Source organism: Novosphingobium sp. 63-713 (genome assembly GCF_001898925.1).
In the GTDB taxonomy this organism is placed as follows: Bacteria; Pseudomonadota; Alphaproteobacteria; order Sphingomonadales; family Sphingomonadaceae; genus Novosphingobium.
Genome location: NZ_MKVS01000019.1, coordinates 55,894 through 171,236, shown reverse-complemented (window position 1 = coordinate 171,236; position 115,343 = coordinate 55,894). Strand labels below are relative to the sequence as shown.

Genomic DNA, 115,343 nt, shown 5'->3' with positions numbered 1-115,343 from the left:
CCGCCAACGCCCGCTATGCCAAAACCCGCTATGACGGAGCGGAAAACCGCCGCCTCGTGCTGGAGGCGGCGCTGACCGTCTTTTCCGATCTGGGCTTTGCCGGAGCCAGCACGCGCGCCATTGCTTCGCGCGCCGGGATCGAACAGGGTCATCTGGCCTATTATTTCCCGTCCAAACTGGCGCTGTGGCAACAGGTGATCGAGGCTTTTGCCCGCGAGGGAGAGCTTTATCTGGCCGAGCACCTCACGCCCGACATGCTCCGCGATCCCCGACAGGCGGCGCGGCAAGTGCTGCCCGGCTATCTGCGCAGCTATGCTGAAAATCCGCGCCTGACGCGCCTGATGCTGCAGGAGTTTTCCGTTCTTTCCGAGCGCCACGCATGGGTGGTCGAAACCATCGGCAAGCCGGTGTGGGACAGGCTGCGCCCGTTGTTTCAGGCTCTGGCCGAGGTGGGCGCGCTGGGCCACGCCACACCGGAAATCGCCTATTTCAGCATGATCGGCTCAGCGCTCATTACCTTTGGCAATCCCGACCTGATCGCCGCCATGACCGGGGCCGATCCGCGCGCGCCAAGCTGGATCGAGCGCGCCATTAACCATATGATCGGGCAGATCCTGATCCCGGCCTAAAGCCATTTGCGCCATTTGAACCACAGATAGGGGATAAGCGTCGTCACCAGGCACAGGCCCAAAGCCATGGGATAGCCCCAGGCCCATGACAATTCGGGCATGTTGTGAAAATTCATCCCATAGATCCCGACCACCAGCACCGGCGGAATGCCCGCCACCGAGGCCACCGTCAGCACCTTGACCACATCGTTCTGCTCGATGCTGATCAGGCTGTTGGCGGCGTCCTGAAGAAACTGGGTGCGGGACGACAGGCTCATCTCGAATTCATCGAGCGAGGCTATGTCGTGGATCAGCGACTGAAGCCGGGTGGCCAGATCGTCATCGAGATGGTCCTGGCACCGATCCGCGACAAAGGAGGCCATGCGGCCGATGCTCAAAAACATATAGCGCACTCGCGAGGCCCGGTCATAGGCCCGGCCCAGCTTGATGATCGAATGACGCAGGATCGCGGTTTCCCGGCTCAATCCGCGCGCATCAAGATCAGTGTAGAAAATCGTGCGCGAAACCGAGGCGATCATTTCGGAGACATGCTCAAGCTGATCGGCGGCGCGGTCCACCAGCTCTTCCAGCACCCGCACCAGCACGCCCGCAGGCGTTGGCTCGGGACGCGATTTCAAGGCTTCGGCCGCGATGTCAAAGGCCTTGATATGCGCAAAATGGGTGGTCACCAGCACATCGCCGGTGAGGATGAAGCCGGCCGGCGCCATCACCCACCTTTCCCCTTCCGATGGCGTCATTAGGGGCGCGCTCATGTTCAGCACACCATCGTGGATGCGCAACCGGCTCGAACTCTCGATCTCCTGCAGGGCTTCCAGCGTCGGCACACGAATGCCGTAAAGCTTCTCAATCTCCTGGCATTCGGCCTCGTCGGGTTCGCAAAGATCAATCCATACCCCGCCGATCCCTTCAACCGCTTCGCTCATGATGGTCTTCATCGGGGGCCTTCATCCTGCCATGGCTTTGCGAAAACAACGCCCTAAGTGCCGTATGGCTCCGCGCATCGCAACAATCATGTCAGATCGGGCGCGCGGTCCCCAACAGACCTAGGGCGTCAGCCATCCGCGCGGATTGCTTTGCGCCTGTTGCTGCATGGCCGCCAGCGCCTGCTGCAAGGCTTTGGCGCGGTCGGGATACAGGCCGATGACATTCTGCGATTCGTTGCCCGCGGCCAGATCATACAAGGCCGGACCAATCGGATGCGCCCGCCCGGCTACCCCGCCCATGGGACCATTGTCATCAAACGGCTCGATGAATTTAAAGCGATTGTCCCGCACCGCCACCGGTTTTCCGGTCCATGTGGTCGTGTAGAACAGCGTGTCGCGCACATTGGCCGCCTGCCCCGCCAGCACCGGGCGCAGATCCTTGCCGTCCATCGCCCGGTCGGTGGGCATGGGAATGCCGTTCATACCCAGAATGGTGGGGAACAGATCGACATTCATCGCCATCCCGTCCACCACCGCGCCGGGCCGCGTCACATGGGGCCAGATCACAAAGGCGGGCACGCGCATTCCCCCTTCCCACACCTCACCCTTGCGCCCGCGCAGATTACCTACCGAGCCGTCATAATCGCCGCCATTGTCGCTGGTGACGACCAGAAGCGTGTTTTCCGAAAGGTGCATCTCATCCAGCGCCTTGACGATGCGCCCCACCTGATGGTCCAGATCCTCCACCACATCACCGTAAAGGCCGCCGCTTGACTGGCCGCTGTGCGCCGGATTGGCCACGTGGGGCCAATGGGGGGCGGTAAACGGCACATAGGCGAAGAAGGGGCGATCCCGGTTCTGGCCGATGAAGGAAATGGCCTCGTCGGCAAAGCGCTCGTTCAGCGTTTCCTGCTTGGTCTGCGCGCTGGCCGTATCCACCGTTTGGTTGCGATAGATGGCCAGCGGCTTCATGTCATTGCTGTAATGCACGCCGAAATAGGTCTGGAAACCCAGATCGTTGGGCCTGCTGCCTGCCACATCGCCCAGATGCCATTTGCCAAAGGCGCCCGTGGCATAGCCCGCCTTGCCCATCACCTCGGCCAGCGTAATTTCATCGCGCGGCAAAGCATTGGCCCAGCCCAGCGAGCGGCGCAGCGTGGCCATGGGATGATCGCTGGGGAAGAACACATGATGCGCCGCGCCCGAACGATGCGGCAACCGCCCGGTCAGCAGCGCCGCGCGCGAGGGCGTGCACACCGGAGAGCCGGAATAGGCCTGCGTCAACCGCGCCCCGCGCGCGGCCAGCGCGTCAATATTGGGCGTGCGGATCAGCGTGTTGCCATAGGAGGAGAGATCGCCATAGCCCAGATCGTCGAACAGCAGGACGACGACATTCATCTTCCTGCCATGGGCGGCGGCCTTGGCCACCTGATCGAGATAGGCCTGTTTTTGCGCGGCATGTTCGACCGCCGGTTCGCCCCGCATCGCCGCCGCGCCCACCAGCAGGCGATTGGGCGCCATGGTCAGATTGGCGCTGACCTGTCCGGTGGCGGGCACATCGACCGTTTGGTGCACCGGCGCCAGAAAGGGCACCGAGGCGCTGACCGACATCGCGCCTGCGGGCAGCGTGTCAAAGCGGTAATGCCCCTCGCTGTCGGTCGTGGTTTCGCGCATCAGTTCCGGGATGGTCAGCCGAAGTCCGGCCATCGGCTTGCCATCCGGCCCGGTCACGCTGCCCGCCACCTCGCCCGCCATGGCCGGGGCGGCCCAGAGCAGCGTGAAGGCGAGCGCGAGGCGGCTTGCTTTGCACTTCATCGACATGTCCTTCCTGTTGGGCCGGGCTTAATTGCCCGCAACGTTGACGGGCGTCCGGTCGAACAGATCGCGCCCGGCGCAGGTGAACGACATGGGCTGGGCCAGAGCGACGCCCACATGGCGCTTCCACTCCTCATCCCAGAGCGCCTTGAGCCGGGCGACCTGCTCGGGATATTGCGCGGCCAGATCATGGGCCTCGGAAAAATCCTTGCCCAGATCGAACAATTGCCAATGATCCTGACCATAGGGCGTGTTGCAGCCATGGATGGTGATCGCGCGCCAGTTGCCGTCGGTAATTGCCCGGTTGCCGCGAAGTTCGAAATATTGCGTCCGGCGGCCCGGCGCATCGGGATGGGTCATCGTGGCCAGCACCGAGCGGCCCGCCACCGGCATCTGGCGCACGCCATCGAGGATCGCTTCGAAACCGGTGCCCGCCGCGTCCAGCAGCGTGGGGGCAATATCGATGACATCGACAAATTGCCGCCGGACCGCCCCCGGATCGGGCACATGCGCGGCGGGCCAATGCATGATCATCGGCGTGCGCGTGCCGCCCGAATAGGGCCACAGCTTGTAACGCCGCAGCGGCGTGGTTCCGGCAAAGGCCCATGGCCGGGGATAGGCGGCCTGCGTCTTGACCGTGCCCAGCTCGTCCAACCGCGCGCGCTGTTCGGCAATGGGTATGTGATTGGGCATGTAAAGGCCGTCAAACTCGCCGTCCTGCCCGGCCTCGGCCGCCGCGCCATTGTCGGAGAGCAGCACGACCAGCGTGTTTTCCATCAGGCCAAGCCGGCGCAGCGTGTCCAGCACCCGGCCGATCTGATGGTCGCAATGTTCGATGAAACCGGCATAGACCGCCATATAGCGGGCAAAGACGACCTTCTCGTCCTCGGACAGGTCTTTCCACGCCCGGTCGGCCGCCTCGCGTCCGGGCAGCAGCGTTTCGGGCGGGATGATGCCCATCTTCTTCATACGGGCGAAACGTTCCTCGCGGATGGCGTCCCAGCCTTTTTCATAGACCGCATCATAGGGCTGCGACCATGTGCGCGGCACCTGAATGGGCGCATGAGCGGTGCCAAAGGCCAGGTTGAGGTAGAAAGGCTTGTCTTTGCTCTCGCCGCCCGCATGGCGCTGGATCAGGTCGATCGCGTGGTCGGCCAGATCGGCCGAAAGGTGGTAATCGGCGGGCAAATCGCGTTGCACATAGCCGTTGTTTTCGACCAATTGGGGCTTGTATTGGTCGGTCCAGCCCTTTGGGAAGCCGTAGAAATAGTCAAAACCGCGCTGAAGCGGCCAGTTTTCACGCGGGCCGTTGGGGCCAAGGTGATCCAGCGGGATCAGGTGCCATTTGCCCACCGCCCAGGTGGCATAGCCCTGTCGCTGCAACACCTGCGCCATGGTCTGGGCATTGGCGGGCAGGCGGAACATGCCCGGAATGCGCGGATCATCATGCATCGGCCCGGCCACATCAGGCACATCGGGCATGTTGACCGAATGACTGTTGCGCCCCGTCATCAGCGCAGCGCGGGTTGATGCACACACTGCCTTGGTATCAAACCTTGCATAGCGTAATCCGCCCGCGGCCAGACTGTCCATCGCCGGGGTGCGGATTTCGGCGCCAAAGCAGCCAAGATCGGAATAGCCCACATCGTCGAGCACAATGGTCACGATGTTGGGGCGCGTGCGCCCGCTGGCGGCCTGAATACGCGATGCGCCCGCAAGGGCCGTGGCTGCCAGCAGGGTGGCAGCAAAACGCCGACGAGTGAGGTTCATAAAACGGGGATTTCCATATGACGCCGGAAGGGGCCCATGAAGAGGGGTGGCCCCCTTCCGACAAGGGAAGGGATCAGAAGCGGACAGCAGCCTCCACCCCGACGGTGCGGAACGCGTCGGTGGTCAGCAACTGGGTATAGCCAGCGCCGGTGGAGGAGGTGTCGAGGTATCCGGTCCCCATACTGGTGACGAAATGCTGGTTGCCCAGATTCTTGCCCCAAACCGTCAGGCGATAGCGGCGATCCTGCGTCTCAAGGCTGAGCGAGCCGTTGAGCAGGCCATAGCCGCCCTGAACCGTGTTGGGGTCGGAATAGGCAAAGAACACCGACGAGCGATAGGTATAGCCCAGATTGGCCTTGGCGCGCAGATTATCGCCAATGTCGCGCGTGTAGTCGGCGCCCAGCGTGAAGGCCCATTTGGGCGCATTGGCCAGCGATTGACCCGACACGTTCTGCTGGCCGCTGACACAGCCCAGCGCTGCCGTCTGGCCCGGATAGCACGAGATGATGAAGCCATCGACCTTGGTTTCGGTATAGGCCACATTGCTCGACAGGTTGAGGCCGGGCGCGGCACGCACCGAGGCTTCAAGCTCCACGCCGTTCGAGGTCAGCTTGCCCGCATTCGACAGGGTGAAGGTGGACAGCAGCGCGTTGAAGGTCTGGGCCTGAAAGTTCTCAAATGTCTCGTGAAAACCTGTGACGTTGAAAGTCAGCTTGCGGTCAAACATCTGCGTGCGCAGACCCACTTCCAGATTGCGGGCGATTTCCGGCTTCAGGATCGCCTGACCCGAATTCACGACGGCTGCGTTCAGGTTGTTGAGCATGTTGATGGCCGGGCCCTTGTACCCGCGGGTATAGGTGACATAGGCCATGACATCGCGCGAGATCTTGTAATCCGCGCCCAGCTTGTAGCTGAAATCGCGGTTGGCAAAATGCAGCGGCGGCGACAGATAGGCCGCCCCGCTCTGCCCCGGACCGGCGGCGCCGGGCATGTTGTAGCGGTTGAAATTGGCGGTGGCGTCTTCAGCCGTATAGCGGAAGCCGCCGATCAGCGAGAGCGCGTCGGTGGCATGGAAGGTCAACTGGCCAAAGGCGGCGCCATTGTTGCTCTTGATGCCGCGATCAACCTGCGCGCCCAGAAACTGGCCCGGGGGCAGAGCCGTCGGGCCGTTGCCCGCAACCTGCGTGGTGGTCTTGAGATCCTGCCAGAAATAATAGAGGCCCAGCACATATTCCAGACGCTGATGCGCAGGCGAGGTCAGGCGCAATTCCTGCGTGAACTGCTTCTGGTTCTGAAGCGCGTTGTTGAGGTCATAGATGTTGATCTGCGTGCCATCGAGGTCATTGTTGTCAAAGCTCTTGAAGGTGCGATAGGCCGAAATGGCCGTCAGCGTCTGACCCAGCACCTTGGTATTGAATTCGGCCGAAACGCCGTTCGCGCTCTGGTTGCCGAACGTGTCACCGTTGATGTTCACCGTGCGGTTGATGGGGCCAAGCTGTTGCCCGGCGGTCAACTGGGTGCGGGTCTGGCCGGTGTAATAGGTGGTGGTGGGCAGGATCGAGCGGATGGTCGAGACGCAGCAGCGTCGGTCGTTCTTCGAATAGTCGCCGATGATATAGAGCGAGGTGTCGCTGTCCGGCTCCCACAACAGTTTGCCGCGCAGGCCCCAGCCGTTGGTGTTGTTCAGGTTCTGGCCGTTGTAGAGATTGGTGATGACGCCATCGGCGGTCGAACGAAAGCCCGACACACGCATCGCCAAACGGCCCTGGTCCAGCACAACGGACGCCGAACCCTTGATGCGCAGGTCATTGTACGAGCCATAGCTGACGGCGGCATCGAGAGTGTTCTTGGTCAGATTGGGCTTTTCGGTGACCAGATTGATTGCGCCCGCGCTGGCGTTCTTGCCAAACAGCGTGCCCTGCGGCCCGCGCAGCACTTCGACCCGGTTGATGTCGCTGAAATCGAAGAAAGAGGCGGCCGAGCGGCCGATCACCACCCCGTCGATCACGGTCGAAACCGAAGGCTCGACGCCATCGGAGAAGTTGAGCGTGCCGATACCGCGCACCGAAACGCCCTGCCCGCGGGTGTTGGCGCTGTTGGTGAAATTCACCGAAGGGGCGATCTGGGCAAGCTGGTCGATACCGGCCACGCGGTTGTTGATCAGCGCGGCCGAGGAAAGCACCGAGACCGAGACAGGAACATCCTGAAGGTTCTGTTCGCGCTTTTGCGCGGTCACGATGATTTCGCCATTGTCGGCGGGCGCCTGGGCGGTTTGCGCCTGTGCGGCGCAACCGATGGTCAGCGCGATGGCGCTGGTAAAGACGCAAAGCGCCTTGCTGTGGCGTTGCATATATCCCCTCCTGTTGCGTCGGTCCTTTGCAGACCGACTGCTTGTGTAATTCGTTTCGCGCGTTGCCCCCGGTGTCCGGGAAGAGACTCATGACAAGGTTGTCTTGCGCTAAGACAACATTGTCTCGGACCGATGGCAAGTCAAGTCAGAGCGCTCTAAAAACACGTCCGGAGACTTTTGCCGGCGGTCCGACGCTGGATTCAAACGCTGGAAACGCACCTCATCCAAAGATGGGCAGCGGAAGTATTTCCAATGTTTTTCAGATTTTTGATGGATGCCTCACCCCCCTCTCCGGGCCCATCCATCCATTCGTATGCGACCATGCCCTTGGCGAAAAGCAGAGCCATTAATAAAGCGCCGTTCCTGGCAGGCCCGCAAAGCAGGCGTCGGGCGGAGCCGAAAGAAGGGGGCTCCGCCCGACAAGGGGCGCCGGAAGGGAAAACATCCCCTCCGGACGGTATGGATCAGAAGCGGGCGCCGAAGGTGGCGCCGAAGTAACGATTGGCGTCCTTGTTGACAAAGGCGGTCAGATCGTTGGCATTGGTGGCGCTGGCCAGCAGGCTGGTATGTGCCATCGACGAATAGTAGTTCTGGTTAAGCAGGTTACGCACAAAGACCGTGAAGGTGTAGTGCTTGTCCGGCCCCTGCACGCCGATGCTGGCATCGACCATCGCATAGGGCTTTTGCGTCAGCATCGGGTCCTGCGAAATGTCGAAGATCTGGCGGCTTTGATAATTGACGCTGAACTGGCCGAAACCGGTCAGATTGGTGCCCGGGATATCGGCCTCATAGCGCGGCGACACCATGATACGCCATTCGGGCGCATAGGGCAGACGGCCATTGACGATATTCTGCTGGCCCGTGCCCGAACCATAGCAGGTGTTGGCGGGCGGCGTGCCGCCGATGGGAACCACATAGAGGCTCGCCTGATTTTGCAAAGCGCAGCTCAAGCCGTCGGCCGTGATCGTCGATTTGGCATAGGTCACGCCAAAGCCCACCGAGAACTGGTTCGAGGGGCGCAGCGTGCCTTCGATTTCAAAGCCTTTGGTGGTCGACTTGCCCGCATTGGTCTGAGCAAAGGCGGGTGCCGAGGGCGTGCCGACATTGGCCAGAACCTGAAGGTTGGTGTAATTCGACAGGAAGGCGGCGAAAGTGACGCTCAGCAGATTGTCGCGCGTGCGGCCCTTGAAGCCCACTTCAAACGCATTGACATATTCGGGCAGCACCGGGGTCTGGGTGGCGAAATTGGTCGCCGGTTCGGTGTTGAAGCCATAGCCCTTATAGCCGCGGGTGAAGCTGGCATAGGTCTGGGCATTGCGGCTGAATTCGTACTTGGCGCCGACCTTGCCCGTAAGCGCGGTGTCGGATGCCGAGCGATAACCCGAAATCGCGCCAAAGCCCGGGATCGCCGCATCAGTGGGATATTGCGGCGCGGGGCCATAGCGTACGCCGTCAACCGAGGTCTTCTCACGCTGGAGACGGGCGCCGCCCAGCAGTTTCAGATTGCCGACCACGCGATATTCAAGCTGACCGAAGGCCGAGACGCTCTCCGACTTGTTATAGGCGTGCGAGAAGACCGAACGATAGGTCGGCGCAGCGCAGACATCACCCAGCGTACCGGTGCTGCAAAGCGCCTGGCGACGCAGGAAATCGCGCGTTACCGAAGTATTGGCATAGAACACACCGGCCACATAGGTCAGATCACTCTTGCCGTTCGAGCCAATGCGCAATTCCTGCGAAAAGCTGCTCAGACCGATGGTGCCGCCATTCTGATTGAACTGGGCAATGCCGCCTGTATAGACCGGCAGTGGATTGTTGATGCGATCGACGACGTTGTTCGCATCATTCTCATAATGCTGATAGGCCGTGATCGAAGTGACCGTCGCGCCGCCCAGATCGAGATTGCCTTCAAGCGAAAGCGTGTACTGGCTTTCGCTGTTGAAGGAATCGGAATCGTCGATGATCCGGCGGTTCGTGGGCGATGCCGTGATGCCGGGCGAAAGCGCGATAACTGCGGGCGTCGCCGTCTGCACCGCCACCGACTGACAGCACAGCGCATTGCTCTTGCGATAGTCGGCGCTGGCCAGGAAGTTCAGGTTTTCCGTGGCATCCCACAACAGTTTGCCGCGCACGCCCCAAGACTTGCTGCCATTGACATTGCGCCTGGTGGCCACGTTATAGATATAGCCGTCGACATCATTGTAATAGGCGCTGATGCGGGCGGCGACCGTCTCGGACAAGGGACCGGAAACCGTGCCCTTCACGCGGTATTCGCCCTTTTCGGCGATGGTGGCTTCTATCGAGGCGGTGGGCTTGCGGCTGGGCTTGGCGGTGATCACGCTGACCACGCCGGCGGTGGCGTTCTTGCCGAACAGCGTGCCCTGCGGGCCCCGCAGCACTTCGATGCGCTCAATATCGGCGAAATCGGAAAATCCCTGCGTCGCGCGGGCCGCAACGACCCCGTCGACAACGGTGGAGACCGAAGCCTCGACGCCAAGGCTGAAGAGCTGCGAACCGACGCCGCGAATGCGGAAACCATTGGACTGCGAGCCCTGCCCTTGCTGGAATGTCAGCGAGGGGACCGCGCGGGACAGCGAGGCGGTATCATTGATCTGCGCCCGGGCCAGACTGTCGGCGGTGACGGCAGACACGGCGACCGGCACATCCTGCAGGCGTTCGGCGCGTTTCTGCGCGGTGACGACGATTTCGCCCGGCGCCGTCGGGACCGCTCCGTCGGCCGTCTGGGCGATGGCAGGTGCGCAAATGGCCATGGTGGCAACGCCCGTCATCAGGGCGCAAAGAGTCCTCAACATTACAACTCCCCCTTGTGGTTATGGCCGGATGCATAGCGAAGGCGGATCGGGAGTCAAATAAATACCAACGCTATCCCTTTACGAATACGATTGAAGGAGTTCCGATGCAGGTCAGAACAATATTTCCTATTATATGGATTTATATATATGTTTTTAAAATATTAAGTTGACATTCGGAAATCGATTCCATCGCTAGAATCCGAGGAAATTACCCACCCCTCGCCCCGCTCCCCCACCACGACCCCAGCCGCGCCCTTCAAGGGCAAAGCAACCGAAATCAACGGATAGGATCAAAGAATCCCGCTATATCAGCACTGCAACAACACCCCGCCATCAGGAGCGGCGAAATCGCAATCGCTTGCATGAATGTATAATACAAACGATAGCATTTTATTGACACGCCGCCCTCATTGTTTAATCTCGTTAAAAAATTGGAGAGGACTCGGGGGAAGGGCGCCGCATCAATCGCCCGGCCTCCCCAACAGGGATCATCGTGCGATGACGCTTATCAGACAGGTGCTTTTGAACACCGCCGCAACTCTTGCGTCGATTTCCATGCTGGCCCAGATACCTGCCGCCCAGGCACAGACAGTCGCCAAGCCGACGGCCGCCGCGCCCGGGGAGCGAACCGCCCCGACCCAAGAACCGCGCAACATCATTTTCGTTCTGGTGGATGATCTGCGCTATGACATGATGGGTTTTCTCAACCCCGGCCTCAAAACGCCGAATATCGACTTTCTGGCGCGAAACGGCGTCTATTTCAAAAACGCCGCCGTCACCTCATCGCTCTGTTCGCCCAGCCGCGCGACGATCCTGACCGGGGAATCCGTCCGTAATCATCGCGTTGTGGACAATAACGACTCCTCCGAGGACGGCCTGACCTTCTTCCCGTCCTATTTGCAGAAGGCCGGGTACAACACCGCCTTTTTCGGCAAATGGCATATGGGGTGGGACAATGACAAACCCCGCCCCGGCTTCGATCACTGGGTCGCCTTCAAGGGGCAAGGCACCTATTTCCCCACCGAGCAACTCTCACCTGCCGCCATTGCCGCCGGGGAGCGCCAGACACTGAATGTCGATGGCCGGTCCGTGCCTCGCAAGGGCTATATCACCGATGAGCTGACCGATTATGCGATGGATTGGCTTGAGCATGGGCGGGATCCCAAGAAACCCTTCTTCCTCTATCTGAGCCACAAGGCGGTCCATTCCGAGGCCACCCCGCCCGAACGCTATGCCCATCAATATGACGGGATGAAGATCGATCTGCCCGACACCATGGCCAACATCCCCGAGAACAACAGGGGCAAGCCGATGTGGGTTCAGGACCAGCGCAACAGTTGGCATGGCGCGGATTTTCCCTTTGCCACAAACCAGTCCCTGTCGGACATGACGCGCAGCATCTATCGCACGCTGAGCCCGATTGATGACAGTCTGGGCCGGATCATAGCGTATCTGAAACGGGCCAAGCTGGATCGGAATACCATGATCGTGTTCTACAGCGACAATGGCTATCTGATCGGCGACCATGGGCTGACCGACAAGCGCAATGCCTATGAACCTTCGGTGCGGGTGCCCATGGTCGTCTATGCGCCCAACCTTGCCCCCAAGGGCGCGGTGAATGAAGCGCGCGTGCGCAATCTGGATCTGGCCCCGACTTTCCTCGACATGGCCGGTCTTGCCAAACCGGCGCAGATGGAGGGCGACAGCTGGCTTTCCCTGATCCAGGGCAGGCAATCGTCCAGAGACTGGAACGCCACCCATGATTTCATTTATGAATATTACTGGGAATGGACCGTGCCCTTCACCCCCACGACCTTTGCCATCGAACGCAACCGCGTGAAATACATCCAGTATTACGGCGTTTGGGATACAGAGGAAGTCTATGATCTGAACAAGGATCCCGACGAGCGGGTCAATCTGGTCAACGATCCGGCCTATAAGGACATCAAGATCACGCTGCGTTCAACGTTGTATCAGAAACTGGCCAATGCGTCGGGGCGGCACGACATTCCTTTTACGGCCAAACTCGGCCCCGGCGTGCTGCAAAGGGACAGGAACGGCGCCCATCGGGCCGATTTCCCGGCCTCATGGTATGTCCAGCCCGACCTGCCCACCCGGTTTGACGGATACCGCCCGGAAAAATGATCCGCCCTCGGGCCTGAGGGGGGCTTAGCCCCCCTTGAACGAAACCAGTCGCACGCCGAAAGGCTCGAGCGCCGGATGCTCCCCGTCCACCGCCGCGCCCGGCTTGGTGGTCATCAGCGTGCGGCTCAAAGTCGGCCGATGGCCCGACCAACCGCTGATCTCAAGCGTCTGCGGCTGAGCGCTCATGTTGAGCAGAACCAGCACGCCATTGCCGCCCGCATCGCGCCGGGCATAGGCGAGCACCTCGGAATTGCCGGATTCCAGAGGGACATAGGCCCCGCTGCGCATGGCCGCATTCGTCTTGCGCAGTTGCAGCAGGCGGGCATACCAATGATAGAGCGATCCCGCATCGGCCCGCTGGCGGGCGACATTGACCGTCGCGGCCGAGCGCCCAACCGGCAGCCAAGGATCGCCGGTGGTAAAGCCTGCTTCCTTGCCCGCGCTCCATTGCATGGGCGAGCGTTCGGGGTCGCGGTTGTCGGCTACCTTGCGCTTGGGGCCAAGGGGAATGTCGCGCAGTTCATCGGGCGCCAGATCGGGCATACCGATCTCCTCGCCGTAATACATCAGCGCCGTGCCGCGCAGGGTCAACGTCATGGCCGAAGTGATCCGGGCGATCCGGTCATTATGCAGGCCATCGCCAAAACGGGACCATTGGCGCGGGGTGTCATGGTTGCTGAAATGGAAAACCGGGGGAAAGCCATCGAGCTTCAGCTCCGCCTCGTCAATCCGCGCCTTGAAGGTCGATGCGTTGAGACTGGTCACATCCTTGTACAGGAAATCCATCGGCAGATTGATCTCGTCGCCCTTTGCGCCATAAACCCGGCGCAGATCGGCAATCGAGGAAATCGCATTTTCGCCCAGCAGCACCCGATCGCCGGGGAAACTGTCCACCACCTTGCGCAGGCCCCGCAAGGCCGCGCGCGTGGCGGGCAGATTGCTGTTATACGGCTTGAGGCCGACCGGCGCCCCCGATTTCACATCGGGATCCTGAGGCCAATTGGTATCCTCGAACAGATAGGGCGTCGCATCGAGGCGGAAGCCGCTGGCCCCGTGTCGCAGCCAGAAGCGGGCCACATCATACATCGCCTTTTGCAGCTCCGGATTGGCCCAGTTGAGATCGGGCTGTTCCTTCAAAAAGACGTGATAATAATATTGGCCGGTCGGCTTGTCATATTCCCATGTCGATCCGCCAAAAATCGACTCCCAATTGGTGGGCGGGCCGCCATTGGGCGCCGGATCATGCCAGACATACCAGTCGCGCTTGGGATTGCTGCGCGATGATCGCGATTCCTTGAACCACGGATTCTGGTCCGAGGAATGGTTGAGCACCAGATCGACCATCACGCGAATGCCGCGCTTGCGCGCCTCGCGGGTCAGCCGGTCCCAGTCAGCCATCGTGCCATATTCGCGCGCCACGGCGGTATAATCGGACACGTCATAGCCGAAATCGGCATTGGGCGAGGGGAAGAAAGGCGTCAGCCAAATGGCGTCAACCCCAAGCTCCTTGAGATAATCGAGCCGCTGCGTCACGCCATTGAGATCGCCGATCCCGTCGCCATTGCTGTCCTGAAAGCTGCGGGGATAGATTTCATAAATGACGGCATGGGTCCACCATGGCTCCGCCTTTACGGCCGCCTTCTCCGTCTGCGCGGCAGGGGCCGGTTGGGCGGCCTGCACCGGAAAGGCGCTCAGGGCCAGCACGGTGCCCAGCGCTGCGGTGAGTGCAAATTTGCCGATTTTCGGGGTTCTCATGCTGCCACCTTCTTCATTTGGGCAAGGGCATCGCCATGCGACGGGAAATTGAGACTGCATCCATCCAGAAACCGCGCCAGATCGCGGGACCGGTAAAAATCGACATCCTCGCGCTGCACCTCGGCCAGCGGCGGGAACGCGCCATAACCGGCCAGCAGGCAATGCCATGAAGCGCTGTTGAAATGGCTCAGGCCCGGCTGCCGGGCGAGCAGCGCTGCCAGATCGCCCCGGCGAAACCACGTATCGAGGATCTGGAGCAGCGGATCGGACAGATCATCATTGTTGCGATTGGCGCGCCAATAGTCGCTGTCATCGCGCGTATTCAGCTTGTAATGGGCGACAATATAGTCGCGCACCCGCTCCACGCGGTCGGTGATGACGGCGTTGAAGACATCGCGATATTGCGGCGTGAAACTGCCCCGCTCCAGATGATCCATGAACAGATCGACGGTGTTGAGCACCAGATGCAGCGCGGTGGCCTCGAGAGGCTCGACAAATCCCTGCGCCAGGCCGACGGCAAGGCAGTTCTGCTCCCAGTGCCGGGCAAGCTGGCCGGTGTGAAAACTGAGGTGGCGCGCCTCAACCGGGCTGTCGAGCATCCCGAGAGCGGCGCGCAATTCCTGCTCTGCGGCATCGGCGGACAGGAAATCCCTGCTGAAGACATAGCCGTTGCCGTTGCGGTTGGTCAGCGGGATCGACCATGCCCAGCCATGGGAAAGCGCGGTCGCCGTGGTTTCTACCGGGATCAACGCAGCGGAGGGCGTGGGCAGCACCACAGCGGCATCGTTGAACAGATTGGAGCGAAAGCTGACAAACGGCACATCAAGCGCGCCGCGCATCAGCAAGGCGGCAAAGCCTGAGCAATCGACGAAATAATCCGCCTCGATCCGCCCGGCCCGGTCGGTCATCACCGCCGCAATCGCGCCGCGATCATCGCGGATAATGTCCTGCACCTGCGCCTGATGATGCGTCACCCCGCGCGCCGTGGCGCAATCGCGCAGAAACCGGCCCAACAATCCTGCGTCGAAATGATAGCCATATTCCATGCGGAACGGGAAATGGGCGGGCGCGAGCGGCGCCTTGCCCTGCGCGGCCAACACCCCGCCCAGCAGGAAATCGTCCGGCGCGGTCGGCACATCCAGCCCCAGCCTGCGATTGCCGCAATTGAGGGTAAAGGCTTCCTCGGTATGCAGATCGAGCTGGGTCAGGAAAGGGTGGCTGTATTGCGCCACGCCCGAGGCCGGGCTCCAGCCCCGAAAGCGAATGCTGGCCTTATAGGTCGCACAGCAGGCGGGCATCCATTCGTCCTCGGCAATACCCAGAACCTCGAAAAACCGCTTGAGCGTGGGAGTCGATCCCTCGCCCACGCCGATGGTGGCGATCTCGGGCGCTTCGACCAGCGTGATCTGCGCCCCCTGCCCGCCCCAGCGATGGGCCAGCAGATTGGCGGTCATCCAGCCTGCCGTGCCCCCGCCGATGATCGCGATGCGCAAGCTCATGCCGGTTGGCCCAGACAGCGTTGCAGATAGTCGTCATGGCTGGGCAACTGATCGAGCGGGCGGGCTTTCAATTGCGCCAACTGGGCCAATTGCCGGCGCAATTGCTCCTCGGACGGGCCATCGGCCAGCGGGTGATAATCGGCGGGCAAAATGCCCTGCCCCATCAACACCTGCACCCAGGACGGCTCCATGAAAATGTCATACTGATCCTGAACCAGCGTGCCATTGGCCGAAAACAGAGCGATCTTGCGCGCCAGCCTTTCGGGCACCTCCATCTGGCGAAGGTCGCGCCAGAAGGCGGAATCGCGGCGTTGATTGGCGTGGTAATGCAGGATGATGAAATCGCGGATCAGCTCCATCTCGATCTGCGATTGCCGGTTATATTCCCCGATCAGATCGGCTGTGATCCCGTCATGCGGAAACAGGTGCAGCAGGCGCGTGATCGCCGACTGGATCAGATAGATGCTGGTGGATTCAAGCGGTTCGAGAAAGCCGCTGGACAGGCCGATGGCCACGACATTGCGGTTCCATTGGCGGCGCGCGCGGCCGGTGCGGAAATGGATGATGCGCGGCTCGTCCAACGCTGGCGTTTCCAGATGGCCCAGCAACACCTGCGCGGCCTCATCGTCGCTGCAAAAGCGGCTGGAATAGACCAGCCCGTTGCCGTTGCGATGCTGCAGCGGGATCTGCCATTGCCAGCCCGCGCCATGGGCAATCGAGCGGGTGAAGGGGGCGGTTTGCGCATGGCGCTGAGACGGCACCGCCATCGCGCGATCACAGGGCAGCCAGTGGCTCCAATCCTCATAGCCGGTGCCCAATTGCTGCTGAATCAGCACGCCCCGGCCGCCCGAGCAGTCGATGAACAGATCGCCCGCCACCTGTCGCCCGTCGGCCAGCACCAGCGCCATGATGTCGCCCACCCCAGCGGCGCGCTGAACATCGCGGACCTTGCCTTCGGTACGCACCACGCCAAGTTTTTCGGAATAGCGACGCAGGAATTGACCATAGAGGCCGGAATCGAAGTGATAGGCATAGGGCATGTCCCAGATGGGATCATTGCCGGTGGTGGGCGCGAATTTGCCGCCTCGCGCGCACAGGTAATTGAGGTCGAAATCCCAATAGCTGCCTTCGATCCCCAATTGGCGGGCGCGGGTCCAGAAATGGTGAAACGAGCAGAAGGGCAGATTGCGCCCTGCCGCGCCAAAGGTGTGATAATAGCTCTCGCCAATCGCGCCCCAGTTTTCAAACCGGATCGCCAGCTTGATCGTCGCCTTGGTTTCGCGCAGAAATTCCGCCTCGTCGATGCCCAGCACGGCATTGACCTGCTGGATCGGCGGGATGGTCGCCTCGCCAACGCCGATAATGCCGATGTCATCGGATTCGACCAGTTCGATGGCGATCTTGCGCTCTTGTGTGGTTGCACCCAGGACCTTGGCCAACAAGGCGGCCGTCATCCAGCCGGCTGTGCCGCCTCCCAGAATGACCACCTTGCGGATCGGTCGGGTCACGTTTGCATCCTCTTGTGTTTTGGTCATGGGCGCCCTCCCCGCCCGTTGGGGCGAGCGGGGAGAACTATCATGAACAAGGCCCGGTACGAACAAGGCCCTGTCAGAACGGCCCCGTTCAGAAGAACGAGTAGGTCAGGTTGAGCAGGAAGTTGCGCCCGAAGGTTTCCACCCGCGTGACCAGCCCGCTGGCCGTGTCGGTATAGGTATCCTTCTGGTCGGTCAGATTCTGCGCCTGAACCGAGACTCGCAGTCCCTTGAGATAGGCAATGTTGGTCTGTTTGAAATCAAAGCCGATCTGGGCATCGACCAGCGTTTGCCCCGCCCGGTTGACCGGCGAGATCGTGTTCGAACCGCCACGGTCCTCCGACAGCCATTTCGAGCGATTGTTGATCGAGGCGCGGGCCGAGAAGCCGCCCTTTTCAAAGAAGCCGGTGAGCTGGAACACCTGTTTGGACAGGCCCGGCACATCGGTGCCATCATTCAGCCCGCCATCGGTGAAGGCCGCTCCGCCCACGATGCCGAAGCCGTCAAGCGCATGGATGAACCGGCCAAAGGGCAGGCTGGCCTGAATTTCGATGCCTTTGACCTCGCCCTTCAATCCGCCGGTATAGGTGGTGTTCAGCCCCTTGAACGTGGCGGGCGTATAGATGGTCGAGCCATTGCTGCTGACCGCCTGATGATAGCCGGGGATATAGAACTGGGTGAAATCGCGCACCGTGGTGGTGGCCACGTTCCAGTTGACCAGATCCTTGTAGAAGGCCGAGATCGAGATGAACCCGTCGCGGGCAAAGTAATATTCATAGGAGGCGTCGAACTGGTTGGCCTCATAGGGGCGCAATTGGGCATTGCCCGATGTCGACACCCATGGGCCAAGCCCCGGATCGGTGTTGGTCACATTGGCCACATTGTTGCGGAATTTCACCGAGGAGCCGGGGTTCAGATAGTCGATGCGCGGGCGGCTGATGACCTTGGAGGCGGCAAAGCGGAGCGTATGCCCGCTGCCCAGATCAAAGTTCAGGTTCAGGCTGGGCAGGACGCGGGCGTAATTGGCCCCATCGTTGATCGGCGTGGCGATATCGAGCTGGTTCGAGCCGATCACCGAGTTGAAGCCCGAGGCGCGCTGGCTGGTGATAACGCCTTGCAGCCCGACATTGCCGAACATACGGACGCCGCCGAACTCCTTCTCGAAATCGGCCTTGATGAAGGGCTGCCACACCTTTTCGCGGATCGTATAGGTATCGCCCATACGGTCGGGTTCAAGGCTGGCCGCGTCATAGCGGGTGTAGAAATTGCTGTTGATCAGCCCCAGCGCATCATAGGCCACCACATTACCCAGACCCGCCCAGTTCACATCGGCCACACCGCGCCGCGCCGAAGAGGGAATGGCGCCATCCAGCGGATAGGTGCTGGCGGTCAGGAAGTAGCCCTGATTGACCTTCGACTTCTTGTGGTCGGAATAGCGCACGCCCAGATTGACATGCTTGATGAAGGAATCCTCATAATCCTTCTGCACCGCAAAGCGCAGGGAATCGAGGTTTTCATCAAAGATCGCGGTGTTGAGGAAGCCGTCCTGCGCCTGGGCAAAGCCGATCGGCTGACCGCCCGCACCGATCACGGCGGTCTGGTTCAGCGCCGCGATGGGCGACAGGCTGCCGCCCCATGATTGCGGCCCGGCCAGGCGCACGGTGTTGTAATTGTCATAGGTCTGCGAATTGTTCGAGAAGGTCAGGCCATTGTCGCCATAATTGTAGGTGCGGATATTGTTCGGCCCCTGGGTGGTCAGGCCCGCGCGGCCAAGGCCCGAATAGCTCTCGGCCCGCGTGTCGCGCTTGGTGCTCTCGGAATGGGCGACATCAAGCGAGAGATGCAGATCGGACGCCGGATCATATTTCAGATTGCCGCCAAAGCTCTTGAGCTTGCCCCGCTTGTCCAGCGGATCGGTGCGCAGGACCGAATTGAAACCGGTGGTGCGCGCCGAGGTGATGGCGGTGGCGTTCGAGGAAATCACCGTGCTGCCGTCCGGGGCAATCGGCAGGGCTTCGATAAAGCCGCGCGAAATGCCCTGGTCGGCAAAGTTGATGTAGAGCGCATCAACCATCGCGGTGAAATTTTCGGCAGGCTTGAATTCGATCACGCCCGCCAGCGTGTCGCGCTTGAGCACGCGCGAGCGCGAGGAGATGTCGATCCCGGCCGGGGCATATTTGCCCGCATTGGCGCCCGAGGTAATCGCCCCCTTGTCATAGCCCCAAACGCTGAAATACTGATCCTGCGTGGGCGAGGAGGTGGTGGCCGCCGTCAGCGCAACGCCGATCGTGTCATTGGCAAATTTGTCGCTGAACGACAGGGCGACGCGATAGCCCTGATCCTTGAAATCGGGGTTCTTCGACTTCTGGCCATTCTGTTCAAACGTGCCGTTCACCACCAGCGTGCGCTTGTGCTCAAGCGGATGGATCGTGCGCATGTCCACCGTGCCGCCCACGCCCATCGCCGTCAGGTCGGCATTGGGGGTCTTGTACACCACGGCGGTGTCGATGATTTCGGACGGATAGAGGTCATATTCCACACCGCGATTGTCGCCGATGCCGATCAATTCGCGGCCGTTCATCGTGGTGCCCACAAAATCCTCGCGGAAGCCGCGCACCGAAATGCCGCTGACGCGCCCGGCGCGGCGTTCACCGGCCAAACCTGCAAGGCGGCCCAGCGAATCCGCCACGCTCGATTGCGGCAATTTGCCGATGTCTTCGGACGAAAGCGCCTCGATCACCCCGGCGCTCTTCTGCTTGACGGCCTGGGCGCGTTCAAGGCTGGCGCGCATCCCGGTGACAACGATATCGGCAGTGGCGGCGGCCGGTTGGGGCGCGGCCTGAGGAGCGGTTTGCGCAAATGCGGGGCCATGGCTCATCAGCGCGATGATCGCGGTGGAGCAGGCAAGACTCTTCTGTAACTTCATGAGTTTGGTTCCCTCCCTGGACGTGTCTGGCAGATCGCAGTCTGGCCGCCAGCCTTCGTTCGACGACAATCTTGAGACTTTACGCAATCGGTTGCAATGGGTAGGCGTTCCGTTTGCATATGCAAATTTTACGCACTCTGTCCGCCCCGCCAACATCGAGGCATAAGCACGCGATGAACAAAGTTTCCGTCCTCTCTGCCTCTGATCGCCAACAATCGCTTCAAGCGGTTGCCCTGATGGTATTTCTGGTCATGGGCCTGTCGGGAGCGATGGGGCCAACGCTGATTCCGGCGATTCGCATCGTCTTTGGTCTTGGCCTTTCCGCCGCCATGACGGTGCAATGGATCCCGCTGGTGGTCAGCGGGCTGTCCTCGCTGATTCTGGCGCAATTGCTGCACCGTTTTGGGGCAAAGGCGATGGTGCTGGGCGGATTGGGTCTGATGACGCTGGGCTGTCTTCAGGTGCGGCTGTTCATCCTTGCCCCCTTGGGCGTTGATGCGCGCTACGGGCTGATGCTGGCCTCGCTGGCGGTCATTGCCCTGGGCACATCGGTGCTGCAGGTGGCGGCCAATCTGCTGGTGGTGCAACTGGGCCATGTCCGCAAGGCCTCCTCGCGCCTGACGCTGGCGCAAAGTTTCAATTCGCTGGGCGTGCTGGTGGGCGTGTCGCTGGGCACCAATCTCGCGCTGGGCGCCAAGGCGCCGGGCGCCCCCGCCATGGCCTTGGGCATTGGTCAGGCCTATGGCTGGTCTGCGGCGATCAACGGGCTTGTCCTGATCGCGGCGGTCATGGTCGGGGCGACCGCATGGGCCGGTTCGCGCCCCGCCGCTCCGGCAGGGGGGATGCCATCGGGAGGTGCGGCCATCCGCGCGGCGCTGGGCTCCGGCTGGGCCTTGGCCGGGGCCGGAGGGATTGCGCTTTACGTCGGCGCCGAGGGGGCGATCGGCAGCATCCTCATTCCCTATCTGCACCAGAAATCGGTGCTCAATCTGACCCTGGAGCAGGCGGGGCACTATCTGGGCTGGTTCTATTGGGGCGGTGCGCTGGCGGGGCGTCTGGCGGGCACATGGCTGCTCCACCGCTGGCCTGCGGCGCAGATGCTGGGCATGGCGGCGGGCGGGGCCGTGATCGCCAGCGCCCTTGCCGCACTGGGTTCGGGAGCGCTGGCCGGCTATGCCGCGCTCAGCATCGGCCTGTTCAACGCAATCATGTTTCCGGTCATCTTTTCCATCACGGTCGAGCGATCGGCGGCGCCCTCGGCGGCTGTGTCGGGATTGCTGAGCACCGCGATTGCCGGGGGCGCGATCCTGTCGGCGCTGGTCGGATGGACCGGAGAGCATTTCGGCTTTGGCCTCTGCTTTGTGATCCCGATGCTGGCCTATGGGTTGATCGCCTTGTTTGCCGCCTGCGGGGCGGTCCTTCCCTCGGCGGACAAGGCCCCGCAGGATTCGCGAACAACCAGTTCGGTGGGCAATCTTTCGGAACGCACCTGATAACCCGCCATCAAGCGCAGCAGTTTCGAGACCAGCAGATGGCCCGCGAGGATCGTGTCCTGACGAATCGTGGTCAATTGGGGATGGGCCAGACGGGCAGCCTCGCTGTCATCATAGCCGACAATGGCCACATCATCGGGCACGCGCCGTCCGCGTTCATGCAGCACGCGCATCGCCCCCACCGCCACCAGATCCGATGAGGCGACAATCGCGTCAAAGGCGACCTGCTGATCGAGCAACGCCTGCACCGCCTCCATGCCCGCCTGCATCCCCGAGGGCGCGGGGCGCAGCATGGTGAGATCGGCCGGAAGCCCCGCCCCGGCCAACGCGCTGCGAAAGCCCGAGAGCCTTTCCGACAATTGCGCCTGCCGGGTCTGGGCGGTGGTGATGGGCGCCGCCTGACCGATAAAGGCGATCCGCTTTCGCCCCAGTTTCACCAGATGGCTGGTCGCCTGCCACCCGCCTTCGGCATTGTTGCTGCCCACCGAGCAATAGAGCTGATCCGGCGTTTCCACGCCCCACACGACAAAGGGCCGGTTGCCCTGCGCCATCCGGTTCAGGCCGGAGTGAAACTGCGACTGGCCCAGAAAGATGATGCCGCCATAGGGATGGCTGGCCATGAAACGGGCCAGCGAGGCGTCATCGTAGGGCGCCTGACACGATATCGAAAAATCCAGCCCATGGTCGCGCATCGCCGCCCCGATCCCGCCCAGCAGGTTAAGCTCGAAGGAATTGGCAAGGCGGCTCCCGCTGGGCAAGGCGACAGGCATGACCGCGCAGATTGAGCCGCTGCGTTTGGGCTTGCGGGCGCGGCTTTGGCTCTTGTCCCTGCCCCCTTCGCGCAAGGGATAGCCCAGTTCCCGCGCGATGGCGACAACCCGCGCCTTGGTTTCGGGCGTTATAGCGGGGTGATCGTCCAGCACGCGCGACACCGTGGCGACAGAAACTCCTGCGGCCTGCGCAACATCAATCAGGCGCGGCCTGCGCCCGACAGCCGCCCGATCATTCGCCATCGCAGCAAGGACCCGGCGCCCGCATCAGGGCGTTACGGCGAATCACCGGGCCGGACCGACAGCAGTTCATGGCATTCCCCCCTGTTTTGCGGAAGGTTTTAGCATCGGACCGCCGCTGTTTCCACACGCGTCCGGTCCGCCTCCACAGGCTTATCCCTGATCCGATTGCAGGGGCCGCGCCACATGGCCGCGCGGACAGTTTGACGCTGCCCGCCGCTCCCGCTAACGCGACGGCGATGATTGCACTGCTCTCCCCGGCCAAGACGCTCGATTTCGAGCGCGCCCTGCCCCCGCTTGCCGTTTCGACCCCGCATTTCGCCCAGGAGGCCCTCGACCTCGCGCATTCGGCCGCCGATCTGTCCGCCGAGCAATTGGGCAAGCTGATGCATATCTCGCCCAAGCTGGCGCAATTGAACGTCGAGCGTTTCAACAGCTTTGCCGAGCAGCCCGAACGGCAGGCGCTCTTTGCCTTTGCCGGCGATGTCTATACCGGCTTTGAGGTGCATACGCTCGATGAGGCAGGGGTAGCCTTCGCGCAGGACCATGTGCGGATGCTCTCGGGGCTCTATGGGCTGCTGCGGCCGCTCGATGCCATCCGGCCCTATCGGCTGGAAATGGGCACGCGCTGGGCGCCGGGCCACAAAAAGCTGACTGACTGGTGGGGCGACCGGATCGCTAACCATCTGCGCGCGCAGGTGGCGGAGGAAGGTTCGGGCGTGGTGCTCAACCTTGCCAGTCAGGAATATTTCGCCGCCGTGGCGGGGCAATTGTCCGGGCTGCGCGTGGTCGAGGTGGAATTTCGCGAGGCAGGCCCCGATGGCCCGCGCTTCGTCAGCTTTCACGCCAAGCGGGCGCGGGGCATGATGGCGCGCTGGATGTGCGAAAACCACATTGCCGACATTGACGCGATGCGCGGCTTTGACAGCGACGGCTATCGCTTCGATGCCGCCGAGAGCGACGCCGACCGCTGGCGGTTCACCCGCGCATGAGCGGCAACTGCGCCGTCATCATCGGGGCGTCGGGCGGGATCGGCCATGCCTTTGAGGCGGCGCTCATTGAGGAAGGCGGCTTTGGAACCGTCCATGGCTTTGCCCGCTCACGTCCCGGGGCGCAGCATATCGACCTGCTCGACGAGGCCAGCATTGCCGCGGCCGCCGCGCATGTGGCCAAGGGGCCGCCGCCCACTCTGATCATTGTCGCGACCGGATTGCTGCATGATGGCGACCTCGGGCCGGAAAAGGCGCTGCGCGATCTTGATCCGGCGTGGCTGACCAAGGTCCATGCCGTCAATGCCATCGGTCCGGTGCTGGTGGCCAAACATTTCCTGCCGCTCATGCCCCGGACCGGGCGGGCGGTCTTTGCCGCGCTCTCGGCGCGGGTGGGGTCGATCACGGACAATCGGCTGGGCGGATGGCATGGCTATCGCGCCTCCAAGGCGGCCTTGAACATGCTGGTGCGCAATCTTGCCATCGAGGAGCGCCGCCGCAATGATCGCTCGATTGTCGTCGCGCTGCATCCCGGAACGGTCGATACGGCGCTTTCGCGCCCGTTTCAGGGCAATGTCGCGGCCGGAAAGCTGTTTGATACCGAGCGGGCCGCCCTGCAACTGCTCGATGTGATCGAGGGGCTCAAGCCGCATGACAGCGGCAAACTCTTCGATTTCGAAGGCATCGAGATCCCCTTTTAATTGAACCCCCGCCCATCCCGTGGCAAATGCCGGACAAGAAAATACAGTCGGGATGAAGCCATGACAGAGCAGGAAACACCATCCGCCCGGATCGATGCCAAACTGGCCAGTCTGGGCGACTGGCGGGGCGAAAGCCTGGCGCGTTTGCGCTCCATGATCCTGCAGGCCGATCCCGATGTGGTGGAAAGTGTGAAATGGTTCAAACCATCCAATCCATCGGGCGTGCCGACCTGGGAACATGCGGGCATCCTGTGTACGGGCGAGGTCTATAAGGCCTATGTCAAACTTACCTTTGCCCATGGCGCGGCGCTGGATGATCCGGCCGGACTGTTCAATGCCGGATTTGGCGGCGGCACGCGGCGGGCAATCGACCTGCGTGAGGGCGAGATGGTCGATGCGGCGGCTTTCGATGCGCTGATCAAGGCGGCGGTTGCCTTCAACCTCGGCAAACAGACCAGCCGGAAAGCCTGAACGATGAGCGCGACCATTCCCGGCCCCGACGGGCATCATCGCTGTCACTGGTGCGCCGCAACGGCCGATTATATGGCCTATCATGACACCGAATGGGGCTTTCCGGTATCCGATGACCGCCGCCTGTTCGAAAAGCTGACGCTGGAAGGGTTTCAGTCGGGGCTGAGCTGGCGCACCATTCTGGCCAAGCGCGACAATTTCCGCGCCGCTTTTGACGGTTTCGATTTCCACCGCATCGCCCTCTATGACGAGGCCGATGTCAAGCGTCTGTTGCATGACGAGGGCATCGTGCGCCATCGCGGCAAGATCGAGGCCACGATCAGGAATGCCGGGCGCGCGGTGGAAATGGTCCGGCAGGAAGGTTCGCTGGCCGCCTATTTCTGGCGCTATGAGGAAAAGGTCGAACCGGGCGCCGCGTTGCAGGCCGTCTCAACCACCCCAACCTCGGTGGCCCTTTCCAAAGATCTCAAAAAGCGCGGCTGGGCCTTTGTCGGGCCGACCACCGCCTATGCCTTCATGCAGGCGATGGGGCTCGTCAACGATCACGCCATCGGATGCGTAGCAAGAACACGCGTGGCGCAGGCCCGCGCCGCCTTCACCCCGCCGCAATAATCGCCGGTCCCCAGGCAGGCCAGACAAGGCAGGGCAGCAGCGCTATATGGCGGGCCAATCGCTGCGCGATGTCAAGCTGGGCGCCCGCACCATCCTTTGCCGATGGGCAGATGCTCAATCCCAGTAAGGCGGATCGCCAAAACTGGCGCGCAGATGCTCGATCAGGCGGCGCAGCTTGGCCGAAGGCTCGCGCCCCTGAGCATGGGCCATGTAGAGAAAATCGGGCGCGGGGACGGCCTCCAACGGCACCTCGACCAGATCGCCCGCCTTGATCGCCGGTCCGGCAATGAAGGCAGGCAGCATGGCCAAACCCAGCCCGGCGATAGCCGCATCGCGCATCATGTCGCCATTGTTGACGCCCAGAGACAGGCGCGCGCGGATCGTAACAGGCCCTTCCTCCGTCTCGAAACGCCAATCGCCCGCGCCGCGATTGGTATAATAGATCCACCTGTGCCCCTGCAGATCCTCCAGCGTCCGGGGCGTGCCATGCGCGGCCAGATAGGCCGATGAGGCGGCGAGCAAACGGCGGCTCTGCGCCAGTTTCCAGACGATCAGGCGCGTGTCATCAATCGGTCCGTTGCGGATGATGGCATCATGGCCGCTGGAGGCGACATCGATCCGCCGATCGTCCAGATCGAGCGTCAATTGGATATCGGGATGGGCCTTGAGGAAAGGGTAGAGCGCCGGGCCGAGATGCAGCCGCCCAAAAGTGACCGGCGCGGCGATGCGCAGCGGTCCGCTCAACGTGCCGCGCCGCTCGGCAATATCGGCGGCGGCGGTGGCGATCTCGCGGGTGATGCGCGCCGCGCGGGGCAGAAAGGCGCTGCCATCCTCGGTCAGCGCCAGTTTGCGCGTGCTGCGGTGGAGCAGCCGCGCGCCCAGCGACCGCTCCAACTCGGCCAGCCTTTCGCTGACCACGGATTTGGAGAGCCGCAATTGCCGGGCGGCCGCGCTGATCGAGCCATGTTCGGCGGTGGCGACAAAAGCCTCTATTCCCTCGATACGGATCATCGTTCGGCCAATCCGAATTATAGAACTCACATTTAGCCACTAATCCGAACGATCCTGCAAGCGCATCTTCACCTCATCAAACGGGGTCCGCCCCAAAAGCCAAGGAGAAGCATCATGGATCGTTTGCAGGATAAGGTCGCCATCATCACCGGGGCCAGCGCCGGGATCGGCCGGGCCACCGCCCGCCTCTTTGCCGCCGAAGGCGCGCGGCTGGTTGTCGGCGCCCGCCGTCAGGCCGAACTCGACAGTCTGGTCGCGGAAATCAGGGCGGCGGGCGGCGAGGCTGTTGCCGTGGCCGGAGATGTCCGGGACGAGGCGTTTCACGAAGCGCTGGTGCGCGCGGCGGTGGAGAATTTCGGCCGCCTCGACATCGCCTTCAACAATGCCGGAATCATGGGCGAGGCCGGCCCCAGCACGCAGGTTTCGGCCGAAGGCTTTGCCGGAACGGTGAACACCAACCTCACCGCCTCCTTCCTTGCCGCCAAGCATCAGATCGCGCAGATGGTTCAGCATGGCGGCGGCTCGGTGATCTTCACTTCGACCTTTGTCGGCTACAGCTTTTCCTTCCCCGGCGTTGCCGCCTATGCTGCCAGCAAATCGGGCCTGATCGGCCTGACGCAGGCGCTGGCCGCCGAATTCGGGCCGCAACAGGTGCGGGTCAATGCCATCCTGCCCGGCGCGGTGGATACCGACATGTATCGCGGCATGAATGACAATGCCGAGAAGCAGGCTTTCATCACCAGCCTCCATGCGCTCAAGCGCGTTGCCAAGCCCGAAGAGATCGCACGCTCGGTGCTGTATCTGGCCTCCGATGACGCCAGTTTCGTCACCGGCACCGCTTCGCTGCTCGACGGGGGTATCTCGATCACCCGGACCTGATGATCCCATCGACAATCAGCCCCCGGCGCGCTGCCCTTAAACAGCCCGCCGGGGGGCCGAGGCCGGACGCAAAATCACGCCACAAGAATGATCCGAATATCATTCACATTGGTCAGCGTCGGGCCGGTGATCAGCAGATCGCCCAGCGGAGCAAAGAAGCTGTAGCTGTCGTGAGAGGCAAGGAAGCCTCTAGCGTCCAACCGCTGTTTTGCCGCGCGGATCAGCGTGTCCGGGGCGACGACGGCCCCCGCCGCATCATCACTGCCGTCTATGCCGTCGCTGTCGGCGGCCAGCGCCCAGATGCCCGGCGCGCCCTGCAGAGCCAGCGCCAGCGACAGGGCAAATTCGGTGTTGCGCCCGCCCTTGCCAAAGGAGGCGCCCGCCAAGGTCACGCTTGCCTCGCCGCCCGACAGGAGGATTGCGGGGGCCGCCGCCGGGTGGCCCCACTGGCGCGCGGAAAGCGCGATGCCCGCCATGACCCGCCCCAATTCGCGCGCCTCACCCTCGATGGCGTCGCCCAGCACCAACGGCGCGAAGCCCAGTTCGCGCGCCTTGTCCGCCGCCGCCATCAGCGCCTGCTGCGGCGAGGCGATCATCCGATATTCGCCCGCCACCGTACAGGCCGGGGCCGCCATCATCCTGCTCCGCACCGCCTCGGGCACCGGCAGATCATAGCGCTCGATGATGGCCAGGGCATCACGCGGCGTTGTGCCATCGGCCAGCGTCGGCCCTGAGGCGATCGCGGCCGGATCATCGCCGGGAATATCGCTGATCAACAGGGTATAGACTCGCGCGGGCCCTGCTGCGGCCGCCAGCCTGCCGCCCTTCACGCGCGAGAGATGGCGGCGCACCGTGTTCATCTCGCCAATCCCCGCGCCCGAGGCCAGCAAAGCGCGGCCCAGCGCCTGGAGATCCTCCAGCCCCATGCCCTCGACCGGCCATTCCATACAGGCCGACCCGCCGCCCGATACAAGCGCAATCACCAGATCATCCGGCCCCAGCCCCGCAACTGCGGCCAGCAGGCGCTGCGCCGCCATCACGCTGTTGGCATCGGGCACGGGATGGCCCGCCTCGACGATCTCGATCCGCCCCGCCGCAACCCCATGGCCATAGCGTGTGGCCACCACGCCGGAAACGGACACCTGCGGCCCCCATGCCTCCTGCAAGGCCTGATCGAGCGCGGCCGCCATCGCCGCCGAAGCCTTGCCCGCGCCCACCACCACACAGCGGCCGCGCGGCGGCGGCGGCAAATGGCCGCGCATCGCCGGGCCGGGCAGCGCGGCCTCAATCGCCGCACCATGCACCGCGCGCAGGATGGCCCGGGCCTCGGCATCGCTCAGGGAAAGATTCTCAGACATTGCCGCCGATGATGGCAGCAATCATCGCGTCCGTCACCTCGCGCATGACCTCGGCTCGCCTAAAGGTGCTGTTTCGACCGTTTGTTTGAGGGGTCAGGCGCGATCCGCTCCCTTTGGCAACCTCACTTCACGCGATAAAAGCGTATCCGCACCGAACGAACCCCGCCCGGCTGTGTTTCAGGCACCAGAATGCCGACAAACGCGTCCTTGGCCAGCCAGCCATATTTGCCCATCGGCACCTCGAACACCGGGAACGTCCGGACACCGGACGCCCGGCCCGGCTCGGGCGGGCATGACACGCCCTGATTGAGAACGTTGATGATCGTGCCATCGTCGGTCTGCAGCATATAGTCGGCCTTGATCTGCAAACAGCCATCGGCGCGCCGCAATTGCCAGTCCCACCCGCCGGGCATGACCTTGCCCGCGATGCCGGGGCCGCTGAATGTGCCTCCGGTGATCGGCACGATATTGCGCCCGCCCAGCGCGGTTGTGCCCACCGGCACATTGGCCGCCAGCGTGACCACCTCCTCAAAGGCGAATTCCAGTTGCGGCTCTGCCGCCTGCGCCTGTCCGGCGATCAGCAGCGCCAGCACGGCCGGAACGTAGGATTTCATGCCCTTCCCTCTCCTTTTTTAAAGCCGGTGCGCCTTCAGGCTGAACGACAGGCCCACCTCGGCGCCGATCTGGTCGGTCGCGCTCCATTGCCCGGTGCCGACATGCAGCGCGATCCGGTCCAGCTTTGCGCTGCCTTTGACGGTGGCCTTATCCTCGGCAACCTTCAGATCGAAGAGCAGCGTGACCGGCACCTTGACTCCGTTGATCGCCAGCGCGCCATCGGCGGAAAATTTGTCGCCGCCCAGAGGCTTGAACCCGGAGGCCGTGAACACCGCCCGCCCCATCGGCGAGGAGCCAAAGAATTCCGGCCCCTGCAGCATGGAATCGCGCGTTTGGTCGCCGCTCGACGCGCTGGCCAGTTGCACCGTCACAGCCAGTTTTGCCGTCTGCGGATGATCGGGGTCATAGGTTACCTTGCCGGTCCATTTGCCGAACCGGCCCTCAATCGGCCCGCCATTGACCGTGGCGGAAAAACCCAGTCGCCCGCCCGGCTCGATGGCCCAGTCATGGGTCAGGGGCTTGTCCGGCTCGGCCGAAGCGGCGGCAACCGGGGTTTCCTCGACCGGCGGCGCTTCAGAAGCGACAGGCACAGGCGCAACAGGTGCGACAGGTGTCGCCGCCACAGGCCCTGCCCGATAGATCACCAAAGGCAGCGCGAAACTGACCCCCAGAGCGCCCAGCGCCAGTACCACCGCGCCCCATACAGAGCGGACATGTGCGGGCATCATGCGCGGCACCACCCAATCCTCGCGCCGCGCCGCCAACTGATGCTTGAGCGCCCCGCCAATATGCAAAGCGATCAGTCCCGCGCCCAGCCAGGCGAGCAGCGAATGCCCCGCCTCAATCCCGTCATGCCAGCCATGGCTGATCGGCAGATGCGGCAAGGGAATGGTGTAAAACAGCAAGGTCGGCACCGCCACCGACGCCGTCGACACCAGAGCCCATCCCGTCAAAGGCCCGCCGATCATGAAGAGATAGAGCAGCCCATGCACGCCCGAGGCCAGCAGGGTCTGCCATCGCGGCCCCTCCACCGGCGCGGGCCGGGGCGAGACCACCCGCACCGCCACCCGCAGCAGCGAGAGCAGCAGAATGGCCATGCCGATGCTCTTGTGGAACTGAAACGCCGCAAACATCACCGCCGAGCGCGGCATGTCGGCCATATGCCAGCCCAGCCCAAGCTGGAACATCAGCAGCGCGGCAATCGCCCAGTGCAGGATGATGGCCATGGGACGATAGCGGAGGGGCGTATTGCTCATAGTTTACTTCTTCTTTGAAAATTCGGCGTCAATGTCGATGCTCACATCGTCACCGACAAAGGGCAGGAAGGTCTTCATACCGAAATCCGACCGCTTGAACTGCATATGGCCGGTCACCCCGATCCGCTTGTCATTGGCAAGGCCCGTGCCCACCCCGATCAGCGTCACCTCCATCGGCACATCGCGCGTCACGCCCAGCAGGGTCAGCCGACCATTGACCCGCGCGTGGGTGGCATCCACCCGCACCAGTCCGCCCGCGACATAATGCGCGGCTGGGAAAGCCGCGACATTGAAGAAACCGGCGCCGCGCAATTCCTTGTCGCGCGCCTCGTTGTCGGTGCTCAGCGATGCGGCATCGACCGAAACGTCCAGCGTGGCCGCCTCCGGCTTTGCCGGATCAAAGGTCAATTCCCCGCCCGCTTTGGCAAAACGCAGGGTGGTCTTGGAAAAGCCCAGATGATCGACCCGCGCGGCAACGGCGGTATGGGTAGGATCGGCGGCATAGGTGCCCGCCTCGATCCGGGCGACATCGGCCCCCTGGCTGGCAGCCAGCGCGGGGGCGGCGAGAACGGCAAAGGGGGCAAAAAGCAGCAGCGGGATAAGGCGTTTCATGGATAGAGACTCCAAAGGTACTTAACCATAGCAAAAATCAGCGCGTGTCGCGCGAAATCAGACGCACCGGCCCAATCAGCCGCGATGGCCTCGACGGCGCATCGGCGCGACAGGTTTTCGCCGTTGTCCATGCGCCACGCTGGCCACCGGCTGGTGCGATCGCGAAGCCAGACCTCATTTTATGAAAATTTCACGCCGCCTGCCCCAGCCTCACATGGCAATTTAGCGCGCATATGAAGCATCGCTGGTCCGTGCCGCACCGGGGGCCACCCCTTTGCGACATCCTTTAATCCGCAAAGGATGCCCATGCGATGAATGACCTTGTCTGGCTCTGTATGCTCGCCGGCCTCGTGCTGGCCAGCCTTGCCTTTCTGCGCCTGTTCGAGCGCGCCTGAACTTCAAGGAAACCGGCAATGACCCTTTCGCTCTGGCTGGCCGCGCTGACGGCGCTGGGCCTGCTCGCTTATCTGGTGGTCGCGCTGCTGCGGCCCGAAAAGTTCTAGAAAGGAGGCGCCCGTGACAAATGGCATGACCATGTCCGGCTGGGGCCTGATCCTCATTTTCACCGCGCTGGTGGCGCTGCTGGCCAAGCCGGTAGGCCAATGGCTGTTTGCGCTTTATGAAGGGCGCGACACGCCGCTGCACCGCCTGCTGGGCCCGGTGGAACGCGGGTTTTACCGCGCATCGGGCCTGGATCCGGCCCGCGAACAGGGCTGGCTGGCCTATGGGCTGCATATGCTGGCCTTTCAGGCGGTGCTTACGCTCTTCACCTATGCGATCCTGCGCTTGCAGGGCGTGCTGCCGATGAACCCGCGCGGATTGGCCGGGATCGACGCGGATGGCGCGATGAACACCGCCATTGCCTTTGTCACCAACACCAACTGGCAATGGTATGCGGGCGAAAGTGTGCTCTCGAACTTCAGCCAGATGGTGGGCCTCACGATCCATAACTTTCTCTCGGCCGCCACGGGCATCGCCATCGCCTTTGCCCTGTTTCGCGGCTTTGCCCGCCATGAGGCCAAGACGGTCGGTAATTTCTGGGCCGACTGCACCCGTGTGACGCTTTATCTCCTGCTGCCGCTCTGCGTGGTCTACGCGCTGTTTCTGGTGGCCTGCGGCGTGCCACAGACATTCGCCAGTCTGGTCGAGGCCCATACGCTGGAGGGCGCAAAGCAAGCCATCGTGCTTGGCCCGGTGGCCAGTCAGGAGGCGATCAAAATGCTGGGGACCAATGGCGGCGGTTTCTACAACGCCAATTCGGCCCATCCTTTCGAAAACCCAAGCGCGCTGACAAATTTCGTCCAGATGCTCTCGATCTTTGCCATCGGGCCGGGTCTGACATGGTGCTTTGGCCGGGCGGTGGGCAACACGCGCCAGGGCTGGGCAATCCTTTGCGCAATGCTGATCCTGTTCTTGGCGGGCGCCGGCGTCGCCTATTGGCAGGAGGCCGACGGCGCCACTCTGGCCATGGCGGGCGGCCATATGGAGGGCAAGGAAGTGCGCTTCGGCATCGCCGCTAGCGCCCTGTTCTCCGCCGTCACCACCGCGGCCAGTTGCGGCGCGGTCAACGCCATGCATGACAGTTTCACCGCGATCGGCGGCCTGATCCCGATCTTCAACATGGAGCTTGGCGAGATCGTCATCGGCGGCGTGGGTTCGGGGATCTACGGCTTCCTGCTCTTTGCGCTGCTGGCGGTGTTCGTGGCCGGGCTGATGGTGGGGCGCACCCCCGAATATGTCGGCAAGAAGATCGAGGCGCGCGAGGTCAAGCTCGCCGTGCTGGCGATTGCGGTGCTGCCGCTCTCGATCCTTGGGTTTACCGCGCTGGCCGCCGTGCTGCCTGCGGGGCTGGCAGGGCCGCTCAACAAAGGCCCGCATGGGTTCAGCGAAATCCTCTACGCCTTCTCCTCGGCCACGGCCAACAATGGTTCGGCCTTTGCGGGCCTCAGCGCGGGCACGCCCTTCTATAACGGCCTGCTGGGCGTGGCGATGTGGGTCGGGCGCTTCTTTGTCATCATCCCCGTGCTGGCCATCGCAGGCAGCCTTGCCGCCAAGCGCCACACGCCCGCCACCGCCGGTTCGTTTCCCACCACCGGGGCCTTGTGGGTCGGCCTGCTGATCGGGGTGATCCTGATCCTTGGCGGCCTCACCTTCCTGCCCAGCCTCGCGCTTGGCCCGATTGCCGATCAGGTGTCGGTGCTGGCCCATACTGCTTTTTAAAGGACGATAGAGATGTCCAGCCCCCAATCCATGTTCGCGCCGGAACTGGTGCTGCCCGCGATGCGCGATGCCTTGCGCAAACTGGCCCCGCGCGAGCTTATCGGCAATCCGGTGCTGTTCACCACGGCGGTTGTCGCCACGCTGCTGACTGTCCTGCTGGTCATTGGCGATGGCGGCCTGTCGCTGGGCTTTCAACTGCAACTGATCGCTTGGCTCTGGCTGACCGTGCTGTTCGGCACCTTTGCCGAGGCGCTGGCCGAAGGGCGGGGCCGGGCGCAGGCGGCCTCGTTGCGCGCCACCAAATCCGATCTTGTCGCCCGCCTGCCCGATGGCCGCATGGTCCCGGCCAGCCAGTTGAAGCGCGGCGATGAAGTCATCGTGGAAACCGGCGACCTTATCCCGGCCGATGGCGAAGTGATCGAAGGCGTGGCCAGCGTCAACGAGGCCGCCATCACCGGCGAGAGCGCCCCCGTCATCCGCGAGGCCGGCGGCGATCGTAGCGCGGTTACCGCCGGCACCCGCGTCATTTCCGATCACATCCGCGTGCGCGTAACGCAGGAGCCGGGCCAAGGCTTTCTCGACCGCATGATCGCGCTGGTCGAAGGCGCGCAGCGGCAAAAGACGCCCAACGAGATCGCGCTGACGATCCTGCTGGTGGGGCTGACCATCATCTTCCTGATCGCGGTATCGACCATTCCCGCCTTTGCCCATTATGCGGGGGGCGGCGTGCCGGTGGCGGTGCTGGCGGCGCTGCTCATCACGCTCATTCCCACCACGATTGCCGCGCTGCTCTCGGCCATCGGCATTGCGGGGATGGACCGGTTGGTGCGCTTCAACGTGCTGGCCAAATCGGGCCGCGCGGTCGAGGCGGCGGGCGATATTGACGTGCTGCTGCTGGACAAGACCGGAACGATTACCGTGGGCGACCGGGCGGCCTGCGAATTCCGCCCCCTGACCGGCGTCGCGATGGAGCGCCTTGCGCAGGCCGCGCTGATGGCCAGCCTGGCCGATGAAACGCCAGAGGGACGCTCCATCGTGGTGCTGGCCCGCGCCGCCTATCTGGCGCAGGGCGCGTTGCCCGAGGATGCGCAGATCATCCCCTTTACCGCCCAGACCCGCCTGTCGGGCATCCGCACCGGCCAAAGCCTGATCCAGAAGGGGGCGGTGGATTCGCTGCTGCGCGTCCATCCCGATGTCGGGCAAACCGCCTCCGCCGAACTGCGCCGCATCTCCGACGACATCGCCCGTCTTGGCCAGACCCCGCTGGGCGTGGCGGAGAATGGCCGGTTGCTGGGCGTGATCGCGCTCAAGGACGTGATCAAATCGGGCGTGCGCGACCGTTTTGCCCAATTGCGCCAGATGGGCATCCGCACGGTGATGATCACCGGCGACAATCCCCTGACCGCCGCCGCCATCGCCGCCGAGGCAGGCGTCGACGATTTCCTGGCCGAAGCCACGCCCGAGGACAAGCTGGCGCTGATCCGGCAGGAGCAGCAGGGCGGGCGTCTGGTCGCCATGTGCGGCGACGGCACGAATGACGCGCCCGCTCTGGCGCAGGCCGATGTGGGCGTGGCGATGAACACCGGCACGCAAGCCGCGCGCGAGGCGGGCAATATGGTCGATCTGGACTCCGACCCGACCAAGCTGATCGAGATCGTCGGGCTGGGCAAGCAATTGCTGATGACGCGCGGGGCGCTGACCACCTTTAGCGTCGCCAATGATGTGGCCAAATATTTCGCCATCATCCCGGCCATGTTCGTCGTGCTTTATCCCGGCCTTGGCGCGCTGAACGTGATGGGGCTGGCATCGCCGCAGAGCGCGATCCTGTCGGCCATCATCTTCAACGCGCTGATCATTCCGGCGCTGGTGCCGCTGGCGCTGCGCGGGGTGACTTATCGCCCGATGGGGGCCGGACCGATGCTGGCGCGCAATCTGGCGATCTACGGGCTGGGCGGCCTGATCGCGCCCTTTGTCGGCATCAAGGCGATCGACCTTGCCGTTGCCGCGCTCAATCTGGCCTGAGGGAGAGAATCCATGCTCAAGACTTTCGCATCCGCCCTGCGCCCTTCGCTGGTGATGACCGCCGGTTTTGCCCTGCTGCTGGGCGGGGCCTATCCTCTGGCCATCACCGCCGCCGCGCAGGCCCTTTTCCCGCATCAGGCCAATGGCAGCCTGATCGAGCGCCACGGGCAGGTGATCGGCTCGGACCTGCTGGCACAAGGCTTTGCCGCGCCGGGCTATTTCCACCCCCGCCCCTCGGCCGCCAATTATGATGCCAGCGCGTCTGCCGGTTCCAACCTTGGCCCGGCCTCGGCGGCGCTGGCCCAGCGTATCGCCAAGGATGCCGCCGCCCTGCGCGCTCAGGGTTATCACGAGGTCCCGCCTGCAATGGTGACCACCTCCGCCTCGGGGCTCGACCCCCATATCAGCCCCGAGGCGGCCCTTTTGCAGGCCCCCCGCGTGGCGCAGGCGCGCCATATGCCCGTGGAGCGTGTCGAGGCACTGGTGCGCGCGGCCATTGAAACCCCGCTGGCGGGCGTGCTGGGCGAAAACCGGGTCAATGTGTTGCGGCTCAATCTGGCCCTCGACGGAGCGGGGCATGCGGGAGCATGATGGCCCGGTGAACACGATCCGCCCCGATCCCGACGCCCTGTTGCGCACGATAGGCCGACAGGATGGCGTCCGGGGTCGCCTCAAGCTCTTTCTTGGGGCGGCCCCGGGCGTGGGCAAGACCTATGAAATGCTGATGCAGGCCGCGCGCCGCCGCGATGCGGGCGAGGATGTGGTGATCGGCGTGATCGAAACCCATGGTCGCGCCGAAACCGAGCAGCGCGCGGCTGGATTTGAGATCATCCCCCGCCGCGCCATCGACCATCGCGGCCAGAGCCTGCATGAGATGGACCTTGACGCCATCATCGCGCGCCGCCCCGCGCTCGTGCTGATTGACGAACTGGCCCATACCAACGCCCCCGGTTGCCGCCATGACAAGCGCTGGCAGGATGTCGAGGAAGTGCTGAACGCGGGGATCGACGTTTACTCGACCCTCAATGTCCAGCACCTGGAAAGCCTCAACGATGTGGTGGCCTCCTTTGCCCGGCTGCGGGTGCGCGAGACGCTGCCCGACCGGGTGCTGGACCACGCCGAGATCGAAGTGGTCGACATTCCCCCCGGTGAGCTGATCGAGCGGCTGAAAGCGGGCAAGGTCTATGTGCCGCAGGAGGCGAGCCGGGCGCTGGCCCATTTCTTTTCCCATTCCAATCTGACGGCCCTGCGCGAACTGGCGCTGCGCCGCGCCGCGCAAGCGGTCGATGCGCAGATGCTCGACTATCTGCGCGCCCATGCGCTGGAGGGCACATGGGCGGCGGGCGAACGTCTGCTGGTGGCCGTGGGCGCGGATGCCGGGGCGCAGGAGGTGGTGCGCGCGGGTAAAAGGCTGGCGGATTCTCTTTCGGCGCCATGGACGGCGGTGCATATCGAAACCGGCCCCGCCTCGCCCAACTCCGCCCTGCCCAACTCCGGCTCGCGCGAGGAGCTTGCCGCCGCGCTCCACCTCGCCTCGCAATTGGGCGCGCAGGTGGCGACCGTCCCGGCGGCGGGGCTGGCCGAAGGGCTGGCCCATATGGCGGCGGATCTGCGCGCCACGATCCTCGTGCTGGGTCAGGGCGCGCGCCGGGGCCTGTTTCGGCGGGATGCCCTGTCGGCGCAACTGGCGGCTTTGGGGCTTGGTGCAGCCTTGCATATCGTGCCGCGCGGCGCGCCGCGCCCCCGCCCCGCGCCCCCGCGCGATGCGCCGTTCGATCCGGCCGCATGGCTGCTTCCGCCCGGCCTGCTGATCTCGGGCGCGCTGATCGCCTGCGTCACTCTGGCGGGCGTCATGTTTGCCGCGCTGGGCAGCGTCACCAATATCGCGCTGCTCTATCTGCTGCCGGTGATGCTGGCGGCCACGCGCTATGGGTTGTGGACGGGGATTGTGACCGGGCTGCTCTCCTCGCTGGCCTATAATTTCTTCTTCATCCCGCCGGTCCACACTTTCACCATTGCCGATCCGCAAAATCTGATCACGGTGGTGGTGTTGCTGGCGGTGGCGATGGTGGTCAGCCATATGGCGGGGAGGCTGCGCGATACTGCGATGCTGTCGCGGGCGAGCGCGGTGCGGTCCAGCGCGCTGGCCGGATTTGCGCGGCAATTGACGGGGATCGGCGCGGCGGGCGATCTGGGCCGTGTGCTGTGCGAGGAAGGCGCGGGGCTGCTGGGGTGCTATACGGTGCTGCTGATGCCGCAGGATGGGGCGTTGGTCGAAATAGCCGCCAGTCCGCCCGACACCGCCTTGCAGGCGCTGGACCGGGTGGTGGCGCAATGGGCCTTTGACAATCGCAGACCGGCCGGGCGCGGATCAGATACGCTCTCGGCGGCCGAATGGCTGTTTCTGCCGGTTGAGGCGGGGGGCAAGGCGCTGGCCGTGCTGGGCGTGGCGCATCCCGATGCGGCGCGGCCGGTGCGGGCCGACCTGCTGCCGATGCTGACCAGCTTTCTCGATCAGGCGGGCCTTGCGCTCGACCGTATCCGGCTGGAGGCCGAACGCGGACAGATGCGGCGTTTGGAGGAGCGCGATGCCTTGCGCGCCGCCCTGCTCTCCTCGGTCAGCCATGATCTGCGCACGCCGCTCACAGCTGTCATCGGCCTGCTGGGCAATGTGACGCCCGCCAACCCCGAACAGGAGCGCGTGCTGACCCTCGCCCGCGCCGAAGGTGAACGGCTGCAGCGCTTTGTCGCCAATCTGCTCGATATGGTGCGGATCGAGACCGGGGCGGTGGAATGGCGGCCCGAACCCGTCGATCTGGCCGAGGCCGTGAGCAGCGCGGTGCATGACCTGCGCCATTTGCTGGGGGCGCGGCCGCTCCTCATCGGCATTGCTCCCGATCTGCCCCTTGTCCGGCTTGATCCCAGGCTGCTGCATCATTGCCTGATCAATCTGATCGAGAATGCCGCCCATTACAGCCCCGCCGAGACCCCCATCCGCATAGAGGCCCGGCCCGATGCCGACGGACTGGATCTGAGGGTGATCGACGAAGGCCCCGGATTGCCGCCCGGCGCCGAGGGGCGCGTGTTCGAAACCTTCACCCGTCTGGAAGGATCGGACCGCAAGGGCGGGACAGGGCTTGGCCTTGCCATTGTCAAAGGCTTTGCCGAAGCGATGGGATTGCAGGCGCGCGCGGCCAACCGCACGGACGGCAGCGGGGCCTGCTTTACGCTGCACATGCCCGGCGCGTTATTATGGAAGGAAAGCGATCAGCCATGAAGGGCAAGATATGACAGGTGGGGCGAAAATTCTGGTGGTGGACGATGAAATGGCGATCCGCCGCCTGCTGCGCGGCAGCCTGTCGCGGACGGGCATGGATGTGGTGGAGGCCGCCAATGCGCGCGAGGCGCTGGCCGCGCTCAACATCGACAAGCCGGATCTGGTGCTGCTCGATCTGGGCCTGCCCGACCGCGATGGGATGGAGCTGATCGGCCCCATCAAGGCGGGCAAGGCCGCGCTGCTGGTCGTTTCGGCGCGCGATGCGACGGGGGAAAAGGTGGCCGCGCTTGATCTGGGCGCCGATGATTATGTCACCAAGCCCTTCGATACAGAGGAGGTGCTTGCCCGCGTGCGGGTCGCGCTGCGCAACCGGCTGCTGGCCGAGAATGCCGCGCCGCTGGTGCGGCTGGGGGCGGTGGAGATCGATCTGGCCGCCCGCATCGTGCGGCGGGAGGGGGCGGAGGTGCATCTCAGCCCGAAGGAATATGGCTTTCTGGCCGAGCTGGCGCGCTATCCCGGCCGGGTCGTCTCGCATGCGGCGATCCTGCGCGCCGTATGGGGGCCGGGGCAGGAGCAGGCGGTGGAATATCTGCGCGTGGCGGCGCGCGGATTGCGCCGCAAACTGGAGGATGTGCCGGTCGAACAGAGCATGATCCGCAACGAGCCGGGGATCGGCTATCGCCTGATCGCCTGAGGACAGATACTTGGCATGGTGGCTTTGCCGCGCCATGATGAGCCTATGCCATTGCGATTCCAGCCCCACAGCAGCAAGCCGCCCGCGCCATGAGCGAGCGCGAGGAAGTGACCTTTACCGGCAAGGTCTGGATATGGCAGGCGCGCAGCGGCGAAAAACCCATGCGCTGGTTCTTCGTCAGCATCACGGGCGCACCGGCCGCCGAGCTCAAGCTGGCATCGCTGGGGCTGACGGCCGGTTTTGGCTCGCTGGCCGTGCGCGCCACCATCGGCACGACCACATGGCGCACCTCGATTTTCCCGCAGCGTGAAACCGGCGGCTGGCTACTGCCGCTCAAGGCGCAGGTGCGCAAACGCGAAAAGATCGAGGAAGGCAGCCAGATCAACGTGTCGCTGGAGATCTGAACCGGCGCCGAGCGACATCATGGGAGAGGGACTGGTCAACGAGACCGGCCTACTCCACCCCCGCTCAGGCAAGATCGACCGAGGCAACGGGGCGGCTGTCAGTATGGACTGCCGCCCGCCCCATTATGGCAGAATGATCGTCGCCAACCTCTCGCCATTGACCGGCAGAGGCTGAAGATGCGGCGGAAAATAGGGCGAGCGCACCCGCGCGGCCACTTTCAGGTGATGGATGCCCGGCGCCAGACCGCCCGCCTTGGGAACAAAAACCGAGCCGAAGTCGCCCATCGCCCAACTGACCGCGGTGGCCTTGCGTATGTCTTCAAGGTCATAGGTTTCGCCATGCAGGATGAGGCTGTTGACCTCGTGGCCGAAGAATTCGCCATCGACAGTCACGTCAATGCCATCCAGCAGCGAGAGCCGCATCCCGCGATAATTGGGCAGGCGCAGGCGCAGTTCAAAGCCATCGCGTGCGCCCTGCGGGCCATGGTTGCGAAAGCCAGTGCTTTGGATCAATTGAAATTCGTACATCATAGACCTCTATGCTGAAGGACCTCTGGCTCAGGCCGCGACCGGCGCGGCGTCATAGGCCTGTTCAAGCTGTCGCAGCAGCAGTTGTTGGCGGCGGACCTGATCAATGGCGACCCACGGTTCACGCGCACCTTCATATTCGGAGGAGAGATAGCCCGCATATCCTGCCCGCTTGAGCACCGGTATGACCTTGTCCCACGGGATGTTCTCATCATGCAGGTCATCATTGATGTAATGAAATTTGGCCTGAATGAAGGAGACATATTGGGCGATGCCCAGGAATTCCTCGGGGTCGACATGGATGCCGTTGATGATTTTGGCCGCCTCGCTGTCGCCTTCGGGCAATTCATGCTGCCACCCGCGCAGCGGGCGGTCCTGAAAAATGCCGGTGTCGATCAACAGGGCGAAATTCTTCGTACCGGTGCGCTCGATGAAATGGATATATTCATGCACCACGGGATGATTGATCGGCGTGGGCGAATGGATTTCCGGGTTCATCACGATATCCAGTTTGTGCGCCAGATCGAGCACGCGTTCCACCGCAGGGGCCCAGATCGGATCGGGAGTCAGATCCTGATCGATGACGCCGAATTTGGGACGCAGAAACTTGAAGCCCAGCCTGTGCGCCAGACGCAGATCGCGCTCCAGTTCGGCCGCGCCCTCCTCGATGGTCATCGAGCAGCCGAGGCGCAATTTGGTATCGACCCACGAACACATGTTGGTCGGCTCAAGCCTGTGCCGGTCCAAAAGGTCGAACCAGCGGTCAAGCCATGCTTTCGGCGGCTCGGGATAGCCTGTCACATGCGTGGCGCCCAGGATTTCGATCCCCGTGGCGCCGGTGTCGGCAATATGGTCAAAGCCCTCCTCAAGGCCCATCACGCTGCCGAAATCCTCGGTGAAACTGTATAGCGACACCCCGTACTTGAATTGCCCTGCCATCTTGAACTCCCGTCCATCCTGAAATTCTGCGGTGGTCGCGAGATTGTCCACCTGTACCCTGTGAGGGCCGCCCCGATGGCGGCACCCGCAACAGCGCTTGCCCAGATCATCTAAACGATGATTAGATTAATCACAAGCCGCGCCCGCCAGAAAACTGATCGTCGTTTAAATTGAGCGCGTCAGCCGTGTCCCTCAGTAGGCACGCCGCCGCATCCGGCCGTCCGATTGGCTACGAAAAGCCGAAGTAACGCTTTTTGAACAGCGCAAACCTCAGCCCATCGGCATGTAGCGCCGGCGGCCAGGTTGCGCGGGAAAAGTGCCCGGCACCCTGCCCCCGCAACAACAAGCGCCATCCACGCCCATCGCGCTTCTTCCATCGGCGGCGCAGCGCGAAATTTCTTCTCTCTGTTTTCGGATCATTTTTGCCGGGGGCCATCTTGATCATGCACCCCATCTCGGCCACTCTCGAAGGATATCATGCGATTCCGTTCTGGTTCCGCAGGCATCATTCAGGGATTTCCATGCGCAAAAGATGGCTCCTCGCCACCGCCTCTGCTGCAATCTTGCACACATGCCCCGCCCTTGCCGCCGACCAGCCGCTGTACCAGCCCGCGCCCGCATGGGTGGTGGAAAGCGGCCTGCCCAAGGAACTGGTCACGCCCGGCGGAACCCCGCCCAGCGCCTTCGATTTTCAGGAGCGTTTCAGCCGCGGCCAGTTGTGGAATTATGCCGACATCGCCAACCGGATCGCCTCGCCCGAACAACTGGCGCAAAATTCCATGATCGCCCTGCCCTGGTTTCCGGACAAGGGCGATCTCATCATCCATGAACTGAGCATCCTGCGCGGGGCCGAAAAGATCGACCTGTTGGCGCAGGGCCAGAAATTCACCGTGCTGCGTCGCGAACAGAGCCTCGAACAGCAGGAACTGACGGGCCTGCTGACTGCGACGCTGGCGGTCGAAGGGCTGCGGATAGGTGATACGCTTCGGCTGCGCGCGTCCACCACCATGCGCGATCCGGCGCTGAACGGGCATGTGCAATGGGTCAGCCCGCTGCTCTCGCTGCCCGCCCGCACGAGCAAGGCCACCATGCGGGTGCTGTGGCCGACGGGCGAGCCGCTGCACTGGAAATTGCTGGCCGCCAATGTCGTGACCAACACCGCCAGCCTTGGTGGCGACACGGTGCTCAACATCACATTGCCCGCCCCCAAGGCGCCCGATATGCCGCAGGATGCGCCGGGCCGCTTCCGGCACCCTGCGCTGATCGAGGCATCCACTTTCGCCTCATGGGCCGAAGTTTCGCAGACCGTGGCCTCGCTCTACAAGACCGAGGGCGCCATCGCTCATGACAGCGCGCTGGACAAGGCCGTGGCCCAGATCGCGGCCCAGACCACCGATCCCCTTCAGCGCATCGCCCGCGCGCTGCGCATCGTGCAGGATGATGTCCGCTATCTCGCTTTGTCGATGGACGGGGGCAATTACATTCCCCAGTCTGCGGAAAAGACGTGGGCTGTGCGCTATGGCGATTGCAAGGCCAAGACGCTGCTGCTGCTCTCGATGCTCCATGCGATGAAGATCGAGGCCGAACCGGTGCTGGCCAATGTCGGGCTGGATGATCTGGTGAAAGACCGTCTGCCCGCGCTGTCGGCTTTCAACCATGTGTTTGTCCGCGCCCGGGTGGATGGCCAGAGCATCTGGCTGGACGGCACCGCGGCGGGCACCCGACCGGTGGACCTGCAGGATACGCCTCCCTTCCGCTATATCTTGCCCGTTCGCAGCGTGGGGGCCGCCATTGAAGAGGTCTCGCGCAAGGCTCCGGCCCGGCCGACCACCGATCTCGATCTGGTGGTGGATGAAAGCTCCAGCCTCGACCTACCCAGCGTTGTCGATGCGCGCCTGACCCTGCGCGGCCAGAACGCCATGGCCCTCTCGCTGATGGCCAACCAGATCGGCGAGAAGGAAAAGCTGCAATTGCTTCATGGCGTCATGAGCAATGTGGTCGGCAGCGGACAGTTCACCAAGCTGGCGCTGGTTGAAAACAAGGAAGAGGCCACCGTGACCATCTCCGGGCGCGGACTGGTTTCAACCCCTTGGCAACAGGAAGACAATCGCCGCAAGCGCAGTCTTTCGCGCGTGACCGACAAGGTTTCGTTCGCGCCCGACCGGGCCAGACCGGCCTGGGCCGACATACCGGTCGCCACCGGGATGCCCGACAAGGCGCATATCCACATGCGCCTGCGCCTGCCCGACGCCGGACGAGGCTATACGATGGAGGGCACGCCCTCGTTCTCCGGCGAGGTGGCGGGCTATATGCTGACCCGGCAGACCACCTTTTCCGGCGATGAGGTGGTGCTTGACGAAAGCCTGAGCAGCCGCGCGGCGGAAATCCTGCCCGCGCGCATTCCGGCGGAAAGAGCATTGGCCGCGCAGACTCTTTCGGCCGGGCCGCGCCTGCTGGCCCCGCAGGATGCCTTGCGGCGCTGGAACCTGCCCCTTGCCGGCAAGGGGCCCGGCACCCAGCTTGCCGCCGTCACCGCCGTGTTCGAGGCAGCCGTCAGCGAGAGCGAACCGGAAGACACATCAGCCCTTGCCGGGCAGGCCAGTTTCCTTAAGGGCATCGGCGATTATCCCGGCGCCATCGCCAGTTGGACCAAGGTCATTGCCAAGGAGCCATCGGCCGAAAACTACGTCAACCGCGCCAATCTGGAGGTGCAGACCGGCGATCTGACCGCTGCGGCCAAGGATGCCGAAGCGGCCAGAGCGGTTGATCCCTCCGATGTAGCCGCGCTCACTCTTGCCGCCGACATCGCCGCCCGCCGTGGCGATCTGACCAGCGGGGTGGCCATGCTGGACGAACGTATCTCGGTGGCTGGCAAGGAAAAGGACAGTATCCTGCTGGATAAGGCGGTGCTGATCGCTTCCTATGGCGATGTGCAGGAGGGGCTGGCGCAGATGGACGCGCTGATCGCGAAAAAGCCCGGCCGCCCCGATCTGCTCAACGCGCGCTGCTGGGCCAAGGCCTTGCGGCAGGTGCAGATCGAGACGGCGCTCAAGGATTGCACCAGCGCCATCGAAATGACCGACGATTCAGCGCCGATCCTCGACAGTCGCGCGGTGGTCTGGCTGCGCATGGGCCGGCTGGATGCGGCGCTGAGCGATCTGGACGCGGCCCTGCTGCAAAATCCCTCTCAGGGGCAGACCCGGCTGGTGCGGGCCATTGTGCTCAAAAAACTGGGCCGCGCGGCCGAGGCGCAAAAGGAATTGGCCAGCTCGCGCCGGCTCCTGCCCAATGCCGAGAATGAATACAAGCGCTATGGACTGACCTATTGATCGGACATCCCCGGCGGCCTGCACAATCGCAACGCCGGGAGGGGCACAGACAGACAAAGGCGATGGACGGTCATGAGGACAAGTTGTTGAATAGCGATGAGAATTGACCAGGCATTGTCGCTGAGATGTGGCTCTGAATCGCTTTTGCTGCTGATGATGATATCCTTCCAACGCTTTACCGGGATCTGGAGCGCCGCAAGCCAGTCACCCTCTTGCCAGATCGGCCACTGGAAACGTCACGGGTCAGGCTAGCCAAACGTTCCTCCATATCCATCGTCGCCCGGGATCGCGGCGGTGGTTATCCACCAATTGCTCCATAAGCGATCCGCTCAATCTGCCATTGTGCCCCTTGTTCGTCTTGGAGAACCGCCGCTCACAGCTTGCGGGATAGGCAAACACATCCAGGGCTACTTTGGAGATGCCGATGCCAATCGTCTGTGGCAAAGTGCCTTCCATCTTTTCCGCCGCCCTATTCTGGTTATCCTGGCCCGAAGCTCTGGCTTCCGTCTAGGCTTGTTGAAAAAGAAAGAGTTGATCACACTAATCGACGGTCCTTCATGACCGGGACAACTTCGATCCATCCCCTTCCGCCTGATCCGGAACGGCGCCTCCGGATTACTGCGTCTTTCCGATCAGCGCCTCGGCCTCGCCGATAATCCAGTTCATCACTATGCGCGTGCGCGCAGGCAGCGTCTGGCGCGCCGGATAGGTCACGTAAAAAGGCACCGGCTCGATCTTGGCGTTGGGAAGCAGCCGCACCAACCGGCCCGCCCGCACGTCTTCCTCCACTTGGAAATAGGCGAACAGGCTGATGCCCGCCCCGTTTCTTACCGCCTCATGCTGCGCCAGGCTGCTGTTGGTGCGATAGGTGCCCGATACGCGGATCGGCTCTCCATCAATCGTCCACACCTGCCGCGTGGTACCATAGCTGAACAGCACGCAATTATGGAATTGCAGATCGTTGATGGAAAGCGGCGTGCCGCATCGTTCAAGATAGGCGGGCGAGGCGACGAGATAGCGCGGCACATCACCCAGATGCCGTGCCACTATGGTAGTTTCATTCACCTGCCCGGTGCGCATGGCCAGGTCCAGCCCGTCCTCCACCAGATGCACAAAGCCGTCGCCCAACAGCATCTCGACCGTGATGCCGGGGTGGTGAAGGTGGAATTCCGGCAGCTTGCGGGCAAGGTGGCAACCGAAGGTGTTGGTGGTGCCGATACGCACGTGGCCGGAATAGCCGCGCTCGCCACTGTGGAGATCAGCCTCCATCGCCTCAAATTCGCGCACGATGCGGCGGGCGTGAGCCAGAAAGGCAACCCCGTCCTCAGTCAGGGCAAGGCTGCGGGTAGAACGACGCAGCAGCGCGACGCGAAAATGAGCCTCCAGCATGCTGATCCGCCTGCCCACCATCACCTGACTTGTCATGGCCTCGCGTGCAACAGCAGAGAACGAGCCGCATTCCGCCACGCGGATGAACCATTGGAGAGCTTCGACCAGAGGAGCCATTTATTCAGATTATGTATAAGTCTTGTTATGTCAAGGCGATTGCCCGCTCTCCCTCAAAGGACTAGCCCGCCGCGTGGAGAAACGGAAAGGACAGGCTCACCCCGATCCTTCCGCCGGACAACAGAGATAAATTCTATGAAACCATCATCTTACTCCCAGGATGACGGAAACTGGCCGCGCCTTGAAAGGGCCGCTTCCCGATGCCGATGCCTGGATGGCCTCCACACTTTGACGACACGTGATTCCACCGCCGATCTGTCTTCGGATGGAACTGTCGCCCCCATTTTCCTCGCTGCAATCGGATCAAATTAAATGAGCGAGCCGCTTCCTCAACGCGAAACGATGGAATTCGACGTCGTGATCGTGGGCGCAGGCCCCGCTGGCCTGGCCGCTGCGATCAGGATCCGCCAGGCCGCCGCCAAAAACGAACGGGACATCTCGGTTGTGGTGGTGGAAAAGGGCTCTGAAGTGGGCGCCCACATCCTTTCCGGCGTAGTTGTCGACCCGATCGGGCTGGACAGCCTGCTGCCGGAGTGGCGCAATCACCCCGATTGTCCGTTGGCCACCAGCGTGCGGGAAGACCGGTTTCTTTACCTCACCCAAACCGGCGCGCACCGGCTGCCAACCGCCATGATGCCGAAACTGATCGATAATCATGGCAATTTCATCGGCTCGCTGGGCAATGTCACCCGCTTTCTGGCCGCCCGCGCAGAAGAGTTGGGCGTGGAAATCTTCCCCGGTTTTGCCGCTTCTGAATTGTTGATCGAGGACGGCAAGGTGGCAGGTGTGGCTACCGGCGACATGGGCCTTGACCGGCAAGGCAATCCCCGGAGCGATTTTGTGCGCGGCATGGAACTACGCGCCACCTACACGCTGCTGGGCGAAGGCGCGCGCGGCTCGCTCAGCAAGCAGGCCATCGCCCGCTTCGGGTTGGACAAAGGCCGCGATTTCCAGAAATTTGGCATCGGCATCAAGGAATTGTGGCAGGTTGATCCTGCTCGCTTTCAGGAAGGGCTGGTGCAGCACAGCTTCGGCTGGCCGCTTGATCGGCATACCGGCGGCGGCTCGTTCCTCTATCATTTCGATGAAAATCTGGTGGCGGTCGGCTTTGTCGTCCACCTCAACTACGCCAATCCCACGCTTTCGCCCTTCGAGGAATTCCAGCGTTTCAAGACCCATCCCACCATCCGCGATACGTTCGAGGGCGGCAAGCGCCTGGCCTATGGTGCACGCGCGCTGACGGAAGGGGGCTGGCAATCGGTCCCGCGCCTGACCTTCCCGGGCGGCGCGCTGCTGGGCTGCTCGGCGGGCTTCGTCAACGTGCCGCGCATCAAGGGGTCGCACAACGCCATCCTCTCGGGCATCCAGGCCGCCGATGCCGTGGTGGGCGAACTGTTCAGCGGCAGGCCTTCCAGCGAACCGCGCGCCTATGAGGAAGGCTGGCGTCAGTCCGCGATCGGCCGCGACCTGCAGCCGGTGCGCAATGTGAAGCCGCTTTGGGCCAGATACGGCATGCCGCTGGGCATCATGCTGGGCGGCGCTGATATGTGGTGTAACCAACTGCTGGGCAAATCACCCTTCGGCACCTTGTCGCATGGCAAGCCGGACAGCGCCTGCCTCAAGCCCATCGCCGAAGTCACCCCCATCACTTATCCCAAACCTGATGGAGTGCTCACCTTCGACCGCCTCTCTTCCGTGTTCCTGTCCAGCACCAACCACGCCGAGGACCAGCCCTGCCACCTGCGGTTGGCCAACCCGGCGCTTCCCATTGAAATGAACCTGCCTGTCTACGGTGAACCGGCGCGGCTTTATTGCCCGGCGGGCGTGTACGAGGTTGTGTATAACGACGAGGTGGCCAAGTCCAAGCCCCGCTTCGTGATCAATGCGCAGAACTGCGTCCACTGCAAAACCTGCGACATCAAGGACCCGGCCCAGAACATCACCTGGGTGCCCCCCGAGGGCGGCGGCGGTCCCAATTATCCGAACATGTAATTCCACGCAGAAAGGATCGTCAACGTGAGTGACGTCATCATTCGTAAAGCCGCGGTTATTGGCGCGGGCACAATGGGTTCGGGCATTGCGGCCCACTTGGCAAATGCCGGGCTGGAGGTCGTGCTGCTGGATCTGGATACGGCCTTTGCCCAAGGTGGCGTGGAGCGTCAGCTCAAGGCCGGCGGCTTCATGATGCCCGAGTTTGCCCAGCGCATCGCCACCGGCTCCACGGGCGCCGACATCGGCCTGCTCTCTGATTGCGATTGGATCATCGAGGCAGTCGCCGAGCGGCTGGATATCAAGCATGCGCTGTTTGCCGCCATTGACAAGGTACGCAAGCCCACCGCGATCGTGTCCTCCAACACCTCCACCATCCCGCTGCACGATCTGCTGCAACCTTTCTCCGACGAGTTTGCCGGGCATTTCCTGATCGCCCATTTCTTCAACCCGCCGCGCCACATGCGTCTGCTGGAACTGGTGAGCGGCCCGCGCACGCTGGCGTCCACCACGACCGCCATCCGCGATTTCTGCGACGAGCGACTGGGCAAGGGCGTGGTGCCCTGCAAGGATACGCCCGGCTTCATCGGCAACCGCATCGGCTGCTATTGGCTGGCCGTGGGGCTGGATGAAGCGATCAAGGCGGGCATCGCGGTGGAAGTGGCCGATGCGGTTATCGGCAAAGTGTTCGGCTTCCCCAAAACCGGCATCTTCGGACTTTACGATCTGATCGGCAACGATCTGATGCCCAACCTCATCCGTTCACTGCAGCATACGCTGCCCACCACCGATGCAGTGCAGGCCACCCCGGCCGAACCGCCGCTTCTGGCCGATATGCTGGCGCGCGGCCTGACGGGCCGCAAGGGTGGCGGCGGCTTCTATCGCCGTTCGAAAGACCGCAAGAGCAGCGAGACGCTGGATCTGGTGTCGGGCGAGTTCCGTCCCACCGCGCCCCCCGCGTGCGAAAGCCTGGCCCAAGCCAAGGGCGATGCACGCGCGCTGCTGGCGCATCCGGCGGCCGGTGGCCGCTATGCCTGGGCGGTGCTGTCGCGCACGCTGACCTATGCCGCCGCGCTGGTGCCTGAAATTGCCGACAGCCCCGATCTGGTGGATGAGGCCATGCGCTTGGGCTATGGCTGGAAATACGGCCCCTTTGAACTGATCGACAGGATCGGCGCCGCCTGGTTTGCGCAAACGCTGGAAGAGAACGCCGCTGTCGTGCCCCCGCTGCTGGCCGCTGCGGCTGCCAAGGGCGGCTTCTACCGCACACACGAAGGCCGCCGCGAAGTTCTGGTCCCCGGGCAAGGTGCGATAGATTATGCGCCGATAGCCGACCCTGCGGGCGTGATCTCGATCGAGACGCTGCGCCTGGCCGGTAAGCCGGTGGAAGAAACCTCCGCCGCCAGTTTGTGGGATATTGGCGACGGCGTTGGTCTGCTGGAGTTCCACAGCAAGATGAACAGCTTCAGCGCGGAGCTGATCGCTTCGGTCGATCAGCTGGTCGCGCTGGCGCAAACGCATTTCAAGGCGCTGGTAATCGGCAATGAAGGCCCCGTGTTCAGCGCAGGCGCCGATCTGGCCGGGGTGCTGCGCATGGCGCAGGCAGGCGATCGGGATGGGCTTGCCGCCTTTATTCAGGCGGGCCTCACCGCGTTCAACACCTTGCGCGATGCCAGCATTCCGGTGGTGGGCGCGGGCTTTGGCGCGGCTCTGGGCGGCGGCTGCGAAGTATTGCTGCACTGCCATGCCATAGTGGCCCATGCCGAAATCGGCATCGGCCTGGTGGAGCCGCGCGTGGGGCTGCTGCCGGGCTGGGCCGGGCTGACGCAGCTTCTCGTGCGGCTTCAGGAACGCGATGGCGATGCGCAGAGGAGCGCATTGGCCGCGCTGCGCATCGTGCTGCCCGCCCAGACCTCGACCAGCGCGTTTGACGCCAGGGCCAAGGGCTTCTTGCGCGAAAGCGACGGCATCACCATGAACCGGGAGCGGCTGATCGCCGATGCCAAGGCCCGGGCCCTGACCATGGTGCCTGACTTCACCACGCCGCCGCGCGCCATGGTAAACCTGCCCGAGCCTGCCGCCTTGCAGACAGAGGTGACCGCTTTGGCGGCCACGCTGGCGCCGCATGATGCGGTGATCGGCACGGCCATTGCCGGCGTGTTGGCGGGGCCGGCAATCCTGACCGAAGAGGAGGTGACCGCGCGTGCTCTGGACGCCTTTGTGGCGCTGGCGCTTCACCCCGCCAGTCAGGCGCGCATCGATGCGCTGCTTCGCACCGGCAAACCCCTTCGCAACTGATTTTCGCGCCGCACACAAGGCGCGGCAAAACAAGGAGCATGAAATGCCCGCTTATACCCCTCCCGTCGCAGACATGAGTTTCCTGCTGAAGGACGTGTTCCAGGCCGAAAAGGTCCTCACGGGCCTGCCCGGCTACGAAGAAGTGTCGGACGATCTGGTTTCTACCATTCTGGAAGAGGCCGGCAAATTCTGCGCCGGCGTGCTGCGCCCAATCAACCAGAGCGGCGATGAAGAAGGCAGCCGTCTGGAGGGCGGGCTGGTCTTCACGCCCAAGGGCTTCAAAGAAGCCTTCAAGGCCTTTGTCGACGGCGGCTGGTCCAGCCTGTCGGCCCCCACCGAGTTTGAAGGCCAGGGCTTGCCGCGCACCGTGCAGATCCTGGTGGACGAAATGCTCTCGGCCTCAAACCTTTCGTTCGGCCTGTTTCCGGGCCTGACGCGCGGCGCCTGTGAGGCAATCGAGGCCCACGCCAACCAGGAACTGAAGGAAACCTACCTGCCCAAGATGATCTCGGGCCAGTGGACGGGCGCGATGGGGCTTACCGAAGGCACCTCCGGCTCGGATCTGGGTCTGCTGAAGACCACCGCCAAGCCGCGCGGCGACGGGTCCTATACGGTATCCGGCTCGAAGATCTTCATCTCCTCGGGCGACCATGACATGGCCGAGAACGTCATCCACCTGGTGCTGGCCCGCCTGCCCGATGCACCTGCCGGCACCAAGGGCATCAGCCTGTTCCTGTGCCCCAAGTTCCTGGTAAACGAGAATGGCTCGCTGGGTGCGCGCAATGCGGTGAATGTCGGCTCGCTGGAGCACAAGATGGGCATTCACGCTCAGCCCACTTGCGTGATGAACTATGACGATTGCCAGGGTTGGCTGGTGGGCGAGGCCAACCGAGGCCTCAATGCCATGTTCACCATGATGAACGCCGAACGCCTGTTTGTGGGTGTGCAGGGTCTGGGGCTGGCCGATGCCTCTTACCAGACCGCCGCGACCTATGCCAAGGAGCGCAAGCAGGGCCGCGCGCCGGGCGCCAAGGAATCGGGGATGATCATCGAGCATCCCGATGTGCGCAAGATGCTGATGACGATGTTGTCCTTCGTTGAAGCCGCGCGCGCGCTGACCATCTTCACCGCGCTGGAAATGGACAAGGAATCGAAATCCACCGATGCCGGCGTACGCAAGCAGGCCACCGGCCTTGTTGCGCTGCTCACCCCGGTGATCAAGGCGGCCTTCACCGATTTCGGATTTGAGGCCACGGTGCTGGGACAGCAGGTGCTGGGCGGCCACGGCTACATCAGGGAATGGGGCCAGGAACAGTTCGTGCGCGATGCCCGTATCGCGCAGATCTATGAAGGTACCAACGGCATCCAGGCGCAGGATCTGGTGGTTCGCAAACTTTCGCTCGACGGTGGTGCGCCGGTGCGCGCCTTCTTCAGCGACATTGCGGCCACGTTGGCTGACGGCGCCAAGGTGCCCGCCGTGGCGCAAACCGCCGAGGCGGTGGCCAAGGCGCTCGCCGCGCTGGAGGATGTGACCGCCTGGCTGACCACCGGCGAGGGCGCCAACGCGCTGGAGCAGAACGGTGCCGCCACCGACTATCTGCGCATGTTCGCACTGGTTGCCTTCGGCTGGCTGTGGGTGCGCATGGGGCTGGCCGTGGTGGCCAAGGGCGCTGAGGCGAGCCCGCAAGAAACGCGCAAGCTGGCTGTCGGCCAGTTCTTCGCCACGCGCATCCTGCCCCAGGCCCACGCGCTGGCGGTGCAGATCAAGGCCGGTTCGGCCCCGCTCATGGCGGTCGCTTCCACCGAGTTCTGACCATCCCCCCCGGTTGCGCCGGGCCGTCTCGCGTCCCCCCACGGCCCGGCGCAACATTGCTGAGAGACAGTTTCCGATGAAAATTCTCGTTCCGGTCAAGCTGGCAATCGATTCCAATGCGAAGCCCCGGCTGAAGGCCGACCGCAGCGGCATCGATCTTGCCAACGTCAAGCTTTCGATCAATCCCTTCTGCGAAATCGCGGTGGAAGAGGCGGTGCGCCTGCGCGAAGCGGGCAAGGCGGCCGAAGTGGTGGTCGTCTCGGTGGGCGTTGGCAAGGCCACCGACGCCATCCGTTCAGCGCTGGCCATTGGCGCGGATCGCGGCATCCTGGTCGAGGCCGAGGGCCGCGTCGAACCGCTGACCATCGCCAAGCTGCTGGCCAAGGTGGTGGAGGAAGAAAAGCCTGATCTGGTGCTGACCGGCAAGCAGGCCATCGACGATGACAGCAACCAGACCGGCCAGATGCTGGCCGCATTGCTGGACTGGCCGCAGGCCACCTTCGCCTCGCAGGTGGAACTGGATGGGGCCGAGCTGGTCGTTACCCGCGAAGTGGATGGCGGGCACCAGACGCTTCGCCTTTCGCTGCCTGCGCTTGTTACAACCGACCTGCGCCTGAACGAACCTCGCTATCCTTCGCTGCCCAACATCATGAAGGCCAAGAAGAAGCCCGTCGAAACAAAGACGGCGGAAACCTACGGCGTGGATCTGACCCCGCGCCTCAGCGTGGTGGAAGTGCGCGAGCCCGCCGCCCGCAAGGCCGGCATCAAGGTGGCCGATGCGCAGGAGCTTGTGAGCAAGCTCAAGGCCGTCGGCGTTCTGTAAGCGCAGCGCGCCTTGGGCGTTTTGGCGAACGCCGGCGCATTTTGCCCCCACGCTTCATTCAGGACAAGATCCATGAAAACCCTTCTCATTGCAGATCATGACAACCAGACCGTCGCCGATGCGACAACCAAGGCGCTGACCGCGGCCCGCGCGCTGGGCGGCGAGGTGGATATCCTCGTGGCCGGCCAGGGCGCGCAGAGCGCCGCCGAGGCATCGGCCAAATTGCAGGGCGTGGCCAAGGTGCTGCTGGCCGATGCCGAAGCCTATGCCCACCGCCTGGCCGAGCCGCTGGCCGCGCTGGTGCTGTCCATCGCTCCGGGCTATGATGCGATCGTCGCCCCCGCCAGCAGCGCAGGCAAGAACCTGCTACCGCGCATCGCCGCCAGGCTGGAAGTGATGCAGGTCTCCGATGTCACCAAGGTCGCCGGGCCCGACACTTTCGAACACCCCATCTATGCCGGCAACGCCATCGAGGTGGTGAAAAACCCTGAGCGGGTGAAGGTGTTCACCGTGCGCACCGCCGCCTTTGCCGCCACTCCGGCCGATGGCGCGGGCGCCCCGGTGGAAGCGGTGGCCGTCCCGGTCGCCGAAAGCCGCGCCACTTTCGTGCGCGAGGAAATGGCCAAGAGCGAGCGCCCGGAGCTGGGTTCGGCCAAGGTCATCGTTTCGGGCGGTCGTGCGCTCGGTTCGGCAGAAAAGTTCAACGAGGTGCTGCTGCCGCTGGCCGACAAGCTGGGCGCGGCCGTGGGCGCGAGCCGCGCGGCGGTGGATGCCGGTTATGCCCCCAACGATTTCCAGGTGGGCCAGACCGGCAAGATCGTGGCGCCTGAACTGTACATCGCGCTCGGCATTTCCGGTGCTATCCAGCACCTGGCCGGCATGAAGGACAGCAAGGTGATCGTGGCTGTCAACAAGGACGAAGAGGCCCCGATCTTCCAGGTGGCCGATTTTGGCCTGGTGGCCGACCTGTTCCAGGCCGTGCCGCAGATCGAAGCCGCGCTGGGCTGACCCTCCCCCTCGCCGCACCGGCGACGGCACCATACAGACGGAAAAACGAGATTGCCATGAAACACCCAATTTCCCCCGAGGAGGCCGTTGCCGGCATTCCCGATGGCGCTTCCATCATGATCGGCGGCTTTTTGCGCTGTGGTCGCCCACAGCGGCTGATCGAGGCCCTGCTGGCCTCAGGCAAGAAGAACCTCACCATTATCTCGAATGACACCGGCTTTGCCGGTGAAGGCATCGGCGCGCTGATCAGTTCGGGCCAGGTGGCGCGCGTTGTCGCCTCGCATATCGGAACCAATCCTGATACGCAAAAAGGCCTGATCGAAAAGACGATGCAGGTTGATCTGGTGCCGCAGGGCACACTGGTCGAACAGATCCGCGCCAAGGGCCACGGACTGGGCGGCGTGCTGACCAAGACCGGGCTGGGCACTATCGTGGCCGACGAGGCCGAGGTGCTGACGCTGAACGGCGAGCAGTGGCTCTATGCCCCGCCGCTCGCCGCCGATTTCGGCTTCGTCTATGCCGACCGCGCCGACATGGTGGGCAACCTTGCCTACACGCTGACCGAACTGAACTTTAACCCGGCGATCGCGATGGCGGCCGACACCGTCTTTGCCGAAGCCCGCGTTATCGTGCCGGTGGGCGCAATAACGCCCGACGATGTGCGCACGCCCGGCATCGTTATCGACCATCTGATCGCGAGGGCCTGAGCCATGAGCAAGGACATCATTCTGCGCCGCACCGCCAAGGAGCTGGAACCCGACAGCTTCGTCAATCTCGGCATCGGGCTGCCGACCGGGGTGGCAGCCTATGTTTCGCCCGAAAACGGCATTTTTTTCCATTCCGAAAACGGCCTGGTAGGCTTGGGCGCCAAACCCGCGCCGGGGCTGGAAGATCCCTCGTTGACCGATGCAGGCGGAGGCTTTGCAAGTGCGGTTCCGGGGGCCATGTCGATCGACAGCAATCTCTCCTTCGGACTGGTGCGTGGCGGCCATCTTGCCGTCACGGTGCTGGGCGGGCTTCAGGTCGACGAGACGGGCCGCCTGGCCAACTGGATCGTGCCGGGCAAAATGGTGCCGGGCATGGGCGGCGCGATGGATCTGGTTGCCTGCGCCAACCGGGTGATCGTGGCGATGCAGCACACCGCCAAGGGCGCGCCCAAGATCGTGCCCAAGTGCACCCTACCGCTCACCGCAGACCGCCGGGTGGACCTGATCATCACCGACATGGCCGTGATCCGCCCCACCGATGCCGGCCTTGTGCTGGAAGAGCGCGCGCCAGGCGTAACCGTGGAGCAAATCGTGGAAGCCACTGCGGCAACGCTGATCATCAAGGGTGTCGTTCCCGAGATGGATCTGGCTGCCTGACCTGCGTGCGAGGACACCTGACTCATGAAAATCAATGATGTAAAGAACAAAGCTTTCGCTATTCCCTTTGCTAACCCTTCCTATCCGCGCGGGCCGTTCCGTTTCTACAACCGCGAATTTGTCATCATCACCTACCGCACAGATATTGAAGCGCTGCGCGCCGTAGTGCCCGAACCGCTGGAAATCGTCGAACCGGTAGTGAAGTATGAATTCATCCGGATGCCGGATTCGGTTGGCTTTGGCGACTATACCGAAACGGGCCAGGTCATCCCGGTGCGTTTCGAAGGCCGCGAGGGCAATTACACCCACGCCATGTATCTGGATGCCGCGGCGCCTATCGTTGGCGGGCGCGAGATCTGGGGCTTTCCCAAGAAGCTGGCCAAGCCTAACTTGCGCGTGGAAGGCGAGGTACTGGTAGGCACACTCGATTGCGGCTCGATTCGCTGCGTGAACATGACAATGGGCTACAAGCACGAAATCCTTGAGCACACGCCCATCACCAAGGCGCTGGAACTGCCCAACTTCCTGCTGAAAAGCATTCCGCATGTGGATGGCACTCCGCGCATCTGCGAGCTGGTGGAATACCACCTTGAGGATTACGTGGTGAAGGGCGCCTGGTCGGGGCCCGCCAGCCTCCAGTTCTTTGACCATGTTCGCGCCGATGTCAGCCGCCTACCGGTGCGTGAAGTGCTTTCGGCCGTGCATTTCGTAACGGACGTGACGTTGGGGATGGGCAAGGTTGTCCACGATTACATGTGTCCCTGACGCAGGCGAGAATCTTCAGCGCTTAACACCGCTGATCCGTGCCCGCGAAAAGGCCCGCGCGCTATATGGCGCGCAGGCCTTTTCGTAATATAGTCATTACCCTGCCGGCGGCCTTCTGGTAGGATGATTGAACGGCGTCGCCGGTGAGGCTGCGCCAAGCATCTTGGGAGACCGCCATGAGCTGCTATACCAGCATCGATGTTCCGCTTGAGGTCTCGTATTTCTGAGCTGTGGATCCAGCAGGTAAAATCGTGAAGGAGGCGCATGTTGCGAGCGAGCCGGAAGGAATTATTGCCTGGTTTGGTGTGTCTAGCCTTGAGATGACGGCAATCGGTCCGGAAGCGGTATCGCCGGGTTCATTGCAAACCCCAGGTGGCGTAGAAGAACCGAACCCTGCTCGCCGGGCGCAAGATGCTCCAGACGCGCTACATCAATCTTGAGATGTGTCTGCGGGGTTATGGCTTGAAGGTTGGGCCGACGAACCGCAAGACCTTCAATGGCCGGGTGCGGGAACAGGGCGCCAGCGTCCTGAGGCTCGATAACACCGTGGATCCGCTCCTGAAGACGCGGGCTACGCTTGCGTCATCTCGATGGTGTGGTCAACAGTCGGGCTCGTCAGGACGAGTGGACGCAACCGCTGATGAGCGTGCTGGGCGTCGGTGCGCTGATCTCGCTGACGTTCGTATCAGCCCGCCCCTCCTGGCCTGACCCAGCGCAAATATCAGTCCGGCGAGACTATCCGCCCATGCATTTCGACTATCGCGGCGAGGACGGCTTTACCTTTGGCAGCAACCCCATTCGCGATGCCGCCCATGTCGGATGGGCCATTTAGGGCACAGGGCTGATCCTGCTGTGGCGTTGGCAGCATTTTGCCAATTTGCGGCGAAAGCTCTTTGGCTCGGATCAGAGGCCGCAATAAGGCGCCCCCACCATCTCCTCCCATCGTTCAGAAGCGGAAGCTGATCCAGCCGGCAAAGAAATCGGAGCTTTTGAAACCGGCGTTGGTCAGCGCCGGGCCGGCGTGCAGATGCTCATACCGACCGGTCACGGAAACATGGGGTGACACGGTCCAGACGGCCTGCGCGCGGGCGGTTTCGGCGATCTTGCGCCCCGCCGCGTTCTGGGTTCCGGCAAAGGCTGTGCCATTGGCGCGATAGACCGCATCATGGACCGTTTCGCGCCATGAAAACTGATATTCCAGCGAAACGCGCAGGTTCGATGCGGGCTGGAAACTGAAATTGGGCGCGATGGCGATCAGATTGGTCGGCGTGGCGTAAAGCTGATAGCTGTAATAGATATTGTTGCCCAAGGGCGCGAGCGCGGTCTTCAGCTTGCCCGTGCCATAGGCCCCGCCGCCGGTGGCATAATCGGCATGAAAGCCCACGCGCGGCGCCGAGTGGTTGCGCCCAAGCCGATAGGATTGCGCCATCAGCACCTGCCAGGCCGCGATCGGGCGATTGTCATAATGACCAGCCTGATAATTGACGGTCCAGTCAAGGTTGACCGGCCCGGCATCGCCCCACAGATGCAGGCCGTAGAATTCGCGCACTTCATGGGCGGTTGTCGCCCCCCATACGGCCGCCGTGTTGCGCAGGCGCCAGTAAAAGGGATCGAGATAGAGTTTCGATCCGCCCAGCCAGTCATTGGGAATGCGCAAGCCCCCCGAAATACCCGAAAACCGGCGCGTGTCCTTGTTCAGATCGTCGCCCGTGCCCTGTTGTCCGGGGCGGGTGGGAGTAAAATCAAACATGTCGATCCGCATATGCCGCGCCTTCGCCCAGCCCCGGAAACCGTTATAGGACAGAAAGATCGTGTTATTGTCGCGCGGCACCAGCAGCAGGTTCGGCCCGTCGGAAAAGGTCTGGCGGCCATAGCGCACGCCCAGCTTGACCCCGGCCACCTTGGCGGTGACATCGGCAAAGGACTGCTGAACAATGGCGGTATTGTCCAGATAACCCGATGGCGTACCGATATTGCGCCCCGAAATGCCCGCATGGGCCACTTCGGCATAGACGCGGATATGCGGGCCGATGTGCAGGTCTGCCCCGCCCACGATGCGGGCAATATCCTGTCTTTGAGCCTGCGCATCTTTCAGGTCCGGGTTGGTGGTCTCATTCACGCGCAGCCGCAATTCGCCCGATAGCGTGACATAGATGTCGCCTGCCGCATCGAGCGGGATGAATTTGAGGTGGTCGATGGCGCTGCGCCGTTTGGCCGGATCGCGCAGCCTGCTCCAATCCTCAACCCAGCGCGACTGGTTATAGCCTGCGCTGGTCACGCCGTCGCCCGCGCCATCGGCCGGATAGGCTTCGGACAGAGGAGCGGCCAGCGCCTGACTGACGCGATCGGGCGGGCCGATCACCTGCGCATGGGCCGCGGCACCGGAAAAAAGGGCGAGCAAAAGGGCAGCGCCGCCGCCGGGGCGTCGCGAAAAACTGGTCATGGGGGAGCTCTCCGGTCAGTCGGGGCGGTCTTGGCGCCGCCCCTTTTGTCTGGTTATTCTGCGGCCTGAGGGGCCTGCGCGGGGACGAAGGGCGCGCTGGCGGTGGCCCCGCCATTCAGGGCAAGCGCCAGTTGCGCCGTGTCCAGCTTGCCTTCCCAGCGCGAAACGACGACCGTGGCGACCGCATTGCCGATGAAATTGGTCAGGCTGCGACATTCGCTCATAAAGCGGTCGATGCCCAAAATCAGCGCCATGCCCGCCACCGGCACGCTGGGCACGATGGACAAGGTGGCCGCCAGCGTGATGAAGCCCGCGCCCGTTACCCCCGCTGCGCCCTTGGACGACAGCATCGCGACCGCCAGCAGCGACAATTGCTGGCCAAGGGACAGATCCACATTGCAGGCCTGTGCGATGAACAGCGCGGCCAGCGTCATATAGATATTGGTGCCGTCAAGGTTGAAGGAATAGCCCGTGGGCACGACAAGGCCGACAATCGACTTGGGGCAGCCGGCCCGCTCCATCTTTTCGATCAGACTGGGCAGCGCGCTTTCGGACGAGGATGTGCCCAGCACGAGCAGCAGTTCATCCTTGAGATAGGCCACCAGCTTGAAGATCGAAAAACCGCAGGCCCAGCCCACCAGACCCAGCACCACGATCACGAACAGCAGCGAGGTGAGATAGAAAGTGGCCACCAGCCCGGCCAGATGGACCAGCGCCCCGGTGCCATATTTGCCGATGGTGAAGGCCATGGCCCCGAAGGCCCCGAAAGGCGCGGCGCGCATCAGGATCGACACCACCTTGAAGATCGCCAGCGACACCTCCTCCAGCGCCACCACAAGGCGCTCGGTGCGTTCGCCCAGCAAGGCGAGGCTGGTGCCGAACAGGATCGCCACGAACAGCGTTTGCAGGATGCTGCCCTCGGACAGCGCGCCGACGAAGGTTTCCGGGATGATGCCCACCAGAAAGCCAGTGACCGTGGTTTCATGGGCCTTTTCGGCATAATCGGCCACTTTGCTGGCATCCAGCGTGGCCGGGTCGATATTCAGCCCCGCGCCGGGATGGACGACATTGGCCACGATCAGCCCGACAAACAGCGCCAGCGTAGAAAAGGTCAGAAAATAGGCAAAGGCCTTGCCCGCCACTCGCCCCACCGAGGCCAGATCGCGCATGCCCGCAATCCCTGTGGCAATGGTCAGGAAGATGACCGGGGCAATGATCATCTTGACCAGCTTGATGAAAGCATCGCCGATCGGCTTCATCGCCTCGCCCAGATGGGGGGAGAAATGGCCGAGCAGCACGCCTGCGGCAATGGCCGCCAGCACCTGAACATAGAGATGTCTGTACCAGGGGCGACGAATATCGGAATGGGGCACGCCGGTGCCTGCAAGGGCGAGATGGTCCATGGTCTTGGCTTTCAGTCCTTTCCACATGGCCATGGCGAACCTTCTTGTGGATCCGTGGCCATAGGGGGCAGGATATGGGCGGCGGACATGCGGGCAAAATGGGATTGGGAAATCAATATTTCCTTTTTATATCATACCATTAAATCGAAACCACCAAGTGTATGCGGGCAAGTTTTGACATTCCTCCCAATTGCCGATGTGCAAATATTGGCACATCGCGCGCGCCGGACTAAAACGGGCGCATGTGGCCCACGAATCATCCTTTGCGCCTGCGCTGGGCCATCACCGGCCTGATCGCCGCGATGGCAGCGGCGGCGCTGGCCTATGTCGTGGTCGAAAGGCGGGGGCTGGCGCTGGAAATGGACACCGCCCGCACCGACATGCTGATGCGAAAGGCGCTGATCACCAGCGAGATGGCGCGCTTTCGCCTGCTGCCCATCGCGCTTGCCGATGATCGGGACGTGGTTCTCGCCTTGCAGGGCAGCGCCAGCGCGCGCTCCGCGCTCAACCACAAGCTGGAAGGTCTGGTGACGACGACGGGCGCCCCCATCATCTATGTCATCGGCCCGGATGGCAAAGCCATTGCCGCCAGCAACTGGCGATCACCCAAAAGCTTTGTCGGATCCGATTACAGCCGACGCCGCTATTTCCGCGACGCGCTGGCCCATGGCGGCGCCAGCCATTTCGCGATGGGCACGGTCAGCCGCCGACCGGGCCTCTATATCGCCCAGCGCACCGCGCAGGGCGGCGTGGTCACCATCAAGCTCGAATTTGACCGGATCGAGGCGGACTGGGCCAAAGGGGACGGCACCACTTTTGTCACCGACGAAAATGGCATTGTCCTTGTTTCCAGCCGTCCGGGATGGCGCTTTTACCTGACCAGGCCGGTGCCGGGGGCCGCGCTGGCCGCCTTTGATGCCGATGCGATGGTGTCGCCCCTTGCCGCAAGGTTCATTCCCGCCAGCCTGCGCGCGCAACACGCGACGCTGGAAGGCCGACCCGTGATCCTGTTGCAGGAAGCGCTGGCCCAGCCGGGCTGGTCGATCACCCTTTTGCGTCCGGTGGATGGGGCGATCCTGTTTGCCCGCATCGCTGCGGCGGTGGCCGCCGCGCTGGTGCTGGGCATGGCGATCATCGGCTGGATGTGGCTGGAACGCGGCCGCGAGCGGCGGGCGCGAACCGACGAGCTGGAACAGGCCGTGGCCGACCGCACCGCCGATCTGCGCCGGGAAATGGACGAGCGCGCCGCCCTGGAAGCGCGCGCGGCGGACCTTCGCGAAGGGCTGCGTCAGGCCAACCGGCTCGCCTCGCTGGGCCAGATCACCGCCAGCGTGGCCCATGAAACCGCCCAGCCCGTCGCCGCCATCCGCACCTATGCCGATACCAGCCGCCTGCTGCTGGAGCGCGGCGACAGCGAGACGGTTCATAAAAACCTCAACACCATAGCCCGCCTTGCCGATCGCATTGGCTCGGTAACCGCCGAGCTGCGCGGCTTTTCGCGCCGGGGCGCGACGGATCAGGCCCCCGTTGCCGTCAGCGAGGTGATCGAGGGCGCGCTGCTGATCCTGAAAGAGCAGTTGAAAGGCATCGCGGTGGACCTGCCCGATGATGACGCCATGGTGGAAGGGGGCAAGGTGAGGCTGGAGCAGGTTCTGGTCAATCTGCTGCAAAACGCCGCGCAGGCGCTGCGCGGCACGCCCACACCCGCCATCACGCTGCGGCTGCACGGGAAGGATCAGGCCATCACGCTTGCCATTTCCGACAATGGCCCCGGCATTGCCGAGGATCTGAAAGCCCGCCTGTTCACCCCCTTTGTCACCAGCCGCCCGGATGGGCTGGGCCTCGGCCTGGTCATCTCTCAGGATATCATGACCGATGCGGGCGGCACACTGCGCTATGTCGATCAACCGGAGGGCGCCTGCTTTGAAATGACGATGAGGCCCGCGACATGACCGCCGCCCTGCCCCTTGTGGCGCTTGTCGATGACGACGATGACCTGCGCGAGGCCGCCACGCAATTGCTCGGTCTGGCCGGTTATCAGGTTCTGGGTTTTTCGGGCGGGGTCGAGGCCGCACAGGCGATTGGCGCGGATTTTGCCGGGATCGTCATTTCCGATGTGCGTATGCCGCAAATGTCGGGGGTGGAATTGTTTCGCCTCCTGCAGGAGCGCGACCGGGATCTTCCCGTGCTGCTGATCTCGGGCCATGCCGATGTCCAGATGGCGGTGGACGCGCTCAAGGCGGGCGCGTGGGATTTCATTGAAAAGCCTTTTGCGCCCGATGCCTTGCTGGCGGCGGCGGGGCGGGCCACCAAGGCCCGGCGGTTGGTGCTGGAAAATCGCGCGCTTCGCCGTGCGGCCCAGGGCGGCGCGGAACAGGCCCTTCTGGGCGAAACCTCGATGATCCGGCGCTTGCGGGCGATGATCCCGGTGCTGGGCCAAAGCGACATTGACCTTGCCATCGAAGGCCAGACCGGCACCGGCAAGGAATTGTTCGCGCGCTGTGTCCACCGGGCGGGAGCCCGATCCCGGCACCGCTTTGTGACCGTGGACTGCGCCGTAATCCCGCCCGCGATAGTCGAAAAGGAAATGTTTGCCCGGGGCGGCATCATCTCCTCCAGCCATCGCGGCACGCTGTTTCTGGACAATCTGGATCAGACCGGGGAAGATCTGCAAAGGCGACTGGCCCAATTTGCCGAGAAACGCGCCATCGCGCTGGACACGCGCGACCCTGAAGCCATCGACACACGCATCATCGCCAGCATGGCCGAGGGCAGACGCGGGCATGTGTCCGACGCGCTTTATCACCGCGTCGCGGGCGTACCGCTGCGTATGCCGCCTCTGGGCGAAAGGCGGGCGGATATCCGGCTGCTGTTTGCCCATTTCCTGCAAAAGGCGGCCGAGCGGCTGGACCGCCCGGCACCGCCCATCGACGACAGCATCCATCATCTCGACACCAGAGACTGGCCCGGCAATCTGCGCGAATTGGAGAATTTCGCCGAACGCTATTGTCTGGGGCTGGAAAGCCATGGCGAAGCCGCATCGACCGGCCACAAGGCCACGCTGCCCGAACGGCTGGATGCGTTTGAAAGCGCGGCCATTCTTCAGGCAGTGCAGGAGGCCAAAGGCGAGATGGCACGCGCCATCGGCCTGCTGGGCATTCCGCGCAAGACCTTCTATTATCGCGCCAAAAGGCTGGGACTGGATCTGCGGTCCATGCGGGCCGATATCATGGACGAGAGATGATCCGCGCAAGGCGTCTCAGGGCGTCAGTTCGATCACGCTTTCCGCATTGGCCTTGACCGCCGCCTCGCTGAACAGGAAGGGGACATATTGTCCCGCCGCCCAACGCGGAAACAGATCGCGGTAATGCGGGCTTTGCGGATCGCCCGACTGGCCCGGCGTGTTGATGATACGCGAATTGTCCCACGCGCCCACGTCCAGCACCATCCGCACCGAGGCGCCCGCCATCACGCCAAAGCCCGCGCCACGATAGGTGGCCGCCGCCGGTGTCGAGCCCGACCCGGCAATCTGCAGGGGGCCGACCGACCATTGCGGCTTTTCCAGCGCGGGCGCGACGCGCGCCGCTGCGGGCGCCCAATCGGCACGGTGCAGATCGCCCCAGCGCCACGCCTTGGGATCGGGCCCCAGCAATTTGGTCGCCTCGGCCCATGCCCCGGCCAGCGAGAGGCCGACCACCTTGTCCCTTACCGCCGCCGGATCGGACCCCAGACGCGGATCGAGCGTCGCCAGCCAGTCGATCACACCGGGAACCGAGGCATCGGCAAAGAAGGGCTGAAGATCAGGCGACACCACCGCCTCGGCCAGAGCCTTGCGCAAATGACGCGCGATCCAGATTTCGTAAAGCGCGGCCTGCGCGCTGTCGACGCCTTCATGGCCGTTCCAGCCACGCAGCAGCGCGGCCGCCCGCGCCGCATCCCCCGACAGGCCGCCCACATTCCCGACCAGCGCCGCGCTGCGCGCCGCCAGCGGGCTGGTCACGTCGGTCTGGATCGCCTCCATATCGGCAAGGCTCAATTTCGATTTGGCCGAGAGCAAGGTCTCGATCCGGTCAATGCGCGAGCGGTCCACCCATTCATAGCCGATGGGCTGTTTGTTCGAATCATAGTCCTTGTCTAGATTCATCTGATTGGCGGTCGCCACCCAGCCGCGCGCAGGATTCTTGATCATCGGCAGATCATCGGGCTTCACCATGCCCTGCCATTCATAGCGCCCATCGCCCGGCACCGGCATCAGGCCGTCCCACCCCTTGCGCCGGGGCACAAAGGCCGAGGCGCGCCAGCCGATGTCGCCATGCGTATCGGCATAGACCAGATTGAGCGGCGGCGCCCCCCAGCGCTGATGCGCGATCTCGAAATCATTCCATTGCGTGGCGCCGAACATCCATGCCGCGTTGAAATAGCCCGAAGCGCCCGGCTCGCTCCATACCGTACGCATGGCGAAGGCGAGGCCTTTTTCCGCATCCTCATAGATCACCGGGCCGTGACGGGTGAATTTCAATTCGATCTGGCGCGCGCCCTCGCCTTTGACCGCCAACGGCTGGCGGTCCACTTCAAAGGGCGTCCATGCGCCCTTGTAGAAATAGGCGCCGGGATGATCCTTGCTGGTCTTGTAAACATAGAGGTCTTCCTGATCGGCGTAGAAGATCGTGATCCCCCATGCCGCAACCTCATTATGGCCAAAGGTCAGACCGGGCAGCGCAGGCTCCCCCGCCCCGGCGATATGCAGGCCGGGCGCGTTGATATCGACTACATAGCGCAGCGAGGGCACGCCATGCCCGCGATGGGGATCATTGGCCAGAATGGGGCGGCCCGTCTGCGAATGGGCGGCATCCACCACCCAATTGTTCGACCCTTCGCCCTGTTCATTGATGTTGCGCAGGGCCAATGTCACATTGCCCTCCGCCGAGGCCAGCTTCACCCCGTCGAAGGAGACATCGCCGGTGGCCAGCACATAATCGCGCATCAGCTTTTCCGGCACGGCGCAGGGGGCCAGCCCCTTGGGCACCACCGGTTCATGCGCGGGCGAGAGGAAGCGGCGCAGGTTTTCCCATTTCAGGCTGCCCTTGCAAATGGCGCGGGCGCGGGTGGCCTCCGATGCGGCATTGCTGACCAGCGTATGGCTGCGGATACGGACGATATCCTCGGCTGTGAAACGTTCCGGCTTCGTCCCGGTCAGGGTGAATTCGCGCGGCAGGGGCGCCTTGCCCGCCTCGACCTGCGCGATATAGGCGTTAACGCCATCGGCAAAGGCCTGCGTCATTGCCTGCGCTCCGGCGGGATAGGCGGCCCATTCCCGGCCCATATCGCCGCGATAAAGGAACAGCCGCGCGGCACGGTCCTTCTCCGCGAAACCGGGGCCGAAACTTTCCGCCAGACGCCCCAGCCCACGCTTGCGCCACAGGTCGATCTGCCACAGCCGGTCGCGCGCGGCATTATAGCCCTGGACGAAGAAGGCATCATGCGTGCTGGCGGCATAGATATGCGCAATGCCCCAGTGATCGACCACGATCCTTGCCGGGGCGGCAAGACCTTCGAGCCTGCGCGCCTCCTGCGCCATGGCATGAGGCGCGGCAGCAAGCAGCGGCAGCGCCGCAAGCAGGCGAATGGCGGATGGCTTGAGCATAATAAAACTCCCCCTGTGGGCATCATCATGCCACAGCGGTCCTGCGCGGCAAGTGGGGGCAATGGCCGCATTTAGGCGTATTAGCAGGGGGTGGCAGGCCTGTGCGTGAGGTCTTTCGACAGCGTCGGCGCAAGAGTCATACCCGCAGGCGGACCGCATTGCGCCCCTGCGCCTTGACCTCGTAAAGGGCTTCATCGGCGGTTCGGAACAATTGGGCTTTGCTCCAGCCCGGCATCATCTGCGCAATGCCGCAGCTCAGCGTCACATATTCAGGATAGCCGCCCTCGATCGAGCCTGTCAGCCCACGGCATCTTTCAAGAATGCGGCCACAGACCTTGGCTGCCGTGGTGGCATCGGCACGGAACAGGATGGCGAATTCATCCCCTCCGATGCGGCCCACAAGATCGGTCATGCGGGTTTCCGTTCTCAGGCATTGGCCGATTCGGGAAAGGACTTCATCGCCCTTGCCATGACCATATCGGTCATTGATTTCCTTGAAATGGTCGACATCAATCAGGGCCAGCGAACAGGTCACGCCCTCCTTGAGCACTTCATGCACGCCCTGATGGAATCCGGCCCGGTTGAGAACCTGTGTCAGATCATCGGTAAAAACCTTTTTGGCCAGTTCGCGTTCGCGCAGCGCGCGGGCGGTGATATTGTGGAATGTGATCACGGCCCCCGATCCGGCAGCAATCGGGTCCAGCAGGGCAAAGGACGCCTCGACACAAAAGCCCTGATTTGACTGGAGTTCGACGACTGTCTCCCTGCCATCGAGAAAACCGTCGAGTTCGGGCCATTTTTGGGCCAGTTGCGGCAAGGAAAGGCCCACCAGATCCTGAGACGGGGTGTCGAGCAAGGCCTCTGTCGGCCCGCCCGCAAAGATGCAGCAGCCATGGGCATCGAAACCCAGCACCGCGTCCGGGCTGTTGGCCAGAATCATCCGGATGGATTTGTCTCGATCATCCAGTTTGGCCGAAAACTCGGCCCGCGAGGTGATGATGGCCACCACGGTCAGGCAGGTGGCCAGCGTCATGATCAGATAGAATTGGAAAAAGATCGATTTCGCGAGCAGGTCGCCATGCATCAGCGCAATCGGCCCCCGGTTCGCGATGGTGGCCAATGTGCCGATGACGGCCGTGATCAGTATGCCGACCTTGATGCCATGACGCCCCAGCGGAAAGGTCAGCAGGACAAGCGCGCTGACGGGCAGGAACAGCAGCGGCCTGTCGGCCTGCCGGAAAACCAGATCGACCAGAGCGGCGTAGCCGACAAGCAGAACGAGCATCTTCCAACGCTGGAGAGCGCTCTTGCCGCGATAGAATTCGGCATAGGAACCATCCCAGATCGAGTTGAAAAAGGGCGTCGCCACCACGATGCCCAGACCGTTGCTGAAAAACCAGCGCGCGAAGGAGGGCAGGAAAGGCTGCTGATAGATCGCCATCGAGGTGAGCGAACCGAATAGGCCGCCGATGGCGGGCGTAATCAGCCCGGCCCACAATACGAAAAGGCCCAGAGTCCGCATGTCCGAAAGGATGCTGGAGGTGGCAAGCCTGCGTTTGAGAGAAACGGCCGCCACCCAGACCTGCGCGATATTGATTGCCGCATAGAGTATATGCCCCCATGCAAAGCCGCGCACCACATCATTGGCCAGATGATTGGCAATCAGCCCCGCGACCAGCACCGGGCGCCATTGCGCGCGCGGCAATTGCAGCAGCAGGCCGAGAATGACGGCATCGGCAATCCAGATCGTGGCATGGTTGCGCCCGTCGCTGGTCAAACGCAGGGTCAGCGCCGCCAGGCAAAAATAGGCCATGCCCGCCCAAAGCGCACGCATGTAGCTGGGAGCCCGTTCGGGTGAAGGGGAGCAATCAGCATCCATGGGTAAAAAGTGGTAAATCAGACGAATTAATAATACTATAAGCAGCGGATAAGTTATGTCCGAAATGGATGCATTTATCGCCGTTTCGCATATAGATTACGAGCGACCATTTCAGCCTTCTCTAATTCTTTCTTCCTAACATATAAGGCCATTCACTTATCAAAATTTGAACCTCCTGCTCCACAAACCTCGCGGCGCGGAAACTTTGGCGGGTTTGGGGATGGCCGACGCGCGGGTCGGTCGGCAGAACCGTGGAGATGACGCTTGGCGCAATGGGTGCGCCGCCTCGGTCAGAACGGGCGCGCACAACATCGCTGTTTGAGAATCCGTTATGCAGCAATCCCCGCTCCCGCATTCTCGGGAGTAGGACCGGGCTGTTTCTGCGAAATTTCGCGAATGTTTCAGAAGGCGGCAAGGCCGCGCTGAGATAATCAGCGCGGCCAGATGCGGCATCAGAAGTGATAGCCGACCGAAACGCCGTAGAGGCGCGGCTCGCCCGAGAAACCGACCGAGGAACCATTGGGCAGATAGAGGATCGTGCGGCGATAGGCCTTGTCCGCCAGATTGGTGACATAGGCCGACACGCGCACCGCGCCGATATCCACCCCCGCGCGCAGGTTGAGCAGGCCATAGGCGGCCTCCTCGGTCAGCGGCATGCCCGCGCCATAGGCGATATTGCCCTGGCCCGGCTCGTGGAAGAAGCGGGTCATATAGCTGTATTCGGCCCGCAGCGTCAGTTCGCGGCCTGCGCCCAGCGCGATGCGCTGCTCGGCATTCAGGCTGAGCGAATGTTTGGGCGCGCGCACCATCGTGGTGTTCGAGAAATCGGTGGTCGCATTATAGATGAACTGGTCATACTTGGCATCCAGATAGCCATAGGCCAGCCCCAGCGTGGTGCGCGCGGTGGGATGCGCGGTGATTTCCAGCTCCAGTCCCTTGATCGTCGAACTGGCCGCATTGGCAATCAGGGGCGTTGCCGAGCTGACTGAACCGATGATGCGCGCCACCTGCAGGTTCTTGTAATCATACCAGAAGAAGGCGCCGTTGACGCGCAGCGCACGGTTGAGCCAGTCGGTCTTGAACCCGGCCTCATAGGCGGTCAGATATTCGGGCTGAAACGTGCTGTTGGCCACGGCCAGCGTGAAGGGAATATACTGAAACCCGCCGCCCTTATAGCCGGTGGAATAGCTGGCATAGACCTTGGCGTCGCGGCTCAGCTTGTAATCGACCACCACGCGCGGATCGGCGCTGGAGGAGGACAGGTGGTTGGTAGTGGCAAAGGGCACCGCGATCAGCGGCAGGCCGGGGTTGGTGTTGGTGCCCGACTGGTTGGCCCATTTCGTGTCGTTCGAATAGCGCCCGCCCAGCGTCACCGTCAGCCGGTCATTGATATGCACCGCCGCCTGGCCGAACACCGCCCAGGCATTGGCGCCATAGGTCGAGGCCGAAACGTCCACCGCGCTGGTGGTGACGGTGTAATAGGCCCAGTTCTTGCCCATCGGGAATGTGTCGATGCGGCTGGAACCGTCGTGATAGTAATAGGCTCCCAAAATCCAGTCCACCTTGCCGCCAAAGGACAGGCCGCCCCCCGGCGCCGAGGTCAGGCGCAATTCCTGCGTGAACTGGTTCGAGCGTTCATTGGTCAGTTGCTGGAGCACGTCCAGCGACGAGCCTTCCAGCTCGCGCCCGTCATAGCTGTCGAGATGGCGCAGCGCGGTGATCGAGGTGATCGAAAGATCATTCAGCGCATAGTCGATCTTGGCCGAATAGGTCTGGGCATGGCGGCTGAGCACAGGGTCATGGACCAGATAGCCTTCGTAGAGCGACTTGGGCGGGGTGGCCGTAAAGCCCGCCCCGGCAAAGAACACCGCGTTCGGGTTGGTCGAGGTGCCCTGATTGAACCCGGCAAAGGCGGCCTTGTTGCCATCGACCATGAAATCGGCGCCAAGGTCGATCTTGAGGCCATCAACGGGCTTGAGCGTCACGCGGATCCGCCCGCCGGTATTGTCCAGCCCCTGAAAACGGTTGCCCGTGGTCAGATTGGTCGAATAACCGTCACGCTGGGTGGTCCAGAGCGCCACGCGGGCCATCACCTTGTCGCCCGAAATCGGGCCGCCCACCGCGCCGAACAGGTTCCACCCGTTGTAATTCGACACGCCCGCCTCGAAATCGCCGGTCAGGTGATCGGTGGGCGCCTTGGTGATGACATTGATCGCGCCGCCGATGGTGTTGCGGCCATAAAGCGTGCCCTGCGGGCCGCGCAGCACTTCGATACGCTCCACATCCTTCATGGCGCCGAAACTGCCCGAAGAGCGCCCATAATAGACGTCATCGGCAAACACGCCCACCGAGCTTTCCGAGCCCGGATCGAAGGAGCGGGTGCCGATGCCGCGAATATAAAGCTGGGGCCGCACCGCGCCAAAGCTGCCGAAATAGAAATTGGGCACTTGCGTGGCGATATTGCCGAGGTTGACGATGCCGGTCTTGGCGATCTGATCGCCGCCAAGGGCGGTCAGCGCCACGGGAATGGATTGCGCGGTTTCCTTGCGGCGCTGCGCGGTGACCACAATGTCGGCGGATTCCACCTTCGGCCCGGCCTCCTGCGCCGCGGCGGGCGCGGCATGGGCCATCATCACCAGCGCAAGGCCGGTCGCGGATTTCATCGTTAGCGTCTTCATGATGCTCTCCCCTGTTGGCGGTCCGGCCCTTTTCATGCCCTGATGCAACAGGGCGGCCGGACGCGATCGGCCCCGGCGCCGCATCCGGCACCGACCGTTTTGCATGTAGAACTGTATGAAGCCGGGGCCTTGCGCATGATCGGCACGGCCCGGCACAGGCCGCAGTCATCGCCTCGATAGGCCCGCTGCGGCTTCTTTCTCCCTGATTATATTATCTTGTTCCTCCCCCTCATGTTTGTTCAAACCATATGTGCGGCGTGGCCAATCTTGCGCACCGCCACGGACGGATCGGCCAGAACCGCAGGATCGGGACGCAGGCCCTGTTCGATCATCCTGCGCGCGGCCCGCATGTCCGCGCCCGCATCAATGCCCACCGCCCCGGTCAGAACACCGTCCTCAAGCCCGAAGATCAGCCTTGGCCTTCCGTCCTCGCGGCGGGTGATCCAGTGGCGGGCGCTGGTGCGGCCCGCGACCTGATAATTGACGCCGAACTGATCGGTCCAATACCACGGCACTTCCTGCGCGCCGGTCTGGCCCGTCACCATCGCGCGCCCGGCCAAACCGCCCTGATGCAGGGCATTGGCCCAGGTTTCCTGACGCACCATGCCGCAGATGAAGGCGTGTTCCTGACGGGCAATATCGCCTGCGGCATAGATGGCGGGGTGGCTGGTGCGGCCTTGCGCATCGACCAGAATGCCGTCATCCATCGCCAGTCCGGCAGCGGCGGCCAGCTCATCATTGAGCGTCACGCCAATGCCGTAGACCACCAGATCGCCGGTAAAATCACCACCCTTCGCGCAGGTCAGGCGGACCTTTCCGCCATCCCGCAAGGCATCGGCCAGTTCCACCCCGCAATGCAGCGCCACATCATGATCGCGGTGCGCCTGCGCCAGCAGATTGGCCAGCGGCTCGGGCGCCCCGCGCGCCAGCAGGCGGGGCGCCCGCTCGATGACATCAACCGACAGGCCCAGAGCCGAGGCCGTGGCCGCCACCTCCAACCCGATGACCCCGCCGCCCACCACCAGCAGGCGGCGGCCCGGCACCAGCTCCGCGCTCAGGCGCCGCGCATCATCGGCGCTGCGCAAGACATGAGCCGCCTCGCCCAGTCGGTCGAGCAAGGGATAGCGCCGCGCACGCGCCCCTGTGGCGATCAGCAGCTTGTCAAAGCCGATGCTTTCGCCGCTGGCCAGTGTGACGACCTGCGCACCCGGATCAATGGCTGTCGCGGCCTGCCCCAGTTTCAGCTCAATGGCGCGGTCGGCGTAGAAATTGGCCGGATAGATCGGCGGGGCGACCCCATCGGCGCCGCGCAGCGCTTCCTTGGAAAGCGGCGGGCGTTCATAGGGCAGATGAGGATCATCGCCGATCATCACGATCCGGCCCGCAAAACCGGCCGCGCGCATGGCCGATGCCGCCGCCGTTCCGGCATGGCCCGCACCCAGAATGAGGAAGCAGGGCGCCGTCATACCGTCTCCGCCATGTTGCGCGCGGAAACCATGCCCATGCCCGCAATCCATTCGTCGATCGGGTGGTAATAGTGGCGCGTGGCGGCATAGGGTCCAATCGCCTGCATCGCGGCAAATGCGGCGACCCAGGCCCGGATCTCATGCCCGCCGCGCCCGCCGCGCGCGGAAATTTCCGCATCGCTCATGGTTTCAAAGCGGCCAAGGCGCCCGGCCAGAAAGTCCTCGATCAGCCCTTCATCCCATGCGGCATCAAGCGGCAGCGTCTCGCCCTTGGCCTCGCCGCGCGCCAGAGCCTCGCCCTTGGCCAGCACATTGGCCTGACGGCGCGCGCGCGCCTCGGGGGCGGGATTGCGCCCGGCGATCAGGAATTCCTCGACCTCGGGCCCCACATGCCCCATCTGCGGTGTGGGCGGATCATGGCTGAGCCCGCCCGAACCGATGATCAGCACCCGTTCGGAACGCCCGGCCAGAAAGCGCCCCACCGAAGCCCCCAGCGCCAGCGCGCGATGGACCGGCGGCAGCGGATGGGCCGCGCCATTGATGAAAATGGGCAGCACCGGATAGCGCGTCACATCGCGGGTCAGCAGCGCCAGCGGCTGGGTAAAGCCATGGTCGGCCTGCATCCGATAGGAATAGGCCAGATCCACGCCTTCATTCTGGACATGACGGACCAGATCGAGCGCCAGCGCCTCTGGCACCGGCAGGGCATCGGCCCAGTAATCCCAGTCTCCCGCCCCGCGCGCCCGCACGCCAAGGCAGAAGGGCGGCATCAGGTCATAGAAGAAACCATTGAAATGATCGGGCGCGAACATCACGATCAGTTGCGGATCAAAGGCTTCGACCTCACGCGCCAGATCGGCAAAGGCGGCGCGTGCGCCCGCTTCGACCTCGGGGGCGGGATGGATGAATTCCATCATCGGCGTGTGCGAGGCACAGATCAGGCGGATGTTGCTCACAGATCCAGCCCTCCGGCCACATGGCGGATGCCCCGGATGCCCAGCCCGCAATCGGCGTTGATGAAAACCCCGCTCAGCGTGCGATTGTCGGCCCGGCTGGCCAGCATGACATAGGGGCCGACGAAATCATCGGGATCGGGAAAGAATTGCAGCGGCAGGATCGCGCTGATCGCCTCGGGGCTGCGGCTGTCCATGATGCGCTGGTCTTGCTGGCCCAGTGCGGCCGCGCCGCGCAGGTCGCTGGCCATGCCGCTGGGGGCAACGGCATTGACGCGCACCTTGGGCGCCAGTTCATAGGCCAATTGGCGCACAAGGCCCACGCCCGCATGTTTGGAGGCGGTATAAAGCGGGCCGCCGCCGCCGGGATAGAAGGCCGAATTGGAAAGGGTGAAGATGATCGACCCCTCGCTTTCGATCAGCGCCTGCGCCGCCGCCTTCGCGCCCAGCAGATAGCCTTTCACATTGATGGCGAAGAGCTCGTCAAAGCCGCGCTCCAGCTCCTCACCGCTGCGCCCCACCAGCGTGGCGCCATGGTCCCAGATGGCCGCATTGCCGATGAAGCAATCGAGCCGCCCGAACCGCGCCAGGACCGCCTCCACCGCGCGGGCATTGTCGGCAAAGGAGCGCACATCGCCCTCCACTGCCAGCACCGCATCGGGATATTGCGCATTGAGCATCCCCACGCGCCCCGCGTCGCGCTCCAGCACGCCCACGCGCGCGCCCTCGGCCACGAAGCGGCGCAGGATCGCCAGCCCCAGCCCCGACCCGCCCCCAGTGATCAGCGCGACCTGTCCGGCAAGGCGGCTCACGCGGCGCTCTCCACCGTGACGTAGATCTCACCGTCCTCGATACTCACCGGATAGGTGGCCAGATCGATATAGGCGGGCTGGCTCAAGGCCTTGCCGGTGCGCAGACAGAAGCGTGCGGCATGGAGCGGGCATTCGACCGTGCAGTCATCCTCGATATAGCCATCGGCCATCGAGGCATCGCCATGGGTGCAAAGATCGGCCAGCGCGAAATATTCGCCGCCGACGTGAAACACCGAAACGGCAGGCTCGCTCTCGATGCGCTTTGCTTCGCCGGAGGGAAGGTCGGCGGCGGCGCAAACGTGGAATTTGGTCATGATGGGGGCTCGGATAATCAGAGGATAATCGACACATTCGCCGACATCAGCGTGAACTCGTCGAGTTCGAGGCGGCGGCGGGCGATGGTGAAGGTTTCGCCGCCATCGGCCGCGGCAATGCGCCGCAAAGTGTCGCGGCGGGTGCCGATAAAGCTGTGGTGGTCATGCGCCTTGGACGCGCGATGGACCAGATAGTTGCAGCCCACCACCAGCTCATCATCGGCCTGCGCCAGAACGCGCACATTGGTGACGAAATGGCGGGTGCGGCTGGCCGGTTCCTCGGCCCATGCCTGACCCGTTTCGACGCGGGCGACGCGGCGTTCGAGCTGATATTTGTCCTCGTGGAAAATATAGGTCGTGGGCGGGGCCCAGCCCCGGCGGCGATCGCGGAACTGCGCCAGCGAATTGGTGTCGAGCGTATATTCGATGTCATCGGCCAACAGGTCGAGCCATTCACGCAGCCGACGGTCATCGAGCAGCGCGGCCTCCAGATAGAGGAATTGCTCGACTTCATGCTGAAGATCGGCCGAAACGCGCAGCGGACGGGTCAGTTCATCAAGCATCGATCACCTCCTGCTCCCATGCGGCGCCCGCCGCCTCGATCTCGTTCCAGCTCTTGCCGGTCATCAGATCGACCCAGCGCTGGTAAAAACCGCGCGCGGCGGTTTCGGCGAAAGTGCCGTTGGTGATGCCCGGAATGCCGTCCTCGCGGCGCTCTTCGAAACCCAGGCCCATCTGCATGCAGAAATCGGTCTGGCGGGCCTTGTGGCCGCGCAGCACCTTTTGCACCTCGATCCAGTTTTCCGAATCGTCCTGTTCCAGAAAGCCCGCCGGGCCAAAGGCGCGCGCATGGCTCTTTTTCAGCGCTTCCTTCACCTCGGGCGGCGCGGCCTTGTCGGCGATGCAGAACACCCAGACCTCGATCCGTCCCGGCCCGCGCGGATGCCATACGCGCAGCGTCTGGGTGCCGTTGAGCCAGGAGAGCGTCGGAAACATCGTGTTATGCCCGGCCAGACGCAGCGCCCGCACCTTGCCAAGGCGCGCCTCGGCCTCGGGATAGGTTTCGCGGAAATAGGCCGAAACCTCGCCGCCCACCCAGACATTGGCATCGGCATTTTCGGTGAAGAAAAAGGCGCTGCCATGGCCCTTTCCGGCAAATTGCACGCCGCCAAGGCCGTTGGCCCATGCCGGGCGCTCGGTCTGGCCATCGCCCAGCGGGCTGCCGTCGGGCTTGTTCTGGGGCGTGGGCGCCAAAACCTGAATGGCCGAGGCATGGGTATAGGGGGCGTGATACTGATCGGAGCAAAATTGCTCGGCGGCGAATTTCCAGTTGCAGTCGATCATCCATTTATGGACGCCGCCCACCACCTCGGTGCCGCCCTCGCGCCGATCGAGAAAGCCGTCGAGATACCACGCCATATCGCCCAGATAGGTGACCAGATCAGGCGCGCTTTCATCCCAATTGGCGAAAATCAGACCCTTGTAGCTCTCGACGCGCGGCGCCTTGATCAGCCCCCATTTCGACTTGTCGAGCTTGCCGCGATAGGCTTCCTTTTCCAGCGGCACCGATTGCAGCGCGCCATCCACCTGATAGGCCCAGCCGTGATAGGGGCACGTGAAAGCCTTGGTGTTGCCGCTGTCGGCATGGCACAGTTTCATGCCGCGATGGCGGCACTGGTTCATCATCACCTGAACCGAGCCATCCTTTTGCCGGACCACCAGCACCGGGTCTTCGCCCATGAAAGTGTTGAAGAAATCGCCCGGATTGGGGATCTGGCTTTCATGCGCCAGGAACAGCCATGTACGGCCGAACACGCGCTCCAGTTCCAGTTCATACAATTGGGCATCGCTGTAAATGGCGGGTTTGACGGTGCCATTGCGCGAATCCACCAGCGATCGGATCTGATCGTCGTCCATGCTGCAACTCTCCCCGAAAATGGGGCCGGACGGGCCGGCTCTCTGGGCATGGAATTAACGGAGGGAGGCGCACCGCTGAAATACTTAATTCTTGCCAACTTATAGGCCATACCTATAAGTGGTGGATATGGAACTGCGCCATCTCCGCTATTTCGTCGCCGTGGCCGAAGCTCTCAGCTTTACCCGCGCGGCCCAGACGCTGCGCACCGCGCAACCCTCGCTCAGCCAGCAAATCCGTGATCTTGAATATGAAATCGGCACGCCCTTGCTCTATCGCGACAAGCGCAATGTCGCGCTGACCCCGGCGGGCAAAGTGTTTCTGGACGAGGCCAAGCTGGTGCTGGCCCAGGCCGAGCGGGCCAAGCTGCTGGCGCGCCGCGCGGGCGAGGATATGGGCAACACGCTTACCATCGGCTTTGTCCCGGCCGCCGAGGTCAAGATTTTTCCCCAGACGCTGACCATGCTGCGCGCGGAATTTCCCGCCACGCGAATCGTCATGCAATCGCTGACCACCTTCGAACAGCACGAGGCGTTGTCATCGGGGGCCATCGACTTTGGATTTCTGCGCCCGCCGGTCGATGATCCGTCCATTGACAGCATGGTGATCCTGCGCGAATCGCTGGTACTGCTGATGCCCGCCGATCATCCCTCCTGCTGGAGCAGCGAGGTATCGCTGAGCGCGATGGCCGACACGCCGTTTCTGCGCATTGCCAGTCGCCACGCGGGCAATCTGGGGCAGGTGATCGACGATCTGGCGCGGCGCGAAGACGTCACACTCAATGCCGTGCAGGAGGTCGAGAATGTGCTGACCCTGCTCACCCTGGTCAGCCTTGGCGTGGGTTTCAGCATCATGCCCGATTATGTGGCCCAGCTCAGCTTTCGCAATATCGTCACCCGCCCGCTGGCCGGGCCGACGGTCAGGGCCGAATTGATGGCAGCATGGCGGCGCGACAATGCCAAGCCTGAAGTGAAAGCGCTGGTGCGCAGGCTGCAGGAAATGCAGACCCACGAACTATAGGTTTTGCATCTTAATTGATCGCAAATTCGTATTGGAACCGCCCCGGCCTTTGACGGATGCCAGCGCCCACGGGCGATCCCTTGCGGACAGCCGTGACGGGAGAGAGAACCAGCACGGAAAAAACCATGGGATGCCCTTGAGCAAAGGAACATCCAGACATGACCCCCGCCTATAGCGAGACTTCCACCAGCCAGTTTGTTGACGTGAGCGTGGATGGTGCGCCCTATCGCATTCACTACAATGACATCGGCGCCGGCCAGCGCGCTGTTGTGATGCTGCACGGATCAGGCCCCGGCGCGACGGGCTGGGCCAATTTCAACCGCAACATCGATCCTTTTGTCGCCGCAGGCTATCGCGTGCTGCTGATCAACTGTCCCGGCTGGGGCCAGAGCGATCCGGTCGTTTGCACCGGATCGCGCTCGGAACTCAACGCCGGGGCGGTCAAGGGCGTGCTCGATGCGCTGGGGATCGAAAAGGCCGATCTGGTCGGCAATTCGATGGGCGGCCACAGCGCGGTCGCCTTTGCGCTGGCCAATCCTGCGCGCGTGGGCAAACTGGTGCTGATGGGCGGCGGCACGGGCGGCCCCAGCCTTTACGCACCGATGCCCACCGAGGGCATCAAGCTGCTGCAGGGGCTTTACCGCGACCCGATCATCGAAAAGCTCAAGGCGATGATGAATGTCTTTGTCTATGACGCCAGCGCGTTGACCGAGGCGCAGATGCAGATGCGGCTCGACAATATGCGCTCGCGCCTCGACCATCTGGAAAATTTCGTGAAAAGTCTGACCGCCAATCCGCGCCAGTTCCCCGATCAAAACGCGCGCCTGCATGAAATTGCCGCGCCCACGCTGATCGTCTGGGGCCGTGATGATCGCTTTGTGCCGATGGATGTGGGGCTGCGCCTGCTGGCGGGCATTCCCAATTCCCAGCTTCACGTCTTTGCCCGCTGCGGCCATTGGGCGCAGTGGGAACATGCCGATGTGTTCAATGAAATGGTGCTGAACTTCCTCAGCCGCTGAATGAAAAAGGCTGGCCTTTCCGGGGAAAGGCCAGCCTTTTTCTTTACCTTGCTCCCGCCAGATCGAGCGCGATATCGACGATCATGTCCTCCTGGCCGCCCACCATCTTGCGGCGGCCCACTTCGGCCAGGATGCTGCGCGTATCGACGCCGTAATCCTTCGCGGCCTTTTCGGCATGGCGCAGGAAGCTGGAATAGACCCCTGCATAGCCCAGCGTCAGCGTCTCGCGGTCCACCTGAACCGGGCGGTCCTGAAGCGGGCGCACCAGTTCATCGGCGGCATCCATCAGCGCATAGAGATCGCAGCCATGGTTCCAGCCATAGCGATCGGCCGCCGCGATAAAGACCTCAAGCGGCGCATTGCCCGCACCGGCCCCCATGCCCGCCAGCGAGGCATCAACCCGCACCGCGCCGTTCTGCACCGCGATCAGCGAATTGGCCACGCCCAGCGAGAGGTTGTGATGTGCATGGACTCCGCGCTGAGTCTCAGGCTTCAGCACGCGATCATAGGCCTGAAGGCGCGCGGCATAATCATCCATGTTCATCGCGCCGCCGCTGTCGGTCACGTAAACGCAATGCGCGCCGTAATCCTCCATCATTTTGGCCTGACCCGCCAGCGCTTCCGGGCTGGTCATATGGCTCATCATGAGGAAGCCGGAAACATCCATGCCCAGCCCCCGCGCCGCCTCGATATGCTGGCGGCTGACATCGGCCTCGGTGCAATGGGTGGCGATGCGCACGCTGCGCACGCCCATCTCATAGGCATGCTTCAGATCATGCACCGTGCCGATGCCGGGCAGCAGCAGCGTGGTCAGCACGCTATGCTCCAGCACCTCGGCCACCGCGCCGATCCAGTCCCAGTCGGTATAGGCGCCAAAGCCATAGTTGAAGCTGGAACCCTGCAACCCGTCGCCATGGGCCACCTCGATGGCGTCGACCTTGGCGCGGTCCAGCGCGCGGGCGATGGCCCGCACATGGTCGAGGCCATATTGATGGCGCACCGCATGCATCCCGTCGCGCAGGGTGACATCCTGAATATAGAGCTTTTGGCTCTTGGGATCAAAGCTCATGCCGGTTCTCCCGCGAAATGCCGAAGGGCGATTTTCTCGGCGGTCTTCAACGCCGCCGAAGTCATGATGTCGAGATTGCCCGCATAGGCAGGCAGATAATGGGCCGCGCCCTCAACCTCGAGAAACACCGTGACCTTGAGGCCGGTGAATTCGGTCTGGCCGGTGCCCGCCATTTCGGGAATGCGCAGCGGCGCGTTCGATCCGATATGTTCAAACTGCACCTGCTGCTTCATGCGATAGCCCGGCACATAGGCCTGCACATCGGCCACCATGTCGTGGATGCTCTGGCGAATGGCCTCGGGATCGGCCTCCTCGCACAGGCAATAGACCGTGTCGCGCATGATGAGCGGCGGCTCGGCGGGGTTGAGGATGATGATCGCCTTGCCCCGCGTGGCGCCGCCCACCTTGACGATGGCCTCGCTGGTGGTTTCGGTGAATTCGTCGATATTGGCGCGCGTGCCCGGCCCTGCCGATTTCGAGGAAATCGAAGCGACGATCTCGCCGTAATGCACCCGCGCCACGCGGTTGACCGCCGCGACGATGGGAATGGTCGCCTGACCGCCGCAGGTCACCATGTTGACATTGGGCGCGTCCAGATTGGCCTCGCCGTTGACCGGCGGGATCGTATAGGGGCCGATGGCCGCAGGCGTCAGGTCGATCACCCGCTTGCCATGGGCCTGCAGGATTTCGTTGTTGCGCTTGTGCGCGCCCGCGCTGGTGGCGTCGAACACGATGCCGATCTCAGCAAATTCGGGCATGGCGATCAGACCGTCAATGCCCTCATGCGTTACCGCCGCGCCCATCCGTTTGGCCCGGGCCAGACCGTCGCTGGCCGGGTCGATGCCCACCATCACGCCCATTTCCAGCACCTTCGACAGGCGCATGATCTTGATCATCAGATCGGTGCCTATGTTTCCCGATCCGATGATGGCCACTTTCGTCTTTGCCATGAGTTCTATTCCTTTGAATAGGTAAAGCTGCAGGCGCCGATGCCGCCCACACGGGCCACGACATGATCGCCGGGGTTAAGCGCCACCATCGGCCCCAGCGCGCCCGCCAGCACGATGTCGCCCGCACGCAGGGGTGCGCCCCGCGCCGCCAGCGTCCGCGCCAGCCATGCCGCCGCGTTCAGCGGATGACCCAGCGCCGCCGCACCCACGCCCACCGAGGCGATGGCGCCGTTCACTTCCATCACCATGCCCGCGGTATAAAGGTCGGTGCCTTCCAGCCCCCGCCCCTCGCCGGCCAGCACGAAGAAGGCCGAGGAGCCATTGTCGGCCACCGTATCGGAAAAGGTGATCTTCCAATCGGCAATGCGGGAATCGACGATCTCGATCGCGGCATGGACGCCCGATACGGCGGCGGCCACATCATCGGCCGTGGCCTCGGGCGAGAGCAGATCGGCCCCCAGCACAAAGGCGATTTCCGCCTCGGCCTTGGGCTGAAGGCAGCGCGCCGGATCGAGGAAGCCGCCATCGGCCACCTGCATATCGTCGAACAGCGCGCCGAAATCGGGCTGGTCCACGCCCAGTTGCTTTTGCACCGCCCTGGCCGTCAATCCGGCCTTGCGCCCCACGATGCGGCGGCCCTGCTCCTGCCAGAAACGTGTGTTGATCTCCTGAACCGCATAGGCCCCGGCAATGTCCACCGGTTCGAGATAATCGCGCAGCGGAGGCACCGCTCCGCCGCTGTAGGCTTCGCGCAACAGGCGCGCCGCAGCTTGATGATTGTCGCTCATATCGTCCTCTTCCAGACCGTGTTTGCGCAGATAGGCCGCATGAGGTCTTGGCACCAGAGCGGGTCGGAGCTATCTTCTCACCATATGAGAAATGGAACGCCAACCCTTTCCGCCACCAGCCGCGCGCTGGCCATGCTGGAGGCCGTGATTGCCGATGGCGGCCTTTCCACGGTCTCCGCGCTGGCCCGCGCGCAGGCCATGCCTGCGGCCACGGCCCATCGCCAGATCGCAACGCTGGTGGCCGAGGGCTTTCTGGCCCCGATGGGCGGGGGCAGGCATCGCGCCGGACCGCGCCTGCGGGCGATGCTGGCCCAGGTCGATGACCGCCAGGTGATGGCCCATGCCGCCGCGCCGCTGCTCCATCGTCTGGCAGTCCGCTTTGGCGGCGTGGCCCAGATGGGTACGCTGGAGAACGATATGGTGACCTATCGCGTCAAAACCGGCGAGAATGCGGGCGACTTGTTCACGCGGGTCGAGATGCAGCTTGAAGCCTATTGCTCGGGCATGGGCAAGGTGCTGCTGGCCCATCTGCCGGTCCGCGAACGTGAGGCCTATCTGGCGGGCGGACCATTTGTGGCGTTGACGCCGAACACGATCACCGATCCGGCCGATCTGGCGCGCGAATTGGCCTGTGTTGCCAATCAGGGCTATGCGCTAGATCGCGGCGAGATCGTGGCGGATCTTTCCTGCATGGCCGTGCCCGTGCATCAGGCGGACGGATCGGTGGTGGCCGCGATCTCGCTCTCGCGCCATGGCCCCGGGGGCGCTGATCCGCGCATCCTCAAGGCCCTGCGCGATACGGCCCGCGCGGTCGAGCGGGCCTGCCATTCCCCCTCGGCCTGAAGGCGGGCAACGCAGGACCATATGCGCGCATCCGACGGCTCCCGGCCTCCTAACCTGCGTTAGGAGGCGCGGAACCTTCCTTCGCCCCTGCTTTTCCCGCCATAGGCAGCAAGCAAGGGGATCAGTGATGCAGCAGGATATGGCAAGCAGCCCCTATATCATCGGCCTGCGCGAAAGCCTGCGCGGCGCGGCCCTGTCTTCATGCGGAAGCCTGCAACTGGGCGATCTGGATATGGAGATCCTCGCGGATGACAATGGCGTCTGGGGCGTGGCGCGGCGAGAGGGCGCGGGCGGCCTGGCCATACGTATGGTCTATGCCCCCGGCGCAAAGGTCCGCTGCCGCAAGCTGCACAGCGAGGGCGCCGACCACCGGATTGATGTGAAAAGCGCGCTGGGCCGACACAGGATCACGCTGCATACCGATGGCGGCGATCCGCACCGGCTGCGCATCACGGTGTCGCTGCGGGCCGCCGAGCCGCTGCTCATCCCCTTCATGCCGCGCGATCTGGTGCCACTGGATGCCCAGGATGATCCTCTCGGCGCGCGGGGCAATGTCGAGGCGGCGCAGCGCGGACTCAACGCCGGTCTCGTCTATTTCCATATCGACGAGCCGCCCTTCGGCAATGTGCTCTATCTTCAGAACCTGACCGCGCTTAACGCCTATTTCGACGCCACGCAGACCAAACCCGATGGGGCCGTGGGCGGCCTGTGGCCCGAACTGGGCTATCTGTTGCCCACGCCCGCGCAGAGCGGGACACCGCCCTCATCGCCCCTGCCCGCCGATCAGGAGATCACGATCAGCGATGCGATCCTGGTCTTTCACGATGACATACCGGGCGAACATCACCAGTCGGCCCGGCAATTCATCCGGATGCTGGGCGCGGCCTATCCCTGGCTGCAAGCCCCGGCGCCGCAATGCCATGACTGGATATGGCGCGCGGAAAAGACGCTGGCCGATCTGGAAAGCTCGCCCAAGGCCCTGATACGCCACTACGATCATCTCTATGCCCATCCCTACACCGCCGTGGAATATCCCGACAGCATGGTACAGCTCTCGCTGCTGGCCGCGATGCGCGATTACACAAAATGGCGCGGACGTCCTGCGGCCATCGAGGATGACTTCACCGCCGGGCTGGAGCAGTTTTTCGACACCAAACTGGGAGCGCTGCGGCGCTATCTGCCCGATGTGGGGGCGGACAAGGATGCCGATGCGGTCGACAGCTGGTATCTCTATCATCCGCTGATGAACCTTGCCCGGCTTGCGCTGGGCGGCGATGAACGGGCGCGGGACCTGTTCCTGCGCTCCATCGACTTTGCCATCAAGGCAGCGCATCATTTCGATTATTGCTGGCCGGTGCAATTCAACATCACCAATTTTGCCGTGATCCTGCGCAATGCCCCTGCCGATGGGCGCGGGCAAACCGATGTGGGCGGCCTTTACGCCTGGGTGATGCTGCAGGCTTTCGAGCTGACCGGGGAGGACCGTTTTCTGGCCGAAGCCAAGGCCGCGCTCGATGCCTGCGCGGATCTGCGCTTCAACATCAATTATCAGGCCAATCTGACCGCATGGGGCGCGGCGGCCTGTCTGCGGCTGTGGCGGATGACCGGGCTGGATTGCTATGGCGATCAGGCCCATGTCTTTCTGGCCAGCTTTTTTCACAACAGCGTCCTGTGGGAATCCGAGATCGACCGGGCCAGCGCGTATAATGTGTTCTTGGGCGTCACCTGCCTTCAGGATGCGCCCTATATGGCGGTCTATGAGTGTTTCGACAGTTTCACCGCCTTTGAACATTGCCTGCGCGAGAGCGGCGAGGAGCTGGATCCGGCCGCGCGCCTGCTGATGGGCGAATATTGCCGCTATGCGCTGGACCGGGCGTGGTTCTATTACCCCGACACCTTGCCGCCGGGTCTGCTGGCCACATCCAGCCGCAACGGGCATATTGATCCTTCGCTCTCCTTTCCGCTGGAGGATCTCTATGTCGATGGCCAGCCCGCCGGACAGGTGGGGCAGGAAATCTATGGCGCAGGGGCCGCTTTCATCTTTGCCAGCCGCATGTTTCATCGCGTTGAAGGCGCCCCCTTCCACCTGTTCTGCGACCAGTTCCTGCAGCACTATGCGTGCGGATCGAACGGGGCGGGCGGATCGGATGGGCAGATCAGCTTTGCCCCGTCCGGCCATGGCGAGGCCGAGGCGCATCTCGCCCTGATCCGCCATGCGCGTGAGCCGATGCCGCAGATAAGTCTGGAAACGGAGGAGGGAGAGCGCATCGAACGAGCGGCCATGACCGATGATCGCATCAACTATCGCCTTGCCGCCAACGGCCGTTTGACGTTGCGCTGGGCAAGGCAGGCGGGATGACCGTCGTCCCCGCTCTCTGCCCGCGCGCTCGGGAGAGGTGAATGGACTGGCTGCCTGCGCTGATCGGTCCTGACGATGGAAACCTGAATGTGTCGCAGGCCTGCGCGCGGGCCGCCGTGCTGTTTTTCTTCGGCATCCTGTGCATGCGCATTACCGGGCGACGGAGTTTTTCCGGCCTCACCCCTCTGGATGTCTTCGTCGCCATCGTCATCGGATCAAACATCAGCCGGGTGATGATCGGCAAGGTGCCCGTCGTGCCATCGCTCTGCGCCACTGCGCTGATCGCTCTGCTGCACCGGCTGCTGGCGCTGGCCACGGTGCGGTCCTCGACTCTTGGGCTTTTCCTGAAAGGGCGCCCCCAGATTCTGGTCCGCAATGGCGCTGTTATCCCGGCGGCCCTGCGGCGGCATAATGTCAGCAAGGAGGATCTCGATGAAGCCCTGCGGCTGGGCGGACTGGAGCATGTGGAGCAGGCAAAACTGGTCACATTCGAGCGCGGCGGCAGGATCAGCGTGATTGCCCGCGATGGATAGGGTCCTGCTTTCAAGGCCCCCGTTGTACAGGCAGATCCACGATGCGAAAGACCGCCCCCGATCCGGCATCGCGAACAAGATCGACGCGGCTGCCATCCCAATGATAGTCAAGATGCCGCCCCTGCACGGGGTCCGAGGCGCCGTCCGGATAGAACAGGGCAACGCATTGCCCGCCGGCATGACGGATGCTGGGATAGGCGATGCCGTCCGATCCTGCCGCCCTGAGGCCCGCCGCCAAGGCCTGGGATGCCGCATAGCTGTCCGGGTCCAGAACCGCCCAATAGGCGTGCGCTTGCGATCTCAGATCATGCAGATCGGCCGCGACGGTCAAGGTGATCTCGCGGAACTGCGATGTCCAGCCGGGCTTTTCGCCGGTTCGCGCCATAAAGCGGGCGTGATGATGGATCGTCTCGAACAGCGCGGTCTCGAAACGGTCCGCCACATACAGCACCCCATAGCGGCCATCGGCAAAGCGGCTGGGGCGATCCGGGCTGATATGGGTGAAAGGCGCCATCAGGAAAGAGGCGCCATGCCCGCCGATCCGGCGCTCGACAGGGACAAGATCCAGATTGCCGATTGTCGCCATGATGCGCGGGTTGGTCTTCTGCTCGGCCGAAATGAGGAGCGGCCAGTCGGCCGGATCCGCAATATCCTCGAACAGATCGATCGGCGGAAAAGCGCTGCGGATGATCCGGACGGCCCCCGCCCACTCCACCCGCGAAACCGGCATGCCATCCGTCTGGATCACCAGCCGCCACGCTCGGCATCAAGGTAGCGGCGCACACGCATGATGTCGGTCAGTTCCCCTCCCAGCATCACCTCAAGCGCGCTGACCCCGCCAAAGGCCGCGTTGGCGGCCCTGATCCAGGCATAGCCGCGCGCGCTTTCCAGAAAGATGATCCGAAGCGCCTTGTGGATACCCATCAGGTTGGAAAGGCGCGCCCGCCCGTCGCGCGAAAAGCGCCCGGCGCCTTCAGCCTTCCACCGCCGATAGGACCGGACCGGCATGTCGAGCAGGGTGGCCGCCTGTTCGTCGGTCAGTTCCCATTTGCCGAACAGGTTGAGGGCCGCCCTGAACATGGCCGCGGCTTCATCCTGCGTGATCGGATCGGGGCGAAAGGCGGGAACGGCGGTATCAACGGGTTGCAAAGCCAGCATGGCAAATCTCCATATGGCCCCATATAGGCCAAAGGATGCCATTTGGCAATCTCCGTTCCGGCGCGTTCAGGCCTTCATCTTGGGCAGGGTGAAACAGGCCAGACAGCCGCCCGAGGGCACATGATCGAGCCAGACCTGTCCTCCATGCGATTCAATGATGGTCCGACAGATCGACAGGCCCAATCCCTGATCCGACGCGCTCGGCCTGCTGCCAAAACCTGCCAGAGCATGGCGGCCATCGACATGCGGCGCCGGACCATTGTCCATGACCACCGCGCGCAGGAAATGGTCATCATGGTCCTTGATAAAGACATCGACATAGGCCGAACTGCGGCCCGATACGGCATGGACCGCATTGCTGATCAGATTGACCAGAACCTGCGCGATCTGGATCGGATCGACCAGCACGCGCGCCTCGCCGTCATAGGGCGCCGCACCGACCAGCACCTCATGCTCCCTGGCATGGGGCTCGGCCAGCGCCAGCGCCTCCTGCACGATGGCATCAAGGCGGGCGGGCACTTTCTCGATCTCGCCATGGCGGATGAAGGAGCGCATCTTGCGGATGATATCGCCCGCCCGCGCGGCCAGATGGGCCACCTCGTCAAGCGAGGCGATCACATCCTCGCGCGTTTCTCCGGGCAACAGCGCCCGTGCCGTCTGGCTGTTGAGCAGGATCGCGGCGAGGGGCTGGTTCAATTCATGCGCCAGCGTGCTGGCCATGGTTTCCATGGCATTCACGCGCGAAAGATGCGTAACCTGCGCCTGTAATCGCTCCATCGTGGCCTGCGCGGCCAGATGCTCCGTGATGTCCTCGACATAGATCGTGTAAATGGCCCCGCCATCGTAATAGAGCCGTGAAAAGCGGGTGCGCCCGGTGAAGGTCGATCCATCCTTGCGCAGAAATTCCAGCGCGCCGACCTCGATCGTCCCTTCAAAGGCTGTGCCGCGCAGATGGCCGTAGCGCTGCATGACCAGCACCCGCGACAGTTCGGTCAGCAGGAGCAGGCCCGATTGCCCGATCAGATCCTGTGCATCCCATCCAAACAGCACCTCGGTCTTGCGGCTGACCGCCGTGACGATCCAGTCATCATCGACCAGCGTCGTGGCAAAGGGCACGCTTTCCAGGATCGAGGTGTGATAACGCATGTTGACCGTCAGCCGGTCGATCAGCGCATGTTCCGCCGTCACGTCACGCCCGACGGCAAAGGCGCCGATGATCGCCCCATCGCCGTCGCGCACCGGCCCGATCGTATAGCGGCCCAGCCATTGCTCGCCCGTATCGAGGCGACGCATACGGTAATCGGCGCCGCGCGTGGTTTCCCCCGCCAGCGCCCTTTTCACCAGTTCGTAGCTGTCATCGGGCATCCCCTCGCTCAGCGCGACGCGCTCGATCGGCCCCCATCCTTCCTGCAGCGCAAGTTTCCATTCCGCCTTGTTGGGAAAGCGATTAAATTGGGCGCAGGCCGAATTGCAGTCCACCGCCACGCCATGCACATCGAACACCATCAGGGCCTCGTCGATATGCTCGATGGCCTCTTCCATCAGCCTGTGGCGCATGATCTTGTCATCGCCCAAGGCAATCGGATCACTCATGTGGTTCATCGGCGTGCCATGCCGCTAAAATACATCATGACAATTATCCGTGCAGACCCGTTCTTGTTCTCAGCCCGCCCCGAGCGGTGATTCACGCCCGAGACCGGCCTGCCCAACCTGTTGACAACGCCGGGACTCCGGGCGCCATTCGTAACATTCCCAATAGGGGGCTTGCGTAAAGCGGGAAAAAGCCTGTCAAGACCGCGTTCAGCGGTCATGGAACACCCCGGAAGCCGCCGCCCGAACCGGGGCAAGCCCCCGTTTTGTGGCGATGCGATAAGTCCTTTGCCAGACATCATCCGACCCCAGACCCGCGGCAAAGGCAATCCGCAGCGTATCGGCGAAATTGGTCAGGTCCAGCTTGCTCATCAGATTGGCGCGGTAAACCTCGACCGTCCTGACGCTGATGCCCAGATCAAAGGCGATGGTCTTGTTCGGATAGCCGCAGGCAAGACCGTCTAGCACCTGCCGCTCGCGATCGGTTAGGCCGGCGATCCGTGTTTTGGCCAAAAGCTGCTGCTCCGCCCGCGTTTCGCGATCATGCATATAGCTGAAGCCGGTGCGGATCGCCTGAAGCAGCTTTTCGCGGTCGCATGGCTTTTCCAGAAAGTCGACCGCCCCGGCCTTCATCGCCCGCACCGACAAGGGCACATCGCCATGGCCGGTCAGCATGATGACCGGGAAATCCAGCCCCTCGCGGGCCATGCGCGCCTGAACCTCCAGCCCGTCGATCCCGACCATGCGAATGTCGAGCAGAACGCAGCCGCGCGCCTCACGCGATACGCCTTTGAGGAAACTCTCGCCATCGGGCCAGCGTTCGACGGCATAACCGGCGTTGCGCAAAAGAAAATCAAGCGATCGCCGCATGGAATCTTCATCATCTACAACATGAACGATCTGCCTCTCAGTCATTGTTGAACTCCTCCGGACCCCGTATCACCATCGGAACTGTGAAATGAAACGCGGTTCCCCCTTCCGGCACGGTCTCGTGCCAGAGGATGCCGCCATGGGCTTCGACAATCGCGCGGCAAATCGACAGGCCAAGCCCCATGCCCGTCGATTTGGTCGTGGAGAATGGATCGAACAGGGCGCTGGCAATGTCGGGGGCAATGCCAGGGCCGTTGTCGATCACGGAAATTCGCATCATGTCCCACTGCTCGGTGGCGGTGATGGTGATGGTGCCATTGGCCCCCACCGCCTCGATCGCATTGCGCAGCAGGTTGACCAGCACCTGCTGGATCTGAACCCGGTCGATCAGCACCGGATTGACATCATCGGGCATGACCACCCGACAAACGACATTGGGCTGCGCGCTGCCGGGCATGACCAGCGCGCAGGACTGTCTGGCCAGCAGATCGGGCTGTTCGCGGCTCAGCGCCAGTTCGCCCCGCGCAATGAATTCGCGCAGCCGCTGGACGATGGCGCCCGCACGCAGCGCCTCCTGTCCGGCCGCGGCCAGAGCATCGCACATCGCGTCTGCGGATTTGCTGTCGCCCTGTTTCGCCATCTGGGCGCAGGCCTGAACATAATTGGTGATCGCGGCCAGCGGCTGGTTGAGATCATGGGCCAGCGCCGTCGCCATCGTGCCCACCGCCCAGATGCGCGAGAGGCGGGCCAACTCGTTCTGCAATTCGCGCAGTTGCGCATCGGCCCGCTCGCGCCTTGTCAGATCGCGCATGAAGCCGGTGAACACCCGCCGGTCGCCCAGCCGGGCCTCGCCCACAGCCAGTTCGAGCGGCAGGGTCGAGCCATCCTTGCGCCGCCCGATGACCCGGCGCGAATGGCCCACCACATTCCCATGGCCCGACGCGCCGTAACAGGCCATTTCATCGCCATGGCGCATCGCATCGGCCTCCACCATCAACAGGCCGACATCATGGCCCAGCACCTCGGGCACGCTGTAGCCGAACAGTTTCTCGGCCGCAGCGCTGAAGGACTGGATCGCGCCCGTCTCGTCAATCACCACCATCGCATCGGGAATGGTTTCCAGGATCAGGCGCATCTGCGTTTCATTGGCCGCGATCATCCGCCGCCATTCGTCCTCATCGGTGATGTCATGCACCACCCGACCAAAACCGATCAGCACGCCATGTTCATCGCGGATGCGGCTGAGCGTGGCGTCGGCCAGAAAGTGGCTGCCATCCTTGCGCAATTGCAGCGAGCGATCCCGAAACGAACCATCGCGCGCGGCCTTGGCCAGTTGGAGGCGCGGCCGCCCGGCGGCATTGTCGAGCGCGTCGAACAGGCGCTCGTAATGGCGGCCGAGCATTTCCTCCTCATGCCAGCCAAACAGGCGCCGCGCCCCGTCATTCCACATCGACACCCGCCCTTCCGGGTCGAGCATGTAGATCGCATAATCCTGCACATTGTCGATCAGCAGGTCGAGCTGCCGCTTGACGGCGCACGCGCGCTCATCCTTCTGCACAATGCCCGTCAGCTTTTGTGTAAAGAGCATCACGCCGCCGATCCCGCCCTCGGGCAGCCGCCAAGGGACGATCTCCCACTGGATCCAATCGCTCGAGCCGTCGCTGCGCCTGAAACGCTCCAGATCGCAATGCAGCGTTTCACCGGCCAGCGCACGGCGATGGATCTCGCGCCATTGCTCGTCGATTTCGGGGAAAACCGCGTAACAGGAACGCCCTATGACCGACTGTCCTTCGAGGTCATAATCGGCCAGCCAGCGCTGGCTGCAGGCGATATAGCACATGTCGCGGTCGAACATCGCCACGGCGGCGGGAACATGTTCCAGAAACAACGCCCACGTAGGTCTCGCAATTTCAAGGTTTCCCAAAACCATCCGCTGCCCCCCCCGCTATTTCATCGAGGCCCGTTCGTCCGGGCTTTTCGAGCAATCTCCACCTTCATTTTCAAAGACGCCGCCCCAGCCGAACGATCGTGGCCTCCTCAAGCGCGGATCGTCCGAATGCGGATGTAACCGGTGAAACGCGGAGGGGCGTGTGGCTATCCGTATTAATGCTAGGTTCAACCAATAGTAGCATTAACCATCAAGGTCCAGAGTCATCATGGAGCCTATCCTTTAAGGCGCGTTATAGGGCGCGCCTTTAGGCAACCTTTGCGCGATGCCATCAAGTTAATGGCAAACAGAATCTTATTTTTTATCCATTTTTCGTCTTTGCGCCCGACACCCTGCCCCTTAATGCAAGTCACCGGGTCTATCCGTCTGGCGGATATTAACTCTACTGCACGCTCGCAGGCCTGTGGTCAAAGTGGGACAGTGTGACAAAAATTTCCGCCGTTGATGCCACCCCTCGGCCTGCCTTTGCGCCCCTCGTATGTTTGCGGATCGCTGCGCGTGATGGGGCCGGGCACATTGTGCGCGGCAGGTAATTCGTATCGCCCCCACCCCCGCCGCCATGCGGATTGCCTGCTACCGTTCGACCGCCAACGGCTTTCCTCCCCCGAAGCCGCCCCCGACCGGGCCCCGTCGTCAGATGGGGTCCTTAAGGATAAATCGGCTGTTATTTGAAAGGCATGTGCAGGCGCGACCCTACGAGACGGCTGCCCCGTTCCCGAGATTGCGAAACCACCGATGAAAAACGCCCCCGTCGAAATCGAGATCAAACTATGCGCGACGCCTGCCATGCTGGCGGAACTGCAAAGCCACCCTCGCCTCGCGGGAAAGGGGCGCAACGCGCATTTCACCAGCACCTATTTCGACAGCAAGGATCGCTTGCTGGAACAGGCGGGCATCAGCCTGCGCATCCGCTCCGGATCATGCAAAAGCGAGCAGACGGCCAAGGCGATGTCCCTGCCCTGCGGCACGGTGCATCGCGAGGAATGGACCACGCCGCTGACTGGGAAATTGCCGCAGATTGAACGCTTTCCCGATCCGATCCGCGCGCGGCTGAATCACATTCTGGGGCTGGAGGCCATCGCCCCCACCTCGATCAGCCAGATCAAGCGGCTGCGGCGCTCGGTCGCGGCGGGCGACTCGGTGCTGGAGGCCGATTTCGACACCGGCACGCTGCGCGCCGGGGATCAGGTCGAAACGCTGTGCGAACTCGAACTGGAGCTTATCGAAGGACGCCTGCGCGATCTGCTGCTGCTCGCGCTCGACCTGCCGCTTGGCCCCGATCTGCAATGGTCGGTGGTCAGCAAATCGAAGCGATGCGCGTGGCGCCGCGCCGCGACCGATCATATGGAAAGGGCCGCGCAGGCCCCCGTCCTGTCCAAGGCGATGAATGTGGCCGCAGGGTTTCGCGCAATCGGCTGGAATTGCCTGTATCAATTGCTGGCCAATTATCCGCTGGTAATCGCCACCGGCCATCCCGAAGCGGTCCACCAATGCCGCATCGCCATACGCAGGATGCGGATTGCCTTCGAGATTTTCAGCCTATGCCTGCCGGAAAGGCAAAGGCCGCGCCTGAATGCGGGCATCAAGGCGGCGGGCCGCATTCTGGGCCGCGCGCGCGATCTGCATGTCCTGCATCTGCGGCTCAAAGATGCCGCCGATGATGCCGGATCGCGCTCCGTGCTGGACGCCATCGAACGCGCGCTGGCCCAGGCCACGCAGCAGGCGGGCGACATGCTGGCGTCAACCGCCTTCCAGCGCCTGCTCTTTGAAGCGGCGCATGCAATCGAGGTCGGCCATGCACAGGATCCGACGGGCGACGGGCCGCTGCGCCCCTTTGCGGCCGAGATCCTCTCGCGCAGCCGCCGCCGGTTGCTGTCGGCCGATCAGCGACTCGACACGATGAGCAAGCGCGACACCCACCGCCTGCGCATCCATGCCAAGGAATTGCGCTATGCCTGCGCCTTTTTCCGTTCCCTATGGCCCCGCTCGGGCGGCAAGAACTTCTCCGCCCGCCTCGAACTTGTGCAGGACAGGTTGGGCAAGCTGCATGATCTGACGGTCGCGTCGAAGGCCGCCGCCCTGCTGGGTCCCGAGTCGGACCCGATTTCGAGTGCGCAAATCGCAGCAGAACTCGAACGTATGCTGCCCGGGGCTGGCAGGAATCGCAAAAAGCTATTGCGGGATGCTGAAGAGGCTTTGGCCGATTGGCGCGACGCCCGGCGATGGTGGATGACATGATGCCGCGGCGCAAAAATGAAAAGCCAAGGCTTTCAAACCACATACCGGCAGCGTCCCCGCCCCGCACCTCAATCGGGGCGAAAAACGGGGCTTTTCCGGCTTAAAGGATCGACTTCTAAATACTTAACAACACTTAACAATTGCATATGCAATCGAATGCATATATGGAGATACGGGCATATACGTGGTATATCGTATAAGATCGAAAGCCCCTCCCCAGAAGGAACGGCGCGCAGGATGAGACGAGGAGTTGGGTGATGCGACCACCAACGGTTGCGATGGACGAAAACGAGCGCCTGCTGGCGCTGGCCGAATATCATGTGGATCGGGCCGAAGGCATGCAAAGCCTCCAACCCATCGTTGATATGGCCGCACGGCTGTTCAATTGCGCCGGTTCCGGGGTGAACATGGTTGGGCGCAACAATGTGACCCATGCCGCCAGTTTCGGCATCTGCCCCACCCGTCTGGCCCGCGAAACCAGCTTTTGCGGCCATGCCATCAATCAGGATGGCATTATGCTGGTGCCTGATGCCGCCAAGGACGAGCGTTTTCATGACAATCCGCTGGTCAAGGCGGGCCTGCTGCGCTTTTACGCGGGGATCGCGCTGCGTTCGCCTTCGGGCCATGCGCTGGGCGCGCTGTGCCTGCTCGACCCCAAACCGCGCGCGGCGGACGCCTTTGACGCGCAGGATCGCGAAAGGCTGCTGCAACTGGCCGAAATGGTCTCGGACCGCCTTGAATTGCGCCGGATCGCCACCAGCGCCAGCGACGGGTCGGGCCTGCTGCTGCCCTCCAGCCGTGTCACCGCGCCCAGCGCCGTATTAAGCTGCGATCAGGAAGGCTTTCTGACCGCCTGCAACCCGGAGGCCGCCCTGATGTTCGGCTGGTCGCAGGAAGACATGATCGGCGCCCCCTTCGATCACCTGCTGACCGAAGAGCACCGCCGCGTGACCCGCGCGGGCATGCGTCGGGCCTTGCAGGGCGATATGCCCGAGGCCGACACCACCATGCTGATCGCCAGGCGCAAGGACGGCAGCCAGTTTCCCGTCGAACTGCACTGGTCGCACTGGCGCGAAGGCAGCCAGATCGCCTTTGGCATCATCGTGCGCGACCTTTCCCAGGCCTCTACCGATCGCACCGCGCTCAACCGTATGGTGCATTACGACAACGTCACCGGCCTGCCCGACCGCAGCCTGCTTTTTCGCCATATCGACGAGTCGCTGGCGCAGGGAAAAAACCTGTCCCTGATCATCACCGATCTGTCGGGCATGGGCGATGTCAACAACACGCTGGGCCATGCGCTGGGCGATCAGGTGCTGCGTCAGGTGGGCGAGCGGATCCGCGCCTGTGTGCCCGAGGCCGCGCTGGTCGCGCGCAAGACCGGCAACAAATTCGCCACCGTGCTGGACACGCGCGACCCGATTGTCCTTGGCCAATCGGCGCGCAGGATCAATGCCGCCCTGGCCGAACCTTTTGTGCTTGCCGGACAGGAAATCCTGATCGGCAGCTATTGCGGCATGGCCTTCACCCCGGATCGCGAAGGCGCCTCCGCCCAGCGCGACGCCACCTCCGAAGAACTGGTGGGCGATGCCGAACTGGCCCTGCATCAGGCCTATGGGCTGGGGCGCGGCCATGTCTGCCTTTTCATGCCCCAGATGCGGGCTCAGGCCGTCAGCCGGCGGCAATTCCAGATGGAGCTGCGCCATGCCCTGCTCGACGGGCAATTCGCGCTGTTCTATCAGCCGCAGGTCGATCTGAACGATGTGCGCGTCACCAGCGCCGAAGCGCTGATCCGCTGGTATCATCCGGTGCGCGGCCTGCTGCCTCCGGGCGCCTTTCTCGAAGCGCTTGAGGCCGGGTCGTTGGCGGGCGAAGTCGGCAACTGGGTGCTTGACACGGCCTGTGCGCAAGCGGCCCGCTGGCGCCGACAGCATCCCGGCTTCGGGATCAGCGTCAACCTCTCTGCGGCCCAGTTCAAGCAAGGCGATCTGCCCGCCGTGGTGGCCGCCGCGCTGCAGCGCCACGCCCTGCCCGCCGATGCGCTCGAACTGGAGATCACCGAGAATATCATCCTCAATGACCAGAGCGACATTCTGGATCAATTACGCGCGATCCGCGCCAGCGGGGTGCGGCTGTCCTTCGACGATTTCGGCACCGGCTTTGCATCGCTCAACCTGCTCAGCTCCTATCCGATCAGTGCGATCAAGATCGACAAGGGCTTCACCCGGCTGGGTCAGGCCTCACCGCGCGATCAGGTGGTGGTCGAAGGCCTGATCGGCATCGCGGCGGGGCTGGGGCTTGAGGTGATCGCCGAAGGTATCGAGGACGAAGACACCATGCGCTTCCTGCAGCAGCGCCAATGCCACAAGGGACAGGGCTATTATTTCGGTCGCCCCTGCCCTGCCGATGAATTTGCCCGCCTGCACCTGTGCCCTCCGGCCAGACAGGCCAACGGCTGAAACGACGGGGCGGCGGTGATCCCGCCGCCCCGTCTTCGCACCGTAAAACCGGCCGCCATCGGCTGATTTTGCAAAACCATGCCGCCGCCGGTGGGGAGCCGGACGGCGGAAAAAGGCGTTCTGTCCTGTTTCGATCCGCCCCACCTGCAGGCGGCATTGATACAATTCCGAAACGGAGGTAAATTTCACCGAAATGGACGGAAACGCTGCGCCCTGTTCACCGCATGGCCCGGCCCATCGGGGGACGATGCTGTCGCAATGGGAGGATGGGACAACTCAGTCCGGTTTCGCTATGGCATAGCCGTCATCGGCGTGCTCTTCGCGGCTGCCCTGCGCGCGATCATGGATCCGTTCATCGGCGAGCGGGCCGCCTACACGCCCTTTACGCTGGTGGTGCTGATTACCGTGCTTTGGTGCGGGCCGGGCGCCGCCATCATGGCCAGCATTCTCTCGCTCGGCTTCGGCTTTCTTTTTGCGCAAAGTGAAAGCGTGGGCATCGGCGACTTTGCCCAATCGGTGGTCTTTCTGGTCACGGCAGGGGGGATCATTACGGTCGGCGAAATTGCCAATACGCTGCGCCGCGAACTCATGCGCAGCCATCAGGAGGCGCAAAGGCGCGCTGCCCAATTCGCGCTGGCCGCTGAAGAGCTCAACCTGCTGATCGACGGAACGCCGGGTCTGGCGATCTATATGCTCGACCCCTACGGGCGCATCATGATCTGGAACAAAGGCGCCGAACGGCTCAGCGGCTGGAAGGAGGAGGAGGTTCTGGGCACGGATGCCTCGATCCTCTACCCCGCCACGGACAAGTGTCAGGTCGATCTGTCGCTGGCGCGCAGCGAAGGGCGGATCGAGGGCGAAGGCCTGCGCCGGCGCAAGGACGGCACCACCTTTCTGGCCTCCTTTTCGATCACCACGCTTTACGACGAACAGGGCAAACTGCGCGGATTTGCCAAGATCGTGTCCGACATCACCCGGCGGCGGGCCGATGAAAAGGCCCTGTTGGCGCGCGAAAGTCTGCTGACTTCGATCCTGTCGACCGTCCCCGACGCGATGGTGGTGATCGATGCCCACGGAGTGGTTCTTTCCTTCAGCGACGCGGCGCAGACGCTGTTCGGTTATGATGCCTGCGAAGTCATCGGGCACAACATCAGCATGTTGATGCCCGCCCCCGATTCCCACCGCCATGACCTTTATCTGCGCCGTTATCTGGAAACCGGCGAAAAGCGCATCATCGGCAAGGGCCGCGTGGTCTTCGCCCAGCGCAAGGACGGCACCACCTTCCCCGTCACCTTGTCCATCGGCGAGGCGCGCGATGGTGAACAGCACATCTTCACCGGCTTCCTCCAGGACTTAACCGAGCGGCATCAGGTGCAGGAACGGCTCGAAACGCTGCAATCCGAACTGATTCATGTGGCAAGGATCAGCGCCATGGGGGCGATGGCCTCCACGCTGGCCCATGAGCTCAATCAGCCCATCGCCGCCGTGGTCAATTATGTTCAGGCCGCGCATAATCTGATGGGCGGGCCGCAGGATTGGGATCTGGTCGCAATGCGCGAGGCGCTCGACGATGCGGCGCGAAACGCTTTGCGCGCGGGCCAGATCGTGCGGCGCCTGCGCGCCTTTGTCACGCTGGGCACGATCGAGCGCACGGTGGAAGCGCTGCCCGCGCTGATCAACGAGGCCTGCGTGCTGGCCCTGATGGGCGCACGCGAACAGGGCATCCACACCTATTTCGAACTGGGGCCCGAGGCGCTGGCGGTGCTGGTCGACCGCATCCAGATCCAGCAGGTGATGGTCAATCTCATCCGCAATGCCTGCGAGGCCATGACCGACAGCCCCGAAAGGCGCCTGAGGATCGAGACGCATCCCTATGGCACCGATTTCGTCCGGGTCACGATCAGCGACTCGGGCACCGGCGTTCCCACCGCGATCCACGATCAGTTGTTCAAGGCCTTTTACAGCACCAAGCAGGAAGGCATGGGGCTGGGCCTCTCGATCTGCCGCACGATCATCGAGGCGCACGAGGGCAAGATCTGGCTGGAAACCCGCGAAGGGCGCGGCACCAGCTTTCATTTCACGCTGCCCCGCGCCAAATAAAAGCGCCGGTTTTCCCGCCGCCTATCGGGGACATTCCCAATATCCCCGCCCCCCGCCCTTGGGCAGTCTGATGCGACGCCATGTTTGTGGACGCTCCTGCCCGATGGGCCAACCCGATAGGAATGCCTGCGATGAAACAGCCTTTATCCATCATCATGTCCGGGCCGGAGCGCGATCTGCGGCCGGAAGGGGTTTCGCTTTATTCCCTCGCGCTGGCCTTGGGGCTGATGCTGTTTTCCGGCCCGCTCTGGGCGCAGCCGCCGCGCGGCGAGACCTTTCGTCCGGCCATCCCCGCGCCGCCCCCGCCGCCATCCACGGTTGAGCCGAGCCGCCCGGCGCCGCAAAGAAACAGTGAGGCCTGCTGCCATCAGACGATGACCCCGCCAATTACTTCTGAAACGCATGCCGGGATCTCGCCGCGCACGACCTATACTTCACAATCTCCATCCACTTCGGCCACGAGTTCGAGCTACAGCCCGCCACCCGGATTTCATTATCAGCTCTGGGCGGTGGGCAATGTCCTGCCCCGCGCCTATTGGGCGCGCGGTTATTGGGTCGAAAATTACTGGATGTTCGCGCTCAGAACGCCGCCATGGGAATGTGTCTGGGTGCGCTACGGCAATGATGCGCTGCTGGTGAACCGGCGCAATGGGGCCATTGTCCAGATCCTGCGCCACACGTTCCGCTGAGCCATCAGGGCCTTGAGGCTGGTCACAGCTTCTCCCCAAGGTGATGGCGGAACCAGATGCTGGCCAGCGTCACCACCTGTTCAAGCGTGTCGGTCTCATCAAGGCAATAGCCAGCCCGGGGAATGATCTGGATGTCCCGCTTGCAGCGCATCCGGTTGAAGGCAAAAAGGTTGAGATCGGTCACTGCCTCGTCATCCCCGCCCACGATCAGCAGGCTGGGCGCCGTCACACGCGAAAGGGCGCGCGCTCCGGCAAGATCGGGGCGCCCCCCGCGCGACACGATGGCAGCGATGCGCCCGTCCTCGGCCCCGGCGCGAAAAGCGGCCGCCGCACCCGTGCTGGCGCCGAAATAGCAGGGCAGAAGATGGCACGTATCGGGCTGAAGCGCGGCCCAGTCGGTGGCAAGGCGCAGGCGATAGGCCAGCAGGTCAATGTTGAAGACTCGCCTGCGGTCCTCTTCCTCCTCAATCGTCAACAGATCGAGCAGAAGCGTGGCCAGCCCATCGGCGCGCAGGCGGGCGGCCACATGATTGTTGCGCAGGCTGAAACGCGCGCTGCCCCCGCCATGGGCGAAAATGACAAGGCCGCGCGCCAGAACAGGCACCTGCAGCGTCGCCTCCAGAACAAGCCCGGCGCCGGCGCTGACATAGCGGGGAATGGCCGAAAGCATCAGCCGATCACCATCCGGCCGGCCATGGATACGACCCACAGGCGCGATATCTGCCGCCACATTTGCCTTGACTGTTCATGCGAAAACTCCTCGCCCCCGCAGGTTGTCAATTCCATGACAGGCATGAACCACCGGCCGGATCAGGCAGTATTGGCCAGTTCCACCGCCGCTTCGATTTCGTTGAGCAAAAAGGGGCCCTCCAGCGCTTCCTGCTGTTCGAGCCGCTCTCTGGCCCGCGTATAATCGCCCGTCACCATCAGCACCGGCACCGCATGGTGATCGGTGATCCGGCGCGCCGCCTCGACCGCGCATCCGGTTTCGACATCATCGCCAATGACGATCAGATCCGGCATGTGGCGCCCGGCCGCGGCCAGAGCCTGTTGCTGGGTCCAGACAAGATCGAAGGATTCAAAGCCCAGCATCTCGAGCCTGCGCTGAATGGCGCGGCTGATGAGCATGTTTTCGTCGATGATGAGTGCGTGGCTCATGGCGAGTCCTTTTTCTTTCAGATCGCGATCCATGTGCCAGCAGTGAAGTGCGGCCCGCTCTCCGCAATGTTGCGGATCACCCGATGGACGGGCGGATCAGCCAGTAAAAGGCGCAACCGTTCTTGCCGAGAGCGACTAACGGCAAAGCCCGGCGACTCCGATTTTGGGAGCAAGGCAGGGCCCATTTCGCCCCCGCAAACCTAGAGCCCAGGAAGCGGGCCGGACGCGCCCCGCCGACTTTCCAAGCCGATGTGAATATTTAGCCCACGATACACAGGGCGGACCGCTCATCGGGCGATCACGGTTAACTACGTACTATCCCTTAGGATGAAAAACTTATTACTTCGCTTCGAGAAACGCCTATTTTCCAGACATCGATCGAAAAATAAACAAATCGATCACGATCAGAAAAAAATCTCAAATTTCAGAAATTCCCAACAGGGGATGAAGCGGTAAGCACGCCATCCGCAATAATGGCATGCAAATATGGAGAATACCTCATGCGTATTTACTATGTCCTTGCTGTGGGCGCAAGCCTTGCCTTTGTCGCTCCCGCCATGGCCCAGTCGGGCGTCGGTGCGGGCAGCGTGTCGGTGACCTCCGTGGGCGCCGGCAGCTCGACCTCCTGCGGCGGCTCGCATTGCGGGGCCATGGCCGGAGGGGCTGTGCTGGCGGGTGGCGAAGCGGGATCGTCGGCCTCGCTGTCCAACCACCATGGCACCACCACGACCACCACCTCGTCGGGCAGCATGGGCGGCGCGGTCCAGGGCGGCGGCTCTTCGACCAGCGGCCATGGCGGTTCGGCCAGTCAGACCAGCGGCGCGGTGGGCCTCTATGGTGCCGGCGCCATCGCTTACACCAGCGGCCACCACTAAGCCTGAACAATGCAGCGGGGGAGGATTTGGCTCCTCCCCCGTGTGCCATGTTCGCTCGAGCAGGGGGGCAAGCAGCCTGCCCGATCATCGTCCGCTTGCTTTCATGGGGGATCCGGCGGCGCCAGGCGCTCGGAGCCACAGTCAGGAGGATCACTATGCATAGGCTCTGGACAGCAATCAGCACCGTCGCACTGATCAGCGGTGCTATCCATCCAACCATGGCGCTGGCGCAGACCAGCACCTCGACATCGGGTTCGAACGCCGGGGCGGTTTCGGGTTCGGATGCCGCCGCCAATGCCAATCCCGTTCAAAACACCACCACCACATCGGGTTCGGTGTCGGGATCGACCTCTGGCGCCAATTCCAATTCCAATTCGGTGTCCAATCCGATCAACATCACCAACACCAAGGCGGATTCGACATCCGGGTCCAGCTCCACCGCCACCACAAGTTCGAGTTCCTCGAACCAGTCGACCAACCAGTCGACGCAGGGCAACAGCCAGACCATCAACAACAATTCGGTCTATCCGGCCAATCAGACGATCAAGACCGCACCGGCCGTCATGGCCCCCGCGCTGACCACCACGCTGACGGAAACCTGCATGGGTTCCAGCTCGCTGGGGGTTTCGGTGCTGGGCTTTGGCGCATCGGGCGGCACGACATGGCAGGACCACCACTGCGTTCGTCGCTTGAACGCCCGCGAACTGGCCCAGACGATCGGCGACCGCGATGCCGCACGCGAATTGATGTGCTCGGATGAGGAAGTCTTCAAGGTTTACAACGCCCTTGGGCGGCCCTGCCGCCTGCGCCCGGATGGCTCGGTCAACCCTGCCTATGTCGCGCCCCCGCCTCCGCCGCCGCCCAGCATGGCCTATTCGCCGGTAGCGGCGGTTGAAAATCCCGGCCCCTATCTGGTCTTCTTCGACTGGAACCGCGCCGATATCACCAGCGAGGCCGCAGCAACGCTGGACAAGGCCACCAGTTCCTATCAGCAGACCGGCTATGCCAGCCTGCAACTGGCCGGCCATACCGACAGCAGCGGCTCGGAGGCCTATAACAAGGAACTCTCGCTGCGCCGGGCTGAATCGGTGAAGGCCTATCTGAGCGGCCATGGCATCCCGCGCGAGGTCATGAGCGTTCAGGGCTTCGGCGCCAGCTCGCCGCGCGTGGCCACGGCGCCGGGCGTGCGCGAAGCGCAGAACCGCCGGGTCGAGATCACCTTTGTGGGCGCTCCTGCGGCGCGTCCGGAAAAGCCCGCCTCGGCGCCCACAGAAAATCACTGAGGCATTGGGCCGAAACTGTCGGCATTCGGGGGGAGGAGTCCATCACGCGATGGGCTGCTCCCCCCGAGCCATAAGGGGCGCCCGCAGGGCTTACGGCTCCAGCGCGCCCAGAACCTCGCCAAGCGGGCAAAGGCCGCCCCTCACCGGATGGCGGCAGGCCCCGATCGCCATGGGCTGGCGCAGCGATGCGCCCTTGCCGCTCCGCATCGCCTCCAGCGATTGCGAACGATAGCTGGCCCGGACCAGACGACGGCCCGAAGGCATTCGCAGCACTTCCAGCACGATGGCGCCGCCCGGCGCGGGATCATCGGCGGCCAGACCATCAACACGCCAGTGCAGACCCAGCACCCCCGCCAGATTGGCAATATTCGTATCATGCCCAAGGATCAGCGCCAGCCCGACACGCCCTTGCAGCCCCTCGCGCAGCACCGGCGTCAGCCCCGCCAGATTGGGCACGGCTATGGGCCGGGGGCGTGCAAGCAGCCGGAATTCCTCGGCATGAAAGGTGGAAAGCGTGGCAATATCGCCCGCGCTGGCCCGGCCCCAACCGACCTCGGTCATCGGCTTGCCATCGGCATATTCAAGCAAGAGGATTTGGGCTGCGGTCGAGGCCCGGTCGAGCATTCCCGACAGTTTGGGGCGGGCCTGCGCGGTGGCGGGGCGGATCTGCGTGGACTCGGCCCCAAGGCCGCAGGGCGCCGCCGCCCCGCCGCACAGGATCGCGTTCAATCGGGCATAGAGCGGAGCCAGCCTGCGGTCGATCCCGGCCAGACCTTCCGGCCCGACGGCCTGCTCGATGGCGCCCGCCGCCGCGACCGGATCAATCCGCGCCAGACCGGCCGAAAGCGGGCCAAAGCGCGGATCGCCCTGATCCTGCGGCAGATGGTGGATGACGGGCGCACATTTGGCCAGCGCGCCCTTGGCCCAATGCTGGGCGGTGGCGATGGTGCGCTGGTCGCTGTCGGCCAGAATATGCACCCGCCCCGCATCGGGGCAGCGCGCAGCAGGCAGCACGCCGATCCGCCGCAACCATGCGCCATCCTCCGCGCCAAGGCGCTCCACCGCCTCTCCGCCATGCGTGGTCAGCCAGCCCGGCGGCACATCCCAGCGCGGCCATGCGGAGGCCGCGGTCCCGGCGGGCATGGCCGGGTCCTTGGTGGGCGGGCGAATGCCATGGCGCATCAGCACCGCAACGCTTTCCACCACCGGGCCGGCTGTCTTGGCCTGAACCGGCCCGGCACAGGCCAGCGCCGCCGCGATCATCATCATCTTGCGCATCAAATAAGCCCTTCTGCTCAGAAATGCATCTGGACGCCGCCGCGCAGCAGCGTGCCGTAGCGTTCGCGTTCGATCAAATAGGACCGGTTCGCCCCCAGATAGCGCCGCCAGCCCGCATCGGTCAGATTAACCGCATCGCCAAACACGGTGATCGCCTTGCGGATCTGATAGGAGACATGCAGGTCAAGCTGACCATTGGCGTCGGTGTACTGATCCAGCGCCGCGCTGGCGCCAAGCGTATCAAGATAGGCCGAGCGATAGGAAAAGGCGAGGCGCGCGCCAAAGCCGTATTTCTCGTAAAAGACCTGCGCCGAGGCGACATTCTTCGATTGATACGCCAAGGGCAGGCTGGCCCCGGCGCGGACCAGCGGCGCCCGGGCATGGCCCCAAACGTGGCTGAAATTGGCAGAAAGTCCAAGGCCCGAGAGTGCGCCGGGCAGATTGGTGAACTGATGCTGGGCGTTGAATTCGACACCGGTGATCTGCTCATCCTGCGCATTGATCGGCTGGGTCACGGTGGCGTTGGTATAGGCGACATTGGCGAATGTGCCGTTCACCCCGGTCTGGCCATAAGTATAGATCGGATTGTCGATGGATTTGTAAAAGATGCCCGCCGACAGGATGCTGCCCTTGGCCGGGTAATATTCGACCGCCGCGTCCAGATTGACCGCGCGATAGGGCTTGAGATCGGGGTTGCCCATGCTGATCGCGGGGGTGGATGGCGAGGATGTGTCAACAATCACATAGGGCGCCAGATTGGGATAATTGGGCCGCCCGATCGAGGTCGTCACCGCCCCGCGCAGCAACAGGTCGCGGCTGACATCATATTTGACGTTCAGGCCGGGAAAGATGTCGGTATAGCTGACCTTGCCGAAACTGTTGAACCCGTCGCCCAGTGTCGAGGAGGCCGTCACCAGCTTGGCCTTTGTGCTGTCATGGGTGGTTTCCACGCGCAGGCCGGGGATCACCGTCAGGCCGCCGAATTTCAGCTTGGCCATCACATAGGCCGCGCCAATCGTCTCGCGCACGTCATAGTCGCTGGAGAGCGAGTCCGAGAGCGTGCTGCTGGTGCTGACGGCGGCATAGGACGCCATATTGGCGTTGAGATAATCACGCGCGGCAGCATAGTTGATGCGCGTGCCCATCGCGAACATACCGTCATAGAAACTGCTGCCCCCGGTATAGCCGACATTGGAGAGCAGCCATCCGGTGGCCAGCGTGGTCTTGGTCGCGCTCCATGTGGTCTTGTCATGGTCATCGGCCTTGTGGCGGTCCATCAGCTTGACACCCGCCTTGATTTCCGAACCGTCGCCCCACGCTATGGGATGCGTGTAATCGACCTTGCCCTGCCAGATTTCCTCGAAAGCATAGCGATGTTCGAGGTTATATTTAGAGAAGTAGAATTTGGACGGATCGTTGAACAGGCCCGCGAAACTGCCCGAAGGCGAGAGTGAATAGGGATAGGTCGAGCCGTCATAGGCCAGCGAAGTAACGCCGCCCTTGGCCGTGGTGAAGGTGAATTCGCTGCGCACCGGATCGACCTTGACCGCGCGCGAATAGCCGCCCGTCACCTCCAGCGTGCCGCCCGCCAGATCGGCAAATTCCCCACCCAGCGTCAGACCGGTCGTATGGTCGTTCTCCTCGCGGCGGCGCACGAGGATAGTGGCCGTGGCCTTAGAAGGCGCGCCGGTGGTGGCGTCATAGGCGGTGACGGCCAGACGGTTCTGGTCGCGGGTTTCATGATCCTGAAATTCGGAATAGGTGGCGCGCAGATAGAGCTTGGTCCGCTCATTGGGATGCCAATCGAAATTGCCCACCAGACCAAGGCGGGTGCGCGTCAGATTATAGTCGCGCAAGCCATTGCCATCGGGAACGCCGGTATTGGCATAGGTCGCCGCGCTCGATCCCTGATAGTTCTGGCTTTCGATGGGGCGGCGTGAGTAATTGACGCTGAGCACCGCGCCGAATTGCTGCGCGCTGCCGAAACGGCCGCCCAGCGTGCCGTCCAGCTCATAGGGCGATTTCTTGTTGATCTGATACTGGCCCGCCGCCCCGCGCAGGTCGAGGAAGAAGGGCTTCTTGCTGTCGAAAGCGGTCTTGGTCTTGATCGAGACTTCGCCCGCAATCGCATTGGCATCCTGGCTGGCCAGCAGCGATTTGGAGACGCTGATCGACTGGATCATCGCGCTGGGGATGTCGTCCAGCTTGACCTGGCGGCCATCGGGTTCGGGCGCGGGCTGGGTCATGCCGTTCATCGTGACATTGGCCAGCGCCGGGTCGATGCCGCGAATGATCGCATAGCGGCCCTCGCCCTGATCGTTGGCCGCAGTCAGGCCGGGCAGGCGCTTGATCGCTTCGGCCACGTTCTGATCAGGCAATTTACCCACATCATTGGCGCGCAGCGTTTCGACCTCATTGTCGGCCCCACGCTTTTCGGCCACAGCCTCGCGCTGGGCCGCCAGAGCGCCGGTGACGACGATGGCGCCGCTCTCATCGCCCGCATCGGCCAGCCCGGCGGTGATGACATAGGATGTCTCGCCCGCCTTGCGCACCGACAGGCCGGTGCCGCGCAGCATCCGGGCCAGCGCCTCGTCGATGGTCATTGCGCCGGTAATGGCATTGCTGCGGCGGCCCTCGGCGGCGCTGCCGGTGATGATGATCTGAACATTGGCCTGCCGCGCAAACAGGCGCACCGCGCCCGCGACATCCTGTGCCGGAACGTCGAACGTGGCGGCATGGGCCGCGAAAGGCATAGCAACGCTGGTCAGCATGGTGCCAATAGCGAGATGGCGAAGAAACCCGGTCATGAAACCCTCACAGGACGGCGGGCCGGCTATTCGGCCCCATCACCTGCTCGACGGGCCGCGTTCGGGTTTCCTTTGGGGCAACAGCAAATTTATTTTGCGGCTTGGGCCAAGGGCGGTCCTATTTGCCGCCAATCACCCAACCGCCTTCCTCGGCGCGCATTGGCGCGTTCAAACTCAGCGCGGCGGCACGGGCAAAGCCTTCGGGATCATCCAGACGAAAAGCGCCATAGAGCTTTTCGCGCCCCAGCGCCGGATTGGCCAGCCGGATCGTCGCGCGATTATGCTGGTTGAATTCGGCCAGCGCGTTCTCCAGCGTTTCCCCGTCCAACTCGATCCGCCCGCTGGTCCATGCCAGCGCGCGCTCCATCGCGGGCGCGGCCAGACCCAAACGCACCGGCGCGCCATCCTTGCCCAGCCGCACCTCCTGCCCCGCCGTCAGGCGCAGGGCAAAAATCCCCCGCCGCACCTCGACCTCGCCCTCGCTGACCAGCACATTGACCGTGTCGCCCTGCGCGCTGACGCTAAAGACCGTGCCGATGTCGGTAATGATCACATCGCCCGCCTGAACCTGAAACGGGCGCGCGGCATTATGCGCCACGCGAAACAGCGCCCGCCCCTGCGAGAGGCTGACCTTGCGCTCGCCCCGGTCGAAATCGACGCGCAGCCTGCTCGCCGCATCCAGCGTCAGCGCGCTGCCGTCGGCCAGCGCGAGGCGGCGCAATTCGCCCTGCGTGGTGGCATAGGTCTGCGCCCCCGGATCCATCGCCAGCCAGGCCACCAGCGAGGCCGCCAGCAGCCCCAAAGCGCCCGCCGCCAACCGCCAGCGACGCAGCGGCGGCGCCTCCTGCACCGCGGGCGCGGCGGCCGTGGCCAGATGCAGCACAGCCTGCGCGCGCAGCAGGGCCCCGCCATGACGCGGATGCTCCCCAAGCCATGCCTCGAACTGGGCGCGCTGTGCCAAGGGCAGATCCTCAGCCCCCGCAGCATCCAGCCGCGCGGCCCAAGCGGCCGCTTCGGCCTCAAGCACAGCGGCGGATTTTTGTCCCTCTTGCGGCAATGTCTTTCCTGTCTTCGCCCGAAGGTAGCGGGCCGTCCATTTCTGCGCAACGCAACCCCGCCTGCAACAGGCGGAGCGCCTTTTGTATATCGTTTTCCACCACACTTTCGCTGACGCCCAGCTTTTGCGCGATGTCTCTTTGCGACAGGCCCTCGATCCGCTTCATCGTAAAGATCATGCGGCACCGCTCGGGCAGAGCGGCCAGCAAGCCCTCGACGATCCGCCACTGTTCGCGCGCTGCCAGAACGCTTTCGATGCCCGCCGCTTCATCTATGACGAAGTTCTGCGCGCTTTCCGTAAGGTCCTCGAAACGAATGATCGCGGCGCGGCGCAACTGATCGCGCCACAGGTTGCGCGCGGTCTGCATGAAATAGGCGCCGGGGCGCGTGATATGATCGACACAGGACAGCGCGGCAAAGCGGCAATAGGCGTCCTGCACGATGTCGTCGACATCGCCCGGCGCCACGCCCAGACGGCGCAGCGCAGCCCGCACCGCAGGCTCTTCGGGCACGATATGGCGGGCAACCCAACCGACGATGGCGGGCGAGGCACAGGGCATGGCGCAATCTCCTGCCCAAGGCCGCTAGGGTGCGATTGCGAAAACCTCGTGACAATGCGCCCTCCGCGCTAATCCCAATAGCCGGAGCGGACGGGCAGCGGATATAAATCCACACCGGCCAACGGAACTGTTATATTCCGGCCCTATCCTCGCGCCAGTTTTTCGCAAATCCCGACGGGAAAACAGCATGATCGCCAGCGCCGACGAGTTTCCGACCTCCTCCTCCGGCTATCTGGGCCACCCCGATTTTGTGATGCTGGGCGCGCTGCCCGCGTCCGGGCGACTGGTGGCGGGCGCAAGGGTGCTGGCCGGACGCATCGACACACGCGCGCTGGTCGAGGACAATCGCCGCTTGCCGCCATGGGCGGGCGAGGGGCTGACCTTTGTGTTCCGCTATGGCGCGGTGGTGTCCATCACCGGGCCGGATGAGACACCGGGCCGGATCGATGCCGCGCTGGCCCGTTATCTGCGCGATCCGGCGGGCATGATCGAGGTGGAAACCGCCGAGATCAGCCTGACCCGCCACGGCACCGACCGGATCGGCGAGGAAGGCCAGATCCTGCTCGCCGATGGTGATGAGGCGCGCCTCACGCTGGTGGCCATCGTGCTGGCGCGCAGCGTGGTGCTGTCGCGCGATGAAGTGCTGGTTTCGCAGGCTTTCGACCGCATCGCCCCTTTGGTGTCCGACCTGCGCGAAACCGGGCGGACGCGCGCGCCGGTGCGTCAGGCGATGCAACTGGTGGGCGAGGTCCTGGCCGCGCGCCACCGGGTCATGGCCAAGGTTCAGGCCGACGAGCGCCCCGATGTCCTATGGGACAATCCCGAGCTGGACCGGCTCTATGCCAGGCTGGAGGCCGAACACGAGCTGGACGACCGCGCCGAGGTGCTGGAGCGCAAATTCGTGGCGCTGGGCGATTTTGCCGAAGTGCTGCTCAACATCATTCAGGACAAGCGGGCCTTTCGGCTCGAACTGGCGATCATCGCGTTGATTGCCTTTGAAATCGTGCTGGCGCTGTTTAACATGCATTGGCGATAGGACGCACCGCCAACTGTTGCGTCGGTGTTGGTCGATCGAGGGCTTCGGCTGTCCTGTACGGTGGGGCGATAGAGGGCGGTCTGCATAGGACTGCATATGCTGCGATGCAGCATTTTGGGGCCTGACAAAAGGCATAGCCCGCCCTATATAGGGATTTGCCTTTGCCGCACTGCATTGCGGTTCCCCCCATGACGAAAGGCCCCACCCATGAGCGCCCCTGCGCTGGACCCCGCCGCTATTGCCTTTACGCCTGCGGATGACACCTCCCGTTCCTCGCCGGTTGCCCTGGTGCATCTGGCGCTGGCGATGGGCGGGTTTGCCATCGGCACCACCGAATTCGCCACGATGAGCCTGCTGCCCTATATGGCCGACGGGCTTCATGTCGACGCGCCCACGGCGGGTCATGTGATCAGCGCCTATGCGCTGGGCGTGGTGGTGGGGGCGCCGCTGCTGGCGGTGCTGGGCGCCAATCTGGCGCGGCGGACGCTGCTGATCCTGCTGATGGGCCTGTTCGGCCTGTGCAACGCGCTGTCGGCGCTGGCGCCCGATTATCACTGGATGCTGCTGTTCCGCTTTCTCTCGGGCCTGCCGCATGGGGCCTATTTCGGCGTGGCCGCGCTGATGGCGGCCAGCCTGGTGCCGCCCGAAAAGCGCACGCAGGCAGTGGGCTATGTGATGCTGGGCCTGACGGTGGCCACGATCATCGGCGTGCCCACGGCCAGCGTGCTGGGCCAGTCGGTCAACTGGCGCTGGGGCTTTGGCGTGGTGGCGGTGCTGGCGCTGCTGTGCGCGGCGATGGTGGCGCGCTTTGCCCCGCATGATCGCCCGGCGGCGGGGGCCAGTCCGATGCGCGAGTTGGGCGCGCTGGCGCGGGGTCAGGTGTGGCTGACGCTGAGCATTGGCGCTATCGGCTTTGGCGGCATGTTCTGCGTCTATACCTATATCGCCTCGACGCTGATCGAGGTCACTCATGCCTCCAAAGCGGCGATCCCGCTGATCTTCGCGATCTTTGGCGTGGGGATGACGCTGGGCAACATCATCGCCCCACGCTTTGCCGACCGGGCGCTGATGCCCACGGCGGGTGGCCTGCTGGTGTGGAGCGCGGCGTGGTTGGCGATCTATCCCTTTGCGGTGGGGCATGTCTGGGCGGTGGCGGTGGTGGTCTTTGCTATCGGCATCGGCGGGGCGCTTGGCTCCGTGCTTCAAACCCGCCTGATGGACGTGGCGGGCGAGGCGCAGACGCTGGCCGCTGCGCTCAACCATTCGGCCTTCAACATCGCCAATGCGCTGGGACCGTGGATGGGCGGGATGGCGATAGCGGCGGGCTATGGCTGGGCTTCGACCGGCTTTGTCGGGGCGGGATTGGCGCTTGCGGGGCTGGGCATCTGGGCCGTGGCCGCGCGGGTGGCGCGCCGCCACGGCTAGGGTTCAGAGCGTTTTGATGATGGCGGAAAAATCCATACCGCCATTCCCGGCCGCGTCAAAGGCGGCGTAGAGTTCCTCGGCGCGGTGGCCCATCGGCACGGGCGCGCCCGCATCCTGCGCGGCCGCCATGGCCAGTTTCAGGTCTTTGAGCATCAGTGCGGTGGCAAAGCCGCCCTGATAGCCATGGTCCGCAGGCGTCTCCGGCCCTACCCCCGGCACCGGGCAATAGGAGGTCATCGACCAGCACTGGCCCGAGGCCTTGGACGAGATGTCGTAAAAGGTCTGGAGATCCAGCCCCAGCCTTTCGGCCAGTTTGAACGCCTCGCACGTGGCCACCATCGAGGCGCCCAGCAGCATGTTGTTGCAGATCTTGGCCGCCTGTCCCGCGCCGCTTTCGCCCGCATGGATCACCGCCTTACCCATGGCGGCAAGGATCGGCTGGGCTTCGGCAAAATCCTGCTCCGTGCCGCCCACCATAAAGGTCAGCGTGCCCGCATTGGCCGCCGCGATCCCGCCCGAAACGGGGGCGTCCACCATACGATAGCCCCCCGCCTGCGCCAGAACGGTCACTTCACGCGCGCTGGCCACATCAATGGTCGAACAATCAAGCAGCAGCGCGCCCGTCGGGGCATGGCCGATCACATCGCCGGAATAGACCGCTTTGACGATGGCCCCATTGGGCAGCATCGAGACAACGGCATCCACATCCGCCACCGCATCGCGCATATTGGCGAAAGGTACGCAGCCATTGGCCACTGCCCGATCCAGCGCGGCCTGCGCCAGATCGAAAGCATGGACCTGATGGCCCGCCTTCACCAGATTGGCCGCCATACCGCCGCCCATGTTGCCCAGTCCGATGAAGGCGATTTTCATGATGACCTCTCCTTGAATATTATAGTTTTATCGGCCCTGCCATTGGGCAGTGCGTTTTTCGACAAAGGCCGCCATGCCCTCGGCCTTGTCTGCGCTGGCGGTCAGGATCTGGAACAGGCGGCGCTCGTGGAGCAGGCCCTGATCCAGCGTGGTTTCAAACGCGGCATTGACCATTTCCTTGTTGGCGATGGCCGCCATGCGGGGCATCTCGGCAATGGTCTGCGCGGTTTTCAGCGCATCCTCGAGCAGATCGGCCAGCGGCACGATGCGCGCGACCAACCCCGCGCTCTCGGCCTCAACCGCGCCCATCATCCGCCCGGTCAGGCACATCTCCATCGCCTTAGCCTTGCCCACCGCGCGGGTCAGGCGCTGTGATCCGCCCATGCCGGGGGCGACGCCCAGCTTGATCTCGGGCTGGCCGAATTTGGCGGTGTCGGCGGCCAGAATGAAATCGGCCATCATCGCCAGTTCACAGCCGCCGCCCAGCGCAAAGCCATTGACCGCCGCGATCCACGGCTTGCGCGTGGCCTTGACCAGCTTGGCGTGCCAATCGGCGAAGAAATCCTGAAGGAAGAAGTCGGCGGCGGGCTTTTCGGCCATCTCCTTGATGTCGGCCCCGGCGGCAAAGGCCTTCTCGCCGCTGCCCGTCAGCACCGCGCAGCCCTGTGTATCATCGGCCTCAAAGGCGGCAAAGGCGGCGACCAGTTCGGCGCAGACCTGCGAATTGAGCGCATTGAGCGCCTTGGGCCGGTTGAGCGTGATGAGCGTGACCGCTCCGCGCTGTTCGACCAGAATTGTTTCATAATTCATAGCGGTTTCCATTCCTCATGCGCTGGCAAGGGGGCGAAGATAGCGTCCAGCATCGCCTCGGTCACCTGCTCGGGACGGGGCGGATTCCATGCGGGGGCATTATCCTTATCGACGATCACCGCGCGCACCCCTTCGGCAAAATCGGGCAGCATCAAAACGCGCGATCCGATCCGGTATTCCATGGCCATATTGGCCGCGAAATCGGGCAGGGTCAGGCTGGTGGCCAATTGGCGCAACGCAACCTTGCAGGTGGTCGGGCTTTTGGTGCGGATCGTGGCCAGGGTGCGGGCGGCGAAGGAGCCGCCATCCTCCTCCAGCGCGGCCAGAATATCCTCCAGCCGATAACCGGCAAACAGACAGGCGATGTCGGCGGCATGGTCGGCCAGCGCAGGCGCAGGCGGCGCTATGGACAGCGCATTGAGCACCGCCTCGGGCGCCTCCCCAGCGATGATCCGCACCTTGGCCTCGGGCAGGCTCTGCGCGGGCAGATAATGCGTGGCCAATCCGGCCCACACGCATTCCGCTCCATCCAGCCGCGCCCCGGTCAGCGCCAGATATTGCCCCAGCCTGCCGCTAAGGCGCGAAAGATACCATCCCCCGCCCACATCGGGAAACAGACCGATACCGCTTTCAGGCATGGCAAGTTTCGTGTTTTCCGTGGCAACGCGCCAACGCGCCGGGCCGCTGATGCCCACGCCGCCGCCCATGGTGATGCCGTCCATAAAGGCCACTACCGGCTTGCCATAGGCAAAGATCAGGTGGTTGAGCTGATATTCCTCATGGAAAAACCGCCGCCCGGCTGCCCCACCATCGCTCAGCGCCGATTGGCGCAGCAAGTTGATATCGCCCCCGGCGCAAAAGCCGCGCGACAATTTGGGGTCGCCCGCAGGGTCAACCGCATGGTCGATCATCACCGCGCCCACCGCCGGATCATCGCGCCAAGCCAGTAACGCCGCCGTCATCGCCCGCACCATGTCCAGCGTCAGCGCATGGATCGCGCGCGGGCGGTTGAGCGAGAGCACCCCCGCGCGCGCCTCGGCCCTGACCAGAACCTCGCTCATTTCAGCAGGTCCCGCGCGATAATCAGGCGCATGATTTCATTGGTCCCTTCCAGAATGCGATGAACGCGCAAGTCGCGCCAGAAACGCTCGATGGGGTAATCCCGCAGATAGCCGTAGCCGCCAAACATCTGCAAGGCGCGGTCCACAACAGACGAGCCCGTATCGGTGGCGAAACGCTTGGCCATGGCGGCAAAGGCGGTCTTGTTGGCATCGCCGCGCGTCACCTTTCCCGCGGCGGTATAGAGCAGCGCGCGCGCCGCCTCCAGCTCGGTGGCCATATCGGCCAGCACGAATTGGGTATTCTGGAAATCAGCGATCGCCTTGCCGAATTGCTTGCGTTCCTTGGTATAGCGCACCGCCTCGTCAATACAGCGCTGCGCCCCGCCCAGCGAGCAGGCGCCGATATTGACCCGCCCGCCGTCGATCCCGGCCATGGCGATTTTGAACCCGTCGCCCTCCTCGCCCAGCCGGTTTTCCACCGGCACGCGCACATCCTCAAGGATGACCTGCGCGGTGGGCGAGGCATTCCAGCCCAGTTTGCGCTCCGGCGAGCCAAAACTCAGGCCCGGCGTGCCCTTTTCCACCAGCAGGCAGGAGATGCCTTTCGCTCCGGCCTCGCCGGTGCGGACCATGATGAGATAGATGTCATTCACCCCCGCGCCCGAGATGAACTGCTTGGTGCCGTTCAGCACATAGTGATCGCCATCCCGCCGCGCCGTGGTGCGCAGCGCCGCCGCATCCGATCCGCTGCCCGGCTCGGTCAGGCAATAGGAGGCGAGTTTTGCCATCCCCACCAGCTCGGGCAGATAGCGCGCCTTTAAAGCATCACAGCCAAACCGGTCGATCATCCATGCGGCCATATTGTGGATCGAAACGAAAGCCGCCGTGGCGGGGCACCCATAGGCCATCGCCTCGATCACCAGCGCCGCCTCCAGCCGCCCCAGACCGATGCCGCCGCTCTCCTCGCCCACATAGATCGCGCCAAAGCCCATGTCGCCCGCCGCGCTCATGACCTCGCGGGGGAAATGGTGCTCCTCGTCCCACCCGGCGGCATGGGGCGTGATCGAGGAGGCGGTGAACCGGGCGGCGGCCTCCTGTATCGAGCGCTGGTCCTCGTTAAGCGTAAAGGCGTCGGTCATGGCATCCTATGTCCTGTTTCAGCCCATCGTGGGGATGATGAAGGCATTGCCGCCATCGGGCGTGCTGTCGGGCCACCTTGCGGTGATGGTCTTGATTTTGGTCCAGAACTTCACGCCCTCCATACCATGCTGATTGGTATCGCCAAAGGCGCTGCGTTTCCATCCGCCAAACGTGTGATAGGCCACCGGCACCGGGATCGGCACATTGATGCCCACCATGCCGACATTGACCCGCGCGGCAAATTCGCGCGCCGCATGGCCGTTGCGGGTAAAGATCGCGACGCCATTGCCATATTGATGGCGGCTGGGCAGGGACAGCGCGGTTTCGAAATCGGGCGCGCGCACGATCTGCAGCACAGGGCCGAAGATCTCGTTGTGATAGCTGCTCATGTCGGGCGTCACATGGTCGATCAGCGTGGGGCCGACATAGAAACCGCCCTCCAGCCCTTGCGGCGTGAAATTGCGGCCGTCGACAAGGATCTGACCGCCTTCTGCCTCGCAGGTGGCGATCCAATCCTCGATGCGGGCCTTGTGCTGGGCGGTGACGACGGGGCCGTAATGGGCCGAGGCATCAAGGCTGGCCCCCACATTGAGCCCGGCGATTTCGGGCAGCAGTTTCTCGATCAGCCGCTCTGCCGTCCCCTCGCCCACCGGCACCACCACCGGCAGCGCCATGCAGCGTTCGCCCGCCGAGCCAAAGGCCGCGCCCACCAGATCGCCCACCGCCCGGTCGATATCGGCATCGGGCATGATGATACCGTGGTTCTTGGCCCCGCCCATCGCCTGCACCCGCTTGCCGTTGGCCGCGCCGCGCTGGTAAACATAATTGGCGATGTCGGACGACCCGACAAAGCTGATCGCGCCGATGGCAGGGTGGTCGAGGATCGCGTCCACCATCTCCTTGTCGCCATGGACGCATTGCAGGATGCCCTCGGGCGCGCCCGCCTCCAGCATCAGTTCGACAAGGCGCACCGGCACCGAAGGATCGCGCTCGCTGGGCTTGAGGATAAAGGCATTGCCGCAGGCGATGGCCACGCCGAACATCCACATCGGGATCATCGCGGGAAAGTTGAAAGGGGTGATGCCAGCGCCGATGCCGATGGGCTGGCGCATGGAATAGACGTCGATGCCCGGCCCGGCGCCATTGGTATATTCACCCTTGAGCGCATGGGGAATGCCGCAGGCAAATTCGACCACCTCCAGCCCGCGCTGGATATCGCCCTTGGCGTCGGCTACCACCTTGCCATGTTCGCTGGCCAGCAGTTCGGCCAGATCCTGCATATTGGCCTCAACGAGCCGTTTGAATTCAAACATCACGCGGGCGCGGCGCTGGGGATTGGTGGCGGCCCATGCCGGCTGGGCGGCCTGCGCGGCGGCCACGGCGCGGTCGAGCAGGGCGGCATCGCCCAGCGCCACCTCGGCCTGCACCGCGCCTGTCGAAGGGTTGAAAACCGGAGCCTTGCGCGCCGGAGCGCCGCCAGAACCGCCAACAATCAGATGGTCGATAAAGCGCATTTTCGCATCCTTCCCGTTTCTCGATTTCCTCCACTTGTATTGGCTCAAAAATGACTGGCAACAGACATTAATGCCCGTTAGACCTGCAAAAATGCAGGCAACCGACTGGAGCGATTTTCAGGCCTTTCTGGCCGTGGCGCGCACGGGCCAACTGGCGCGGGCCGGGCGCATGATGGGCATGGACGCCACCACCATCGGGCGCCGCCTGCGCCGTCTGGAAAGCCAGATGGGCGCCACCCTGTTCGAACAAACGCGCGAGGGACAGATCCTGACCCCGGCGGGCGAGAGGCTGCTGGCAGTGGTCGAACAGATGGCCATGGCGAGCAGCGAACTGGAAAGCGCCAATTCCCCCTCCGGCCCCACCGGCAGCGTGCGGATCAGCGTTTCGGAAGGCTTTGGCAGTTGGATCGTCGCGCGGCATCTGGGGGATTTTGCCGCGCGCTATCCGGGGCTGAGCGTCGATCTGGTCGCCTCGAACGGGTTTCTCAGCCCCTCACGGCGCGAGGCCGATATTGCCGTGCTGCTTTCGCGCCCCAAGACCGGGCCGCTGATCGCGCGCAAATTGTCCAATTACACGCTGCGCATGTATGCCAGCCCGACCTATCTGGCGGGGCGCAAATCCATTCTGGCACCCGCCGATCTGCGACAGGGGCATCAGTTGATCGGCTATGTGCCCGAACTGATCTATGCCCCCGAACTCAATTATCTCAGCGATATCGATCCAAGTCTGGCCGCAACCCTGCGCTCGACCTCGATTCTGGCCCAGCACATCATGCTGACCGCCCACGCCGGGGTCGGGGTGCTGCCCTGCTTTATCGGCGATGCCGATCCCTCGCTGGTGCGCGTCCTGCCCGATCACAGCATCACCCGCAGCTTCTGGCTGGTGACGCATAAGGACACGCATGGGCTTCAGCGCATCCGCGTCACCATCGACTGGCTCAGCGAGATCGTGAAGCTGGATGCGCGGCTGTTTGCCGGGGTTTAATCCGCCCGCCAGAACGCATCATAGCGCCGACGCACCGCGATTTCGGATGTGACGACCATCAGCCGCCACAGGTGACGCAGGGCGCTCATGCCGCAAGCCTCCCGACCAGAGTGACGGCCAGCGTCAGCATGGTAAGGCCCACGATGCCATCCAGCACGCGCCACGCCGCAGGCCGGGCAAACAGCGGGGTCAGCACCCG

General features: G+C 63.5%; 91 protein-coding genes (2 of these 91 only partly in view). 41 read left to right on the top strand and 50 right to left on the bottom strand.

Annotated features, from left to right (window positions below; genetic code table 11):
* Window positions 1-629, top strand: the 3' portion of a protein-coding gene (locus BGP00_RS09005; RefSeq protein WP_292690507.1) for a TetR family transcriptional regulator. It extends 16 nt beyond the left edge of the window; 629 of the gene's 645 nt are visible here — the last part of the coding sequence; its start codon lies off the left edge, out of view; its stop codon occupies window positions 627-629.
* Here the strand turns inward: BGP00_RS09005 and BGP00_RS09000 are convergent.
* From BGP00_RS09000 to BGP00_RS08980, 5 genes are all read right to left on the bottom strand, one after another.
* On the bottom strand, window positions 626-1,552 hold the full coding sequence (locus tag BGP00_RS09000) for a magnesium transporter CorA family protein (protein WP_246869891.1): 927 nt from the start codon (window positions 1,550-1,552) through the stop codon (window positions 626-628). The two genes, BGP00_RS09005 and BGP00_RS09000, sit on opposite strands and share 4 nt — an antisense overlap.
* Window positions 1,553-1,672: 120 nt before the next feature.
* Entirely contained in the window at window positions 1,673-3,367 is a 1,695-nt protein-coding gene (locus BGP00_RS08995) for a sulfatase-like hydrolase/transferase (RefSeq protein WP_292690506.1), read from the bottom strand.
* 27 nt (window positions 3,368-3,394) lie between these two features.
* Window positions 3,395-5,137, bottom strand: coding sequence for an arylsulfatase (locus BGP00_RS08990; RefSeq protein WP_292690505.1), 1,743 nt, complete (start codon window positions 5,135-5,137; stop codon window positions 3,395-3,397).
* Window positions 5,138-5,210: 73 nt separating this feature from the next.
* Entirely contained in the window at window positions 5,211-7,487 is a 2,277-nt protein-coding gene (locus BGP00_RS08985) for a TonB-dependent receptor (RefSeq protein ID WP_292690504.1), read from the bottom strand.
* Between the two features lie 464 nt (window positions 7,488-7,951).
* Window positions 7,952-10,300: a TonB-dependent receptor gene (locus BGP00_RS08980; protein WP_292690502.1), complete on the bottom strand. Its 2,349-nt coding sequence runs from the start codon at window positions 10,298-10,300 to the stop codon at window positions 7,952-7,954.
* Between the two features lie 498 nt (window positions 10,301-10,798).
* Here BGP00_RS08980 and BGP00_RS08975 point away from each other — a divergent pair, with 498 nt between their 5' ends.
* Window positions 10,799-12,445, top strand: a complete 1,647-nt coding sequence (locus BGP00_RS08975) for a sulfatase (RefSeq protein WP_292690500.1) — start codon at window positions 10,799-10,801, stop codon at window positions 12,443-12,445.
* A gap of 24 nt (window positions 12,446-12,469) precedes the next feature.
* Here the strand turns inward: BGP00_RS08975 and BGP00_RS08970 are convergent, their stop codons facing one another.
* The 4 genes from BGP00_RS08970 to BGP00_RS08955 all read right to left on the bottom strand — a co-directional run bounded on the left by BGP00_RS08970 (window position 12,470) and on the right by BGP00_RS08955 (window position 20,157).
* The gene (locus BGP00_RS08970) at window positions 12,470-14,200 is read right to left on the bottom strand and encodes an alpha-glucosidase (RefSeq protein WP_292690498.1); all 1,731 of its coding nucleotides are present in this window, start codon (window positions 14,198-14,200) and stop codon (window positions 12,470-12,472) included.
* The gene (locus tag BGP00_RS08965) at window positions 14,197-15,699 is read right to left on the bottom strand and encodes a tryptophan halogenase family protein (protein WP_292690496.1); all 1,503 of its coding nucleotides are present in this window, start codon (window positions 15,697-15,699) and stop codon (window positions 14,197-14,199) included. Before BGP00_RS08965 ends, BGP00_RS08970 begins: the two co-directional genes overlap by 4 nt.
* The gene (locus BGP00_RS08960; protein WP_292690494.1) at window positions 15,696-17,234 is read right to left on the bottom strand and encodes a tryptophan halogenase family protein; all 1,539 of its coding nucleotides are present in this window, start codon (window positions 17,232-17,234) and stop codon (window positions 15,696-15,698) included. Before BGP00_RS08960 ends, BGP00_RS08965 begins: the two co-directional genes overlap by 4 nt.
* 88 nt (window positions 17,235-17,322) lie before the next feature.
* Window positions 17,323-20,157 carry a TonB-dependent receptor gene (locus tag BGP00_RS08955; protein WP_292690493.1) on the bottom strand — a complete coding sequence of 945 codons (2,835 nt, stop codon included), beginning with the start codon at window positions 20,155-20,157 and terminating at the stop codon, window positions 17,323-17,325.
* 236 nt (window positions 20,158-20,393) lie between these two features.
* Between BGP00_RS08955 and BGP00_RS08950 the strand changes: the two genes are divergently transcribed.
* A complete protein-coding gene (locus BGP00_RS08950; RefSeq protein ID WP_292690491.1) occupies window positions 20,394-21,650 on the top strand; it encodes a glucose/galactose MFS transporter in 1,257 nt (418 codons plus the stop codon).
* Here BGP00_RS08950 and BGP00_RS08945 read toward each other — a convergent pair.
* Window positions 21,536-22,663, bottom strand: a complete 1,128-nt coding sequence (locus tag BGP00_RS08945; protein WP_292690489.1) for a LacI family DNA-binding transcriptional regulator — start codon at window positions 22,661-22,663, stop codon at window positions 21,536-21,538. The two genes, BGP00_RS08950 and BGP00_RS08945, sit on opposite strands and share 115 nt — an antisense overlap.
* Window positions 22,664-22,899: 236 nt before the next feature.
* Between BGP00_RS08945 and yaaA the strand changes: the two genes are divergently transcribed.
* From yaaA to BGP00_RS08925, 4 genes are read left to right on the top strand one after another with little or no spacing between them, the layout of a single operon-like run.
* Window positions 22,900-23,652, top strand: coding sequence for a peroxide stress protein YaaA (gene yaaA / locus BGP00_RS08940; protein WP_292690487.1), 753 nt, complete (start codon window positions 22,900-22,902; stop codon window positions 23,650-23,652).
* Window positions 23,649-24,350 (top strand): SDR family NAD(P)-dependent oxidoreductase, encoded by a 702-nt coding sequence (locus BGP00_RS08935; protein ID WP_292690485.1) that lies wholly within the window; start codon window positions 23,649-23,651, stop codon window positions 24,348-24,350. The genes yaaA and BGP00_RS08935 overlap by 4 nt, the downstream gene beginning before the upstream one ends.
* 60 nt (window positions 24,351-24,410) lie before the next feature.
* On the top strand, window positions 24,411-24,821 hold the full coding sequence (locus BGP00_RS08930) for a DUF1801 domain-containing protein (RefSeq protein WP_292690483.1): 411 nt from the start codon (window positions 24,411-24,413) through the stop codon (window positions 24,819-24,821).
* A 3-nt stretch (window positions 24,822-24,824) separates the two neighbouring features.
* Complete coding sequence (locus tag BGP00_RS08925; protein WP_292690481.1) at window positions 24,825-25,433, top strand: DNA-3-methyladenine glycosylase I; 609 nt, start codon at window positions 24,825-24,827, stop codon at window positions 25,431-25,433.
* 114 nt (window positions 25,434-25,547) lie between these two features.
* On the opposite strand, the gene BGP00_RS08920 is transcribed toward BGP00_RS08925, so the two are convergent.
* Window positions 25,548-26,444: a LysR family transcriptional regulator gene (locus BGP00_RS08920; RefSeq protein ID WP_292690479.1), complete on the bottom strand. Its 897-nt coding sequence runs from the start codon at window positions 26,442-26,444 to the stop codon at window positions 25,548-25,550.
* A 114-nt stretch (window positions 26,445-26,558) separates the two neighbouring features.
* Between BGP00_RS08920 and BGP00_RS08915 the strand changes: the two genes are divergently transcribed.
* Window positions 26,559-27,323: an SDR family oxidoreductase gene (locus BGP00_RS08915; RefSeq protein WP_292690478.1), complete on the top strand. Its 765-nt coding sequence runs from the start codon at window positions 26,559-26,561 to the stop codon at window positions 27,321-27,323.
* A gap of 74 nt (window positions 27,324-27,397) precedes the next feature.
* Here BGP00_RS08915 and BGP00_RS08910 read toward each other — a convergent pair whose 3' ends face one another.
* The 4 genes from BGP00_RS08910 to BGP00_RS08895 all read right to left on the bottom strand — a co-directional run bounded on the left by BGP00_RS08910 (window position 27,398) and on the right by BGP00_RS08895 (window position 31,164).
* Entirely contained in the window at window positions 27,398-28,681 is a 1,284-nt protein-coding gene (locus BGP00_RS08910) for a glycerate kinase (RefSeq protein ID WP_292690477.1), read from the bottom strand.
* A gap of 122 nt (window positions 28,682-28,803) precedes the next feature.
* The gene (locus tag BGP00_RS08905) at window positions 28,804-29,295 is read right to left on the bottom strand and encodes a DUF3237 domain-containing protein (protein WP_292690475.1); all 492 of its coding nucleotides are present in this window, start codon (window positions 29,293-29,295) and stop codon (window positions 28,804-28,806) included.
* Between the two features lie 18 nt (window positions 29,296-29,313).
* Window positions 29,314-30,552, bottom strand: coding sequence for a cytochrome b/b6 domain-containing protein (locus BGP00_RS08900; protein WP_292690474.1), 1,239 nt, complete (start codon window positions 30,550-30,552; stop codon window positions 29,314-29,316).
* A gap of 3 nt (window positions 30,553-30,555) precedes the next feature.
* Complete coding sequence (locus BGP00_RS08895; protein ID WP_292690472.1) at window positions 30,556-31,164, bottom strand: YceI family protein; 609 nt, start codon at window positions 31,162-31,164, stop codon at window positions 30,556-30,558.
* A 413-nt stretch (window positions 31,165-31,577) separates the two neighbouring features.
* Between BGP00_RS08895 and kdpF the strand changes: the two genes are divergently transcribed.
* The 7 genes from kdpF (at window position 31,578) to BGP00_RS08860 (ending at window position 39,781) form a co-directional block, all read left to right on the top strand.
* The gene (gene kdpF / locus BGP00_RS08890) at window positions 31,578-31,667 is read left to right on the top strand and encodes a K(+)-transporting ATPase subunit F (RefSeq protein WP_168601937.1); all 90 of its coding nucleotides are present in this window, start codon (window positions 31,578-31,580) and stop codon (window positions 31,665-31,667) included.
* A 25-nt stretch (window positions 31,668-31,692) separates the two neighbouring features.
* Complete coding sequence (kdpA, locus tag BGP00_RS08885) at window positions 31,693-33,384, top strand: potassium-transporting ATPase subunit KdpA (protein WP_292690805.1); 1,692 nt, start codon at window positions 31,693-31,695, stop codon at window positions 33,382-33,384.
* Window positions 33,385-33,396: 12 nt separating this feature from the next.
* Window positions 33,397-35,406 carry a potassium-transporting ATPase subunit KdpB gene (gene kdpB, locus BGP00_RS08880; protein ID WP_292690469.1) on the top strand — a complete coding sequence of 670 codons (2,010 nt, stop codon included), beginning with the start codon at window positions 33,397-33,399 and terminating at the stop codon, window positions 35,404-35,406.
* A 12-nt stretch (window positions 35,407-35,418) separates the two neighbouring features.
* Window positions 35,419-35,997: a potassium-transporting ATPase subunit KdpC gene (gene kdpC, locus BGP00_RS08875; RefSeq protein ID WP_292690468.1), complete on the top strand. Its 579-nt coding sequence runs from the start codon at window positions 35,419-35,421 to the stop codon at window positions 35,995-35,997.
* Complete coding sequence (locus BGP00_RS08870; RefSeq protein ID WP_292690466.1) at window positions 35,984-38,683, top strand: sensor histidine kinase KdpD; 2,700 nt, start codon at window positions 35,984-35,986, stop codon at window positions 38,681-38,683. Before kdpC ends, BGP00_RS08870 begins: the two co-directional genes overlap by 14 nt.
* Before the next feature lie 10 nt (window positions 38,684-38,693).
* Entirely contained in the window at window positions 38,694-39,377 is a 684-nt protein-coding gene (locus tag BGP00_RS08865) for a response regulator (RefSeq protein WP_292690464.1), read from the top strand.
* 89 nt (window positions 39,378-39,466) lie between these two features.
* The gene (locus BGP00_RS08860; RefSeq protein WP_168601941.1) at window positions 39,467-39,781 is read left to right on the top strand and encodes a DUF1905 domain-containing protein; all 315 of its coding nucleotides are present in this window, start codon (window positions 39,467-39,469) and stop codon (window positions 39,779-39,781) included.
* Window positions 39,782-39,904: 123 nt separating this feature from the next.
* Here BGP00_RS08860 and BGP00_RS08855 read toward each other — a convergent pair whose 3' ends face one another.
* The 3 genes from BGP00_RS08855 to BGP00_RS08845 form a co-directional block, all read right to left on the bottom strand.
* The gene (locus BGP00_RS08855; protein WP_292690461.1) at window positions 39,905-40,294 is read right to left on the bottom strand and encodes a DUF6379 domain-containing protein; all 390 of its coding nucleotides are present in this window, start codon (window positions 40,292-40,294) and stop codon (window positions 39,905-39,907) included.
* A 45-nt stretch (window positions 40,295-40,339) separates the two neighbouring features.
* Window positions 40,340-41,248 (bottom strand): TIM barrel protein, encoded by a 909-nt coding sequence (locus tag BGP00_RS08850; RefSeq protein ID WP_292690459.1) that lies wholly within the window; start codon window positions 41,246-41,248, stop codon window positions 40,340-40,342.
* A gap of 229 nt (window positions 41,249-41,477) precedes the next feature.
* On the bottom strand, window positions 41,478-41,693 hold the full coding sequence (locus BGP00_RS08845; RefSeq protein WP_292690457.1) for a hypothetical protein: 216 nt from the start codon (window positions 41,691-41,693) through the stop codon (window positions 41,478-41,480).
* 118 nt (window positions 41,694-41,811) lie between these two features.
* Here BGP00_RS08845 and BGP00_RS08840 point away from each other — a divergent pair, with 118 nt between their 5' ends.
* The gene (locus BGP00_RS08840) at window positions 41,812-44,577 is read left to right on the top strand and encodes a DUF3857 domain-containing protein (RefSeq protein WP_292690454.1); all 2,766 of its coding nucleotides are present in this window, start codon (window positions 41,812-41,814) and stop codon (window positions 44,575-44,577) included.
* Window positions 44,578-45,192: 615 nt separating this feature from the next.
* Here the strand turns inward: BGP00_RS08840 and BGP00_RS08835 are convergent.
* The gene (locus BGP00_RS08835) at window positions 45,193-46,083 is read right to left on the bottom strand and encodes a LysR family transcriptional regulator (RefSeq protein ID WP_292690452.1); all 891 of its coding nucleotides are present in this window, start codon (window positions 46,081-46,083) and stop codon (window positions 45,193-45,195) included.
* A gap of 312 nt (window positions 46,084-46,395) precedes the next feature.
* Between BGP00_RS08835 and BGP00_RS08830 the strand changes: the two genes are divergently transcribed.
* The 9 genes from BGP00_RS08830 to BGP00_RS08790 all read left to right on the top strand — a co-directional run bounded on the left by BGP00_RS08830 (window position 46,396) and on the right by BGP00_RS08790 (window position 56,975).
* Entirely contained in the window at window positions 46,396-48,075 is a 1,680-nt protein-coding gene (locus BGP00_RS08830) for an electron transfer flavoprotein-ubiquinone oxidoreductase (protein ID WP_292690450.1), read from the top strand.
* Between the two features lie 24 nt (window positions 48,076-48,099).
* Complete coding sequence (locus tag BGP00_RS08825) at window positions 48,100-50,370, top strand: 3-hydroxyacyl-CoA dehydrogenase NAD-binding domain-containing protein (RefSeq protein ID WP_292690447.1); 2,271 nt, start codon at window positions 48,100-48,102, stop codon at window positions 50,368-50,370.
* A 43-nt stretch (window positions 50,371-50,413) separates the two neighbouring features.
* Complete coding sequence (locus BGP00_RS08820; protein ID WP_292690445.1) at window positions 50,414-52,183, top strand: acyl-CoA dehydrogenase C-terminal domain-containing protein; 1,770 nt, start codon at window positions 50,414-50,416, stop codon at window positions 52,181-52,183.
* 76 nt (window positions 52,184-52,259) lie between these two features.
* On the top strand, window positions 52,260-53,006 hold the full coding sequence (locus tag BGP00_RS08815; RefSeq protein ID WP_292690443.1) for an electron transfer flavoprotein subunit beta/FixA family protein: 747 nt from the start codon (window positions 52,260-52,262) through the stop codon (window positions 53,004-53,006).
* A 72-nt stretch (window positions 53,007-53,078) separates the two neighbouring features.
* Window positions 53,079-54,014 (top strand): FAD-binding protein, encoded by a 936-nt coding sequence (locus BGP00_RS08810; RefSeq protein WP_292690442.1) that lies wholly within the window; start codon window positions 53,079-53,081, stop codon window positions 54,012-54,014.
* Window positions 54,015-54,070: 56 nt separating this feature from the next.
* Window positions 54,071-54,721 carry a CoA transferase subunit A gene (locus BGP00_RS08805; RefSeq protein WP_292690440.1) on the top strand — a complete coding sequence of 217 codons (651 nt, stop codon included), beginning with the start codon at window positions 54,071-54,073 and terminating at the stop codon, window positions 54,719-54,721.
* A 3-nt stretch (window positions 54,722-54,724) separates the two neighbouring features.
* Entirely contained in the window at window positions 54,725-55,378 is a 654-nt protein-coding gene (locus tag BGP00_RS08800; RefSeq protein WP_292690438.1) for a 3-oxoacid CoA-transferase subunit B, read from the top strand.
* A gap of 24 nt (window positions 55,379-55,402) precedes the next feature.
* Window positions 55,403-56,143, top strand: a complete 741-nt coding sequence (locus tag BGP00_RS08795; RefSeq protein WP_168601958.1) for an acetoacetate decarboxylase — start codon at window positions 55,403-55,405, stop codon at window positions 56,141-56,143.
* 577 nt (window positions 56,144-56,720) lie between these two features.
* Window positions 56,721-56,975: a hypothetical protein gene (locus tag BGP00_RS08790; RefSeq protein ID WP_292690436.1), complete on the top strand. Its 255-nt coding sequence runs from the start codon at window positions 56,721-56,723 to the stop codon at window positions 56,973-56,975.
* A gap of 114 nt (window positions 56,976-57,089) precedes the next feature.
* Here BGP00_RS08790 and BGP00_RS08785 read toward each other — a convergent pair whose 3' ends face one another.
* Window positions 57,090-58,586, bottom strand: coding sequence for an alginate export family protein (locus tag BGP00_RS08785; RefSeq protein WP_292690434.1), 1,497 nt, complete (start codon window positions 58,584-58,586; stop codon window positions 57,090-57,092).
* 53 nt (window positions 58,587-58,639) lie between these two features.
* Window positions 58,640-59,989 carry a dicarboxylate/amino acid:cation symporter gene (locus tag BGP00_RS08780; RefSeq protein WP_292690804.1) on the bottom strand — a complete coding sequence of 450 codons (1,350 nt, stop codon included), beginning with the start codon at window positions 59,987-59,989 and terminating at the stop codon, window positions 58,640-58,642.
* Between the two features lie 242 nt (window positions 59,990-60,231).
* On the opposite strand from BGP00_RS08780, the gene BGP00_RS08775 reads away from it, so the two are divergent.
* Together BGP00_RS08775 and BGP00_RS08770 are read left to right on the top strand one after the other, a co-directional pair.
* Complete coding sequence (locus BGP00_RS08775) at window positions 60,232-61,941, top strand: ATP-binding protein (RefSeq protein ID WP_292690431.1); 1,710 nt, start codon at window positions 60,232-60,234, stop codon at window positions 61,939-61,941.
* Entirely contained in the window at window positions 61,938-63,233 is a 1,296-nt protein-coding gene (locus BGP00_RS08770; protein ID WP_292690429.1) for a sigma-54 dependent transcriptional regulator, read from the top strand. Before BGP00_RS08775 ends, BGP00_RS08770 begins: the two co-directional genes overlap by 4 nt.
* 15 nt (window positions 63,234-63,248) lie before the next feature.
* On the opposite strand, the gene BGP00_RS08765 is transcribed toward BGP00_RS08770, so the two are convergent.
* The 9 genes from BGP00_RS08765 to hcaE form a co-directional block, all read right to left on the bottom strand.
* Window positions 63,249-65,633 (bottom strand): penicillin acylase family protein, encoded by a 2,385-nt coding sequence (locus tag BGP00_RS08765; protein WP_292690426.1) that lies wholly within the window; start codon window positions 65,631-65,633, stop codon window positions 63,249-63,251.
* Between the two features lie 136 nt (window positions 65,634-65,769).
* A complete protein-coding gene (locus BGP00_RS08760; protein WP_292921276.1) occupies window positions 65,770-67,467 on the bottom strand; it encodes a diguanylate cyclase in 1,698 nt (565 codons plus the stop codon).
* A 497-nt stretch (window positions 67,468-67,964) separates the two neighbouring features.
* The gene (locus BGP00_RS08755; RefSeq protein WP_292690421.1) at window positions 67,965-70,190 is read right to left on the bottom strand and encodes a TonB-dependent receptor; all 2,226 of its coding nucleotides are present in this window, start codon (window positions 70,188-70,190) and stop codon (window positions 67,965-67,967) included.
* Window positions 70,191-70,429: 239 nt separating this feature from the next.
* Window positions 70,430-71,656: an FAD-dependent oxidoreductase gene (locus tag BGP00_RS08750; RefSeq protein ID WP_292690419.1), complete on the bottom strand. Its 1,227-nt coding sequence runs from the start codon at window positions 71,654-71,656 to the stop codon at window positions 70,430-70,432.
* Window positions 71,653-72,612, bottom strand: coding sequence for a 3-carboxyethylcatechol 2,3-dioxygenase (locus tag BGP00_RS08745; protein ID WP_292690416.1), 960 nt, complete (start codon window positions 72,610-72,612; stop codon window positions 71,653-71,655). The genes BGP00_RS08750 and BGP00_RS08745 overlap by 4 nt, the downstream gene beginning before the upstream one ends.
* Window positions 72,609-73,421: a 3-phenylpropionate-dihydrodiol/cinnamic acid-dihydrodiol dehydrogenase gene (gene hcaB / locus BGP00_RS08740; protein WP_168601966.1), complete on the bottom strand. Its 813-nt coding sequence runs from the start codon at window positions 73,419-73,421 to the stop codon at window positions 72,609-72,611. Before hcaB ends, BGP00_RS08745 begins: the two co-directional genes overlap by 4 nt.
* Window positions 73,418-73,735 carry a 3-phenylpropionate/cinnamic acid dioxygenase ferredoxin subunit gene (gene hcaC / locus BGP00_RS08735; protein ID WP_168601967.1) on the bottom strand — a complete coding sequence of 106 codons (318 nt, stop codon included), beginning with the start codon at window positions 73,733-73,735 and terminating at the stop codon, window positions 73,418-73,420. Before hcaC ends, hcaB begins: the two co-directional genes overlap by 4 nt.
* Window positions 73,736-73,752: 17 nt before the next feature.
* Window positions 73,753-74,298, bottom strand: coding sequence for a 3-phenylpropionate/cinnamic acid dioxygenase subunit beta (gene hcaF / locus BGP00_RS08730; protein WP_292690411.1), 546 nt, complete (start codon window positions 74,296-74,298; stop codon window positions 73,753-73,755).
* Window positions 74,291-75,652 carry a 3-phenylpropionate/cinnamic acid dioxygenase subunit alpha gene (hcaE, locus tag BGP00_RS08725; protein WP_168601969.1) on the bottom strand — a complete coding sequence of 454 codons (1,362 nt, stop codon included), beginning with the start codon at window positions 75,650-75,652 and terminating at the stop codon, window positions 74,291-74,293. Before hcaE ends, hcaF begins: the two co-directional genes overlap by 8 nt.
* 127 nt (window positions 75,653-75,779) lie before the next feature.
* Here hcaE and BGP00_RS08720 point away from each other — a divergent pair, with 127 nt between their 5' ends.
* Together BGP00_RS08720 and BGP00_RS08715 are read left to right on the top strand one after the other, a co-directional pair.
* On the top strand, window positions 75,780-76,670 hold the full coding sequence (locus BGP00_RS08720; RefSeq protein ID WP_292690408.1) for a LysR substrate-binding domain-containing protein: 891 nt from the start codon (window positions 75,780-75,782) through the stop codon (window positions 76,668-76,670).
* 158 nt (window positions 76,671-76,828) lie between these two features.
* Window positions 76,829-77,689 carry an alpha/beta fold hydrolase gene (locus BGP00_RS08715; RefSeq protein ID WP_292690405.1) on the top strand — a complete coding sequence of 287 codons (861 nt, stop codon included), beginning with the start codon at window positions 76,829-76,831 and terminating at the stop codon, window positions 77,687-77,689.
* Between the two features lie 43 nt (window positions 77,690-77,732).
* Here the strand turns inward: BGP00_RS08715 and dmpG are convergent, their stop codons facing one another.
* From dmpG to BGP00_RS08700, 3 genes are read right to left on the bottom strand one after another with little or no spacing between them, the layout of a single operon-like run.
* Window positions 77,733-78,758 carry a 4-hydroxy-2-oxovalerate aldolase gene (gene dmpG, locus BGP00_RS08710; RefSeq protein ID WP_292690404.1) on the bottom strand — a complete coding sequence of 342 codons (1,026 nt, stop codon included), beginning with the start codon at window positions 78,756-78,758 and terminating at the stop codon, window positions 77,733-77,735.
* Window positions 78,755-79,708: an acetaldehyde dehydrogenase (acetylating) gene (locus BGP00_RS08705; protein ID WP_292690402.1), complete on the bottom strand. Its 954-nt coding sequence runs from the start codon at window positions 79,706-79,708 to the stop codon at window positions 78,755-78,757. Before BGP00_RS08705 ends, dmpG begins: the two co-directional genes overlap by 4 nt.
* 5 nt (window positions 79,709-79,713) lie before the next feature.
* A complete protein-coding gene (locus BGP00_RS08700) occupies window positions 79,714-80,496 on the bottom strand; it encodes a fumarylacetoacetate hydrolase family protein (protein WP_168601974.1) in 783 nt (260 codons plus the stop codon).
* Between the two features lie 84 nt (window positions 80,497-80,580).
* Between BGP00_RS08700 and BGP00_RS08695 the strand changes: the two genes are divergently transcribed.
* The 3 genes from BGP00_RS08695 to BGP00_RS08685 all read left to right on the top strand — a co-directional run bounded on the left by BGP00_RS08695 (window position 80,581) and on the right by BGP00_RS08685 (window position 84,231).
* Window positions 80,581-81,339 carry an IclR family transcriptional regulator gene (locus BGP00_RS08695; protein ID WP_292690400.1) on the top strand — a complete coding sequence of 253 codons (759 nt, stop codon included), beginning with the start codon at window positions 80,581-80,583 and terminating at the stop codon, window positions 81,337-81,339.
* 127 nt (window positions 81,340-81,466) lie between these two features.
* Window positions 81,467-83,698: a hypothetical protein gene (locus BGP00_RS08690; protein WP_292690397.1), complete on the top strand. Its 2,232-nt coding sequence runs from the start codon at window positions 81,467-81,469 to the stop codon at window positions 83,696-83,698.
* A gap of 41 nt (window positions 83,699-83,739) precedes the next feature.
* Window positions 83,740-84,231, top strand: a complete 492-nt coding sequence (locus BGP00_RS08685) for a YetF domain-containing protein (RefSeq protein WP_292690396.1) — start codon at window positions 83,740-83,742, stop codon at window positions 84,229-84,231.
* Between the two features lie 10 nt (window positions 84,232-84,241).
* Here the strand turns inward: BGP00_RS08685 and BGP00_RS08680 are convergent, their stop codons facing one another.
* The 5 genes from BGP00_RS08680 to BGP00_RS08660 form a co-directional block, all read right to left on the bottom strand.
* Window positions 84,242-84,961, bottom strand: coding sequence for an RES family NAD+ phosphorylase (locus BGP00_RS08680; protein ID WP_168602144.1), 720 nt, complete (start codon window positions 84,959-84,961; stop codon window positions 84,242-84,244).
* 14 nt (window positions 84,962-84,975) lie between these two features.
* Complete coding sequence (locus BGP00_RS08675) at window positions 84,976-85,389, bottom strand: MbcA/ParS/Xre antitoxin family protein (protein ID WP_292690393.1); 414 nt, start codon at window positions 85,387-85,389, stop codon at window positions 84,976-84,978.
* A gap of 66 nt (window positions 85,390-85,455) precedes the next feature.
* Window positions 85,456-86,982 carry a PAS domain S-box protein gene (locus BGP00_RS08670; RefSeq protein WP_292690390.1) on the bottom strand — a complete coding sequence of 509 codons (1,527 nt, stop codon included), beginning with the start codon at window positions 86,980-86,982 and terminating at the stop codon, window positions 85,456-85,458.
* 207 nt (window positions 86,983-87,189) lie between these two features.
* Window positions 87,190-87,894, bottom strand: a complete 705-nt coding sequence (locus BGP00_RS08665) for a response regulator (protein WP_292690388.1) — start codon at window positions 87,892-87,894, stop codon at window positions 87,190-87,192.
* Window positions 87,887-89,737: a PAS domain S-box protein gene (locus BGP00_RS08660; protein WP_292690386.1), complete on the bottom strand. Its 1,851-nt coding sequence runs from the start codon at window positions 89,735-89,737 to the stop codon at window positions 87,887-87,889. The genes BGP00_RS08665 and BGP00_RS08660 overlap by 8 nt, the downstream gene beginning before the upstream one ends.
* A gap of 795 nt (window positions 89,738-90,532) precedes the next feature.
* On the opposite strand from BGP00_RS08660, the gene BGP00_RS08655 reads away from it, so the two are divergent.
* The 4 genes from BGP00_RS08655 to BGP00_RS08640 all read left to right on the top strand — a co-directional run bounded on the left by BGP00_RS08655 (window position 90,533) and on the right by BGP00_RS08640 (window position 97,283).
* Complete coding sequence (locus BGP00_RS08655; protein ID WP_292690384.1) at window positions 90,533-92,035, top strand: CHAD domain-containing protein; 1,503 nt, start codon at window positions 90,533-90,535, stop codon at window positions 92,033-92,035.
* Window positions 92,036-92,292: 257 nt separating this feature from the next.
* Window positions 92,293-94,494 carry an EAL domain-containing protein gene (locus BGP00_RS08650; RefSeq protein WP_292690382.1) on the top strand — a complete coding sequence of 734 codons (2,202 nt, stop codon included), beginning with the start codon at window positions 92,293-92,295 and terminating at the stop codon, window positions 94,492-94,494.
* Between the two features lie 312 nt (window positions 94,495-94,806).
* Entirely contained in the window at window positions 94,807-96,594 is a 1,788-nt protein-coding gene (locus tag BGP00_RS08645; RefSeq protein WP_292690379.1) for a PAS domain S-box protein, read from the top strand.
* A gap of 131 nt (window positions 96,595-96,725) precedes the next feature.
* The gene (locus BGP00_RS08640) at window positions 96,726-97,283 is read left to right on the top strand and encodes an RcnB family protein (protein WP_292690377.1); all 558 of its coding nucleotides are present in this window, start codon (window positions 96,726-96,728) and stop codon (window positions 97,281-97,283) included.
* A gap of 22 nt (window positions 97,284-97,305) precedes the next feature.
* Here the strand turns inward: BGP00_RS08640 and BGP00_RS08635 are convergent, their stop codons facing one another.
* Window positions 97,306-98,013, bottom strand: a complete 708-nt coding sequence (locus BGP00_RS08635; protein ID WP_292690375.1) for an alpha/beta hydrolase — start codon at window positions 98,011-98,013, stop codon at window positions 97,306-97,308.
* A gap of 80 nt (window positions 98,014-98,093) precedes the next feature.
* A complete protein-coding gene (locus BGP00_RS08630) occupies window positions 98,094-98,441 on the bottom strand; it encodes a hypothetical protein (RefSeq protein WP_292690372.1) in 348 nt (115 codons plus the stop codon).
* Between the two features lie 500 nt (window positions 98,442-98,941).
* On the opposite strand from BGP00_RS08630, the gene BGP00_RS08625 reads away from it, so the two are divergent.
* On the top strand, window positions 98,942-99,316 hold the full coding sequence (locus BGP00_RS08625; protein ID WP_292690370.1) for a hypothetical protein: 375 nt from the start codon (window positions 98,942-98,944) through the stop codon (window positions 99,314-99,316).
* A 155-nt stretch (window positions 99,317-99,471) separates the two neighbouring features.
* Window positions 99,472-100,599, top strand: a complete 1,128-nt coding sequence (locus BGP00_RS08620) for an OmpA family protein (RefSeq protein ID WP_246869897.1) — start codon at window positions 99,472-99,474, stop codon at window positions 100,597-100,599.
* Window positions 100,600-100,689: 90 nt separating this feature from the next.
* Here BGP00_RS08620 and BGP00_RS08615 read toward each other — a convergent pair whose 3' ends face one another.
* From BGP00_RS08615 to BGP00_RS08600, 4 genes are all read right to left on the bottom strand, one after another.
* Window positions 100,690-101,877, bottom strand: a complete 1,188-nt coding sequence (locus tag BGP00_RS08615) for a histidine-type phosphatase (protein ID WP_292690366.1) — start codon at window positions 101,875-101,877, stop codon at window positions 100,690-100,692.
* Between the two features lie 17 nt (window positions 101,878-101,894).
* The gene (locus BGP00_RS08610; RefSeq protein ID WP_292690365.1) at window positions 101,895-104,684 is read right to left on the bottom strand and encodes a TonB-dependent receptor; all 2,790 of its coding nucleotides are present in this window, start codon (window positions 104,682-104,684) and stop codon (window positions 101,895-101,897) included.
* A gap of 118 nt (window positions 104,685-104,802) precedes the next feature.
* Window positions 104,803-105,711, bottom strand: a complete 909-nt coding sequence (locus BGP00_RS08605; protein ID WP_292690363.1) for a FecR domain-containing protein — start codon at window positions 105,709-105,711, stop codon at window positions 104,803-104,805.
* Window positions 105,704-106,300, bottom strand: a complete 597-nt coding sequence (locus BGP00_RS08600; protein ID WP_292690361.1) for a sigma-70 family RNA polymerase sigma factor — start codon at window positions 106,298-106,300, stop codon at window positions 105,704-105,706. The genes BGP00_RS08605 and BGP00_RS08600 overlap by 8 nt, the downstream gene beginning before the upstream one ends.
* A gap of 187 nt (window positions 106,301-106,487) precedes the next feature.
* Here BGP00_RS08600 and BGP00_RS08595 point away from each other — a divergent pair, with 187 nt between their 5' ends.
* Window positions 106,488-107,336: an RMD1 family protein gene (locus BGP00_RS08595; protein WP_292690359.1), complete on the top strand. Its 849-nt coding sequence runs from the start codon at window positions 106,488-106,490 to the stop codon at window positions 107,334-107,336.
* 306 nt (window positions 107,337-107,642) lie between these two features.
* Window positions 107,643-108,761 (top strand): MFS transporter, encoded by a 1,119-nt coding sequence (locus BGP00_RS08590; RefSeq protein ID WP_292690802.1) that lies wholly within the window; start codon window positions 107,643-107,645, stop codon window positions 108,759-108,761.
* A gap of 3 nt (window positions 108,762-108,764) precedes the next feature.
* Here BGP00_RS08590 and mmsB read toward each other — a convergent pair whose 3' ends face one another.
* From mmsB to BGP00_RS08565, 5 genes are read right to left on the bottom strand one after another with little or no spacing between them, the layout of a single operon-like run.
* A complete protein-coding gene (gene mmsB, locus BGP00_RS08585; RefSeq protein ID WP_292690357.1) occupies window positions 108,765-109,634 on the bottom strand; it encodes a 3-hydroxyisobutyrate dehydrogenase in 870 nt (289 codons plus the stop codon).
* A gap of 27 nt (window positions 109,635-109,661) precedes the next feature.
* A complete protein-coding gene (locus BGP00_RS08580) occupies window positions 109,662-110,444 on the bottom strand; it encodes an enoyl-CoA hydratase-related protein (protein WP_292690354.1) in 783 nt (260 codons plus the stop codon).
* Window positions 110,441-111,505 (bottom strand): enoyl-CoA hydratase/isomerase family protein, encoded by a 1,065-nt coding sequence (locus BGP00_RS08575; RefSeq protein WP_292690352.1) that lies wholly within the window; start codon window positions 111,503-111,505, stop codon window positions 110,441-110,443. Before BGP00_RS08575 ends, BGP00_RS08580 begins: the two co-directional genes overlap by 4 nt.
* Complete coding sequence (locus tag BGP00_RS08570) at window positions 111,502-112,644, bottom strand: acyl-CoA dehydrogenase family protein (RefSeq protein ID WP_292690349.1); 1,143 nt, start codon at window positions 112,642-112,644, stop codon at window positions 111,502-111,504. Before BGP00_RS08570 ends, BGP00_RS08575 begins: the two co-directional genes overlap by 4 nt.
* 18 nt (window positions 112,645-112,662) lie before the next feature.
* Complete coding sequence (locus tag BGP00_RS08565; protein ID WP_292690346.1) at window positions 112,663-114,159, bottom strand: CoA-acylating methylmalonate-semialdehyde dehydrogenase; 1,497 nt, start codon at window positions 114,157-114,159, stop codon at window positions 112,663-112,665.
* Window positions 114,160-114,250: 91 nt separating this feature from the next.
* Here BGP00_RS08565 and BGP00_RS08560 point away from each other — a divergent pair, with 91 nt between their 5' ends.
* Entirely contained in the window at window positions 114,251-115,144 is an 894-nt protein-coding gene (locus tag BGP00_RS08560; protein WP_168601998.1) for a LysR family transcriptional regulator, read from the top strand.
* Between the two features lie 85 nt (window positions 115,145-115,229).
* Here the strand turns inward: BGP00_RS08560 and BGP00_RS08555 are convergent, their stop codons facing one another.
* Window positions 115,230-115,343, bottom strand: the 3' end of a protein-coding gene (locus tag BGP00_RS08555) for a LysE family transporter (protein WP_292690343.1). Its footprint extends 507 nt past the window's final position; the window shows 114 of its 621 coding nt (coding positions 508-621); its start codon lies beyond the right edge, outside the window; its stop codon occupies window positions 115,230-115,232.

Coding starts and splice junctions, on each gene's coding strand:
- BGP00_RS08820 (WP_292690445.1), top strand. CDS start 50,414: ATGCCCGCTTATACCCCTCCCGTCGCAGACATGAGTTTCCTGCTGAAG.
- BGP00_RS08850 (WP_292690459.1), bottom strand. CDS start 41,248: ATGGCAGGGCAATTCAAGTACGGGGTGTCGCTATACAGTTTCACCGAG.
- BGP00_RS08715 (WP_292690405.1), top strand. CDS start 76,829: ATGACCCCCGCCTATAGCGAGACTTCCACCAGCCAGTTTGTTGACGTG.
- BGP00_RS08970 (WP_292690498.1), bottom strand. CDS start 14,200: ATGAGAACCCCGAAAATCGGCAAATTTGCACTCACCGCAGCGCTGGGC.
- BGP00_RS08560 (WP_168601998.1), top strand. CDS start 114,251: ATGCAGGCAACCGACTGGAGCGATTTTCAGGCCTTTCTGGCCGTGGCG.
- BGP00_RS08810 (WP_292690442.1), top strand. CDS start 53,079: ATGAAAACCCTTCTCATTGCAGATCATGACAACCAGACCGTCGCCGAT.
- BGP00_RS08620 (WP_246869897.1), top strand. CDS start 99,472: ATGCATAGGCTCTGGACAGCAATCAGCACCGTCGCACTGATCAGCGGT.
- BGP00_RS08690 (WP_292690397.1), top strand. CDS start 81,467: ATGCAGCAGGATATGGCAAGCAGCCCCTATATCATCGGCCTGCGCGAA.
- BGP00_RS08830 (WP_292690450.1), top strand. CDS start 46,396: ATGAGCGAGCCGCTTCCTCAACGCGAAACGATGGAATTCGACGTCGTG.
- BGP00_RS08670 (WP_292690390.1), bottom strand. CDS start 86,982: ATGAGTGATCCGATTGCCTTGGGCGATGACAAGATCATGCGCCACAGG.
- BGP00_RS08595 (WP_292690359.1), top strand. CDS start 106,488: ATGATCGCCAGCGCCGACGAGTTTCCGACCTCCTCCTCCGGCTATCTG.
- yaaA (WP_292690487.1), top strand. CDS start 22,900: ATGATTGCACTGCTCTCCCCGGCCAAGACGCTCGATTTCGAGCGCGCC.
- BGP00_RS08625 (WP_292690370.1), top strand. CDS start 98,942: ATGCGTATTTACTATGTCCTTGCTGTGGGCGCAAGCCTTGCCTTTGTC.
- BGP00_RS08575 (WP_292690352.1), bottom strand. CDS start 111,505: ATGAGCGAGGTTCTGGTCAGGGCCGAGGCGCGCGCGGGGGTGCTCTCG.
- BGP00_RS08935 (WP_292690485.1), top strand. CDS start 23,649: ATGAGCGGCAACTGCGCCGTCATCATCGGGGCGTCGGGCGGGATCGGC.
- BGP00_RS08985 (WP_292690504.1), bottom strand. CDS start 7,487: ATGCAACGCCACAGCAAGGCGCTTTGCGTCTTTACCAGCGCCATCGCG.
- BGP00_RS08795 (WP_168601958.1), top strand. CDS start 55,403: ATGAAAATCAATGATGTAAAGAACAAAGCTTTCGCTATTCCCTTTGCT.
- BGP00_RS08915 (WP_292690478.1), top strand. CDS start 26,559: ATGGATCGTTTGCAGGATAAGGTCGCCATCATCACCGGGGCCAGCGCC.
- hcaF (WP_292690411.1), bottom strand. CDS start 74,298: ATGCTTGATGAACTGACCCGTCCGCTGCGCGTTTCGGCCGATCTTCAG.
- BGP00_RS08655 (WP_292690384.1), top strand. CDS start 90,533: ATGAAAAACGCCCCCGTCGAAATCGAGATCAAACTATGCGCGACGCCT.
- BGP00_RS08720 (WP_292690408.1), top strand. CDS start 75,780: ATGGAACTGCGCCATCTCCGCTATTTCGTCGCCGTGGCCGAAGCTCTC.
- BGP00_RS09000 (WP_246869891.1), bottom strand. CDS start 1,552: ATGAGCGAAGCGGTTGAAGGGATCGGCGGGGTATGGATTGATCTTTGC.
- BGP00_RS08990 (WP_292690505.1), bottom strand. CDS start 5,137: ATGAACCTCACTCGTCGGCGTTTTGCTGCCACCCTGCTGGCAGCCACG.
- BGP00_RS08700 (WP_168601974.1), bottom strand. CDS start 80,496: ATGAGCGACAATCATCAAGCTGCGGCGCGCCTGTTGCGCGAAGCCTAC.
- BGP00_RS08895 (WP_292690472.1), bottom strand. CDS start 31,164: ATGAAACGCCTTATCCCGCTGCTGCTTTTTGCCCCCTTTGCCGTTCTC.
- BGP00_RS08980 (WP_292690502.1), bottom strand. CDS start 10,300: ATGTTGAGGACTCTTTGCGCCCTGATGACGGGCGTTGCCACCATGGCC.
- BGP00_RS08845 (WP_292690457.1), bottom strand. CDS start 41,693: ATGATCAAGATGGCCCCCGGCAAAAATGATCCGAAAACAGAGAGAAGA.
- BGP00_RS08925 (WP_292690481.1), top strand. CDS start 24,825: ATGAGCGCGACCATTCCCGGCCCCGACGGGCATCATCGCTGTCACTGG.
- BGP00_RS08960 (WP_292690494.1), bottom strand. CDS start 17,234: ATGACCAAAACACAAGAGGATGCAAACGTGACCCGACCGATCCGCAAG.
- BGP00_RS08580 (WP_292690354.1), bottom strand. CDS start 110,444: ATGAATTATGAAACAATTCTGGTCGAACAGCGCGGAGCGGTCACGCTC.
- BGP00_RS08570 (WP_292690349.1), bottom strand. CDS start 112,644: ATGACCGACGCCTTTACGCTTAACGAGGACCAGCGCTCGATACAGGAG.
- kdpF (WP_168601937.1), top strand. CDS start 31,578: ATGACCCTTTCGCTCTGGCTGGCCGCGCTGACGGCGCTGGGCCTGCTC.
- hcaC (WP_168601967.1), bottom strand. CDS start 73,735: ATGACCAAATTCCACGTTTGCGCCGCCGCCGACCTTCCCTCCGGCGAA.
- BGP00_RS08975 (WP_292690500.1), top strand. CDS start 10,799: ATGACGCTTATCAGACAGGTGCTTTTGAACACCGCCGCAACTCTTGCG.
- BGP00_RS08860 (WP_168601941.1), top strand. CDS start 39,467: ATGAGCGAGCGCGAGGAAGTGACCTTTACCGGCAAGGTCTGGATATGG.
- BGP00_RS08780 (WP_292690804.1), bottom strand. CDS start 59,989: ATGGACCATCTCGCCCTTGCAGGCACCGGCGTGCCCCATTCCGATATT.
- BGP00_RS08695 (WP_292690400.1), top strand. CDS start 80,581: ATGAGAAATGGAACGCCAACCCTTTCCGCCACCAGCCGCGCGCTGGCC.
- BGP00_RS08680 (WP_168602144.1), bottom strand. CDS start 84,961: ATGCCGGTTTCGCGGGTGGAGTGGGCGGGGGCCGTCCGGATCATCCGC.
- BGP00_RS08805 (WP_292690440.1), top strand. CDS start 54,071: ATGAAACACCCAATTTCCCCCGAGGAGGCCGTTGCCGGCATTCCCGAT.
- BGP00_RS08865 (WP_292690464.1), top strand. CDS start 38,694: ATGACAGGTGGGGCGAAAATTCTGGTGGTGGACGATGAAATGGCGATC.
- hcaE (WP_168601969.1), bottom strand. CDS start 75,652: ATGGACGACGATCAGATCCGATCGCTGGTGGATTCGCGCAATGGCACC.
- BGP00_RS08835 (WP_292690452.1), bottom strand. CDS start 46,083: ATGGCTCCTCTGGTCGAAGCTCTCCAATGGTTCATCCGCGTGGCGGAA.
- mmsB (WP_292690357.1), bottom strand. CDS start 109,634: ATGAAAATCGCCTTCATCGGACTGGGCAACATGGGCGGCGGTATGGCG.
- BGP00_RS08755 (WP_292690421.1), bottom strand. CDS start 70,190: ATGAAGACGCTAACGATGAAATCCGCGACCGGCCTTGCGCTGGTGATG.
- BGP00_RS08590 (WP_292690802.1), top strand. CDS start 107,643: ATGGGCGGGTTTGCCATCGGCACCACCGAATTCGCCACGATGAGCCTG.
- BGP00_RS08565 (WP_292690346.1), bottom strand. CDS start 114,159: ATGCGCTTTATCGACCATCTGATTGTTGGCGGTTCTGGCGGCGCTCCG.
- BGP00_RS08930 (WP_292690483.1), top strand. CDS start 24,411: ATGACAGAGCAGGAAACACCATCCGCCCGGATCGATGCCAAACTGGCC.
- BGP00_RS08630 (WP_292690372.1), bottom strand. CDS start 98,441: ATGAGCCACGCACTCATCATCGACGAAAACATGCTCATCAGCCGCGCC.
- BGP00_RS08815 (WP_292690443.1), top strand. CDS start 52,260: ATGAAAATTCTCGTTCCGGTCAAGCTGGCAATCGATTCCAATGCGAAG.
- BGP00_RS08760 (WP_292921276.1), bottom strand. CDS start 67,467: ATGCGTGCGCTTTGGGCGGGCATGGCCTATTTTTGCCTGGCGGCGCTG.
- BGP00_RS08870 (WP_292690466.1), top strand. CDS start 35,984: ATGCGGGAGCATGATGGCCCGGTGAACACGATCCGCCCCGATCCCGAC.
- BGP00_RS08685 (WP_292690396.1), top strand. CDS start 83,740: ATGGACTGGCTGCCTGCGCTGATCGGTCCTGACGATGGAAACCTGAAT.
- BGP00_RS08800 (WP_292690438.1), top strand. CDS start 54,725: ATGAGCAAGGACATCATTCTGCGCCGCACCGCCAAGGAGCTGGAACCC.
- kdpA (WP_292690805.1), top strand. CDS start 31,693: ATGACCATGTCCGGCTGGGGCCTGATCCTCATTTTCACCGCGCTGGTG.
- BGP00_RS08665 (WP_292690388.1), bottom strand. CDS start 87,894: ATGACTGAGAGGCAGATCGTTCATGTTGTAGATGATGAAGATTCCATG.
- BGP00_RS08950 (WP_292690491.1), top strand. CDS start 20,394: ATGGTATTTCTGGTCATGGGCCTGTCGGGAGCGATGGGGCCAACGCTG.
- kdpB (WP_292690469.1), top strand. CDS start 33,397: ATGTCCAGCCCCCAATCCATGTTCGCGCCGGAACTGGTGCTGCCCGCG.
- BGP00_RS08785 (WP_292690434.1), bottom strand. CDS start 58,586: ATGACCAGTTTTTCGCGACGCCCCGGCGGCGGCGCTGCCCTTTTGCTC.
- BGP00_RS08905 (WP_292690475.1), bottom strand. CDS start 29,295: ATGAAATCCTACGTTCCGGCCGTGCTGGCGCTGCTGATCGCCGGACAG.
- BGP00_RS08675 (WP_292690393.1), bottom strand. CDS start 85,389: ATGCTGGCTTTGCAACCCGTTGATACCGCCGTTCCCGCCTTTCGCCCC.
- BGP00_RS08910 (WP_292690477.1), bottom strand. CDS start 28,681: ATGTCTGAGAATCTTTCCCTGAGCGATGCCGAGGCCCGGGCCATCCTG.
- BGP00_RS08610 (WP_292690365.1), bottom strand. CDS start 104,684: ATGACCGGGTTTCTTCGCCATCTCGCTATTGGCACCATGCTGACCAGC.
- BGP00_RS08600 (WP_292690361.1), bottom strand. CDS start 106,300: ATGCCCTGTGCCTCGCCCGCCATCGTCGGTTGGGTTGCCCGCCATATC.
- dmpG (WP_292690404.1), bottom strand. CDS start 78,758: ATGAGCTTTGATCCCAAGAGCCAAAAGCTCTATATTCAGGATGTCACC.
- BGP00_RS08965 (WP_292690496.1), bottom strand. CDS start 15,699: ATGAGCTTGCGCATCGCGATCATCGGCGGGGGCACGGCAGGCTGGATG.
- BGP00_RS08775 (WP_292690431.1), top strand. CDS start 60,232: ATGTGGCCCACGAATCATCCTTTGCGCCTGCGCTGGGCCATCACCGGC.
- BGP00_RS08765 (WP_292690426.1), bottom strand. CDS start 65,633: ATGCTCAAGCCATCCGCCATTCGCCTGCTTGCGGCGCTGCCGCTGCTT.
- BGP00_RS08770 (WP_292690429.1), top strand. CDS start 61,938: ATGACCGCCGCCCTGCCCCTTGTGGCGCTTGTCGATGACGACGATGAC.
- BGP00_RS08615 (WP_292690366.1), bottom strand. CDS start 101,877: ATGCGCAAGATGATGATGATCGCGGCGGCGCTGGCCTGTGCCGGGCCG.
- BGP00_RS08945 (WP_292690489.1), bottom strand. CDS start 22,663: ATGGCGAATGATCGGGCGGCTGTCGGGCGCAGGCCGCGCCTGATTGAT.
- kdpC (WP_292690468.1), top strand. CDS start 35,419: ATGCTCAAGACTTTCGCATCCGCCCTGCGCCCTTCGCTGGTGATGACC.
- BGP00_RS08955 (WP_292690493.1), bottom strand. CDS start 20,157: ATGAAGTTACAGAAGAGTCTTGCCTGCTCCACCGCGATCATCGCGCTG.
- BGP00_RS08750 (WP_292690419.1), bottom strand. CDS start 71,656: ATGACGGCGCCCTGCTTCCTCATTCTGGGTGCGGGCCATGCCGGAACG.
- BGP00_RS08650 (WP_292690382.1), top strand. CDS start 92,293: ATGCGACCACCAACGGTTGCGATGGACGAAAACGAGCGCCTGCTGGCG.
- BGP00_RS08705 (WP_292690402.1), bottom strand. CDS start 79,708: ATGGCAAAGACGAAAGTGGCCATCATCGGATCGGGAAACATAGGCACC.
- BGP00_RS08995 (WP_292690506.1), bottom strand. CDS start 3,367: ATGAAGTGCAAAGCAAGCCGCCTCGCGCTCGCCTTCACGCTGCTCTGG.
- BGP00_RS08640 (WP_292690377.1), top strand. CDS start 96,726: ATGAAACAGCCTTTATCCATCATCATGTCCGGGCCGGAGCGCGATCTG.
- BGP00_RS08900 (WP_292690474.1), bottom strand. CDS start 30,552: ATGAGCAATACGCCCCTCCGCTATCGTCCCATGGCCATCATCCTGCAC.
- BGP00_RS08920 (WP_292690479.1), bottom strand. CDS start 26,444: ATGATCCGTATCGAGGGAATAGAGGCTTTTGTCGCCACCGCCGAACAT.